A 110279-nucleotide genomic window follows, 5' to 3' on the forward strand; every position below is an offset into this window, starting at 1 on the left:
TCGTGAAGTAGTCACTTTGCGTCCGCGGCCTCTCCCGCGGCACGGCCGCGGCTCACCTGGCGGGCAGGTGTCCGGGAGAGGTTGCGACACGGAACAGGCCGGGAATTCCGCACGCAAAGAGGACGCTCAAGGATGGATGGCGCCGGTTTCGCGCAACTGGAGAAGGTGCTGGTCCGGGCCTGCTTCGACGCGCGCTTCACCCAGGACCTGCTGGACCAGGGCGAGACCGCGGCTGAGCGCTACGGCTTCGACGAGCACGAAGGCCGGGTGCTCACGCTGCTGCTGCAGGATGGCGGCGAAGGGCTGTTCGCGGTGTTCAACGTCGTCCGCGCGGTCCTCGAGGCGCGGATGCTCCTGGGCGCGACGTGGCAGGCGCCCGGTGCGGGCAGCGGCGCCGACGACCCGCAGGCGATGGGACAGATCGCGCGGCACGCCGGCTGAAAGCCCCATCGAGACGCGCCGAATTGGGAGCGGCCGATTTGGGAGCGGGCAAATTGGAAGCGACAGGGCGTGGTGCCCGCGCCCGTACGGAGCGAGCGATGTATTCCTTGGGCGTGAACCTGTCGCATGATCGCGCCGCCTGCCTCGTCGGCAGCGACGGCTCGATCGTCGCCATCGCCGAGGAGCGCCTGGACCGCGACAAGCATTCCTGCCCGGTCGATCCGCTCGGCCGGATCTTCACGTCGATGCCGCTGCGCAGCATCGACTACTGCTGCCGGGCGGCGGGGATCGACTTCGAGGACCTGGACGCCGTCGTGTTCACGAACGCGGTCGTCGCCGGGCCGGACAGCCTGCGCAACCTCACCGTCTCCGACTGCGTGCTGCAGGCCCCGTTCTCGCCCCACAGCCGGCTCTACACGATCAACCATCATCTGGCGCACGGCCTCAGCGCCTTCGCCCCGTCCGGCTTCGACGACACGGCGGTCCTGGTGGTCGACAAGGGCGGCAGCGTCGCCGGCCAGCATCGCCTGTCCGACGGCACGTCGGTGCCGCTTCTGGAGCGCGCCACCATCTTCGACAGCCGCGACGGCGCGCTCGTGCCGGTGCTGAAGGTCACCGACCGGCCCGCACGGCTTTACGAGAACTGCAATTCCATCGGCGCGCTCTACGAGATGGCGACGCTGTGGCTCGGTTGCACGCCCTTCGATGCCGGCAAGACCATGGGGCTGGCGCCCTACGGGTCGCTGGAACACCTGCCGACCCTGCGGCGCTTCTACAGTCTCACCGACGCCGGCTACCAGATAAGCCCCGCGATCCAGACCGTCGGCCTCGACCTCAACCCGGGCTTCTACGCGCACCGGTTCGGCCCGCCGAACGCCAACGCCGAGAACCCGTCTCCCGAATACGCCGCCGTCGCCCGCGCCGCCCAGGAGGCGGTCGAGGAGATCATGGTTCACCTGGCCCGGCTCGCCGTCCGCCTGACCGGTCGGCGCAAGCTGGCGATCGCCGGCGGCGTCGGGCTCAACTGCGTCGCCAACAGCCGCATCCGCCGCGAGGTCGACCTCGACGATATCTTTGTCCAGCCGGCGGCCACCGACGACGGCACCGCCATCGGCGCCGCCTTCTACGGGCTCGGCGCCCTCGGCGGCCGCTGGCCCGCGCGGAAACGGTGGCCGGGCGCGCTCGGCCGGCCCTATTCGCGAACCGAGATCGAACAGGCGATCGCCGCCCGCCCCGGCCTGACGTCCTCCTACCGGATCGTCGACGACGCCGATCTCGGCCAGGTCGCGAAGGCGCTCGACGCCGGCCGCCTGATCGCCTGGTTCACCGGCGGCTCCGAGTTCGGCCCGCGGGCGCTCGGGCATCGCAGCCTGCTGGCCGATCCGCGCAAGCCCGGCCTGCGCACGCACCTCAACGCAAACGTCAAGAAGCGCGAGCAGTACCGGCCCTACGCGGCCAGCATAACCGCCGACCGGGCCAGGGACTTCTTCCACATAGAACACGAAGAGCCGTACATGATCTTCATCCACGAGATGAAGAAGGACTTCGTTTCGGCCTTCCCCAGCATCGCCCACGTCGACAACACCTGCCGGCTGCACACGGTCACGAAGGAGCAGAACGAGACGTTCCACGCCCTTCTGTCGGCCTTCGGACGGATCAGCGGCGTGCCGATGCTGCTCAACACCTCCCTGAACGGAAAATCCGAACCGATCGTCGAGACGCCGGACCACGCGCTGGATGCGCTGATCCGCCTCGATCTGGACGGTTTGTACCTGGACGGCGTCTTTCTGGAGAAGAGGCGCCGGTACTGAACGCTGGCCGAAGAGGTGACGCGATGGCGGGCTTTGTGCGGGTCCTGGACGACTTCTATCCCCATCCGCTGCAGGTGCGGGAGTTCGCCACGAAGCTGGAGTACGCGGAGAACACCGCCGAGGCGGAGAAGCTCTACTACAAGGGCTACCTGTCCACCGCCGACCATCCCTTCGCCGAGGCCGGCCTGGAGCTGCTCGCCCGGCGGCTCGGCCGGGTGCTGCGCCGCAACGCCCCGATCGGCGAGTTCCGGCTGATCTTCGAGACCGAAGGCGCGCCCGCCGACGGATTCCGCAAGACCTGGATCCATTTCGACTCCAGCGTCAGCCAGTACTCCGGCATCGTCTACCTGAACCCGGACGCGCAATGCCAGGGCGGAACGGCCTTCTATCGCCACCGCGAGCTCGGCTGGGATCACATGCCGGACGTCGCCTCGCCGGAGATGGCGGAAGCCTGCCAGCGCTATGGCAAGACCGTCCCCGAATTCCTGTCGATGATCACGGATGATGGGTTCGAGATCGACAGCAAGTGGCGGCAACTCTCCGTCGTTCCGATGCGCTTCAACCGCTGCCTGGTGTTCGACAGCCGGCTGTTCCATGCCCGCCTGGGCGGGTTCGGAGCGCGCCAGACGGACGGCCGGCTGACCCAGAACTTCTTCTTCGACGTCGTCATGTGATCCGACGGCGCGCCGCCGTCGGTCGAACGGAAGGGGATCACGCTATGACCGAAAATCCATTTGCCCGGCGGATCGACGCCATCCTCACCGACGAGGCGCGGCTGTTCGCAAGCACGGTTCCGTACGCGCAACACCTGTCGCGCGAGGACGAGGCTCTCGACGAGGCCTACTACGTGCGCCACCGCATCGAGACCGTGCATCGCATCCGCGGCACGGCGGCCACCGATGCGCTCGCCCTTTGCGCCATGGCCCGCGAAGACTATCGGGCGGCGCGGCTCTGGGGCGAGTACATCGAGGAGGAGATGAACCACGACAAGCTGTATCTCGCCGACCTGGAGCAGCACGGGATCGACGAGGCACAGGTGGTGTCCACCCCGCCGCTAGCCGCGACGGTCGACCTGATCCGCACGCTCGAGCAGAACGTCCTGCGGATCGGATCGCTGCCGGCGGTCGCCTATTCGGTCTTCGCCGAGTGGAACTCGGAACGGGCCTCGCCGCTCGCCGTCGCGCGCGCCGCCAGCGCCTTTTCCGAGCGGCACGTCAAGGGCGCGCGCGCGCACATCAAGATCGACGAACGAGACGACCACTACGACATGATGCTGGAGGTCACCGGCCGCGTCCTGCGCGCGCGCGGCTATCCCTTCGAGGTGATGGAACAGTCGCTGCGCACCGTGGGCACGCTGCTGCGCGCCTATTTCGCGGAGCTCTACTGGGTCACACGGGACCCCGCGCGGTCCGACCTGCCCGGACACGCGCCGCATCATCATCCGGCAAGTCATCGGACGGCGTGATGCGCCTACCCCGGTTCGATCCCTTTACCGACGCCTTTCGCGCCGCCCCCGACGCCGTCTACGGCGCCTATCGCGGCGCGGCGCCGGTTCATTGGGGGAAGTCGCCGGCTACGCGGGCACGCGGCGCCTGGTACGTGTTCGACTCCGACCTGGTGCGGCACGTGCTGCGCGATCCCGCGTTCGGGCGGGAAACCCACCGGGGCAAGGGCAACGACAAAGGGAGCGGACCGGCCGCCACGTTGCCCCTGTCCCTGGTGATCGACAATTGGGTGATGTTCCGCGATCCGCCGGTGCACACGCGGCTACGATCGGTGCTGTCGGAGGCGCTCCGGCGCGAGCGAGTGGAGACCTGGCGCGCCGATTGCCGGCGGCTGGCGCGCGACCATGCAGGCGTCGTCGGCGCGATGCCCGTGTTCGACCTCGTCGCCGACTACGCCGTGCCCTATGCCGCCGCCGTGACCGGGCTGGTCGTCGGGCTCCCGTCCACTGACAGCCGGTTCCTCGCCGAAACGGCGGCCCCAATCTCCCGGTTGCTCGACTTCCATCCTGCCCCGGGTGTCCAGCCTGCCGCAGCGAGCGCGGTTCAAACGATGACGCGCTACCTGGCGGACCGCTGGGAGCAATCGGACGGCGCGGCGCATTACGCCCTGCTGCCTGCCCTCAAGGCTGCCGCCAGCGAAGGGCGTTGCTCCACCCGGGAGGCGATCGATTCCCTGATCCTGCTGGTTGCGACCGGACAGGCCACGCTGGGAAACCTCGTGATCAACGCCGCCGGTTGCCTTCTGACCCATCCCGATGAGCTCGCCGCGCTCGCGGCGGATCAGGCGACGCCGGAGCGCGCGATCGAGGAAACCCTGAGGTTCGAGTCGCCGGTGCAGTTCGCCGGCCGCGTGGTCCTGAACGAGACCCGGGTCGATGGCCACCGGTTCAACCGTGGCGACCTCGTGCTCTGCGCTCTCGGCTCGGTCAACCGCGATCCCGCCGCCACCGACGACGCCGATGTCTTTCGCCTGGACCGGGACCGCGTTCGGCATCAGTCCTTCGGCGGCGGCATCCACGCCTGCGTCGGCGTCAACCTGGCCCGCATGGCCGGCGCGGAGGCCATCCGGGCGCTCGCGCCGATCCTCGCGGACCGCGCCGCCGTATGGCCGCGCCGACCGTGGCGCGAGCTTGCCCTGTTCCGGGCCAGGACCCGGCTGGACCTTATCCGTCCGGGGCGCGACCACAAACCGGAGCCATCAACATGACGACGCGCGACGGACGACGCCCACGCCCCATGCCAACCGGACGCGTCCGCTTCCGCCCCGCCGCGCCGCAAACCGAGGTGATGGATGTCCAGCCGCCGCCGGGCCGTTTCGACCCGATCGCCATGCGGTTTCCACCGCCGCACGCGGGGGCCGGCGTCGTCCACGTCGGGGCCCATACCGGCGAGGAACTCGAACTCTACATCGCATCCGGGTTTCGCAAGATCCTGATGGTCGAGGCCAACCCGGCGGTGATCCCGCGACTGTCCATGCACGCCCGGTTCTGGCGGGCGTGGTTGGAGCGACTGGCAGACCAGTGGGGTGTCGCCGCCCCCGATATCCGGGTGCTGCATGCCGCCGCGAGCAACGAAGCGGGGATACGGCCATTCTTCGTCAGCCCGTTCCCGGTGCTGTCGTCCCTGCTCGAACCGCTGACCAGCGCCTTCGGCACGCCGACCGCCAGACTGGTCCAATCGGCCCGCCTCGACGACCTGGTAGCCCAGATCGGATGGGCACCTGCGGATGTCGGTCTCTTGGTGATCGATGCGCAAGGCGCGGAAATGGCCGTCCTGCGCGGCGCCGCCGAGACCCTTCGCAACGCGCACGGGGTGGTCGCCGAGGTGAACTTCCATGTCCGCTATCGACATCAGGCCGCGCCGCATACGGTGATCGGGCACCTGACCGGGCTCGGGTTCGCGCGCGCCGAGGTCATCGATCGCGACGACACGGTGGGGCGGGTCACGGTTCTGTTTGAAAGACACCCGACCGCCGCGTCGTCGCCGCCCGGGGAGATTCCGGCGCCCGAAGAGACGCCGGCGCCAACCCAATAGGCGCCCGGCCCCCCACACGACGCGAGGGACGCGAGCGCCGGCCCGCCCTGGCCGGGGCAAGCCGGGGGCAAGCGGCATGGCATGTCGGAGATGCTGGTGCGGGCGGGGGGACTCGAACCCCCACGGGCATTGCTGCCCTACGGATTTTCGTACCAGCTACGGCTTTCGCCGCCCCGCCCTGCGCCCAGCGCCGCGGCGGGTTTGTGGTCTGGACTATCCCTTCACCCTACGCCGGTCCCGGCGCTTAGGTGCTGCCCGTCTAGTCTCTACACCTTCCCGCCGGAACCACCGTTCCCACGGGCTTGGCTCGGGATCGCCATCTGACAGGTTTCCCCGAATTTGAGCAGTTCTGCATTCCGGGTTTCCCCGGAAGCACTCAAGTCTCGTTCAAGTCCGTTGCGTCTACCAATTCCGCCACGCCCGCGTGACCGGCCTATCTATAGCGTCGCGAAAACCGCGCGCCAAGGAACCTCGCGCCCTGTCGAAAACCTCTCTTGTCGCGCCCGAAATCGGGCCGCCGGTCAGGGCTTCGCGTCGGAGTGATTCGATTTGAGGTCGGCGGCGTGCTCGACCCAGCGGATCAGCGTGAGGATCGCCATCCCGAATCCGGTGGCAACCACGGCGACGAAGAAGGCGCCGATGCCGCAGGCGAGCCCCACCGCGCCGGCCAGCCACATCGCCGCGCCGGTCGTCAGCCCCTGGATACCGTGATTGCCGCGAATGATCGTGCCCGCCGCGAGAAACGCGACACCCGCCGTCACCGCCTCGATTATCCGCACGGGATCCGGGTTGGTGACGCCTTCGGCCTTTGCGCTTTCAACGATCTCGAAGGCGAGGATGGCGAAGGTGGCCGCCGCCAGCGACACCAGCATGTGGGTGCGCAGCCCCGCCGGAACGTTCCGATATTCGCGATCGAGGCCGATGATCAGCCCGAAGACGGCCGCCGCGGCGAGCCGGATAATGACTGCCGAGATGCCCAGGTTCGCGCTGTAGAAGGCCGACAGGCTCTCGATCATGGGTCTCCGTTCAGCGGTTCGGCGGCTCCGCGATCGGCGGCTGGAACGCGAGGCCGGTGTCCCACGGGAAGTAGATCCAGGTATCCTGGCTCACTTCGGTGATGAAGGTATCAACCATCGGGCGGCCCATTGGTTTCGCGTAGACGGTGGCGAAATGCGCCTTCGGCAGGATGTTGCGCACGATCTTCGCCGTTTTCCCGGTATCCACAAGGTCGTCGACGATCAGCACGGCCGAGCCGTCGCCGCCGTCGAGCCCGACCACCTGCGGGCTCACGTCCTTGATCACCTGGAGGTCGCCCTGCGTCTTGTAGTCGTGGTAGGAGGCGACGCCGATCGTCTCGATGACGCGGATGTTCAGCTCGCGCGCGACGATCGCCGAGGGCACCAGCCCGCCGCGGGTGACGCAGACGATCGCCTGCCACGTGCCGATCCCCGCCAGCCGCCAGGCCAGCGCCCGCGCGTCGCGGTGGAACTGGTCCCAGGAAACCGGGAATGCCTTGTCCGCTGGCCCCGACATGGTGGTGTCCTTTCTAGTCCTCGATGTCGGCCTGCAGCCTGGCGACCAGCGCCTCGACGTCGGCCCGCGCCGCCGCCATCAGCGCGGCATCGCGCGAGCGCACGACCAGCGCCGTGGTGAACCGCTTGCCGTCGAAATGCGGATAGCTGCCGATCATCACGCCGGGATGGGCCGTCTGGATCTCGGTGAGCGGCCCGCCGACGTCGCCCTCCTTCAGACCCTGTCCCTCGACCGTCACCGACAGCATCTTCTGCCCGGTCTTCAGCGTCGGCGCGATCGCGTCCAGCATCGCCTGCATCACCGAGGGGATGCCGGCCATCACGTGCACGTTGCCGATCCGCCAGCCCGGCGCCTTCGACACCGCGTTCTCGATCAGCTCGGCCCCGTCCGGCATCCGCGCCATCCTCAGGCGCGCCTCGTTGAGGCGGTCGCCGAGATAGGCGGTCAGGATCTCGACCGCGCGGGGATGGTGGATGACCGGCAGCCCGAACGCGTGGGCGACGCCGTCGGCGGTGATGTCGTCGTGGGTCGGGCCGATGCCGCCGGTCGTGAACACGTAGGTGTACCGCGCCCGCAGCGCGTTCACCGCGTCGGCGATCTCCTCGACCACATCGGGCACCACCCGCGCCTCGCGCAGGTCAACGCCGATATTGGTGAGGTACTCGGCGATATAGCCGATGTTCCTGTCCTTGGTGCGTCCGGACAGGATCTCGTCGCCGATCACCAGAACGGCGGCCGTCACCGGCTCGCCGCCATTTTCTGTACGCCCGTCGCTCATGCTCTCACCCGCGCGAAGTCATGGTGGCGGCTGATCTAGCCCAGCGCTCTCGTCTGCTCAAGTGGAAGCGGCTCTTGCCTTGACGGCGGCGACGCGGCATAGCCGTACCCATGCGATTTTCCTCCCCCCTCGTCCGCGGCCGCCTGCTGCGCCGCTACAAGCGCTTCCTCGCCGACATCGAACTGGACGGCGGCGAGGTCGTCACCGCCCATTGCGCCAATCCCGGCTCGATGCTGGGCCTCAAGGATCCCGGCATTTCCGCCTGGCTGTCGAAATCCGACAATCCCAACCGCAAGCTCGCCTGGTCGCTGGAGATCGTCGAGGTCGATGCCGGCCGCGGGCCGGCGCTGGTCGGCATCAATACCGGCCACCCCAACCGTCTCGTCGAGGAGGCGATCGCGGCCGGCACGGTGCCGGAACTGGAAGGCTATGCCAGCCTGCGCCGGGAGGTGAAATACGGCAAGAACAGCCGCATCGACATCCTGCTCGGCGGAGACGGCAGGCCGGACTGCTACGTCGAGGTCAAGAACGTCCACCTGGTGCGCGAGCCCGGGCTCGCCGAATTCCCGGATTCGGTCACCGCGCGCGGCGCCAAGCACCTGGACGAACTCGCCGACATGGTGAAACAGGGCGCCCGCGCGACGATGTTCTATCTCGTCCAGCGCGGCGACACCGAGACGGTGGCGATCGCCCGCGACATCGATCCGGCCTACGGCGCGGCGCTCGACCGCGCCCGCGAGGCCGGCGTCGAGGTCCTCGCCTACGGCTGCGCGATCACCGCCGAGGGCATCGACGTGACCGGCGCCCTCCCCTTTCGAGGCTAAGTCCTGCCCTTCGAGGGCTAAAGCGGGCGGTCAGTCGGGCCGGCTAGTCGGGCCGCTCCATCACCAGGTTGAGCCGCGTCTCCGCGGTCTGGCGGTAGCCCGCCTTCTGCAGCAGCGCGATGCAATCCGTCTCCCATCGGTCGCGGGCGTTCTCGATGATCATGAGGCGCGGCAGCAGGGGCCGCGGCGCCTCGGCCAGGAACGGCACCAGAATCAGGTCCTCGGCGCCTTCCACGTCGATCTTCATCGCGTCGATATGGTCGATCTGCTCCTGGGCGAGCAGGCTCATCAGCGTGCGCGCCGGCACCTGCACGGAGCGGTCGTCGCCGCCGGGCGTTCCGACATATTTGACGCTCGCCTCGCCCTTGTTGCGCGCCGGCAGGAACAGCGTCATCTCGCCTTCCTTGTCGGCCAGCGCGCAGGCGATCGCCTTTATGCTGCCGGTCGGATTGAGACCGATGTTGTAGACGAGCCGGTCGAAGACGATCGGCTGCGGCTCGATCGCCAGAATGCGGGCGCCCCCGCCGGACTGGCCGGCGACGAAGAGCGAATAGCCGCCGACATTCGCGCCGATATCCACGAAAACGAAGTCCTCGCCAACGCGCTCGCGCAGGATTTCCCGCTCCGCCCGGTCGAAATACTGCGGCGTGAACAGGATCCGCTTCTCCGACACGTTGTTGAACGGATTGAGTCGCATCTTCTGGCCGAAAACTTCGACGTCGAGAGGATGGTTGAGGCCCAGCATGACGAGCCGGCGCGCCACAAATGCCAGCCGCTTGCCCAGCCAGGTCTCCGGCTGGCGCCGTGCGAACGCGATCAGACGCGCCTGCAGGGGCGTCGGCGCATAGGTGCCGAACGGCGACGTGTCCTGGGGCGCACCCTGCGCGGTCTGTAGTGTTGCGATCATTGCCGCGAAAGACCATATCGTTGGTGCCGGCGCAAGGATGCCCGTTGCCTTGCATGTTGCAATGCCTTGCGCCGCACTGGCATTAGATTAGATTCCGGACACGGATTGAAGCTGCGGGACCGTCGCCCCGGCTCGGGGCGGCTGACGGAGGCCAATGAATTACGTAGACGCGGATATCGCCCCGGCGCGCAACACCGGTGAGATCAAGCTGTACGGCGCCGAGGCGTTCGAAGGCATGCGCAAGGCCGGCCAGTTGACGGCGAGGGCGCTCGACCTGATGGCCGAGCACACGCAGCCGGGCGTCACGACCGCCGCCCTCGACGACCTGATCTACGCGTTCGCGCGCGACCACGGCGCCTATCCGGCCACCCTGTTCTATCGCGGCTACACACGCTCCGTGTGCACCTCGATCAACCACGTCGTCTGCCACGGCATCCCCAACGACAAGCCGATGCGCGAGGGCGACATCGTCAATATCGACGTGACGCTGATCCTCGACGGCTGGTACGGCGATTCCAGCCGCATGTATCCGATCGGCGAGATCTCGCGCCGGGCCGAGCGGCTGATCGAAGTCACCTGGGAATCGATGATGCGCGGGATCGCCGCGGTGAAGCCGGGCAACACCACCGGCGATATCGGCGCGGCCATCCAGACCTACGCGGAAGCCGAGCGCACCAGCGTCGTGCGCGACTTCTGCGGCCATGGCCTGGGGCGCGTTTTCCACGATGTCCCGAACATCCTGCACTACGGCCACCCCGGCGAAGGCGCCGAGCTCAAGCCGGGCATGCTCTTCACCATCGAACCGATGATCAATCTCGGCCGCCCCCACGTGAAGGTGCTGGGCGATGGCTGGACGGCGGTGACGCGCGACCGCTCGCTGTCGGCGCAGTTCGAGCACACCGTCGGTGTGACAGAGGACGGGGTCGAGATCTTCACCTTATCCCCGGCCGGATATCACAAGCCACCATATCAGACGGCCTGACACATGACGGGCTTCGAGGAGGAACTTCGCAAGCCCGATCCCGATCACGCCGGCCACCGCCAGCGCCTGCGCGAACGTTTCGTCAACGGCGGCGCCGGCGCCCTGCCCGACTACGAGCTGCTCGAGCTCGTCCTGTTCTCGGCCCTGCCGCGCATCAACACGAAACCGCTCGCCAAGCGCCTGCTCGCCAAGTTCGGGTCCTTCGCCGAGGTGATCGCCGCGCCGCCCGAACGCCTGCGCGAGGTCGACGGCGCGGGCGAACGGGTCGTCACCGATCTGAAGATCATTCAGGCGGCAGCCGAGCGCCTCGCGCGCGGCACGGTGCGCAAGCGTCCGGTGCTGTCTTCATGGTCCGCGGTTCTGGACTATTGCCGCACGGCGATGGCGTTTGCCGAAAAGGAACAGTTCCGCATTCTTATCCAACCCTTTGATTTACAAAGGGTACATCCCAACTGCTGAGGGCAATCAAACAGCCTCGCAGTGCGAACTGCTGTGCGCGTGTTCGCGATGCGTCAGCAGCGACAAACCGACTACCGCACGTCTAACGGGGCCAGCCCCCCGCAGTAAATTTCGTGCACGACCGGCAGTTTCTGGCGAGGCCCTGGGGCGACTTCATTCGCTCTGGGACACGCAGCGCATTCCCATTTCCAACTTCGAGAGCTGTCTAAGTCCGCACCTTGCCGGGATGGGAGCAAGTGTCGCCACTAGTTTTGATCCAAAACCGATATAAAAACATGAAAGATCAACATCTTAGTGACAACACCTCCCCGGACGCCTGGCAGCCTATCACTAATATAGTTCTACACCTGCCACATGCACCGGCGCCTGAGAGACGGCCAAGCGCGACTCTCTCAAAGGGCAAGCGCCGAGGGCGTCGTCACCGCGGAGGCTGGAAACCCACGAACTGCCTCACTTGGTCCCAAGTGAGGGAAATTGATAGCATCGCCCATGAAGCACGGCGCGGCGGAGTGCCCCTGAACTGGATGGTGACGATCAACCCATCTCCGTCGCCTGGCAGCAGCGACGGTCGGCACATAGAGCGGCTAAGGCGCAAGATTCACAACATTCAGAAGCCGACGAGGCGATGCCAAGGCAAGGTTATTGCGCTCTGGGTTTTCGAGAAGCAGGGAGGACGCCTGCACGCCCATCTTCTAATGCATATACCCGAAGGCTGGGATGGCTTGGTGACACGCTGGCGAGATCTGCCCAGTATCGACGTTAGAAAGGCCGACAGCCGCGCAATCGAGTATATTACGAAGCAGCGCCGGTGGCTTGGGCCGGAAATCGAGGCGCGGTTAAACCGCCGGCGGATTGACGCCGAACCGGTGCCTGGCAAGCGGTGGTCGATGTCGCGTGACCTCCTGGAGCTGGCTAATGAGACTACATTGGAAGCCACTCCGAGGGGCCCCGCATGAGATTCTAACAGCACCTTGGCTCGGCGAGCCTTCGACCACTACGCGCGCAAAGTACCGTCCACTGAAAAACAATCAAGTTACTCGTCAGGCCCTTTAAGGGAGACCGAGATCTAAACATCCAGAGAGAGAATAAACGCAAGAAACAATAATAATTTCAGCCGCTTACCAACGCCGCCAAGGAATATCGACTACAGACCGAACAATAAAAAAAACGAAAATATTCGATTCGCTTGACCGAATCAAAATATAATTACCCACATGACCAAGATTCAGATAGAGCCCAATATGCAAGCTCCCCGGAAGAACGGTGGCGAATTTCAGGGTGCTTGCTCAAATACAAACAATAAATATCAACGGCTTGACCGAGATTTGAATTCCTGGGGGGGCAAATAGATTTATTGTACTGCGTGAACGTTTCAATAAAACCGTCCAAAAAACCATTTACATAACCATCCCCCTTTAAACAATGCTGGTGAAGTTCATTTCCACTTGTATAGCTCCCTCCATACACATGATTATTACTAATAAATATAGCGATCACTATTACCGCACAAACTCGCATCACCCCCCCCCGGAACCAATATCAATTCAGCATGGACCAGAACGACAGCGCTGAAAACACCCGCCCTTTGCTATTCCCACGCAATGGCCGGAACTTATCGCCTATAATCGGCCAAACTTCGGGCAACACGCAACTCCAATTCAAGCGTATCTAGACCTCTTTGACCGAGAAGGAGCAAAAATCATGTTCAGGCCCTCAATGTTCTTGTCTATATTTATCACTATCGGACTTTCAGGCATGTCTAGTGATGCCGCGGAGCAATCAATTTCCGATGCAAACGTCCAAGTTTTAGCCGAAACCGCTCGTGACTTAAAATTTATCTTACCAGAGAACAAAGCTTATTTTCTAGTAAAACAAGAGACAATCCATGCAGAAGTAGCAGTTATTTTTGGATACACAGATAATCAAGCCGCCTGCCAGCAAATTGCTAGAATTTTGACCAAATCGTTTAACGCCGGAACTTTCCAGTGCACTCCAATTTATTAGGATTTAAGCGCTGACCCATAAGTTGTCACTGCTCCAACATTGACCGAATCGAGGATGCAGAGAACTGCCGCCCGTTGCTGTTAAGATGGCCACGGCACGCCAGCTCCTGGGCGATGTCCCGGTAGGAGCGTCGCCTCCCTGTCTTCGGGGAACGCCGCCGTAGCCGCTTCGCCTCCTGCACGACTTCGGGATGCAGCTCGGAATGGGACTTCCTTCCCTCGCACTTGCCGGCCGTCAGGCGCTTGCGCTCCCGCGCGCCGCGCAGCTTGCCGACCAGGCGCGCCTTCTCCAGCTCGGCAAAGATCCCTGCCATCTGTCGCATGGCCTTTTTCATCGGATCATCAGTCTGCGTCAGGTCATCGCCGCTTGCCGTGACAACACGGACGCCCCGCTGGATCAGCGACAGGATGCCGAGCTCCTGGGTGATCAGGTCGCGGGCGAACCGGCTCGCGTCTTCGACGAGCACGGTCCGCACCCCGTTCGCCTCGATCCTGTCGAGCAGGGCCATGAAGCCCGGACGCGTCTCGATCGGATCGGCACCGCTGACCGCCGCGTCATAGAACTCGGCGACGAGCTCATAGCCTGCCCGCCTGGCGAACGCCTCGATGGCCTCCCGCTGCCGGACGTCGCTGTCCTTGTCGCCGCCGACATTCGCCGCGGACGAGGTGCGAAGATAGGCGATTGCCTTGATGGGTTCTGTTTTCATGTCAGCTTCTTAAGGTGTATACACGTTCAGTATTCTCAAGATATATGTACAAATAAAGCCAAGTCAAACCCTGGCTGGGCGGTCTCTAAAGTAGATGGATTTTTGGAGGCGCACTGTCAGGCCACGTCCGTCACTGCTGGTGTTTAGCCAGCCACTCGCGCGCCAAGCGCTGCGCCTCGGCGATCTGGTCGGGGGTCATTTTTTTGTTGTCAGATCGCGTTTTTCCTTGGCGCCCTTGTCGCCCTGCGCTGCGGCTAGATTGAACCACATATGGGCCAGAACGTAGTCCTGCGGGACTCCCTCGCCAAAGTCGTACATCCCGCCGAGCTTGTCCCACGCCATTGCATTGCCCTGCTTGGCTGCGAGCAGGTACCACTTCACCGCCTCGGCGTAGTCGCCGCGTTCGTAGGCCGCGTTGCCGTCTTCAAGCGGTCCGGCAAACGCCACGCTGATCGACAGGACGGTACCGACAACTCCGACGAGAACGCACTTCAGCATGGCGAGACCTTCCGTATGTTGGAACCGCCTTATGCATTGGTCCAAGATCGCGAACCAGTCCCTGCGAGCGGTGCGTGCCTGTTCTAACAGGAGGAAAACAGCGACGGGCCCATTTGATTTTTTAATCAATGGAAATCAAACTCGGTGACCTGGGCTCGGAGGAATGCCGAGTTCCGGTTATGCGGAATTGCGACCGTCGCTGTTGGAAGACGGACAGATGCCCGGACACATGCTTAATGCGTTTTGCCTGTGTGGCTTTGATCGCGAAATGCACGTGGGCAGTTCGATCGCTGATCTCAGCTCTGGGGTCGGGGCCACATGTATTTGCTACACGGCGGACGGAAAGGATCTAATCACCGCATCGGAGAAGGATATCCAGGAGCACGGACTCGAGAAGATCGACAATCCGTTCTTGTCCGACGACCCGTTATCGCCCCGCCAAGGCATTTACGACGGTTATCGTTGTCCGGTTTGCGGCCGGAACACCATGTCTCTTACTCAGGTTGGCTTCTGGGACTGATCGGTGTCGGTCGGCTATTGTGTAATTATCCACATCTGTTCGCATCAAGCGATGCCGCGAGATGAGTTATTGGAAAGCGGCCGAAGCGACCGGGAACGCAAAGGCCAAAAAGGCAAAGCCTGCAAAGCGGCTAACGGGATCTAAGAAAAAGAAGTGAGCTTTTTGCTTGTCGCTATCAGCGTCGCCGCCACTCCCACGGCGGCTCAAACTCTCCAACCCACAATCCCCGCTTAGCTGATTTCGCGGCTGACTCGCCTCGTATTCGCCTCTATGGAAGCTATATCTGAAGCAGTCGCGCTAATCCGATCGTCAAGATCAAGATCGATGAGGATCTCCCGCATGGCTGCGACCTGGGCATTCATCACGTCAAGAGCTACCAACACCCGCTCAAGGTAAAAGAGACCAATACACACCACACTGACGGCGCATATGACCGCGCTGATTGCGATAACCCCCAGGGCAATGGCTGGAATCGCGCCGATCATCAGATAACCCCCAACTCTGACCTTACGGAATATCTTGGGATTCGTCTCAGTCCTCGTCTTCCAACCAAGGCTTGAGCATTATATTTGTCCGTAAACCGTCGATATCACAAAATGTATTCGACTTACCTTAGTTAAGATAGACCCAATATATAAACTTAATAGCCCAAAATTACCTGGATGCAACCGGGTTACATTTGCTGCTGCAGTTCGAAAACGGCGGGTGACAGCATCTCGTTTCTGACGTGTTTCCGTTTCCGGTTACAGAAAATCTCGACGTGGTCGAACCTGCCCTGCCCTGCCTTGCTTCAAAAAATAAGGTAAGAAGGCATCCACTAATCTATGGGCTATTCAAGGCCCACTTCAGCCCTTTCACCAGAATTGATAGTTCAAGCCGGCGCGAATGACACTAATGCTCGCCTCGGTGTCAAACCCGACCGTGACGCCAGGACGAGAAAATTCGAAGTCTCCGTTCGAATAGTCGATGTAAATATATTCCAGTTTGGCGTTCAGATTTGGTGCGAATTTTTGTTCGACGCCTGCACCGATTGTCCAGCCCCATTCGAACTGGCTGTCGCTGAATGTTACCCGCGAAACTGCACCAGCTCCGTTACTGTATGAAATGTTCCCGGAAGCGTCTGCGTACGCCCAGGCAAAGCCGCCCGTGCCGTAGAGTAGCGTCTGGGGAGTAACGAGAAAGCCGATCCGCGCACGAGCAGTCCCGAACCAGTCAAACCCGGCACTAAAACTACCGGAAATCCGATCGCCAGCAAAAATGACATTCCTGGCGCTCAGGGTCCCAGACTCGTACGTCTGATCGCCAATGGAAGCATCTACTTCGATGCCTGCGACGAGATTGCTTCCGTACCAATTGTACCCAAGCGTGATCCCGCCGTTCACGCTGTCCTCGGAAGTACTAAAACCGGTAAGCGGAAGCGATGCGGACCCGACACCTGTCACCGTTGCGTAGGCGCGCGTCGCCTCAAGATCTGCCCATCCATACCCTAGCGTTACACCAAAATATGCGCCCGACCACATTGATGCAGGCCGTTTGTCGGTCAATTGCGTATAGGGGTCATTTCCGTAGTAATCGGCCGCTTGGCCTGTTCCCGCTAGAAGCGGCAGCGCGACCGTGGTTGCAATAACTACTCTCATCTCCGCTCCCCCCCTGGATATGTGTGAGCGAAACAAATCAACTGTTGGTTGACGTGAGCGTCAAGAACTTCGAAAGGAGTAGATGCATTACTTAATCCTGAGATATTCGATTTTATTTTGCTTTTCGAGCCCATCGCACCGACAGGCATGGCGAGGAACGCAAAATACGCGCACCACTCGCACTAATGCCATCGCTAGGACCGGATATTAACGATAGGGCGGGGGCCGTCGGTCACCTCGATCTTAATAAGGTCCCGGGGGTGGCAGACTAAACCACGATTTTGATCTTTTTAGCCGAATTTTGTGAGAAAGCCGGAAAAAGCTTGATCCGTCGAAATCGAGTCATTGCTGCTTAGAGAGATTGCAATTTCGGCAATGACAGAATATTTAGAAAACAGTTTCCCGTGGGGCATGGGATGCAATTCAGCATCGTCTATTGGCTATGCTGAGGAGTTCCTATGGAATGCACCCACGGCCTCTTGTCAGATTTTCCCAAACCATCACCGTCTTCTATCTCGTCGCAGGATCGGAAAGCACCTTCAGTCAGGCTCGCTTCAATCCTCGCGATGGCCTCCCCGATCTCTCCGAAACATTTCTGCGCCGGTCGAAATTTGCGCATGGAACGCTCCGGCGGGTCAGATGAATACGCTCTATCTGTCCGAATCCGAGATCGCGAAGCGTATTCTCAGCTCCGCAAAGGTCAAAGAATGGCCCGAAATCGCCGCCGTTCTTGAAAGAGATGGGCTTCCTCGTATCGATCCGATCCTCGGCGGCAGATATTGGCCAGCCGTAAAAGCTTTTTTCGACAGGCGTCACGGACTAACAAAGAGGTTTGTGCCCGCTAATGCTGATGGCGAGGAGGACTGGCGCGCATGAAACCTACTCGTCCCGAAGGCGCTCCAGGATACAAAGCGAAACCAAATCACGACGGCACCTATCGCGAGTATTGGGCCGCGCGATCCGATTTGGCCAAGCGCGGATACTTGCCGAAGGTCGTTCGGCTCCACTATCCTGACACGGTAGACGGCAGAAAAAACCTCGCAGCGAGGTGCCGTATCTTACAAGCCGAAATGCTCGCCTGGGCAGCGAATGACGGCGCCCACGGCGTAACCGCATACGACGGCACCCTGACAAGTCTCTCCCGCCTGTTTCAGACCGACGAAGACTCGCCATTCAACTCGTCGATGAAGTGGAACACGCGCGATAACGTCACTAAGAACCTCGCGATCATCGAGCGCACCGTCGGCGCCCGCCAGATTGGCAAACTGCTCGGGCCGGACTTTAAACGGTGGCACCACAACTGGGGCGCTCCGGTACGGGAAGGCGCCGCCCCTCGCCCGTGGCGAGCGAAGCACCTGATGAACACCGCGCGACAGATCATCGCCTACGGGGTGACGCTCGGCCACGATGACTGCATCCGGGCCGACACAATCCTATCGAAGATGCGATTCCCGACACCTCCGGCTCGGCGCTCGCGAATGACCGCAGATCATGTAAACGCGATCAGGGAGGCGGCGCACGACATGGGGCTCGGCTCGATCGCACTAGCCACGGTACTGCAGTTCGAACTCGCCTTTCGGCAAAAGGACGTAATCGGCGAATGGGAGCCGGCAGCCGATGCCGAGGGCGGAATCATCCATCGTGGCACTCGCTGGACCAACGGACTGACATGGGCCGAGATTGGTGCAGATACAGTAGTGCGGAAGGAGCATGTGAAGACGGGGGCATATGTCGAGCATGACCTGACGCTCTACCCAGCGGTGATCGAAGAAATCGCCCTGGTGCCGAAGGAGAAGCGCATCGGGCCGATGATCATCTCTGAGAAGACTGGCGAGCCCTACAAGCACAGGAAGTTCACGGAGACGTGGCGCCGCGTCGCCGATGCCGCCGGTATCCCTCGCACTGTCTGGAACATGGACGCCCGCGCCGGTGCGATCTCCGAGGCTTACGAAGCCGGCGCCGTCGAGACCGACGTAATGAAATCGGCCGGCCACAAGAATCGGCAATCCAGTGCCCGCTACAACCGAGGCGTTCTCGAACAGACCCGCCGCGTCGCCGAACTGCGACAGCTGAAACGAAACCGGAACCCCGAATGAGGGACGCGTGAGGGACGTTTGGGGGACGCAGAATGCAAGACATTGATAAAACAGAGGAAATCATAGAAAGTGAACAGGTCCGCATCCTGTTCCTCGACAAGCGCAATCAGCTCATCTCCGACGAGCTTCAGCAGACCGGCACGGTCGACCACACGCCGGTCTATCCGCGCGAGGTGATAAAGCGGGCACTCGAATTGTCGGCGACCGCGATCATCCTCGTCCACAACCATCCCAGCGGCGATCCGACGCCTTCGCGCGCCGACATCGAGATGACCAGGACAATCATCGACATCGCCCAGCCGCTCGGCGTCAGCGTGCACGATCACGTCATCGTCGGCCGCGACGGCCACGCCAGCCTGCGCGGCCTCAAGCTGATCTGAAGCCTTTTTGCGCGGAAATTCGGCAGTGGGATCTCGTTGTGCCCCATTGTTGACCAAGAACGGCCGAAGGTTGTCCGGGATCGCCCCGCCAAACCGGCATGGGCATTGCGGGAACCATTCTCGGCGGTCATAGTTATGCGATTACGGACCAGGGGAGGACATGGGTTCGAAATCCTTTGACGAAATGCACGGTTTGGAGGGTGAGGGTTGCCGCGCGCCGTACCAGCAGCTCGCCAAGTGGCTCGCCGAAGCGCCCGACGACCTGATCGAGCAGCGCCGCGCGGAAGCCGAACTGCTGTTCCGCCGCATCGGCATCACCTTCGCCGTCTACGGCGAGGCCCGCGCCGAAGAGCGCATCATTCCCTTCGACGTGGTTCCCCGGATCATCACAAGCGACGAATGGAACCGGCTCGCCTACGGGTTGGAACAGCGGGTGAAGGCGATCAATGCCTTCCTGGCCGACATATATACCCGCCAGGAGATCCTCAAGGCCGGCATATTGCCGCCGGAGCTGATCTTCGCCAATCCGGCGTTCCGGCCGGAAATGATGGGCCACAAGGTCCGCGGCAACATCTATGTGCCGATCGCCGGCATCGATATCGTCCGCGTCGACCCTGACACCTTCTACGTCCTCGAGGACAATGCCCGCACGCCTTCGGGCGTGTCCTACATGCTCGAGGACCGCGAAGTCATGCTGATGCTGTTTCCGGAGCTGTACGCCCGCTACCACGTGCGGCCCGTCGAGAACTATCCCGACGAGCTCCTGGCGACGCTGCAGTCGATCGCTCCGGAAAGCGCCCCCAAGGAGCCGACCATCGCGCTGCTCACGCCGGGGGCCTACAACAGCGCCTACTACGAGCACTCCTTCCTCGCCGACAAGCTCGGCGTCGAGCTGGTCGAGGGCCGCGACCTGGTGGTGCAGAACAACGTCGTCTACATGCGCACCACCGAAGGGCTGCAGCGCGTCGACGTCATCTACCGCAGGGTCGACGACGATTTCCTCGACCCCCTCACCTTCCGCCCCGATTCCGCGCTCGGCGTGGCCGGCCTGATGTCGGTCTACGAGGCCGGCAACGTCTCGCTTGCCAACGCCGTCGGCACCGGCATCGCCGACGACAAGGCGATCTACAGCTACATGCCGGAGATCCTGAAGTTCTATCTGGGCGAGGAACCGGTCCTGAAGAACGTGCCGACCTGGCGCTGCCGCGAGCCGGACGCGCTGGCCTACGTGCTCGATCACCTGCCCGAGCTCGTGGTCAAGGAAGTCCACGGCTCCGGCGGCTACGGCATGCTGGTCGGTCCGGCGTCGGACAAGAAGACCATCGAGGCGTTCGCCGCCAAGCTGAAGGCGGAGCCGGACAATTTCATCGCCCAGCCGACGCTCGCCCTGTCGACCTGCCCGACCTGGGTGGACGAAGGATTGGCGCCGCGGCACGTCGATCTGCGCCCCTTCGTCCTGTCGGGCACCGATCAGGTGCGGATCGTACCCGGCGGCCTGACGCGCGTCGCGCTGCGCGAGGGCTCGCTGGTGGTCAATTCGAGCCAAGGCGGCGGCACCAAGGACACGTGGGTGGTCAATGTCTGAGGCGAGAGGACGTGCGTACGCGCCGGGGGGACAGTCACAGTGCTGAGCCGTACCGCCGATAATCTGTTCTGGATGTCACGCTACGTCGAACGCGCCGAGAGTATCGCCCGCATCCTGCACGCGGCGTCCCGGATGGCCGCGGTGCCGATCGCCGAGGGCACGGAATCCAACGAATGGCAGTCCGCGCTGGCCGCCGCCGCCTGCGACCGCGCCTTCGCCGCGACCGGGCAGGAAGCGACACCGGAGAACGTGTTCGAGTATCTGGCGTTTGCCGAAGACAACCCGTCATCCATCCGCAACTGCCTGCGCATGGCGCGCACCAACGCCCGCGCCGTGCGCACCGCGCTGACGACGGATACCTGGGAAGCCATCAACTCGGCCTGGCTGGAGCTGCACCGCTACCGCACCGACGACGTGTCGCCGTCGGGGCTGAACCGCTTCATCGCCTGGGTCAAGGAGACCTCGCTGCGCGTCGACGGCGCGGCCTATCGCACCATGCTGCGCCACGACGCCTACTGGTTCTCGCGGCTCGGCGTCTATCTGGAACGCGCCGACAACACCGCGCGCATCCTCGACGTGAAGTATCACGTGCTGTTGCCGCCATCGGAGCATGTCGGCGGCGGCCTCGACTTCTTCCAATGGTCGACGATCCTGCGCTCGGTCTCGGCGCTGACCGCCTATCACTGGGTCTATCGGGACAAGTTGCAGCCCTGGCTGATCGCCGATCTGTTGATCCTGCGCGAGGAGATGCCGCGCTCGCTGGCAAGCTGCTATGCCAACCTGACCATGTTCCTCGACGAACTCGCGCGCGACTACGGCCGCCAGGGCGAGAGCCAGCGCCATGCCCGCCGGATCTGCGCGCAGCTCCGGAACGCCCGCACCGACGACATCTTCCAGGGCGGCCTGCACGAGTTCCTGACCGAATTCATCACGGAAAACAACAGGCTCGGCGCGCTGATCGCCGATCAATACCTCATCTGAACGGGACAGAGGCACGCATGCGCATCCAGGTGCGGCACGACACGGTTTACGCCTACGCCACGCCGCCGAAATACGTCATCCAGAAGCTGCGGCTGTCGCCGCGCAGCCACGAGGGCCAGCACGTGCGCCGCTGGCGCATCGAGGTCGACAAGGACTGCCGCCTGATCGAGACGGCGGACGCCTTCGGCAACGTCGTCCACTCCTTCACCCTGCACGACCACTTCGAGGAGCTGACGATCAGCGTCGAGGGCGAGGTGGAGACCGAGGAGACCGCCGGAGTCGTCCGTGGCGCTGTCGAGCGGCTGCCGCTGGCGCTCTATCTGCGCGAGACCGACCTGACCGAGCCGAACGAGGCCATCGCGGACTACGCGCGCAAGTTCCGGCGCGACGACAGCGAGCGGCTGACGGGGCTGCACGACATGCTGACCGACCTGCACGACCACATCCGCTACGACGCCGGCCGCACCGACAGTGGCACCGCGGCGTCCGACGCCTTCGAGCTCGGTCATGGCGTCTGCCAGGATTTCGCGCATATCTTCATCGCCGCCGCGCGCACCCTCGCCATTCCCGCCCGCTACGTCGGCGGCTATCTGGTCCAGACCGACGGCACGGTCTCCAGCGACGCCGGCCATGCCTGGGCCGAGGCCCATGTGCCCGATCTCGGCTGGGTCGGCTTCGATCCCTCCAACGGCGTCTGCGTCACCGAAGGCTATGTCCGGGTGGCCATCGGCCTCGATTATCTCGGGGCGGCCCCGGTACGCGGCGCCCAGGCCGGCGGCCAGACGGAATCGCTGGCCGTCAACGTCCACACTGCGGACATGGCAGTCCAGCAGTGAAGTCACTGTTTTTTCGCCGAGCGGACTGCCATATATGCACCACTGTGTCGTCTGGCAGCGATTCCCATGACCTATTGCGTCGGCATCCTCGTTGACGAGGGCGTGGTGATGATCGCCGACACCCGCACCAACGCGGGCGTCGACAACATCGCCACCTACAAGAAACTGCATGTTTTCGAGAAACCGGGCGACCGCGTCATCGCCCTCGCCTCCGCTGGCAACCTGGCGGCGAGCCAGGCTGTCGTAAGCCTGGTTACCGAGGGGATCGAGGACGCCGAGACCGGCGCCATGGTGACGATCTGGACCCAGCCGAGCATGTTCAAGGCCGCCCAGTTCGTCGGCCGCGCCATCCGAGAGGTCTACAACGCCGACGGCAGGTCGCTGGAACAACAGCAGGCGAGCTTCGATGTCACCTTCCTCGTCGGCGGCCAGATCGCCGGCGGTCGGCTGCGCCTGTTCATGGTCTACGCGGCCGGCAACTTCATCGAAGCGACCGCCGATACGCCCTATCTCCAGATCGGCGAGCACAAGTACGGCAAGCCGATCCTCGACAGGGCGATCGGCCACGAGACCGATCTCTACGACGCCCTGAAGCTCGGCCTCGTCTCGATGGACTCGACCATGCGCTCCAATCTCAGCGTCGGCATGCCGCTCGATCTCATGGTCTATCGCCGTGATGCGCTGAAGTCCGAGCTCATCCACCGCGTCGATGTCGGCGATCCCTATTTCCACGACCTTCAGGACCGCTGGTCGAGCGCGCTGCAGGCTGCGCACAAGGCCATTCCGAGGCCGCCTTACGGCCGCGACTGACCCGGACCGGGCCTATGGGCGCCGCAGGCGTTTTCCCCGGAGCGACGGCAGCACCAGCACGACGAACAGGCCGGCGACGACCAGCGCCAGCGCGCCGATTTCGGCCGGCCCCACCGTCTCGCCGAGCCACAGCGAGCCGACGATCACGCCGATAACCGGGACGACCAGGGTCGAGATCGAGGCGATCGAGGCCGGCAAACGCTTGACGATGGTGAACCACAACAGGTGAGCCGTTACCATTCCGCCAAACACCACGAGCGCGAGCGCGAACCAGCCCTCGCCGCTCATCCGCCAATCGAAGTCATCCACGATGGCGGCAGCGACAATGAGCGGCAGCGAAGCGAGCCCGAGCTGCCAGGCGGCCAGTACCGTCGTCGCCATCCCCATGTCACGCCATTTCAAGAGCACCACGCCAATCCCCCAGGAAATCGCCGCGCACAGAACCAGTCCGACACCGACCGGCGCGTCTCCGAAGGTGACGAGATCCGGACCGACCAGCACCGCGAGCCCTGCGAAGCCGAGGCCCAGGCCGACGATCTTCGTAGCGGTAATGCGCTCGCCAAGGATCACGGCTGCGGCGATAACCGACCACAGCGGCATGGTGTAGCCGATAATGATCGCCCGGCCCGCCGGCAGGTACAGTAGCCCGTAGGCGGTAAAGACGTTCCAGCCGAGACTGTTGAAGGTGCCCAGGACGGCGAGCCAGCGCAGCTGCGGCCAGGTGACGGCCAGCGACCGCCCTCGCAAAGTCGCAAGCGCGGCGACGCCCAGGCCGCCGGCGATCAGGCACAGCGCCCGGAAGGTCAGCACCGGCATTTCGGTCAGAACGACCTTGATCGCCGGAAAGACGGAGCCCCAGACCAGCGCCAGCACGCCGAGCAGGACGAAAGTCGACAGCGGGATGGCGTGGGAATTCGCGTCCACCGGCTGGCCGGACGTATCTCCGCCATCGCCACGCGTACTCATTGGCCGCGAGCCGCGGCAATCGAAACTGGCATCAAGAAACCGCCCCCGGACCGCGCAGAAGTCCCATATCCTCTATAGCGGTGCGAAAGCCCGGCGGACAGCCCGCGTCGGCGGCAGATGATTTTGGCCCGTCTGTTTCTGGCCGCCTAATGCAGCCGGAATATCCCCTTCGCGCCACGCCATCCGTTCGGTCCGACCAGCCTGTTATGGGCGATCGTCACCGAATGGACGGGCCCCTCGATCTCGCGATCCCAGAATTCGAGGAATTTGAACAGTTCGGGGAAGTCGGGGGCCAAATCGTAGTGTTGCCAGAGAAACTCTTGCAGCAGCGTCGGGTGGTCGGGAAGACGATAGACGATATTGGCCGTCGTCAGACCGTAGCCTTTGACCTGCGCCTCGAACTGGATATCGACCATTGGCGTCTCCATGGTGGCTATTGACGCAAACAGTCTCCCTGCCTATCGGCCCCCATTCAAGAGATGAAATCCTAATATTCCTTTAAAATCAGTATTTTAGCAGCATGCCCTTGAGAGTGCTGCCAAATTCGCGCCGCAAGTGATTCAGTCCTAGGCAGTCTGCCCGTTCCGAATGCGCGCCAATGCCTCCGGCGTGTCCACGTCGGTCAGCACGGCATCGCCCGCGATTTCGATTTCGGCGACGAGCTCGGCGTTCTCGCCGATCAGGTGGCGCGCGCCGACATCGCCGCGAATCGCGGTCAGCGCCGGGAAGAAGCGCCGTCCCCACAAGACCGGGTTGCCGCGCTTGCCCTGCACCGTGGGAACGACGACGGCGCTGCCGTCCGCCGGCGCGAAGGCGTCGACCAGACGATCGATCACGCTCGCGTCTACCGCGGGCATGTCGCCGAGACAGACCACGGCCCCGTCGACGTCCGCGGGCAGAGCCTCGATGCCCGTCTTCAGCGAGGTCGAAAGCCCATCGGCGTAGTCCGGATTGTTGACGAAGGTGACGTCGAGCCCGGCAAGCGCTGCCTCGACCTGGTCCGGCTGATGGCCGGTGACGACGATCACCGGCCGGGCCGAGGAGGCCAGTACGGCGTCCGCGGCGATCCGCACCATCGGCTTGCCGCGGATCTGCTCGGTGAGCTTGTTCGGCCCGCCCATCCGCCGGGACTGGCCCGCGGCCAGCAGGATCGCGGCGACCTTCGGGGTTTGCGTCTCGACCTCCTGACCCGCGCGCGGCTGCGGCCGGCTCTCGATCTCCATCAGCAGCCCCCCGACCCCCATGCCCGTGATGTCGTCGCGGCTGACCGGAATACCGGCGAGCAGGCGCTGCAGCACCCAGTCGAAACCGTTCTCGCGCGGACTGCGGGCACAGCCCGGCGCCCCGACCACCGCCGTTCCGGCTATGTCCGCGATCAACAGCAGGTTGCCAGGATCGACCGGCATGCCGAAATCGTGGATCGTGCCGCCGGCGGCCTCGATGCCGGCCGGAACGACGTCGCCGCGATCGACGATCGCCGACGCACCGAAGACCAGCAGCAGATTGGCGCCCCGGCCCTTCAGGTCGGCCAGCGCCGCGGCGACGGCCGCGGGCTCGTGCGGCACGCGGAGCTCCTCCAGCAGCACCGCTCCCGCCGGCGCGACGCGTTCGGCCAGCACCCGCGCCGTCTTCTTCAGCATCTTCTCCGAAGTGCCGGACAGAACCGTCGAAACGACGCCGACCGTCGTCGGCTTGTAGGGCGCGACCGAGAAAAGCCCGCGCGGCGGAACGGTCCTAAGCGCCTTTTCGACGGACCCGCCCGGGACGGCGAACGGTATGATCTTCACCGTCGCGATCATCGTTCCGTCCACCACCGGGGCGAAGGCGTCGAGCGTCGCGACCGTGATGGCCTCGTCGATACGGTTGAACGCGTCGATCGCGGCGCGGTCGACGGTCAATATGCCGGGTTTCTGCGAAAACAGATTGGCACGACCGGTGAAGGCCCGGTCGACGCGGACATTGACCCCGGCAACCGCCTCGGCCAGCCGTGCGGCCGCCTCGTCCTCGTGCACGTCGCCGGCCTCCAGACAGGCGGCGACCACCTCGGACAGGCCGGCGGCCCGCAGCGCCTCGATGTGCCCGGCCGAGAGGACGGTACCCTTCTTAATCGTTCCCGAGCCGGTCCGCTGGGAGTGCGCGAGGATCGCGCCTTCGGCGTCCGAAAGCCCCAATGGGCCGAACAGCATGTCTACCCCTCCCCGAGCCGGAGCGCGGCGGTGATCTGCGCCATGATCGACACGGCGATCTCCGCCGGGCTCTGGGCACCGATGGCCAGCCCGATCGGCGCGTGAATGCGCGCGATGTCGGTGTCCGCGATCCCGGCGCCGGTCAGCCGTTCGACCCGGCGGGCATGGGTCTTCTTGCTGCCGAGCGCACCGATATAGAAGCAGCCCTTCTCCAGCGCGTGCAGGAGGCCGGGATCGTCGATCTTCGGATCATGGGTCAGCGCGCAAAAGGCCGTCCAGCGGTCGACGCCCACGTCCGGCAACGCCGCGTCCGGCCATTCCGCCACCAGATCGACCTGCGGAAATCGCTCCATGGTGGCGAACGCCGTGCGCGGATCGACGATGGTGACGTCGTAGCCCAGCATGCCGGCCATCGGCGCCAGCACCTGGCTGATATGGACGGCGCCGATCAGCACGAGCTTGGCCGGCGGCACCAGCACGTTCGCAAAACCGCCGCCTTCTTCCTGCTTCAGCGGCCGCGACCGGCCGGCGCGGATCAGGTCGCGATAGAGATCGGCGCGGTCGGATCCGGCGATATCGTCCTCGCGGACGAGCCGTTGTTCGCCCGTCTCCGTGTCGGTGATCAGGATCACCGCCCTGCGCGCGGTGCGGTCGGCGTTCAGCTGTGCGAGAAGGTCGAGTTTCATGAAGCCCTCAACTCCGTTCCATCGCGAGCCGGGCCCCGAGCCCGATCAGGATCGTTCCGCCGATCGCCTGGGCGACGCGCTGCGCACGCCGGCTTGCCTTGAGGCGGGCCATTGCCACCGACGACAGCGCGATGACGACCATATCGGCGGAGGAAAAGGCGAAGTTGACGATCGTTCCGAGGACCAGAAGCTGCGCCCAGACGGGCAGGCCCGCGGCCGGATCGACGAACTGCGGCAGGAAGGCCACGAAGAACACCGCGGTCTTCGGATTGAGGATCTCGACCAGCATGCTGTCGGCGAAGGCCCGGCGCGGCGAGCGCGCGGTGATCATGACAGCCGGGTTCTCGCCCTTTGCGCCGCGGATCATCGCGATGCCGAGCCAGACGAGATACAGCGCGCCGGCAAGCTTCAGCCCGAGATAGAGCTCGGGCACCAGCTTCATCAACGCCGCCAGTCCGAAAACCGCTGCCAGAACATGGACATAACAGCCGACATGGATACCCAGCGCGGCCTTCAGGCCGCCCCGCTTTCCCCGGGCCAGCGTCTGCGCGGCGGTATAGAGCATCGCCGGACCGGGCATGTAGGCGAAGATGGCTGTCGCCAGCGCAAAGGCGATCAGCAACTCGGTCGAAGGCATGATCAGTCGACCTTTTCGACGAAGACCTTGATCCGCCCGCCGCAGGACAGGCCGACCCGCCAGGCAGTCTCGTCGGCGACGCCGAATTCAAGGATCCTGGGCTCGCCGCCTCCGATCACGTCGACGGCTTCGGCGATCACCGCGCCTTCGACGCAGCCGCCCGACACCGAACCTTCGAAATTGCCGTCGGCATCGATCACCAGATGGCTGCCTGCGGGACGCGGCGCCGAACCCCAGGTCTCGACCACGGTGGCAAGCGCCACGTCGCGGCCGGCCTTGCGCCACGCCTCGGCGATGGCAAGCGGATCGTCGAGCGGATTGATGGTGAGTTCGCTCATGGGGACCTCCTGACGCGACACGCGCGGAAATGCCGTGGCGGCATGAACATGAAATAGGGCCCTGCCGGTCGGGCTGACAGGTCGAGCACGGTTCCATCCGGCCGTGCCGCCCTTCGCCCCTCACGAACAGCGCAGCGACGAAGGCACGTCACGCCGCCTCTCCCCTGAGCCAGCGCATCGGATCGGCCCCACCCGGCCGGCGCGCGTCGAGCGCGCGCACGAGATCGGCCATCGCACCGAGATTGTGGATCGTGCGGAATTCGTCGACATGCGGCAGCATGGTGACGATGCCGGCCGCCTTCGCCTCGAAGCCGTCGTAGCGCAACAGCGGATTGAGCCAGATCAGCCGCCGGCAGGACCGGTGCAGCCGGTCCATCTCGAAGTCCAGTTCCTCACGCCCGTCGCGTTCTAGCCCGTCGGTCACAAGCAGCACCACCGCGCCCTGCCCCAGCACCCGGCGCGACCAGTCGCGGTTGAACGCGTGCAGGCAGGTGGCGATGCGCGTGCCGCCGGCCCAGTCCTGGACGATGTCGGAGCAGCGCTCCAGCGCCTCGTCTGGATCGCGCGCCTTGAGCTGGCGGGTGATGTTGGTGAGCCGCGTGCCGAACACGAAGCTGTGCACCCGCCCGCGCGCCTCCGTCAGCGCGTGCAGGAAATGCAGGAACATCCGGCTGTACTGCGTCATCGACCCGGAAATGTCGCAGATCGCAACCAGCGGCGGATGCTTCCGCGACGGCGCCAGGCGCTTCAGGTCGATCATGCCGTGCGAGCCGCCACGGATGCTGGAACGCAACGAGCGGCGCAGATCGATCTGCCGTCCACGCGACGACGGCTCCAGCCGCCGCGTCTTCACCTTGTCGAACGGCAGCATCATGCGGGCGATCATCTGCCGCGCCTGTGCAATCTCGGCGGCCGACATCTGCTCGAAATCCTTGCGCTGCAGGATCTCCTGGCTCGACAGCGTCAACTTGGCGTCGATTTCCCGCTTCGGCTTCGGCATCTCCGGCTTCTGCTCGTTCTTCAGAAGCGCCTCGGCGACGCGGGATCGCACTTCCTCGGCGTCCTCGCGCGGCACCGGCGGCGACGGCGGCAGCAGCTGCGACATCAGCCGTTCGAGCAGCGCGCGCTTGCGCCAGTACAGCCGGAACGCCTGGTCGAACAGGTCGTGATCCTCGTGCCGCTTCACCAGCACCGAGTGCAGCACCCAGTAGAAATCGGCTTTCTCGCCGATGCCGGCGGTCTCCACCGCCCGGATGGCGTCGACCACGCTGCCCGGCCCGACGCGCATCCCGGCAGTCCTCAGAGCCCGGGCGAAATGGACGATGTTGTCGGCAAGGCGGCCTTCGAAGGCTTCGGCCTCTGCCGCCGGAACGGATGTCGTATCGGGGCGGTCCGTCATCCTGGTCTACCCTGCGGCGCGCAACTCCGCGCGCACCTGGTCGAGCAGCTCCTTGGCCTTGGAGCCCTGCATCCGCTGGATGTCGTCCTGATACTTGAGCAGGACGCCGAGCGTATCGGAGATGGTGGCGGCATCGAGCGCCACGGCGTTCAGCTCGGTCAGTGCCGTCGCCCAGTCGAGCGTCTCGGCCACGCCGGGCGCCTTGAACAGGTCCTCCCTGCGGATCGCCTGGACGAAGGCGACGACCTCGCGGCTCAGCTTCTGCGGCGCCTCGGGCACCTTCGCCTTGACGATCGACAGTTCGCGGGCGGCGTCGGGATAGTCGACCCAGTGATAGAGACAGCGCCGCTTCAGCGCGTCGTGGATCTCGCGGGTGCGGTTGGAGGTTATGATGACGATCGGCGGCCGGTCGGCGGTCACGGTGCCGATCTCCGGGATCGTCACCTGGAAGTCGGACAGGACCTCCAGCAGGAAGGCCTCGAAGGCCTCGTCGGTGCGGTCGAGTTCGTCGATCAGCAGCACCGGCGGCCCCGCGGTGTCCGGCTCAAGGGCCTCGAGCAGCGGCCGCTTGACCAGGAACCGTTCGGAGAACACGTCCTCGCCGAGCCTGGCGCGGTCGACGACGCCCTCGGCTTCCGCCACGCGGATCTCGATCATCTGGGCGGCATAGTTCCACTCGTAGACGGCCGACGATACGTCGAGGCCTTCGTAGCACTGCAGCCGGATCAGCCGCCGGCCGAGCGCCTTGGCCAGCACCTTGGCGATTTCGGTCTTGCCGACGCCCGCCTCGCCTTCCAGGAACAGCGGCCGCCCCATCTTCAGCGCCAGATAGAGGACGGTCGCCAACGACCGGTCGGAGACATAGTCGGCCGAGGCAAGCAGCTTCAGCGTCGCATCGATGGACTGCGGGATCTCGGGACTCTGGTCGGCCACGGCGGGCTCCGGACTGTTTGGCGAAGTGTGAAACGGCCGGCGCCGATTTGGACGCCGACCGCAATCTAGCACACAGGTCGCGCTGGTCGGCGGCTCACGCCGCCGTCACCGCACGCCGCGCCATCACGGCGATCAGGTTCGCCCGGTAGTCGGCGCTGGCATGGATGTCGCTGTTGAGGCCGTCGGAGGGGACGCTCACCCCTTCGAGCGACTTCGGCGCGAACCGGGTCGACAGTGCGGCTTCCAGGTCCTTGGAGCGGAACACGCACGAGCCGGCGCCTGTCACCGCCGCACGCACCTCCTTGCCGCGCTTCGACACGAACACCCCGACGAGCGCATAGCGCGAGGCCGGGTTCGGGAACTTCGCATAGCCGGCCTTGCGCGGAATCGGGAAGATCACCTTGGTGACGATCTCGCCGGGCTCCAGCGCCGTCTCGAACATGTCGACGAAGAAATCGTCGGCCTCGATCTTGCGCTTGTTGGTGACGATCGTCGCGCCGAGGCCCAGGCAGGCGGCCGGGTAGTCGGCGTTCGGGTCGTTGTTGGCGATCGAGCCGCCGATTGTGCCGCGGGCGCGCACATGCGGATCGCCGATGCCACCGGCAAGCTGGGCAAGCGCCGGAATCGCCTCCCGGACGACATCGGAATTGGCGACGTCGGCATGCGGCGTCATCGCCCCGATGTGGATCTTGCGGCCTTTCTGCTCTATTCCCGCCAGCCCTTCGATGCCGCCGAGATCGACGATATCCGACGGCGAGGCCAGCCGCTGCTTCATCGTCGGCAGCAGCGTATGGCCGCCGGCGAGGACCTTGGCGTCTTCCATCTTGGCCAACAGCCCGGCAGCCTTACGGACCGTCGCGGGCCGATGATAGTTGAACGGATACATCTGTGATCCTCCTTATTCGGCGGCCGCGCGCTGCGCGGTTTTCCGGGCCGCACGCCAGACCGCCTGGGGCGTGGCGGGCATTGCCAGGTCCTCGTGTCCGAGCGCGTCGGTGACGGCGTTGACGACGGCCGCCGGCGCCGCGATGGCCCCGGCCTCGCCGCAGCCCTTCATGCCGAGCGGGTTCGACGGACATGCCGTGACGGTGGTGTCCACCGTGAAGCTCGGCAGGTTGTCGGCGCGCGGCATGGTATAGTCCATGAACGAGCCCGAAAGCAGCTGGCCGTCACTGTCGTAGCGCGTGCCTTCCAGCAGCGCCTGGCCGACCCCCTGGGCGATCCCGCCATGCACCTGGCCCTCGACGATCATCGGATTGATGACCGTGCCGAAATCATCGACGGCGACCCAGTTGACGATCTCGGTGACGCCGGTGTCCGGGTCCAGTTCCACCTCGCAGATGTGGCAGCCCGCCGGGAAGGTGAAGTTCGTCGGATCGTAGAACGACGTTTCCTTCAGGCCCGGCTCGATCTCCGAGGGCGGGAACCCGTGCGCCACATAGGCGCCGAGCGCCAGCGACGTCCAGTCGATCGCCTTGTCGGTGCCCTTCACGGTGAAGTTGCCGTCCTTGAAGTCGATGTCGGCTTCCGCCGCCTCGAGCAGGTGGGCGGCGATCTTCTTGCCCTTGGCGACGACCTTGTCGAGCGCCGTGGAGATCGCCGACATGCCGACTGCACCGGAGCGCGAGCCGTAGGTGCCCATGCCGAACTGCACCTTGTCGGTGTCGCCATGGACGATCGAGACGTTCTCGAAGGGAATGCCGAGACGGTCCGCGACCAGCTGGGCGAAGGTCGTCTCGTGGCCCTGGCCGTGGCTGTGCGAGCCGGTCAGGACCTCGACCGTGCCGACCGGATTGACCCGGACCTCGGCGGATTCCCACAGGCCGACGCCGGCGCCGAGCGACCCGACCGCCTGCGAGGGCGCGATGCCGCAGGCCTCGATATAGGTCGAGAAACCGATGCCCCGCAGCTTGCCGCGCCGCGCCGACTCGCGCTTGCGCTTGCCGAAGCCCTTGTAGTCGGCAACCTCCATCGCCTTGTTGAGGGAGGCATGATAGTCGCCGATGTCATAGGCCATGATCACCGGCGTCTGGTGCGGGAACTTGCGGATGAAGTTGCGCTTGCGCAGCGTCGCCGGGTCCACGCCGATCTCGCGGGCGGCAACCTCGACCAAACGCTCGACCACGAAGGTCGCCTCCGGGCGTCCGGCGCCGCGATAGGCGTCGACCGGCGTCGTCGTGGTGTAGACCGCGTCCACTTCCGCGTAGATCGCCGGAATGTCGTACTGTCCCGACAACAGCGTGGCGTAGAGATAGGTCGGCACCGAGGAAGCGAACAGGCTCATGTAGCCGCCGACATTGGCCAGCGTCTTGACCCGCATCGCCAGGAACCGGCCCCGTTCGTCCATCGCCAGCTCGGCGTGGGTGGCGTGATCGCGCCCGTGCGCGTCCGACAGGAAGGCCTCGGTGCGGTCGGCCGTCCACTTCACCGGCTTGCCGACCTTCTTCGACGCCCAGGCGGACACCGTTTCTTCCGGATAGACGTAGATCTTGGAGCCGAACCCGCCACCCACGTCCGGCGCGATGACGCGCAGCTTGTGCTCCGGCGAGACGTTCAGGAACGCCGACATGACCAGACGCGCCACATGCGGGTTCTGACTGGTGGTCCACACGGTGGTGTGGCCGGTGCCGGAGTCGTATTCGGCGACGGCCGCGCGCGGCTCCATCGCGTTCGGGATCAGGCGGTTGTTGACGAGATCGATCTTGGTGACGTGATGCGCCTTGGCGAAAGCGGCTTCGACCGCGGCCTTGTCGCCGAGTTCCCACTCATAGGCGGTGTTGCGCGGCGCTTCCTCGTGGACGGCGATGCCCGAGCCCTGCGACTTGGCCACGTCGACGACGGCCGGCAGCACCTCGTAGTCGACATCGATCTGCTCGGCGGCGTCGCGGGCTAGCTCGATGGAGTCGGCGATGACGACGCAGACAGGGTCGCCGACATAGCGCACCTTGCCCTGGGCCAGGCACGGATGGCCCGGCGTGACCATCGGCGATCCGTCCTTGGAATGGATCATCCAGCCGCACGGCAGCGGGCCGATCCCGTCGGCGGCAAGATCCTCGCCGGTCAGGACGACACGCACGCCATCCATGGCGGTCGCCTGGCTCGCGTTGATACCCTTGATCCTGGCATGGGCGTGCGGCGAGCGCAGGAAATAGGCGTAGGTTTGCCCTTCCCGGTTCACGTCGTCGACATAATGGCCCTTGCCGGTGATGAAGCGTTGGTCCTCGACCCGTTTCACACGGGCACCGATTCCGGTCGCACTCATATCGTCTCCTCCCAGAGACTGGAATTATCGATATTATTCGGCTGCGATACGGCCACTTGAGGCCATGGCCTCGCAGCCTTGAGCGATAGCCTTGACGATGTTGTGGTAGCCCGTGCAGCGGCACAGGTTGCCTTCGAGCTCGTGGCGGATCGTCGCCTCGTCGAGCTTGCCGCCGTGCCGGTTCACCATGTCGACGGCCGACATGATCATGCCCGGCGTGCAGAACCCGCATTGCAGGCCGTGATTGTCGCGGAAGGCTTCCTGCATCGGATGAAGCTGGTCACCCTTGGCAAGCCCCTCGATCGTCGTCACCGAAGCGCCGTCGCACTGGGCGGCGAGCGTCGTGCACGATTTCAGCGCGCGTCCGTCCACGTGGACGACGCAGGCGCCGCACTGGCTGGTATCGCAACCGACATGTGTTCCGGTAAGTCTGAGTTGCTCGCGGATGTAGTCCACGAGAAGCGTGCGGGCCTCCACATCGGCGGAGACCGCCTGACCATTGACGGTCATCGATATTTTCGGCATTTCGTTCCTCCCTCAGGCGGTCGGAAACCGGCCTGAACTCCGTGTGTGTGCCGGGAAAATATTCAATGAGAATACGGGGAAATCCCGCGAATCTTGATTATTTTTAATTGGCCTCCCTGCTGCGCATATTGTTTTGCGCCGATTTTTTACCCATTACGGATGCCGGTCAAGCCGACAAATGGCGAAGGGTGACGCAGCGGCGCGTCAGGCCGCGTTCTGGTCAGGGGTCACCCGGTTGCGGAAATTCTCGAAAAACTGGTCCGCTGTCTTCTTCGCCGCACCGTTGATGAGGCGCTGGCCGACCTGCGCGATCTTGCCGCCGACATGGGCTTCCACGTCGTAGGAGAGCACCGTGCCGCCGTCCTCGCCATCCTTCAGCGAGACGGTGGCGCCGCCCTTGGCGAAGCCGGCGACCCCGCCCTGCCCCTGGCCGGAAATCCTGTAGCTGTTCGGTGCGTCGATATCCGACAGCGCGACGTCGCCTTTGAATTTCGCCTTCACCGGGCCGATCTTGACGGTCGCCACGGCGCTGAACTCGGTATCGCTCTTCTTCTCGAAGCTCTCGCAACCGGGAATGCAGGCGGCCAGCACGTCCTGGTCATTGAGCGCGTTCCACACGGTCTGCCGGTCGGCAGCGATCGTGTACTCGCCAGTCATCGTCATAGCCATGTGTGCAAACCTCCCTCTTTGGCGCGGAGTTTAGCGCGAACCGCCGCGAAAGGAAGTCGACGGGTGACATTCGCGTCCGCCTGCGACTAAAGTCCGCCAACCTTGTCCCGATCAGTCCGGCGGCGCCCGTGCAATCCGATTTGCTGACCCCGCTCTTCGCCTCCGCCGATATGCAGGCCGTGCTCTCGGACCGCGAACGCGTTCGCGCCATGCTTGCCTTCGAGGCGGCGCTGGCGGCAAGCGAGGCGGCCGCCGGCCTGATCCCTGCAGACGCGGCCAGCGCGATAGAAGGCGCCTGCGCCAGCTTCGAACCGGACATCGAAGCGATCGGCGAAGCGACCCGGCGCGCCGGCAACCCTGCGATCCCCTTCGTCAAGGCGCTGACCGCACACTGCACCGAACCGGGCCGCGGCTGGGTCCACTGGGGCGCCACCAGCCAGGACGTCATCGACACCGCGAACGCCCTTGTGTTCGGCCGGGCGATGGCGCTGATCGATAGGGAAACGGTTGCGCTCGGCGACGCCCTCGCCGCCCGGGCCGAGGCCCATCGCTCCACGGTCATGCCCGGCCGCACGCTGCTGCAACCGGCATTGCCAATTACATTCGGATTCAAGCTTGCCGGCTGGCTCGCCATGCTGATGCGCTGTCGGACCGCCATCAAGACCGCCGCCGACCAGGGGCTTGTCCTGCAGTTCGGCGGCGCGGTCGGCACCCTCGCGGCGATCGGGAGCAAGGCCGCCATTGTGCGCGAAGACCTCGGGCGTCGGCTCGATCTGCCGGTTCCAGACATCGCCTGGCACACCGCCCGCGACGGCTCCGCCCGGATCGGCACGGAACTCGCCATCCTCACCGAGGCGCTCGCCAAGATCGCCGGCGATATCGCCTTGCTGATGCAGGCCGAGGTCGGCGAGGCGGCAGAACCGGCCGGCCCCGGCCGCGGAGGCTCCTCGACCATGCCGCAGAAGCGCAATCCGGTGGCCGCGCCCGCCGTGCGCGCCAATGCAATGCGGGCGAGCGGCCTCGCCTCCGCCCTCCTCTCGGCCATGCCCCAGGAGCACGAGCGCGGCGCCGGCGGTTGGCACGCGGAATGGACCATCCTGCCGGATCTGTTCGAAATCGCCGCCGGCGCGCTCGGCCACGTCGCCGAGACGATCGCCGATCTCGAGGTCCGCCCGGAGCGCATGCGCGCCAACCTCGATATCGGCAACGGCACGCTGATGTCGGAGGCGCTGATGATGGCGCTGGCGCCGACGCTCGGCCGGCACGAGGCCCATCACGTCGTCGAGACCGCCGCCAGGCGCGCCATCGCAGAGGATCGCCGTCTTGCGGAAATCTGCCGGGAAACCGGCGAAATCGTCGACGGCCTGGGTTTGGAGGGGATCGAAACCGCCCTTGATCCGTCCACCTATCTCGGAATCTCCGAAGCGACGGTCGATACGATCGTCGCGCGCTGGAAGGCAATACGAAACTGACGAAGGGAGTCCGGCCATGCCCGAGACCGCCGCGAACGGGGCAATCATCCATTACGACATCTCCGGCCGCCCGGACGGGCCGTGGCTGGTGTTCTCGAACTCGCTGGGCACCGATCTGCGGATGTGGGATGCGCAGACCGCCGCGCTCGGCCGCGATTTCCGGGTTCTGCGCTATGACACCCGCGGCCACGGGCAATCGGACGCGCCGTCGGGCGACTACAGCTTCGACGACCTCGGCCGCGACGCCCTCGCGGTGATGGATGCCGCCGGCGTCGACAAGGCTTGTTTCTGCGGGCTTTCGATGGGCGGGGTCACCGGGATGTGGCTCGGCGTGAACGCGCCCGAGCGCTTCGAGAAGCTGGTCCTCTGCAACACCGGCGCCAAGATCGGCGACACCGAAACATGGCAGCAGCGCATCGACACGGTGCTTTCCACCGGCATGGCCCCGCTTGCCGAGGCGGTCGTCGACCGTTGGTTCACCAAGCGGTTCCAGAACGAGCAGCCGGCCGCCGTCGACCGCATCCGCGCGATGATCAAGGCGACACCGGCCGCCGGCTACGCCGGATGCTGCGCCGCCCTGCGCGATATCGACCTGCGCGAGGCGATCGCGGCAATCGATCTGCCGACGCTGGTCGTCGCCGGCCGGCACGACCCCTCGACGCCGGTCGCCAACGCCGAGGAGATCCGGGCCGCGATCAAGGGATCGCGACTCGTCGTGCTGGACGCCGCCCACCTGTCCAACATCGAGCAGGAAGCCGAATTCAGCGAAACCGTCTCGACCTTTCTGAAGGCCTGACAGCGATGGATGACAAGACCCGCCACACGAACGGCATGACCAACCGCCGCGCCGTGCTCGGCGACGCCCACGTCGACCGTGCCGTCGCCCGCACCAGCGACATCGACCGGGATTTCCAGGACCTGATCACCCGCTATGCCTGGGGCGAGATCTGGGAGCGTCCCGGGCTCGACCGGCGCACCCGCAGCCTGCTGACCATCGTCATGCTGCTCGCCCTTGGCCATCACGAGGAGCTGAAGATGCACCTGCGCGCCTCCGTGAACTGCGGCGTGCCGCGCGAGGATGTGGTCGAGGCGCTCCTGCAATCGGCGATCTACTGCGGCGTGCCCGCGGCAAACGCCGCCTTCAAGGCCGCCAAGGAAGTCTTTGCCGAAATGGACGCATCCGGCTCATGAAACGCCGCAAACGGTCGCAAGCCCGCATCCCGTGAATGCTATTGGCGAAGTGGCGGTCATCCGGCCGCGACACAAGACGAGGAGTTTGCGATGGCCCGCAGGAAGGCGTCCAAACCATCGACCACCGCGGACCGGGTGAAGAGCGCACGCGAAGCCGCGGGCCTTTCGACGGCTCAGGTGGCACGCCGTCTCGGGGTCACCACCCGCACCCTCGCCTCCTGGGAAAACGGCCGCAGCGCCCCGCGGGCCAACCGCTTGTTTATGCTGGCCGGTGTCCTCGACGTCACGCCGACCTGGCTGATCGGCGGTGAAGGCACCGTCCCACCGGGCGGCCGCCACGAGATCGCGCTTCTGAAGGGCGAGCTCAAGCGGCTGCGCAGCCACCACGACGAGATGGGCCGCCTGATCGAGCGGATCGAATCCAGCCTGGACACGCTGGCGCAGAAAATCGACCCCGACAGCTAGATCGACCTCGACAGCGAGCGGTATCGGCAGCCCCTTTTGGGTCATTCCGATGCAAAAACAGGGCCTTTTTGCCGCCTGCATTGTCCGTAATTCGAACAAATGATCGGTTTCCGCCCAAATTCCGGTGGGTGAGCCTCCGTGTCGCTTGCGGTGGTTGGCCCCGCCAACTAGCCTTCCCGTCAGGAAATCGTCGCCCCCGCAGCGTCCCGCGCGGATGTTCGACGATTGATTTGGGAGGACATCATGAAACGTGCTGTTTTCGCCATCGCGGCCGCCGTCGCGATGATGACCGCGCCGGCCCTGCCGGCTTCGGCCGCCGACGTCGTGCTGAAGATCCACCAGTTCCTGCCGGCAGCGGCGCCGGTGCCGAAGAACTTTATTGTTCCCTGGGCCGAGAAGCTCAAGGAGGAGTCCAACGGCCGCATCGATTATGAGTTCTATCCGTCCATGCAGCTCGGCGGCTCTCCGCCCGCCCTCTACGATCAGGTGCGCGACGGCGTCGCCGACGTGATCTGGACCCTGCCCGGCTACACCCCCGGCCGCTTCCCCGGAACCGAGGCTTTCGAGCTGCCGTTCATGCCGACGAGCGCCGAAGCCACGTCGCAGGCCGCCTGGGACTACTACGAGAAGTACCTGAAGGACGAATTCAAGGACGTCCATGTCATCGCCGTCCATACCCACGGCCCCGGCCTGATCCACGCCAAGGGCGACGGCGTCCAAACGCTCGAGGATCTGAAGGGCATGAAGCTGCGCGGCCCCACCCGCATGGTCAACAAGCTCATCGAGAACCTCGGCGCCACACCCGTCGGCATGCCGGTTCCCGCGGTTCCCGAGGCCCTCTCCAAGGGCGTCATCGACGGCACCGTGATCCCGTGGGAGGTGACCGCGCCGCTCAAGGTAGCCGAGCTCGTCGACACCCACACCTCGTTCGCCGGCGATCGCGGCTTCTACACGAGCTTCTTCGTTTTCGCGATGAACAAGGACACCTATGACAACCTGCCGGACGACCTGAAGAAGATCGTCGACGCCAACTCGGGCCGCGAGGCGTCCAAGTGGGTCGGCCGCGTCATGGACGAAGGCGACGCGCCGGGCCTGAAGATCGCCACCGAGCGCGGCAACAAGATGATCGAGCTCGACGAGGCCGAGGTCGCCCGCTGGAAGGAAGCCTCCCAGCCGGTCGTCGAAGGCTGGATCGCCGAGATGAACGAAAAGGGCTATGACGGCCAGACGATGTACGACGACGCCAAGGCGCTGATCGAGAAGTACAGCAACTGACGATCCGGATCGATTAATCCCGCCGTTCGCGAAACGGCGGCGTAGACTACTGCGGGGACTACGACGGGGCGGGCCGACAGCTCGCCCCGATCGCTCGGTGGGGAAAACGGCATTATGGCGAGGGACGCGGAATCCATACCCGGTCTGGCGCCGGGGCTCGAAGCCGGTGTCGGGCGGATCGTCAGAGCGATTACAGCAACGCTGGCCCTGCTTGGAGGCCTCCTGCTGCTGGCGCTGGTGGTCATGACGGTGGTCAGCATCACCGGCCGCGCCCTGGTCGGCGTCTTCGATTTCTTCCCCTTCGACCGATTGGGACCCGTTCCGGGCGATTTCGAGCTGGTCTCGGCCGGCTGCGCCGTTGCCGTATCCGCCTTCCTGCCCTGGTGCCAGCTCAACCGGGGTCACGTCACGGTCGATGTATTCCTGACCCGGCTGGGAGACCGTACCAAGGCGGCGCTGACCCTTGTCGGCAACGTGCTGATGACCGGCGCCGCCGTCCTGATCGCGTGGCGCCTGCAGCTCGGCCTCGTCGACAAGCTCAGCTACAACGAAACGACGATGATCCTGCAGATGCCGGTCTGGTACGGCTATGCCGGGGCCGCCGTCGGCCTGTGGGTCTTCGCGGCAACGTCGCTCTACACCGTGTGGCGTTCGATCAACGAGGTCGCCGCCGGCCGCGAGGACCGGTAGGGGAAGAGCGCCGATGGACCGCTTCGAAATCGCCATGATATCGATCCCCATCCTGCTGGGGATGATCTTCCTGCGCGTGCCGATCGGGCTGGCCATGCTGCTGTGCGGCGTCGGCGGCACCGCGATCGTCACGGAGCGATGGGTTCCGATACTCGCGAGCCTGAAGTCCCTGACCTACGACGTATTCTCCGGCCACAGCCTGTCGATCATCCCGCTGTTCCTGCTGATGGGCCAGTTCGCCACCAAGGGCGGCATGTCGCAATCCCTGTTCAAGGCGGCGGCCGCCTTCCTCGGGCACCGCCGCGGGGGCATCGCCATGGCCGGCATCGGCGCCTGCGCCGGATTCGGAGCCATCTGCGGCTCGTCGCTGGCCACCGCCGCAACCATGTCGCAGGTCGCGCTGCCGGAAATGCGCCGCTACGGCTATTCGGGCGCCCTGTCCACCGGCTCGCTGGCCGCCGGCGGGACGCTCGGCATCCTGATCCCGCCGTCGATCGTGCTGGTGATCTACGCGATCCTCGCCGAGCAGAACATCATCACGATGTTCATCGCCGCGGTCGTTCCGGGCATCATGGCCGCGGTCGGCTTCATGATCGTTGTCGCGATCTACGTGCGCCTCGATCCCACGGCCGCCACGATTCGCGAACGGGTGGGACTGCGCGGCCGTATCGCCGCAATCATAGACGTCTGGCCGGTGGCGCTGATCTTCCTGCTCGTTATCGGCGGGATCTACGTCGGCTGGTTCACGCCGACCGAGGCGGCCGCGGTGGGCGCCGCCGGCACCGGCCTGCTGGCGCTTCGCTCCGGCGAGCTTGACTGGAAGGGCCTCAAGGACTGCCTGCTCGCCACCGCGACATCGACGGCGATGATCTATTTCATCATCTTCGGCGCCCAGGTCTACAACACCTTCCTGGCGTTCGCGCAGTTGCCCCAGACCACGGCGGAATGGGTCGCAGCGGCCGGTTTCAGCCCATGGGTCGTGCTGGTCCTGATCCTTCTCGCCTATCTGGTTTTCGGCTGCGTCATGGATTCCCTGTCCATGATCCTGCTCACGGTCCCGATCTTCTTCCCCCTGATCATGACCCTGGACTTCGGCATGAGCCCCGAAGAGACCGCCATCTGGTTCGGCATCCTGGTCCTGATCACCGTCGAACTGGGGCTTGTAACGCCCCCGGTGGGGATGAATATCTTCATTATCAATTCGTTGGCGCCGGATATTCCCCTGACGCAGACCTATCGCGGCGTCGTTCCGTTCCTAATTGCCGAGGTGATCCGTATCGCCCTGCTTGCGATTGTTCCCGCGATCATTCTGTTCCTGCCGCGGATGCTGGGTTGAATTTCGCGAACCGTGTCCGTTGCGCGATTGTCACCTACCCGCAGCCTTGATAAGAGGGAACACTGTCTACGGACGGGCAGAACTCACGTGAGCGCACAAACAATCAGCGCAACGTACCAAGGGGGGTTCGAACCAGCATGGAGTACTTTCTCCAGCAGCTGATCAACGGGTTGACCCTGGGCTCGATCTACGGGCTCATCGCGATCGGCTACACGATGGTCTACGGGATCATCGGAATGATCAATTTCGCCCACGGCGACATCTTCATGATCGGCGCGTTCATCGCGCTGATCTTCATCATCCTGCTCGGCGTCACCGCCGGCAGTTCGTTCCTGCTTCTGCTCTTCGCGCTGCTGCTCGTCCTGATGATCGCCATGGCGCTGACCGCCGCCTACGGCTGGACCGTGGAACGCCTCGCCTACCGGCCGCTGCGCACCTCGTTCCGCCTGGCGCCGCTGATCACCGCGATCGGCATGTCGATCGTGCTGCAGAATTACGTGCAGGTCGTCCAGGGCGCGCGCGTGAAGCCGCTGCAGCCGCTGATTTCCGGCAACTTCACGATCATGGAAAAGGTTTCCCCGGAGGGCAACTTCGCCGTCAACCTGTCCTATATCCAGATCCTGATCGTGGTGACGACCCTCATTCTTATGGTCGCCTTCTCGCTGATCATCGCCAAGACTTCGCTCGGTCGCGCGCAGCGCGCCTGCGAGCAGGACCGCAAGATGGCCGCCCTGATCGGCGTCAACGTCGACCGCACCATCTCGCTGACCTTCGTCATGGGCGCGGCGCTCGCCGCCGTCGCCGGCATGATGTACCTGCTCTACTACGGCGTCATCGACTTCTATATCGGCTTCGTCGCCGGCGTTAAGGCGTTCACCGCCGCCGTGCTCGGCGGCATCGGCTCGCTGCCGGGCGCGATGCTGGGCGGGCTTCTCATCGGCCTGATCGAGACCTTCTGGTCCGCCTATTTCTCGATTGAATACAAGGATGTGGCGGCCTTCTCCATCCTCGCGATCGTGCTGATCTTCCTTCCCTCTGGCATCCTCGGCAAGCCGGAAGTGGAGAAGGTATGACGACGGTATCTTCGCCGCCCCGCGAGCGCGGCATAGCCGACTCCGTCAAGGACGCGGGGCTTGCCGCCTTCGTCGCCCTCGCGCTTGCCGTGCCGATCATGGGCCTCCGCACGACCGTCGAGCCCGGCGGCAGCGGCCTCGTCATCGTCACCGACTGGCCGCTCGTGATCGGCGCCGTCGCCGTCGTGTTCGTTGGCCGCCTGCTGCTCGACCTGTTCGTCTGGCGCAAGATCGTCCGGATCCCGATCGGCGACAAATGGTTCCGCCGCCCCGGCGGACGGCCTCTTGCCCGGCACGCCGAACGCCTGGGCAGCGTCTTCGGCCCGGCCCTGCTCGCCGCCGCGATCGTGCTCCCGTTCCTGCCGATGTCCGATCGCTACGTGATGGACATGTCCATCCTTGTCCTCACCTACGTGATGCTCGGCTGGGGCCTGAACATCGTCGTCGGGCTGGCCGGCCTGCTCGATCTCGGCTACGTCGCCTTCTACGCGGTCGGCGCCTATTCCTACGCCCTCCTCGCCCACTACTTCGACCTCGGTTTCTGGATCTGTCTCCCGCTCGCCGGCATCCTCGCCGCGTTCTGGGGCATCATTCTCGGCTTCCCGGTCCTGCGGCTGCGCGGCGACTATCTCGCCATCGTCACGCTCGCCTTCGGCGAGATCATCCGCGTCGTGCTGCTCAACTGGTACGAGTTCACCAACGGCCCGGACGGAATTTCCGGCATTCCGCGGCCGTCCTTCTTCGGCCTGGACTTTACCCGCGGCGACGACGGCTTCGCTGCCTTCTTCGGGCTCGACTACAGCCCGATGCACCGCATCATCTTCCTCTACTACCTGATCCTGATCCTCGCGCTGATCACCAACTTCGTCACGCTCCGGCTGCGACGACTGCCGGTCGGACGGGCCTGGGAGGCCCTGCGCGAGGACGAGATCGCCTGCCGCTCGCTCGGCATCAACACCACCAGTACGAAACTGACCGCCTTTGCCACAGGTGCCATGTTCGGCGGCTTCGCCGGATCGTTCTTCGCCACCCGGCAGGGTTTCATCAGCCCGGAATCCTTCACCTTCATCGAATCCGCGCTGATCCTGGCAATCGTCGTGCTCGGCGGCCTGGGCAGCCAGATCGGCGTCGTCATCGCCGCGGTCGTCATGATCGGCGGTCTCGAGGTGCTGCGCGAGCTGAGTTTCCTGAAGGCGATCTTCGGCGAGAACTTCGACCCGACGAACTACCGCATGCTGATCTTCGGGCTCGCCATGGTGGTCATCATGGTGTGGAGACCGCGCGGGCTGATATCGACGCGGCAACCCTCCATTTCGCTTGGCGAGCGTAAGGCGATCTCCGGCGACTATGTTGGCGAGGGTCACGGATGAGCGCGACGCAAGCCACCATGGCCCCTTCGAACGGCGCTGCCCCTTCGAACGGCGCGAACGCCGCCGCGGCGACGGGCCCGGAGATCGCGCCGATCCTGACGGTCGACCACCTGACGATGCGCTTCGGCGGCCTCGTCGCCGTCGACGATCTCAGCTTTCTCGCCGGCCGCGGCGACATCACCGCGCTCATCGGCCCCAACGGCGCCGGCAAGACCACGGTGTTCAACTGCATCACCGGCTTCTACAAGCCGACCGAGGGCATGCTGTCCATGCGCCTCACCGACGGCGACACCTACCTGCTCGAACGCCTGCCCGACTTCAAGATCGCCGCCAGGGCGAAGGTCGCCCGGACGTTCCAGAACATCCGGCTGTTCGGCGGCATGACCGTGCTGGAGAACCTTATGGTCGCCCAGCACAATCCGTTGATGCTGGCCTCCTACTTCACCATCGGCGGCGTGCTCGGTCTGTCCCATTTCCGCCACGCCGAGCGCGATGCCATCGAATACGCCAAGTACTGGCTGGAGCGGATCCGCCTCGTTGACCGCGCCGACGACCCGGCCGCCGACCTGCCCTACGGCGCCCAGCGCCGGCTCGAGATCGCGCGCGCCATGTGCACACGTCCGGAGCTTCTGTGCCTCGACGAGCCGGCGGCCGGCCTGAACCCGCGGGAATCGGCCGAACTGAACGAATTGCTGCGCTTCATCCGCGACGAACACGGCACCTCGGTGCTCCTGATCGAGCATGACATGTCGGTGGTCATGGAGATTTCCGACCATGTGATCGTGCTCGATTACGGCAAGAAGATCGCCGACGGCACGCCGGAGGACATCCGCAACGATGCCGCCGTCATCGCCGCCTATCTCGGCGTCGAGGACGAGGAGGTCGAGGAGGTCGAACGCGAAGTGGAGACGGTAACCAAGGGGCCCGAAGACGCATGATCGGCAACGGCCAGTCCACTCGCGACGCTTCGGCCCCGCTTCTGTCGATCAGGGGCGTCGAGACCTATTACGGCAAGATCGTCGCCCTGCGCGGCGTCGACATGGACGTCAATCCGGGAGAGATCGTCACGCTGATCGGCGCCAACGGCGCCGGCAAGTCGACCCTGATGATGACGATTTGCGGCGACCCGCAGGCGCGCAACGGGACCATCACCTATGACGGGGTCGACATCACGCGCATGGCCACGCACGAGATCATCCGCAGGAAGATCGCCCAGTCGCCCGAGGGCCGGCGCATCTTTCCACGCATGTCGGTGCTGGAAAACCTGCAGATGGGGGCGATCACCGCGGATCTGCATCATTTCGACGAAGACCTAGAACGTGTCTTCGGGCTGTTTCCGGTGCTGAAATCCCGCCAAAGCCAGCGCGGCGGCACGCTGTCGGGCGGCGAGCAGCAGATGCTGGCGATCGCCCGGGCGCTGATGGGCCGGCCGAGGCTGCTCCTTCTGGACGAGCCTTCGCTCGGCCTCGCCCCGTTGATCGTCAAGCAGATCTTCGAGGTGATCGGCGAACTCAACCGCAATGAGGGTCTGACCGTCTTCCTCGTCGAGCAAAACGCCTACCATGCGCTGAAGCTCGCGCATCGCGGCTATGTCATGGTCAACGGCACCATCACCATGAGCGGCACCGGCAAGGAGTTGCTGGCGCGTGAGGAAGTTCGGTCGGCCTATCTCGAAGGCGGACGGCACTGAGGAGCGGACAATGGGCATTCTCTGGGAAGGTTCGTTCGGTGTTTTCCTCCTTATGACCGTATTCCTAGGCGGTGGCGCTGCATGGTTGTCGGGACGCGCGATCGCCCTCACCTGGCGTCCCGTCGCGCAGATCGTCCTTTACATGATCCTGCTCACTGCCGCGGTTCGTTTTCTGTACTTCTCCCTGTTCCAGGAAACGCTGCTGTCGCTCTATTACTACCTTGTTAATCTGGCGATTCTCCTCGCGATCGCCGTGCTTGGATTTCGCGTAACGCGCGCACGCCAGATGGTCACCCAGTATCGCTGGCTGTATGAGCGAGCCGGTTTCTTGGGGTGGAAGAAGCGGCCCGGCGTAACGGACGCCGTTTGATCACGCTGCGGCACTCGAACCGTGGTTTTTGCTTTTGATCCGTGTAATAAAAACCTTAACCGGGCCTCGTCCCGGACAAACCGAAGGGTCGAATGCGGCCCGAATTCCGAGAGGGAGTAACCTGATGAAGAAACATCTGTTGACCGGTGTGGCGCTTTCGTTCGGCGTCCTCATGTCCGGCACCGCTCTTGCCGATATCACGGTCGCCACGACGGGCCCTATGACTGGCCAGTACGCCGCCTTCGGCGCGCAGATGAAGGCCGGTGCCGAGCAGGCCGTCGCGGACATCAACGCCGCCGGTGGCGTCAATGGCGAGAAGCTGGTTCTGGAAGTCGGCGACGACGCCTGCGACCCGAAGCAGGCCGTGGCTGTCGCCAACCAGATGGTCGGCAAGAACATCGCGCTGATGGCCGGACACTTCTGCTCCGGATCGTCGATTCCCGCCAGCCAGGTTTATGCGGAGGAAGGGATCATCCAGATCTCCCCGGCCTCGACGAACCCGAGCTATACCGAAAACCGCCCCGGCCCGGGCACCTATCGCGTCTGCGGCCGCGACGACCAGCAGGGCGAGACCGCCGGCAAGTTCCTGGCCGAGCAGTTCAAGGACAAGAACATCGCTATCGTTCACGACAAGACCGCCTACGGTAAGGGTCTTGCCGACGAGACCAAGAAGTACATGAACCAGGCCGGCAAGCAGGAAGCCCTCTACGAGGCCTATACGGCCGGTGAAAAGGACTACACCGCGCTGGTCTCCAAGCTGAAGCAGGAGAACATCGACGTTCTCTATGTCGGCGGCTATCACACCGAGGCCGGCCTGATGGCCCGCCAGATGCGCGACCAGGGCATGGATACCATCCTGGTCTCGGGTGACGCGCTGGTGACCGACGAGTACTGGCAGATCACCGGCGATGCCGGCCAGGGCACGCTGATGACCTTCTCGCCGGATCCGCGCAAGAATCCGGAAGCCGCGCCTGTCGTCGAGGCTCTGGAGAAGGCCGGCAAGACGGCCGAGGGCTACGCGCTCTACACCTACGCCGCGATCCAGGCGTGGGCGCAGGCAGCCGAGGCCGCCGGTTCGACCGACTACGATGCGGTCATCGAGAAGCTCAACGCCGGCGACTTCGATACCGTCCTCGGCAAGCTGTCCTTCGACGACAAGGGCGACGTGACCCTGCCGGGCTACGTCTTCTACGAGTGGAAGGACGGCAAGTACGATTACATGCAGTAATCGGCACAGCCACACCCGATACGGAAAGCCCGGCCGCGCGCCGGGCTTTCTTTTTCGCGGCTACTCGATCGTCATTCCGGTGAAATCATCGCCGCGGTCGGCGATCTCCAGCACCAGCTTGCGCCGCACCGCGTCGGCAAAGCTCGTCTCCCCGTCGACGGTCACGACGAAACTGCCTGGCCCGATGATGATCCGGGTCGCGAAGGCGTCTTCCAGGTCGTAGCCGACCGGCCGCCCGCCGCAGCCCTGCAGGCGGCACAGGATCGCCAGGCCGTTGATCGTCACGCCGGCAGCCAGCGCTTCCTCGCGGGTCGTCTGCACCGCCGGGCCGCTCCAGCTGTTGGCGCTGTCGGCGGAGATGTCGATCACCTTCCTCAGGCCGATGATGTCGTTGCCTTCGATCAACGCGAGCCCCTTACGGATCGCGCTGCCGATGGCGTTTCGCCCGTAAGCGAGCCGCGGCGTCGACAGGAGCGCGTCGGCAAAGTCCTGGGCAGCGGCGGCGCCGTCGATCACGGTCCAGGGCACGACCACCGCCTGCGAGGTATGGTCGCCCCACTCCACGTAGGTGACCGCGATTTTCTGCAGCAGCCCGCCTGCGATGGCGTTGAGCACCTCCGAATGGGTGATGGCGGCGGCATAGCCCTCCCGCTGGAATCCTATCTCCGAGGTATCGATTGAGCCCGAGGCATCAGCGAGCAGGACGAGCTCGAGATCGACTTCCTGCTGAGCCTGCGCGACAGGCGCGACCGATATCGCGATCAGGAGAACACACGCACGAATGCCGACCATCCGCCCCTCCTCGAGGTCGTGATCTCCATAGAACTAGGAAACCTATCGCGGTCGACCATGGCGCACCGCCTCCGCCAGCGGCGCGGGCAACGCGAAACCGTCAGGCAAGGTGGTCACGGAGGACGGGGAAACGGCGGCGAGGACTGGGGCCTGCTGCCCCATGAGAGCAGCCCCTGGGGAACCGGGTTGGTATACTTGCGAATTTCTCATATTCGGTAGATATTTCCAAATATGGAAACGGCCGGTCTGGATTCTTCGATCGACACACGTATCGCCCGGCGCCTCAAGGAACTGCGCGGCGAGCGCGGCTGGTCGCTGGACGATCTCGCCGCACGCAGCGGCGTGAGCCGCGCCACGCTCTCCCGGCTGGAAAACGCGGAGGTGAGCCCGACGGCGACTGTCCTCGGCAAGCTCTGCGCGGCCTACGGCCTGACGCTGTCGCGGCTGATGCTGATGGTCGAGGACGATTTCGCGCCCCTGGTACGCCGCGACGCCCAGACCGTCTGGACGGACACCACCACCGGGTTCACCCGTCGCATCGTCTCCCCACCCGCCGATGCGCTCGCCGCCGAGGGGCTGGAATGCGGCATCGAGCCCGGTGCGCGTATCGCCTACGACGCCCCGCCGCGACCGGGCCTCGAACACCATATGCTGCTGCTCGAGGGTGAGCTGCGGGTGACCGTAGACGGCCACACGCACGACCTGAGACCCGGCGACTGCCTGCGCTACCAGCTCTTCGGACCGAGCGAATTTCTCACCCCCAGTCATACCGGCGCGCGATACGTCCTGTTCATGGTGCGGACATGAACGACGCCCCCGCCATCTCCGTGGCATCCGAAGTCGACCTGGAGGCGCGCGTCGGCGACCTCGCCGATCTCCTCCATGCCTGCGTCCACGCCGGCGCCAACATCAATTTCGTGCTGCCGTTTTCGCGGGACGACGCCGTCGCGTACTGGCGCGGCAAGGTGCTGCCACCGGTTCGCGCGGGCACCCGCATCGTCTGGACCGCCGGCACGGGCGACACGATCGTGGGATCGGTGCAGCTCGACATCGATACCCCGCCGAACCAGCCGCACCGCGCCGAAGTGACCAAGCTGCTGGTCCATCCCGATCACCGGCGGCGCGGCATCGCGCGGGCGCTGATGACCGCGCTTCATCGGCACGCCGCCGGTCTCGGCCGGACCCTGATCACGCTCGATACCCGCACCGGCGACATGGCCGAGCCGCTCTATGCCTCGCTCGGCTACCACACTGTCGGCACGATCCCGGATTTCTGCCGCGACCCCGTCGAAGACCGGCTCCACCCCACCACGATCATGTACAAGGTGCTTTGAGCGCCGCTATTCTCGGCTGTGATTCCGCTGGAAGTTTCTGACTCAAGCATCGGACGAGACTCTATGATTCCCGGCCCCCGCAATCTCCTGACCGACGTTCCTGGCCTACTGGTCGGCCATGCCGACGACGACGGCCTCCTGTCCGGAACGACCGTCGTCCTTTGCGACGAGGCCACAACCGCATCCGTCGACGTACGCGGCGGCGGGCCCGGCACGCGCGACACCGAATTGCTCAGCCCCGAGATGACCGTGCCCGGCGTCGATGCCGTGGTGATCTCGGGCGGATCGGCCTATGGCCTCGACGCCGCCTCGGGCGTCCAGGCATGGCTGCGCGACAAGGGCCGCGGCTATCCGGTCGGCCCGGTGACGGTGCCGATCGTACCGCAGGCGATCCTGTTCGACCTCATCAACGGCGGCGACAAGGACTGGGGCCGGTTCCCGCCCTATCGCGACCTCGGATGGTCGGCTTGCGATCGGGCCGGCGTCGACTTCGCCGTCGGTTCGGTCGGCGCGGGGTTGGGATGCACGACGGCGCGCCACCGCGGCGGTCTCGGGTCGGCGTCGCTCGTCACCGAGGACGGGTTCACGGTCGGCGCGATCGTCGCGGTCAACTGCGTCGGCCGGGTGACGATCGGCGACGGACCGCACTTCTGGGCCGGCGGCTGGGAGGTTGGCGACGAGTTCGGAGGGCGCGGCCTGCCGCCGCGTGTCGACGAGGAGGCGCTGAAGCCCATCTCCAAGCTGGACGCGCTGTCCGCCACCACCCCGGCGCTTGTCGCCACCGATGCGATCCTCACCAAGTCCGAGGCCAAGCGGCTCGCGGTCATGGCGCAGGACGGCATGGCGCGCGCCATCCATCCGGTCCACACCCCGCTCGACGGCGACACGGTGTTCGCGCTGGCGACCGGCAGGATGGCGATGAAGGATCCGACGCTCGACATGCTGCGCATCGGCGCCGCCGCCGCCCGCTGCCTCGCCCGCGCGATCGCGCTGGCCGTCTTCGAGGCGGGGCAGGACGGCCGCGGGCCGGCCGGGTGGCCGGCCTACCGCGACGAATTCCCGCGCTGATCCCTATTCCGCGGCTTCGAGCACAGGGCCGGTTAGCACGGTCGGCGCGTCCCAGCGCCGGTTCAGCCCGTCAAAGCGCTGCCGCGCCTTGGCGACATTGGCGGCCTTCACCGGGCCGAAGCCGCGGATAAGCTCCGGCACCCTGGCGATCTCGATGGCCAGACCCAGCTTCTTCGCATCCAGTCCGGCCGCGAGCTTCGCAAGCGTTGCCTCGTAATCGGCGATCAGCGCCCGCTCCTCGCGCCGCTCCGCCGTATAACCGAACGGATCGAAGCGCGTGCCGCGCAAGCCCTTCAGCCTGGTGAGCATCCCGAACACCGGGAAGATCCACGGACCGAAGCTCCGCTTCGCCGGCCGGCCGGTGCGCGGATCGATGCGCGACAGAAGCGGCGGGGCGAGCTGGACCGAGATCCTGCCGCCACCTTCGAACTGCTTGTCCAGCGCGGCGCGGAACTCCGGCGCGGTGTAAAGCCGGGCCACCTCGTACTCGTCCTTGTAGGCCATCAGCTTGAACAGCGATTCCGCCGCCTGCCGGGTGAGCTTCAGGTTCGAGCCCTTGAGCTTTTCCTCGGCCGCGCGGACCGTCGAGACGGACCTCAGGAACCGTTCGGCATAGGCCTCGTCCTGGTATGCGATCAGTTCCTTGGCGAGGAAGACGATGCGCTCGTCGAGCGGCATGTCGGCCGGCTTCGTCGGGTCCTCGACCAGCCCCTGGAACAGCTCCGGCCGCGCAGCGAGCAGTCGGCCGGCGGCGAACGCCAGCACGTTGGCGTCGATGGCGGCGCCGTTCAGCCGGATCGCCTGCTCGACCGCCTTGCGGCGCAAGGGCAAGAGCCCCTTCTGCCAGGCGAAGCCTACCAGCATCATGTTGGCGAAGATCGTGTCGCCGAGCGCGGTTTCGGCGAACCGGGCGATCGCCGCCGCGTCGACGCCCTTCACCGCATCGCCCACGGTGCGGGCGATGCGCAGGGCGTTGAAGCTCTGCACCTGGTGCATGACGAATTCCGCGGTCGGCGCGACATCGGTGTTCAGCACCGCCCGGGTGCGGTCCGGTGCGCACAAGCTGAGCGCCTCGGCGCCGCCGGCGACCACCAGGTCGGCGGCGAGCAGCACATCGAGCGACCCGACCGGGATGCGCGGCCCCTCGATGGTGACGTCAGGGGCGGAAAAGCGGACGTGCGAGGTGACCGGCCCGTTCTTCTGGGCAAGTCCGGTCATGTCTAGCGTCGAGGCGTTGAGGCCGTCGAGATGGGCCGCGGTCGCCAGCACCGCCGAGGTGGTGGTGACGCCCATGCCGCCGATGCCGGTGAGCAGCAGGTTGACCGGCGCCACGCCGATGTCCGTCTCCGGCTCGGCCAGCTCGGCCGCCAGCGCGGCGATATCGAAGTCCGCGCCCGCCGCCTTGCGCGGCCCCGCGCCGGTTACCTCCACGAAGCTCGGGCAAAAGCCCTTCACGCAGGAATAGTCCTTGTTGCAGCTCGACTGGTTGATCCGGCGTTTCTCGCCGAACTCGGTCATCAGCGGCTCGACCGAGATGCAGTTCGACTGCACCGAGCAGTCGCCGCAGGCCTCGCAGACGCGCGGATTGATGAACACCCGCTTGTCCGGGTTCTCGTACTGGCCCTTCTTGCGGCGGCGGCGCTTCTCCGCCGCGCAGGTCTGGTCGAAGACGATGACGGAGACGCCGGGCACCGTCGCAAATTCCTCCTGGACCGCGTTCAGGTCGTCGCGGTGCTTCAGCGGTACGCCCGCCGGCAGGTCGGCCGGGGAATAGAGGTGCGGGCGCTCCGACAACAGCGCGATGCGCTCGACGCCCTCCGCCTGCACCTGGGCGACCAGCTGGCGCACGTCGAGCGGGCCGTCATGGGTCTGGCCGCCGGTCATGGCGACGGCGTCGTTGAACAGGATCTTGTAGGTAATCGGCGCGCGCGCCGCCACCGCGGCACGGATCGCCAGGATGCCGGAATGATAGTAGGTGCCATCGCCGAGATTGGCGAACATGTGCTTCGTCTTCGAGAACGGGAACTGGCCGAGCCACGACGCGCCCTCGCCGCCCATGGCGATCAGCCCCTCGGTGGTGCGGCCGTTGATCTCGGTCATCGCGTGGCAGCCGATGCCCGGCATGGCGCGGCTGCCTTCGGGCGTCACGGTCGAGGTCGAGTGCGGGCAGCCCGAGCAGAAATAGGCCGACCGCACGGCGTCGGTGGCATGCTCGTCGCTCCAGGCCTGGCGGGCGGTGAGGCGCCGGGCGCCCTCCCCCATCGCGCCCGTGCGGGCGGTCTTCGGCAGGAACGCGATCAGCGCCGGGGCGACCTCGCCCGGGCCGCATTCGCGGATATCCGGCAGGAAGGCACGGCCGTCGGGACGCGTCTTGCCATACACCTGGGGCCGCTGGTCGGCGGCCCAGTGGAACATCAGGTCCTTGAGCTGCGGCTCGATGACCGCGCGCTTGTGCTCGACCACCATGACGCGATCGAGCCCCCTGGCGAAGCCGGAAATCGCCTCCGGCTCCAGCGGCCACGGCATCGCCACCTTGAAGACGGCAAGACCGATCTCGCCCGCAACCGCCTCGGTGATGCCGAGCAGGTCGAGCGTCTGCCGTACGTCACGATAGGCCTTGCCCGTCGTGACGATGCCGAAGCGCGGATTGTCCGAGCCGAACACCTTGCGGTCGAGCCGGTTGGCCCGGACATAGGCCTTGGCGGCGGGCAGCCGCAGGGTGCGGTTCAGGACCTCGGTGTCGAGACGCGTCTTGAGCTGGAGATTGGTGTTCAGTTCGGCCGCCTGGCGCGGATCGGCGTGGTCGAGCGGGCGGCGGATCGAGATCCGGTTCGGATCGACATTGACGATCCCGGAGGAATCCATCGTGTCGGCGAGCGCGATCAGCGCCACCCACAGGCCCGAATAGCGCGACATCGCGATGCCGTGCAGGCCGTAGTCGAGCACGTCCTGCAGGTCGGAGGGGTTGAGGATCGGGATCTCGGAATGGATGAAGGCATGCTCGCTCTGGACGGGAAGCGAGGAGGACTTGGCCAGATGGTCGTCGCCGGCGATCGCCAGCACGCCGCCGGCCGCCGCCGTGCCGCTGGCATTGGCGTGGCGCAGAACGTCGCCGGCCCGGTCGACGCCGGGCGCCTTGCCATACCAGATGCCGAACACGCCGTCGTGGTCGCTCTCGCCGGCAAGACCCACCTTCTGCGTGCCCCAGACGGCGGTTGCCGCCAGTTCTTCGTTGAGGCCGGGGTGGAAGACCAGATCATGGCTGTCGAGGAGGCGTTTTGCCCGTTCCAGTTGCTGGTCGTAGCCGGCCAGCGGCGAGCCGCGGTAGCCGGAAATGTAGCCGGCGGTCTTCAGCCCCGTCGCGCGGTCGCGCCTGATCTGGTCGAGCGGCAGGCGGACCAGCGCCTGGATGCCGGTCATGTAGACCTGGCCGCGGTCCAGTACGTATTTGTCGTCGAGCGTGACTTCGCGGGCAATCGCGTTCATCGGCAGCCTCTTGCCTGTCCCGGCGCCAGCCTTGCCGTTGCGGCAGGCGCACCGGGCTTGTTCGCTATAGGGCTTATTATCTCGCGATCTGACGGAAAAACTGTGCTATCCTTGCGCTCTCAGACCGGATACTCGCAAGGATGTTCCGCTGAATGTCGACACGCGAAAAAATTTCACTCGATGCCGGCGACGTCCGAATCCTGCGCGAACTGCAGCGCGACGCCTCCCGGCCGGTGGCCGAGATCGCCAAGGCGGTGAACATGTCGCAGACGCCGTGCTGGCGGCGGATCAAGCGGCTGAAGGAGACCGGGGTCATCAAGGCGACGGTGGCGATCCTCGACCGCGAGGCGCTCGGCCTCGACTTCGTCTCCTACGCCTTCGTCAAGCTGGCCATGCCGAGCCGGGAGAACATGGAGACCTTCGACCGCATGATGCGGGCCTGGCCAGAGGTGGTGTTCTGCGAGCGCGTGACCGGCGCCGTCGACTACATGATCAAGGTCGTCGTCGAGGACATGCGCGCCTATGACGAGTTCCTGCGGTTCCGGCTGCTGGATTCCGAGCTGGTCACCGATGTCCAGTCGCGCATCGTCGTGGCGACGACGAAGGATTCCACGGAACTGCCGCTGCCGAGCGAAGGCTAGCGTCGGACTTTCGGGATCGCGCCAGCACGAACGCCGACGCCCCCCGAACGCTTTCCCCAAACACCCTGAAGGATAGACACCGGCTGCCGCCCCGGCCTGTCGTCCGGCGTGGCCGCCCGCGGCGTCCGAACGGGCCCGGGGAGCGACATTCGAGCTGCGTTGGCCTACTAGTTTGGTCGACTGTTTTCTGGCAAGGGGGCGTGACCATGGCCAGGACGTCGAACGATTTCAATCTCATCCGGGAATCGGGTGACGCGAAGCTTTTCGACACGGAGCGCCAGGAGGGCAAGGATGGCCGCGAACGATCCGCTCAGCATCGGCATTCTGGTGATCATGTATTTCGGCGATGTCGTCTTCGCCGTCAGCGGCGCCCTGACGGCGGCACGCTACCGCATGGATGTCCTCGGCTTCGTGCTGATCGGCACCATCACCGGCATCGGTGGCGGCACCATCAGGGACCTGCTTCTCGGCCGTCCGGTGTGGTGGACGCAGGACCCCGCCGAGCTGATCCTGTGCGTGGCCGCGGCGCTGATCACCTTCTTCGTCGCTCCCGGCGAAACTAACCGCCGCCGGGGTATGGTCTGGGCCGACGCCCTGGGCCTGGCAGCCTTCGCGGTGGTCGGTTGCCACATCGCACTGGCGTTCGGCGCGCCCTTCGTGGTCGCCGTCTTCATGGGCATGATCACGGCCACCGGCGGCGGCGTCCTTCGCGACGTGATCACCAACACGCAACCGATGATCCTGTGCGGGCAGCTCTATGCCACCACCGCTCTGGTCGGCTCCCTGACCTACGCCACCCTCGCCTATCTCACGGTTCCCGGACTGATGGCCGAAACCGCGGCATTTCTGGCCGCCTTTACGCTCCGCGCGGCGGCCATCGTCTTCGATATCCGGATGGGCCCGCCGGGAGAGTTCCTGCGGATCGGCGCGTCGAAGGACTCGACATCCGAATGAAGGCGCCGGCCGCGCAGCGGTCGTATGATCTCGCGCCGCGAACCGAACCGGGTGACCGACCTAGGCCACGTAAAGGGCCCGTTGGCGCTGCTTTTGCCAGCCGGGCGAGCAGATGACCGTGACGATGAATCGCCACGACCCGCCTTCCTTGCGCAGCACGTAGTGCGCATCGACGACCTCGATCGACGAGCCGTCGCTGCGCAGGCGTCTGATGTTGCGGGCATCCGCAATCGCCATCCCCTCGCCGCTGGGGCGCACAGTCAAGCTGTCGTAGACGGAATGGCTGAAGCCTTCGTCGATCAGGCGCGCGAACAGATCCTCGAGCATCGCGATCTTGGCCGCGCGGTCCGGCAGGTTGAATGACATTTTCGAATGCATGAAAAGGGCCGGCTCTGTATGGAAGTCGGCCATGGCGCCGAAATCCCGGGCATTCCAGGCGGCAATATAGCGGTCGTAAAAGGCCTGTATTTCGGCCCTAACGGCGTCCGTCATCGCGGGCCTCCTTTACTGGTGCAATTCCGGTCCCCGTCTTCTTAACAATAGCACAAATTTAGCCGGCGCCATACCGGCAGGGTGCCATGGAAGCGGGTGTCGGGTCGCGCAGGGCGATCGCAAAGGCGCGGAATCCGCCGCTCTAACCGAACCTCTGGACCGAATAGGGCGCCGGGTCGACCACGGGTGTCTGCCCGCAGATCATCTCCGCCAGCAGACGCCCGCTGATCGGCCCGAGCGTCAAGCCGAGATGGGCGTGGCCGAAGTCGAGCCAGAGGCCTGAATGCCTCGGCGCCGGGCCGATGACGGGGACGGAATCGGGAAAAGACGGCCGCCGCCCCATCCAGGGGTCGTGCTCCAGCGGCCGTTCGATCGGCAGCAGTTCGCGGGCACGGGGCTCGACGCGCGCGAGCTGGACCGGGGTCGCCGGCGCGTCGCGCTCGGCGAACTCGATGCCGGTGGTCACGCGCAGGCCGGCGGCCATCGACGAGGCGGCATAGCCATAGGCGAGATCGACGACCGGGCGGTTGAGACCGCCGTCGCCGGAAGGGTTGTAATGCATGTGGTAGCCGCGCTTGACCGCGAACGGCAGCCGGTAGCCGAGCGGGTCGAGCAGGTCCATAGACCACGGCCCGAGCGCCACGACGATCTCGCGGGCAGCAATGGCGCCGTTGTCGGTCTCGACCGTCCAGCCGTCGGCATCCGGCACCAGCCGGTCCACCCTGTGCTGCAGAATCTCGCCGCCGGTCGTCGCAAACAGCCGCGCATAGGCCTTCACGGTGGCACCCGGATCGGTCAGCGAGGCGATGTCGTGCCACAGCTCGGCCTTCCTGAAGACCGGCTTCAGGTGCGGCTCCAGCTCGCGCGCCTCGTTGACGTCCAGCACGGTGAACCTGTGCCCGGATTCACGGGCGACTTCGCGCTCCAGCGCGGCGGCGTCGAACTGCGCCTCGGTGCGATAGACCTGCAGCCAGCCGTTCTCGCGCAACAGGGTGTCGACGCCGGCCTCGCGGATCAACGCCTTGTGCTCGGGGATGGCATGGGCGAGCAGCGCCATCACGGCCGCCCCGTTCGTGCGCAGCCTGGCCTCGGTCGAATTGGCGTAGAGCTGCAACAGCCAGGGCACGAGCTTCGGCATGGCGCGCCAGTGAAAATACATCTCGGACCGGTCGTTGAGACCGTATCGCAACAGCTTCAGCGGGTTGCGCGGCATGGCGATCGGCACGTAGGTGCCACCCTCGATCACGCCGGTGTTGCCGTAGGAGGTTTCCTCGCCGGGGTCGCGCCGGTCGATCAGCGTGACCGCGCGGCCGCGCCTTTGCAGATGCAGCGCCGCCGAAACGCCGACGACGCCCGCGCCGACGACCACGATGTCCCGTTCGGCCATGACATGTTTCCCCGGGGCTGGCCCGCTTCTCTTGAAACGGGCGGCCAACACCTCTAACGCAGCGTCACCGCGCCTACAATGGGTCTGGCCGGGAGAGAGCGCCCCGCCGGGCGCCGGCCCGACGTCATCGCCGTCCCTGATCGTTATCCCCGATCGCAGTCCCCGATCCCCTCCCTGGTCGTTGAGACCATCGGACATTCCTGTTAAAGACCGCGCTTCCGTATCACCACACGAAAAAGAGCCGATGATTCCGCGCTATTCCCGCCCAGAAATGGCATCCATCTGGGCGCCCGAGACGAGATTTCGCATCTGGTTCGAGATCGAGGCCGCCGCCGCCGAGGCGATGGCAGAGATCGGCTTGATCCCCGTCGACGCCGCCGCGACGATCCGCGCGAAGGGCGACGCCGCCGAATTCGACGTCGCCCGCATCGACGAGATCGAGCGCGAGGTGAAGCACGACGTCATCGCCTTCCTGACCCATCTGGCCGAGTTCGTCGGCCCGGATTCGCGCTTCGTCCACATGGGCATGACGTCGTCGGACGTGCTCGACACCTGTCTCGCCGTCCAGCTCACCCGCGCCGCCGACCTGCTGATCGCCGATGTCGAGGCCCTGCTGGCGGCCATCGAGAAACGCGCCGTCGAGCACAAGATGACGCCGACGGTGGGCCGCAGCCACGGCATCCACGCCGAGCCGACGACGTTCGGCGTCAAGCTGGCCGGGTTCTACGCCGAGTTCTCGCGCAATCTCGCGCGCCTGGCCTACGCCCGCGCGGAAATCGCCACCTGCGCCCTGTCCGGCGCGGTCGGCACCTTCGCCAATATCGATCCGGTTATCGAGGCCCGCGTCGCCGAGAAGCTGGGGCTTCAGCCCGAGCCGGTCTCCACCCAGGTGATCCCGCGCGACCGCCACGCCGCCTTTTTCGCCACCCTGGGCGTCGTCGCCTCGTCGGTGGAACGGCTCGCCACCGAGATCCGCCACCTGCAGCGCACCGAGGTGCTGGAGGCCGAGGAATATTTCTCGCCCGGCCAGAAGGGCTCCTCGGCGATGCCGCATAAGCGCAATCCGGTGCTGACGGAGAACCTGACCGGGCTTGCCCGCATGGTCCGCGCCTACGTCACCCCGGCGCTGGAGAACGTGGCGCTCTGGCACGAGCGCGACATCTCGCACTCGTCCGTCGAGCGCATGATCGGCCCCGACGCCACGGTGACGCTCGATTTCGCGCTGGCCCGCCTCACCGGCGTCGTCGACAAGCTGGTCGTCTACCCCGAGCGCATGCAGGCCAATCTCGACCGCCTCGGCGGCCTGGTGAACTCGCAGCGGGTGCTGATCGCGCTGGCCCAGGCCGGCATGAGCCGCGAGGACGCCTACCGCACGGTCCAGCGCCACGCCATGCGGGTCTGGAACGGCGAAGGCCAGTTCCTGGATTTTCTGAAGTCCGACCCGGAAGTGACTCAGCGGATTCCGGAATCCGACCTCGAGGCCCTGTTCGACCTCGGCTACCACTTCAAGAACGTCGACACGATCTTCGCCCGGGTCTTCGGCAAGAGCTGACGCCGCTACTGGCAGGCCGGACCTTCCTTCTGCCGGGCAATCCCGCGAAAGCGGGAATCCCCCTGCCGTTTCACGCTAACGGGCCAGATACAGCGATCCCCGCCTACGCGGGGATGAGCGGAAGGGGGCGGAACCGAAACGAAAACGGCCCGGGAAATCCCGGGCCGCTCGAAATCCGCTTACGTCGCTGGAAGTCAGGCGCTCAGCCTTCTTTCTGGAGCTGCTCCATCGCCGTCACCATCAGCTCATCCATGGTGCGGCGGATCTGGTGATCGGACTGCTCGACGCCGGCCGTGTCGAAATCACCGCGGACCTTTCGGAATACGTCCTCGTCACCGGCTTCCTCGAAATCGGCGACCACAACTTCCTTGGCATAGGCTTCGGCGGCGTCGCCGGTCTTGCCGAGCTTTTCCGCGGCCCACAGGCCCAGCAGCTTGTTGCGCCGCGCTTCTGCCTTGAAACGCATTTCCTCGTCGTGCGCGAACTTCTCCTCGAAACCCTTCTTGCGCCTCTCGAATTCCGACATTCATGCCTCCAATTGAAAAGCGCTCAACCAGCGCCCGGCGGGCCAAGCCCGACAGCTCAAAACCGAGCCTTGCATACTCGTCCGCCCCCCCCAAATCAACTGCGCCGATGGCCCGATCGGTACGGTTTTCGACCCGCGATCATCTGCCGCCGCGCGCGCGTTGTATCGCCGGGTCGGATCGGATAGGGTGCGCGCCACTTTCCGGACGAATCCGCCATGATGGTGCGTCCGTTTCTTCGGTAACATGTAAGGGCTCGGTGCCGCCCAAGTCGAGGGTGCCACGTTTCCTATGACAGGTCTGATACGAATGAACCGCCGCCGCAGAGTCTACGAAGGCAAGGCCAAGATCCTCTATGAGGGACCCGAACCGGGAACGCTCGTCCAACACTTCAAGGACGACGCCACGGCCTTCAACAAGAAGAAACACGCCCAGATCGAGGGCAAGGGTGTGCTCAACAACCGGATTTCCGAGCACATCTTCCAGCATCTGAACGAGATCGGCGTACCGACCCACTTCATCCGGCGGCTCAACATGCGCGAGCAGTTGATCCGCGAGGTCGAGATCATCCCGCTCGAGGTCGTGGTCCGCAACGTCGCCGCCGGCTCGCTGTCGCAGCGCCTGGGCATCGACGAGGGCACGCAGCTGCCCCGCTCGATCATCGAGTTCTATTACAAGAACGACGAGCTCAACGACCCGATGGTCGCCGAGGAGCACATCACCGCGTTCGGCTGGGCCAGCCCGCAGGAGATCGACGACATCATGTCGCTGGCCCTGCGCGTCAACGACTTCCTCACCGGCCTGTTCCTCGGCGCCGGCATCCGCCTCGTCGACTTCAAGATCGAGTTCGGCCGCCTGTACGAGGGCGACATGATGCGCATCGTGCTCGCCGACGAGATCAGCCCGGATTCCTGCCGCCTGTGGGACATCCAGTCGGGCGACAAGCTCGACAAGGACCGGTTCCGCCGCGACATGGGCGGCCTCGTCGAGGCCTATCAGGAAGTCGCACGGCGGCTGGGCATCATGGTCGGCAACGAGCCGAACGTGCCGCGCGGCCCGGTTCTGGTGCAGTAACGGCCCCGACAACAGGAAAATACCCGCCATCATGAAGGCACGCGTCACCGTCACCCTGAAGAACGGCGTCCTCGATCCGCAGGGCAAGGCCATCCAGCACGCCCTCTCCTCCCTCGGCTTCTCGGGCGTCGAGGACGTGCGCCAGGGCAAGCTGATCGAGCTCGAGCTGTCGGGCAGCGACCGGGAGAAGGCCAGGGCCGAGCTGGAAGCCATGTGCGAGAAGCTGCTCGCCAACACCGTCATCGAGAACTACTCGATCGAGCTGGTGTAGGGCCGGGCCGCACGCGGAAACGTTTCGGGCACAAGATGGCAAGTTCGCTCGGCCGGATCTGGAAGAAGCACATCCGACCCTTCGTCCCGTTCCCGAAGCAGAAGACTTTGAAACTGTGGTTTCCGCCGTTCCATGACCGCAACGTCGCCCATCTGATCAACCGGCACCGGGTCGATCTGGTGCTCGACGTCGGCGCCAATACCGGCCAGTACGCCCGCCGCCTGCGCGCGTCCGGCTACAAGGGCCGCATCCTGTCGTTCGAGCCGCTGATGGAAGCCTGGACCCAGGCCGCGGCCCAGGCCGCCCAGGACCCGCTCTGGGACATGGCGCCGCCGATGGCGCTGGCCGCCGAAGGTGGCACGGCGGCGCTGAATGTGTGCCGCGACACCTCCCTCACCTCGCTGCAAAGGCCGCTCGACGGCGTCGGCCCCGAGGGACTGGCGGTGGAGCGCATCGAGACGGTAGACTGCCGCAGCCTCGACGAGGCGGCCGCCGAGGCGCTGTCGAAGGCCGAACGCCCGTTTCTCAAGATCGATGTGCAGGGTTTCGAGAAGCCGGTACTCGCCGGCGCAGAGGAAACGCTGGCGCGCTGCGTCGGCATCCAGATCGAATTGTCGCTCGATCCGCTCTACGAAGGCGAGCCGGACTATCTGGAGATCCTGAGCGATCTCGAATCCCGCGGCTTCCACCTCGCCTTCACCCTGCCGGTCCAGAGCAAGCAGAAGCTCGGGCCCATGGACCAGTTCGACGGGCTGTTGTTCCGGCGAGAGGCCTGACAAATGGAACGCGCTGTGCCATTGATGCCCCACGTTTCCCTGAACCGACTCGTTTTGCCTGCCGCGCCCAGGAAGCCCGCATGAAATCCGCCATTGTCCTCTTCCCCGGCATCAACCGCGAGCGCGACATGGCGCGCGCGCTGGAAATCGCCGGCGGCCACAAGCCGGCCATCGTCTGGCACAAGGAAACCGAGCTGCCGGACGTCGACCTGGTCGTCATTCCCGGCGGCTTCTCCTACGGCGACTATCTGCGCTGCGGCGCGATCGCCGCACGCTCGCCGATCATGCGCGACGTCATCGCCAGGGCCGAGGCCGGCGTCACCGTGCTCGGTGTCTGCAACGGCTTCCAGGTGCTGACCGAGACGGGCCTGCTGCCCGGCGCGCTGATGCGCAACGCCCATCTGAAGTTCGTCTGCAGGGACGTGCACCTGCGCGTGGAAACGACCGGCACCCGCTTCACCAGCGCCTATGAACAGGGCCAGGTGATCCGCGTTCCCGTCGCTCACGGCGACGGCAACTATTTCGCCGACGACGAGACGCTGAAGCGGATCGAGGGCGACGGGCGCGTGGTGTTCCGCTACTGCGACGCCGACGGCGCGGTGACCGGTGAGGCCAACCCGAATGGCTCGATCGGCAACATCGCCGGCGTGCGCAATGGCCGCGGCAACGTGCTCGGCCTGATGCCGCACCCCGAGGACCATGTGGAAGATGTCCAGGGCTCGACCGACGGCCTCGGCATCTTCCGGAGCATGGTCGCGGCGCTGGAGACCGCCTGATGCGCGCGGCCACGGAGGCCTGGTATGGCCGGTGAACCCGGCGCGGGCGTCACCCTCTACGGTGCCCCCTACTCCGTCTATGTCCGGATCGCCACGATGGCGCTTCTCGAGAAGGGCGTGGCGTACGACCAGGACCCCGTCGATATCTTCTCCGCGGGCGCTGAGACCGAGGCCTACCTGGCGCTCAATCCCTTCGGCAGGATCCCGGCGCTGAAACACGGCGACTTCGTGCTCTACGAGACCCAGGCCATCACCCGCTACATCGACGAGGCCTTCGACGGCCCCGCCCTGCAGCCGCAGGCGCCGACGGCGCGCGCCCGCATGGCCCAGGTCATCGGCATCGTCGATGCCGTCGCCTACCGCACCCTCGTCTGGGACGTCTACGTCGCCCATACCGCCCGGTCCAAGGGCGAAGGCGCCGAGCATGACGCCCGGATTTCCGCCGCGCTCCCGCTGGCGACCACCTGTCTTGCCGAGTTCGACCGGCTTCTCGACCGCCGGCCCTGTTTCGGCGGCGACCGGCCAGGTCTCGCCGATTTGCATGCGGCCCCGGTCTTCGGCTATTTCCGCACCGTTCCCGAGGCTCAACAGCTTCTTGACCGTTTCCCCGGCCTGCAGGACTGGTGGGCGACCATCAGCGCCCGCGACAGTTGGCGCGTGGCGTCGGCCGGCGATACGGATTAAGGGCGAACCAGGACCTTACGGCTTTCACGACATGATCCCGAACGAACTCCCCATCACGCCGGAACTGGTCGCCGACCACGGGCTCAAGCCCGACGAGTACCAGCGCATCCTCGACCTGATCGGCCGCGAGCCGACCTTCACCGAGCTCGGCATCTTCTCGGCGATGTGGAACGAGCACTGTTCCTACAAGTCCTCGCGGCTGTGGCTGAAGACGCTGCCGACCGAGGGCCCGCAGGTGATCCAGGGCCCGGGCGAGAACGCCGGCGTCGTCGACATCGGCGACGGGCTCGCCGTGATCTTCAAGATGGAGAGCCACAACCACCCCTCCTTCATCGAGCCCTATCAGGGCGCGGCGACCGGGGTCGGCGGCATCCTGCGTGACGTCTTCACCATGGGCGCGCGGCCGATTGCCGCGCTGAACGCCCTGCGCTTCGGCGATCCGGAACACCCCAAGACCCGCCATCTGGTCTCGGGCGTCGTCGCCGGCATCGGCGGCTACGGCAACTCCTTCGGCGTGCCGACGGTGGGCGGCGAGGTGAACTTCCACCCCCGCTACAACGGCAACATCCTGGTCAACGCCTTCGCCGCCGGCATCGCGCGCACGGATTCGATCTTCTATGCGGCGGCCACCGGCATCGGCAATCCGATCGTCTATCTCGGCTCCAAGACCGGCCGCGACGGCATCCACGGCGCCACCATGGCCTCGGCCGAGTTCGGCGACGACGCCGAAGAGAAGCGCCCGACCGTGCAGGTCGGCGACCCCTTCTCCGAGAAGCTGCTGCTGGAAGCCTGCCTGGAGCTGATGCAGACCGACGCCGTCATCGCCATCCAGGACATGGGCGCGGCCGGCCTCACCTGCTCGGCGGTGGAAATGGGCGCCAAGGGCGGCCTCGGCGTCGAGCTCGATCTCGACAACGTGCCCTGCCGCGAGGACGGCATGACCGCCTACGAGATGATGCTGTCGGAAAGCCAGGAGCGCATGCTGATGGTGCTGCGCCCGGGCAAGGAGGACCTCGCCCGCGAGATCTTCGAGAAGTGGGACCTCGATTTCGCGATCATCGGCAAGACAATCGAGCCCAAGCGCTTCGTCGTGAAGCGCTACGGCGACGTGATGGCCGACCTGCCGATCATGGAGCTGGGCGACGAAGCGCCGATGTACGACCGCCCGTGGGAGCCCACCGCCCCCGCGGCGCCCGTGGCACCGGACGACGTGCCTCCGCCGGCCGCGATCGGCGAGGCGCTGATGACGCTGATGGCCTCGCCCGACCTGGCCTCGCGCCGCTGGATCTGGGAGCAGTACGACCACCTGATCCTCGGCAACACCTACCAGCGCCCCGGCGGGGACGCCGCCGTCGTGCGTGTCGAGGACGGACCGAAGGGCCTCGCCATCACCCTCGACGTCACGCCGCGCTATTGCGAGGCCGATCCGGTCGAGGGCGGCAAGCAGGCCGTCGCCGAGGCCTGGCGCAACCTGACCGCCGTCGGCGCCACGCCGCTGGCCATCACCGACTGCCTGAATTTCGGCAGCCCCGAACGGCCCGAGATCATGGGCCAGCTCGTCGGTTGCATCACCGGCATGGCCGAAGCTTGCACGGCGCTGTCCTTTCCCGTCGTCTCCGGCAACGTGTCGCTCTACAACGAGACCTCGGGACAGGCGATCCTGCCGACCCCCGCCGTCGGCGGCGTCGGCCTGCTGGACGACTTCACCCGCTCCGCCTCCATCGGCTTCAAGGCCGATGGCGAGGCGATCGTGCTTCTGGGCGATACCGGTGGCCATCTCGGCCAGTCGCTCTACTTGCGCGAGATCGAGGGCCGCGAGGACGGCCCGCCCCCGCCCGTCGATCTGGCGGAAGAGAAACGCAACGGCGACTTCGTCCGCCACCTGATCAAGGCCGGCCGCGTCAGCGCCGTGCACGATTGCGCCGACGGCGGCCTCCTGGTGGCGCTCGCCGAGATGGCGCTGTCGGGCGATCGCGGCGCGACGGTTTCCGCGCTTCCCGCGGGCCTGCCGGCCCATGCCGCCCTGTTCGGCGAGGACCAGGCGCGCTACGTCGTCACCTGCCCCGCCGATGCGGCCGACGCCCTCATCGCCGATGCCGGGACCGCCGGCGTGCCGGCGATGGTGCTGGGCACCACCGGCGGCGCCGCATTGACGATTGCCGGCCAAGACCCAATCTATCTGGCAGCGCTGCGCTCTTGCCATGAGGACTGGATGCCGGACTATATGGCGGGCGGCATCGAGAACTGACCCGGACGAGGCAACAACGACGAGGCGCCAACATGGCGATGGACGCTCGAGAAATCGAGAAACTGATCAAGACCCATATTCCCGACGCGATCGTGACGATCCGGGACCTGGCCGGCGACGGCGATCACTACGCCGCCGCGGTGGTATCGGAGCAGTTTCGCGGCAAGTCGCGGGTTCAGCAGCACCAGATGGTCTACGAGGCGCTGCGCGGCTCGATGGGCGGTGCCCTGCACGCCCTTGCCTTGCAGACCAGCGCGCCGGACAACTGAAAACGCGCGCCCTATATCAGACCCACAGGATCAATCGGCAGCGGCGGCCCGGCGCCGCAGCACATCGAAAGGACGGACCGAAATGAGCACAGCCCACGACAGGATCGAGGCCGAAGTGAAGGGCAATGACGTCCTGCTGTTCATGAAGGGCACCCCGGCCTTCCCGCAATGCGGGTTCTCCGGCCAGGTGGTGCAGATCCTCGATTATCTCGGCGTGCCCTACAAGGGCGTCAACGTGCTTGACGACGCGGAAATCCGGCAAGGCGTGAAGGAATACACCAACTGGCCGACCATTCCGCAGCTCTACGTCAAGGGCGAATTCGTCGGCGGCTGCGACATCATCCGCGAGATGTTCCAGGCCGGAGAGCTTCAGCAGCTCATGGCCGAGCGCGGCATCGCGACGCAGGACAACGCGGCCAGCTAGGCAGGCGTTTTCCGGGCGATCCCCGTGGTCCGGGCGTTCGTGGCCCGGACTTTCGTAGTGTTGTTGGCGTTCGCGGCGATGAGATCCGTCGTGAACGCGGTTGGTGGTTTGCGGTCGGCAGCTGACGGCTAACTGTTCGACGCCACCTTGTCGTTGCCCTTCTTGGGCAGCACATAGCGCGCCTTGTATTCCTCCAGGAACGCGTCCAGCGTGTCGACGCCGGCGACGCGCGAGACCAGCTTGCCGAACTCCCCGGCATTTTCCGGCACCGGCATCGTCACCACGTCGAAGGCGCTCGCGTCCGCGCTCGCGGCCATCTTCGCCAGGAATTTCGTGCGCAGCCGCTGCAGGCCGAGCTGATCCTTGGCCAGCGCGTAGGAGATCGCCGCGCGCAGGACCAGCGTCCGCTGCCCGTCCGTCAGCGGATCGACGCTTTCCCAGGCTTCGCCGAGCCCCCGCTCGAAGGCCTCGCCGGCATCCTGCCAGCGTTCCCCGTTCCAGAGCGCCTCGGCGCGGATCTGGTCGACCTCCACGCCCTCCGCCGACGACAGCAGGTCGAGGGCGAGCTCGAGCCGGCCGGTTTCGGCCAGCGCCCGGGACTCCAGCAGCAGGCGCTGGTAAGCCACCTCGCGCGGAAGAACCGCCTGCCGGGTGCGCGACAGCACGACGATGGCGTCCGCCGGCTTGCGGTTCATCAGGTAGATCCAGGCCAGCTTCGCGGCGACCTCGGCGCGCTCGGCCCCCTTCAGGCGATTGTCGACCTGATGGCGCAGCAGTTCGGCGGCCTGCTCCAGAAGGTCGACTTCGACCATCCGGTCGGCGAGCCCGCGGATGATCTGGTCGCCCTTGCGGCCGATCGGGGTGAGCTCGCGGAAATCATAGTACAGCGCCAGGGCATCGACCGGCGGGATCTCGTCGGCCCGTCCGCCAAGGAAGAGTTCCTCGAAGGCGCGGTTCATATCGTCCTGCAGCGCCCGCGTCGTCGGCGAATCCGAATTCGCGACCGTCGCCGATTTCATGATCTCGAAGGCACGGTAGTAGTCGTACGCCTCGGCCTGGAGATTGGCGAGGAGCCGCAACGCGCCAAGCTCGATCTCGTCGCCGCGCCACGACAGTGCCAGCCGTTCGAGATCCGAAATGATCTCGTCGGTCCGCGCCGACCCGTAGGCGTTGTGAAGCGCCTCGGCCCGGCGCAACTGCGCCTGCGCGGCCAGCAGCCGGTCTCCCGACCCGATCACATCGTCCAGAACCCTGATCGCATCGTCGGTCCGGCCGAGCGCCATCTGCAGGCGCGCGCTCAGCAACGCCACATGCGGGTCCGGCACGGTGGGATCCTGGTTCTCCTCCAGCTCGGCCATGCGCACCGCCGCCTCGGCGTAATCGCGGGCCTCGAGGGCGGCCTCCGCGGAGGCCAGTCGGAAATCCTTCTGGCGCCGTGCCGAGTAGCTCGACAAGGCCGGGGCGCCCTGCTCGAAGGCGGCCACGGCGGCGCGCCAGTTGCCCCTCTGGGTCTCGGCGACGCCGCGCCACAGCGCGACGTCCGAACTTCTGTTGAGGCCGAACGTATCGAATTCGCGGATGGCCTCGTCGGGACGACGCATCATCACCATGGCGATGCCGCGCAACGCCCGGATTTCCGGCTCACGCATCGCGGCGGGGTCTTCCTGCTCGATCAGTCTGAGCTGCGCCAGCGCCTCCGCGCCGAGATCGGTCCCCAACAGCGCCCGCGCCATCTGCACGCGCGAGCCGGTCCGGGACATTTCCCCGGCGACCGCCGTCTCGCGGATGTGTTTCGACAGCAGCTTGTAGGCGGCGCCCGGATCGAGGCTGCTGTCGTCGATGCTGTCGACGAAGCCGGGACGCCCCGCGTCGAAGCCGGCGGTGCGCCCGGGCGCGTATTGCCCGTTCACCTCGGACATGACGAGACCGTTGCCGCGCCCGATGCGGACATGGCCGCTGTCGATGCTCACGCTCAGGTCGTCGGCGAGCGGTCTGACCACCAGCCCGTGGATCGTGGTCGGCGCCTGGAACTCGACGAAATTGAACGGCTTGGGGATCGAGCGGGACGGCGGCATCGCCGTCACCACGAACAGCCGGTCGTTGCCATCCGGATTCCGGATCTCATGGACGGCTTCGGCGCTGGGAAACTGGACGATGGCTTCCGGCTGCCCGGCCTCGTTGACCGCGCGCAGAAGCGTGAGCGGAGCGCCCGGCTCGAGCATGACGTCGCCCAGCGTGATCACCCATTTCGTTGGCTCGCCCGTGACCGTCGTCAGTAGCGGTTTGGCAAGCGTCAGCCGCAGCACGGAGGTATCGTTGCTGCGCCAGCTGTCGACGGCGGAGACATATCCGCTGAGGTCTTTGCGCAGGATCCGGGCGTCGATCGGCTGCGGCGAATCGAACACCGCCCACAACGCCCCCGCCTGCTCGAACACGGCCGCCGATGTCGGCGCGTCGAACGGCAGCGTCAGCTTGACGGTGGCCGCGAAGCGGCGCGCCTCCGGCTGCACATGGTCCACGCCACCGAGGGGCCCTTCGGCCAGGACAGGCTCTTCGGCGATCTCGGGTTCGGCGGCCGTTTCGGCTTTGGCGGGGGGCTCGGCGACAGGATTGGCGAGCTCGGGATCGGCGGCTGCCTCGGGCGCCTGATCCGGCGTCTCCTGCCCGGAAATCGTGACCTGCGCGTCCGCCCCGAACGCCGCGGCCAGGGCCTCGTGTTCCTCCGCCAGGCTGCGCCGTCCCGGCACCTCGCCGGACAGCAGGTCGACGACATCGGCGTCACCGCGCGGCGCCAGAACGGCGGCCCCGGCATCCGCGCTGCCCGGTGCCGTCACGTCGACGACATAGGTATTGCCTTCCTTGAAGCCGCGAACCGGAGACATCGGGTCGACCGTCAGGGACAGCTCGAGCCCGCCCTCGCCGAGCCGCGACTCGATGCCGGAAATATAGGACGGCAGACGCGGCTTCAGCCCGGACAGGTCGATGCGCGCCGCCTTGTCGAAATAGACGCTCGCCCTGTCGACGTCCCGCTCGATACGGCCATCCGTCTCGCTCTCGAACACGAACACGAGGCGCGTGAAGGTCGGCAGGCTCGAAACGCGGACCTCGACGGGCTTGGACTTGCGGAATTTCTCGAGCAGCTCGCGCTCGCGCTGGCGCTTCTCGGTCTCCTCGGCGCGCCGCGCCAATTCGGCGACCACGTCCTGCGGCAGTCCCGGCGGCAGCCCCACCCAGTCGCCCGGCATCAGGTCGACGAACAGCTTTTCGCCGGCCTCCATCGTGTTCACGGTCACCGGCTGGGCGAGCGCCAGGCGGATCGCGCCGCCGTCGGGATCGCGGCGCGCGGCGGTGATGAAGCGGCCGATGACATCGCTCAGGCGCGCGACGTCCGGCGCGGCGGGCTCATCGAATTCGAGAACCAGGACGCCTGTCGTCGCTGTGACGTCGAACGCCGGCACGTCCTTGTCGAACGTGATGATCATCCGCGCGTAGGTTCCGGTATCGCTGGCCTCGATGATCGCCGGCACCTGCGCCCGGGCGCTGCCGGCGGCCGTCAGCGCCGCCAGGACAAGCAGGCACGCGACCGCACGCGCGCGCCGGGCAAGGCAACGCGATACAAGTCCAGGGGCGGCGTTTCTGCCTGGGCCGGTTTTCATGTTCTCTCCGGTCGAACGCCACGATTTGCGCGACGCGATCAACGTCCTGTCGATCCCGGAGAAAGGCTAGATTACGCAAGTAAATAGCGGCTTAAGTCTGGATCCCGGATTGGGCCTAATTGACCGGTCGGGTTCCGACGATCTTGGGCAGTTCCCCGCCGGTGCCGCCGGTGTCGGCAATGGGATCGACGCTTTTGGCGGACAGTTCCAGCGTCAGCCGCTGCGCCACCTCGGAGTCCATTTCCGCCAGCACAAGCGCCATTTGCCTGGCACTCATCAGGCTCGCGACCTTGGAGACCACCGACATGTCGAGCCGGTTGAAGATGCGCGCCGCGTCCTTCGGCTTCATGCTCTCGTACATGGTGACGACGTTCTTTATCCGCTCGTCGTCCTCACCCTTGCGGTCGGCTTCGACCGCGGTGATGCGCGCTTCCAGGTCCTTCAGCTCGCCGATCCGCTGTTCCAGCCGCTGCTCGGCCGCCTTCAGCAGGTTCTCGCGCAGGTCCAGTTCCTTCTCGCGCTCTTCCAGCTCCTTGCGCCGCTCTCCCAGGCTGTCGAGGATCGCGTCGCGCGAACGGCTCTCGGTTCCCAGCACCCGCTCCAGGAAGGACGGTTCCTCGGACTTCGCCGCCTCGGGCGGATTGTTCGCAGTCGTCTTGCCGCCCCCGGTCTGCCCGTCCGTCTGTTCGGCCCCAGCTTGCCCAGCAGAATCCTGCCCGGAAGAATCTTGCCCGGCCGCATCCTGGCCAGCGGCATCCTGGCCATCCCCCTGCTCCCCGGCGGTCTCCTGCGCCGCGTTCTGGGCCAGTGCCGGGCCGCTTCCGCCAATCAGATTGGGTTCGCCGACGATCAGGCCGACGCCCTTGAGGACGAGCAGCGCACCGATGGCGATGATGACCAGCGGCAGCAGCCGGAGCCCCTTCATGCGGCCCTGCCGGAGGCATCCGCGACCGTCTTGCGCACGGGCGCGCCGTCGCGCTGGGTGGCGCGCGGCGTGGCGGACGCCTTGGCGGGCTCGACCAGGCCGTGGCCGCGGGCCAGTTCGGTGATCCGCGACAGACGGCCAAGCACCTTGCCGCCAAGCTCGACCTGCTTCTCGATGGAGCGGCTGAACCGGTCGGCCTGCCGCAGCTTGTTGGTCAGGTCTCGGTCGCACTCGACCGCGGTGACCTTGAGCCCCTCGATCGCCTGCTCGGCGATCTCGGTCGCCCGCACCAGTTCGGCGATCGTCTCGCGCAGCGACGATTCATCGGCGCGCAAGCGTTTCAGGCGCCGGTTGAGCACCATGCAGTACCCGATAGTCACGAGCAGCAGCGCCGCGACCAGGCTTTCGATCAGCAATCCCAGCGACGATCCGCTCACGTTCCCTCCACAGCAAGTCTGTCGGCCTTCTCGAAGGCCGCATAGGTCATCTTTGGCCGGCGCAGCCGGTTTACGATCCGCACCGCGACCCGATCGCCGACGCGGCCGGCCTTGCCGTCGGTCAGGATCGTATCGCCGCATCGCAGCGTGATCGGGTCGGTCGTGCGACGGTCGAGCACCAGCGTGTCCCCGACCTTGAAGTCTATGACCCGGTCGAGCGGCATCGACTGTTCGAACAGCACCGCGTCGATCTCGACGGTCGAATTCCACATCTCGCTGGCCAGATGCCCTTCCCAGATCGGATCGCGGCCGAATTTCTCGCCCATGAACATCTGCAGGAGCATGTCGCGGATCGGCTCGATCGTCGCGTAGGGCAGCAGCACCTCGATGTTGCCGCCGCGGTCCTCCATGTCGATCCTGAGCTTGACCAGGATCGCCGCGTTGGCCGGCCGCGCGATGGCGGCGAACCGCGGATTGGTTTCCAGCCGCTCCACGTTGAAATGGACCGGAGACAGCGGCGCGAAGGCCTGGTCGGCATCGGCGAGTACGACCTCGATCATGCGCCGGATCAGGTTCATCTCGATGGTCGTGTACGGACGCCCCTCGATCCTGAGCCGCATCGAGCCGCGCCCGCCGCCCAGCAGGACGTCGACCATCGAATAGATCAGGTTCGAGCCAACCGTCACGAGGCCGTAGTTGTCCCATTCCTCGGCCTTGAAGACCGCGAGGATCGCGGGCAGAGGGATCGAGTTCAGGTAGTCGCCGAACCGCACGGACGACAGGCTGTCCAGTGCGACCTCGACATTGTCGGAGGTGAAATTGCGCAGGCTCGTGGTGAGCAGCCGCACCAGCCGATCGAAGATGATCTCCAGCATCGGCAGGCGTTCGTAGGAAACGATCGTCGAATTGATGATCGAACGGATACCGCTCTTCTCGTCGCGGTTCGCCGCATCGCCGTTGAAGCCGAGCAGGCTGTCGATCTCGTCCTGGTTGAGGACCCGCTCGGTTCCGCCGCTGGTGTCGGTTTCGGGCTCCTCGTCCTCGACCATCGATGCCCATTTGGCGGCGATATCGTCGTCGGAGGCCCCGTCGTCCTCGTCGGTCACATCGGCGCCCCACTGGGCCGCCAGGGCGTCCTGATCGACGTCTTCGTCTTCGTCTGCCATCGGGCGCGCCTACTGAACGATGATCTCTTTGAAAACGACGTTGTCGATCTCGGCGGGATGAACCGCCAGATTGACGCGCCGCACGAGCTCTTCCTTGAGCCGGTAGATGCCGGCGGACCCCTGCAGGTCGGTCGAGCGCAGCTCGCGCAGATAGACCTGGAAGGCGTCGAGCACCCTCGGCAGCACCTGCTCGACGGCCTCTTTCGTCTCCCTGTCCTTCATCTCCAGCGCGATCTGGACGCGCAGGAACTGCGGCCGCTGATCCACCGAGCTCAGGTTCACGGTCATTTCCGGGAGTTCGTAGAAAACCGGCGGATCCTCCCGGGCCGTCCCGACACCCTGGCCGGAGCCGAGAAACAAGTAGCCACCGCCGCCGAGCAGCGCGAAGCCGAGCACGGCCGCCGCGCCGATGATGACGAGCTTGCGCCGGCCCTTCGGCGTCGCAGTTTCCGAAGCACTATCGGGTGTGGCCTCAATATTGTCGAAATCGGGTTGAGCGACCTCGGTGGACATGCCTGACCGGTTCCGTTTGTTCCGGGGCGCGCACGTCCCATAAAGCCCCGCACGCCAGCCCCCGCTGCCTTGCCGATCACCGTATGGAGCGCATGGTTAACGAAAAGTTTCCAAACCCCGTCCGGGTGGGAAATTATTGCCGCCCGACCTTGCCGGCTACCCCCAAAGTTGCCGGGTTCCTGCACAGTCGGAATTTCTTAAGTCTTTGATTTAACTGAATAAATGTACTTGGCACAGCGTATGCTTAATGACCGGTGAACGCCCACGGCACCGTGCGGCGTTCGCTCGGGGGAGCAACCAACGGTGCAACGATGCAAGATAATACCCTACTCGTATCCCTGTCGCGGCAGGTCGCGCTGCGGCGTCAGATGGACATCATCGCCAACAATCTGGCGAATCTCGAAACCGGCGGATTCAAATCGTCCGACGTGCTTTTCGAGGAATACCTGATGCCCAGGGCGGAGGCGTCCAACGCCCTGCCCGGCGATCGGGACATCTCCTATGTCATCGACCGCGGCACGCTGCAGGATTTCGCGCCCGGGCCAATGCGGCAGACCGGCAATCCGCTCGATGTCGCCATCGACGGCGAGGGCTGGTTCGTCGTTCAGACACCGAGCGGCGAACGCTACACGCGCAACGGCGCATTCCTGCTCGACAATGACGGCGCCCTGGTCACCGCAGAAGGCCACCGGGTGATGGGCGACGGTGGCACGATCACCTTCGACGAGCGCGACGGCGCCGTCGCCATCGGCGCCGACGGGACGATCTCGACGGAGGCCGGCGAGAAGGGCCGACTGCAGGTCGCCGTCTTCGATGACGACGCCGTGCTGCAGCCCGAAGGCTCCAGCCTGTTCTCCGCGCCGGTCCAGCCGCGCGTCGCCAACGATGCCACCGTCCGCCAGGGCATGGTCGAAGGCTCGAACGTCCAGCCGATCGTCGAGATGACGCGGATGATCGAGGTGACCCGCGCCTACACCTCGCTGTCCTCCATGCTCGAACGCGTGGACGACATGCGCCGCAACGCCATCAGCGTGTTGGCCGTCATCGAATGATGACCGCCCACCGCCAACGGACTTGAAAAGGAACACGCCATGAAAGCGCTTCATATCGCGGCTTCGGGCATGATGGCCCAGGAGCTCAACGTCGAAGTGATCTCCAACAACATCGCCAACATGCGCACCACCGGCTTCAAGCGCCAGCGGGCCGATTTCCAGGATCTCCTTTACGAGAACCTGCGCCGGCCGGGCGCCTCGACGTCGGATACCGGAACCATCGTCCCCACCGGCATCGAGATCGGCGGCGGCGTCAAGACCGCTGCCACTCCGAGGGTGATGAGCCAGGGCAACATCATCATGACGGAGAAGGAACTGGATGTCGCCATTCGCGGCGAAGGCTTCTTCCGCGTCCGCCTGCCCGACGGCCGCACCGCCTATTCCCGCGACGGCTCGTTTGAACGCGACGCGCTCGGCCAGCTGGTCACCGTCGACGGCTACGTCATCGAGCCCGGCATCACCATCCCCGACGACGCCCGCGGCATCGCGATCAACTCCGAAGGACTGATCCAGGCCTTCGTCTCCACGGACACCGACCCCGTCGACCTCGGAACCATCGATCTTGTCCGCTTCGTCAATCCGGCGGGCCTCGAATCGATGGGCGACAATCTCTACCTGGAGACGCCCTCGAGCGGTCCGGAACAGGTCGGCACGCCGGGCCTCGACGGCTACGGCATGCTGCAGCAGGGCTATCTCGAGCAGGCCAACGTCAACCCGGTCTCCGAGATCTCCGACCTGATCGCCGCGCAGCGCGCCTACGAAATGAACTCCCGCGTCATCACCGCCGCCGACGAAATGATGTCGTCGACGGCGAGCATCCGCTAGCGCGTAGGGAGACGGATCATGATCATTCGAACACTCGTCGTCGGCGCCGCGCTCGCGGTCGCCGTGATCGCCCTGCCCGCGAAGGGCGCCGAACAGCTCCGGCTGAAGGCACAGGTGAACGTGCACGGGCCGCTCGTGACCCTCGGCGACCTGATCGACGGCGCCGGCGCATCGTCCGGCATCCCGGTCTTCAGGGCCCCGGACCTCGGCACCGTCGGCACCGTCCGCGTCGACCGGATCATCGCGGCGGCACAGGCCCAGGGCCTGGCCGGGCTGGATACCGGCGGCATCGATTCGGTTTCGGTCAGCCGGCTCGGTCGCGAGATCGCCGCCAACGAGGTCATCCAGGCGATCACGCGCCATATCGTCGAAATGGGACGCGGGGCGCGGGGCGAAGACCTCGACGTCACCCTCGACCGGTTCGAGCAGCCGGTCGTCGTCGAGCAGTCCGCCATGGCGCCGCTGAGCGTGGACAAGCTCGACTACGACCCGGCGACCGGCCGTTTCGCCGCTCGGCTGGCGGTCGCCGACAGCCGCGCCGCGAGCGCCGGCCTGCGGTTTTCCGGCCGCGCGGTCGAGATCGTCGAGGTCCCGGTCCTGGCCCGCGCCCTGGAGCGCGGCGAGGTGATCAGTCCGCGCGACATCGTCATCGACCGCATGCCGCGCAGTGCCATGCGCTCGGAGATGATCGTCGACGCCGACCGGCTAACCGGGATGTCCGCCCGCCGTCAGATTCGTGATGGCGTGCCGCTGACCGCCGACCTCCTGATGGAACCGATCCTGGTCCGGCGCAGCGATCTGGTGACGATCGTCTATCGCACGCCCGGGCTTACGCTGACCACGCGCGGACGGGCTCTTTCGGCCGGCGCGCGCGGCGAGGTCATCCAGGTTTTCAACATCCAGTCGAAGCGGACCGTCGAGGCCGAGATCAGCGGCCCCGGCTTCGTCACCGTCCTGCCGCAGCGGGTTCCGGTGGCGTCGCTGCAGACCACCGTCCGCTGACATGCCGGTCCTCAGGGAGAGTTTCATGACGCGCGTAACGAACCGGAAATTCCGAGACATCGGACGCCTCGCCGCGATCGGCATCCTCGGCGCCGCCGCGGCGGGCTGCTCCAGCACCGTCGACCAGATCGCCCAGATCAACAAGCCGCCCTACCTGTCGGCGATCGAGAACCCGACGGCGGTTGCCGGCTATCGCCCCGTGTCGATGCCGATGCCCGACCCCGAGCCGCCGGTGTTCAGCTCCAACTCCCTGTGGCGGTCCGGCGCCCGCGCCTTCTTCAAGGATCAGCGCGCCAAGGGGGTCGGCGACATCCTCACCGTCGAAGTCATCTTCTCCGACAAGGCCATCTTCGACAACAAGACCGAGCGCAGCCGCATCGCCTCGGGGGGCCGCGACATCTCGGGCGCGGCAGGCAACGCGTTCCTCGATCTGATCCCCGACGACTACAAGACCGGAAGCGCCGTCATCGACCTGAACGGCGACACCGCCACCACAGGCGAAGGCTCGGTCAACCGCAAGGAAGAGCTGCGCACCAACCTCGCCGCCGTGGTCACCCAGGTCCTGCCCAACGGCAACATGGTGATCGAGGGACGCCAGGAGGTCCGCGTCAATTTCGAGATGCGGGAACTGATCGTGGCCGGCGTGATCCGTCCCGAAGACATCACCGCCAACAACACCGTCGATTCCACCAAGATCGCCGAAGCCCGCATCTCCTACGGCGGACGCGGCCAGATTACCGATGTCCAGCAGCCTCCCTACGGCCAGCAGTTCCTGGACATCATCCTGCCGTTCTGACGCTCCCCCCGATTGACAGAACGGCCAATCGGCGCGGTCCCAGCTCCCCCGGGGCCGCGCCGTTCATTTCAAGGCAAGAAAAAACGCCCCCGGCCGGTGGCCGGGGGCGTTTTTCAGTTCTTTGGCGACTGATTCTGATCAGTCGTCGCGGTAGACCCGCTCGCGCCTCTCGTGACGCTCCTGCGCCTCGATAGACAAGGTCGCGATCGGCCTTGCATCCAGCCGCTTGAGACTGATCGGCTCGCCGGTTTCCTCGCAATAGCCATAGGTACCGTCGTCGATCCGCTTGAGCGCGGCATCGATCTTGGCGATCAGCTTGCGCTGACGGTCCCGAGCCCGAAGCTCGATAGCCCGATCCGTCTCCGAAGACGCACGGTCGGCCAAATCGGGATGATTCTGGCTGTCGACCTGAAGCTGGTTCAGCGTCTCACGGCTTTCACGCAGAATTTCTTCCTTCCATGCTAGCAGTTTTGTACGGAAGTACTCGCGCTGCCGCTCGTTCATGAAAGGCTCTTTGGTAGTAGGGCGGTAGTCCTTTACGCCAACCATCGGCGATTCCCTTTAGGGTCCGTCGATAACGGGCGCCCTTATAACCGCTGACAGGGCCGCTTACAACAAGTCGTCGATGACAAGATTGTAATGTGACTTAATTCGCGCGGAAACGCGGCCCGCCAGGCTTTCGGCCGTGGTTTCAGCGGGTTGCGCGGCTATCACCGGATGTCAGGCGGCTTCGCGCCCCATTTTTGCAAGCTCCACGCGGGCGCGAAGCTCGATTTCGTCGAGCACCGATTCGATGCGTTCGTCGGAATACCGGTCCGGCCGCCGCCCCACGGTATCGACCAGGCTCTGCAGCTTGGCGGCAGGTACGTCGCCCGCGAGCAGGGTGATCTTGATGTCATCGAGCAGGTCGAGCATGTCGTGGCCGTGCTTGAGGCGCCGTCCCCGCGCCCCGGGCTCCTCGACCGACTGAAGCGCCAGCAACGCGTCGATACCGCCGATCGGCCCCGACGCGGCGGTCCCTGCCGCGGTTTCCGAACGCTCCGATTGGGAGAACGAAAAAACGTTCGTCGACCGATCGCTCTTCGCCCCGCCCCGCGGACGCTTGATCTGGCCCGGCCCCCCGGGTCCGTCGATACGCATGAATCGAAGCCTCCAGCCCTTGCTCCAGCCACTGCCCAATCTCAACAGCCATGGTTAACGGGGACTTAACGCACCGGCAGAATTTGCCGGGCGACGGCGAGTTCTTGCCGGAACCTTAACGGCCCGCCCCTGCTGCGGGGTATCAGAAAGCCATGAATTTCAGACCCTTGCGGCGTTTTCCTGCGGCGCGGCTCGTTGGCACGGATCTGGCTTCCTGATTGGCGGATTGCGGAAGGGGAGCAAATATCGTGGTTCCGCACGTTAAGACTCAACGGTCTGTATTCTCGCGCGGCCTTCGCCTGGCGACGGCCGTCGCGATCGCCGCGGCGCTCTGCGCGCCGCCGCCGGTTCTGGCGTCCTCGCGGATCAAGGACCTGGTCGACATCGAGGGCGTTCGCGAGAACCAGTTGATCGGATACGGCCTGGTCGTCGGCCTGAACGGCACCGGCGACACCCTGAACAACTCGCCCTTCACCCTGCAAAGCCTTCAGGCGATGCTGGAGCGATTGGGCATGAACACCCGCGACGCGCAGCTGCGCACCAAAAACGTCGCTGCGGTCATGGTCACGGCCAATCTGCCGGCGTTCGCGACCCACGGCAGCCGAATCGACGTCAACGTCTCCACGCTCGGCGATTCGACCAGCCTGCAGGGCGGAACTCTGCTGGTCACGCCGCTGCTGGGCGCCGACGGAGAGGTGTATGCGGTCGCGCAGGGACCTGTCGCCGTTGCCGGCTTCAACGTCGAGGGCGACGCCGCCCAGGTCACACGCGGAGTGCCGACCAGCGGGCGCATTGCCAACGGCGCGCTGATCGAGCGCGAGATCGACTTCGAACTCTCCCAGCTCGCGAGCCTGCGGCTGGCCTTGCGCAATCCGGACCTGACGACGGCCACGCGGATCGCCCAGAGCATCAACGACTACATCGGGCCCGGCACTGCCGAGGCAACCGACCCGGCGACCGTCCAGATCCGCATGTCGGGCAAGTATTCCAGCGACATCGTTTCGCTTCTGACCGACATCGAGCAGCTCCGCGTCGATCCCGATCAGCCCGCCCGCGTGGTCATCGACGAGAATTCGGGGATCATCGTCATGGGCAAGAATGTGCGCGTCTCCACCATCGCCGTCGCCCAGGGCAATCTCACCGTCACCATCACCGAGACGCCGGAGGTCAGCCAGCCGGGGGCGTTTGCTCCGTACGGCGCGGAAACCGTCGAGGTCCCGCGCACCCAGATCACGGTCGACGACCAGTCCGGCAACCGCATGGCGATCGTCGACGGCGGGGTCAGCTTGCAGCAGCTCGTCGACGGCCTGAACGCCCTCGGCATCGGGCCGCGCGACCTGATCTCGATCCTTCAGGCGATCAAGACGTCCGGCTCCCTGCAGGCCGAAATCGAGGTGATGTGACGATGGCCATCCCAGTGGATCTCGCCCTGTCTTCGCCTGCCCACAATCCCGCTTTGACGGCGGGCGCCAAGGGCACGCCTGAGAGCGTTCGCCAGGCGGCGCAGGAGTTCGAGTCGGTGTTCCTCAACACCATGCTGTCGCAGATGTTCGCCGGCGTCAGCACCGACGGACCGTTCGGCGGCGGCCACGGCGAGGAAATGTTCCGGTCCTTGCTGCTCGAGGAATACGGCGCCAACATCGCGGCCGCCGGCGGCATCGGCATCGCCGACGATGTCGCCCGCGAGCTCTTGTCCCTTCAGGAGGCTAACAATGACATTCAGCAATAGCAGTCCGGCCAGCAATAGCAGTCCGGCCAGCAATAGCAGTCCGGCATCGATGTCGGATCCGGGCGCCGCGCGCGATTTCTGCGTCGATCTGGCGCAGACGGTCGACACGCTGATCGAGGTGCTGAACGAGGAAACCAGCCTGATCCGGGCCGCGCGCCTGACGGCGGCAGCCGAGGTCTCCGCCCGCAAGTCCGTGGTCGCCGAGCGCTATATGAGGGCCCATGGCGTCCTGTCGTCCGCCGGCGCCGAGCTGAACCAACTCGCCCCCGACGAGGTCGGCCATCTGCGCGAACGCCATCAGGCGCTGGAGTCGGCGATCTCCCTCAACCTGGCCGTGCTGGCGACCGCCCGCACCGTGTCGGAAACGCTGATCCGCGACGTCGCCGGTCTGGCGGCGGCCCGGCAGGGCGGACAGACCCAGACCTATGGCGCCAACGCCAGACAGACCGAAACGGCACCGCGCGCCGCCCCCCTGTCCTACAACGTAGCCCTCTGACCGGACGCCCTGCGGACTGATCCGTTAAAACGCCGATCGATCTCGCAACCTGGGATTCACCGCTCGCTGACAGGCTTTTCCCGGCACGGGAAAAGCGAGGCCGGCCGATTGCCGGCTGGAGGCGACGTTGGACGCGAGTATCGCCGGCAGAGCGCAGACGCTACCGCTCACGGAGAGCTGGGCCAGACCCGCCCCGGCTGGCGAAGCCACGCTCGTGCCCCCGGCTCGGGCCGTCCGTCCGCCCAACGACGCCGAGCGCACCCGCGACAAGAAGAAGGACGGGCCCGGCAACCAGAGGAACGGGAATCGCAGCGGCGCGCAAGCGCAACACGACGCCTCGACCGCCCCACCGCTCGAGACCGCGCCGACGGCCGATTCCTCGACCGGGCGCACGCGCCCGGAAGTAACCCCGGAAATCCCATTACCCCTCGAGGCTCTTTCCGACGACGGCGGCAGCCGGTTGGACGGCCTCATGGTCAAGCGCGCCTACGCCAGACGCGACGTCGCGTCGCCGCGAATCGTGAAGTCGGCCTGAATTCGTGAAGTCGGCCGGAAATCGAACGATTCGCCCTTCCCGATTAACCGACCCTTAGGACGCGCCCGGTTAGAACGGCGTCATGCGGCCAGGAAGGCCGTTTGTTGAGTAACAGATCCAGAAAAGGATTGAACAATGGCTGACATTACCCTGTCCGCTGGCGTGCGGCAGAATCTCCTCTCGCTGCAGAAAACCGCCGACCTGATGGCCTCCACGCAGAACCGTCTTGCCACCGGCAAGAAGGTCAACTCGGCCCTCGACAACCCGACCAACTTCTTCACCTCGGCCTCGCTGCAGACCCGCGCTTCGGATCTGTCGGCCCTGCTCGACTCCATGTCGAACGGCGTGAAGACGCTGGAAGCCGCCGACAACGGCCTCACCTCGATCACCAAGAACCTCGAGTCGATGCAGTCGACCCTGCGTCAGGCGCGTCAGGACAAGTCGTTCAAGACCACGTCCTACTCGGTCGACCTGGGCGCCAACCCGGCCGGCACCGAGACCCTGTCGTTCTCCGGCGGTTCCGTCGGCGCGACGGCGGTCGACGTCGAACTGACCGAAGCCCAGGGCGTCTTCACCGGCGCCGGTTTCGCCGCCCTCGACTTCGACAGCGCGGCTGACAACAGCTACGCCGGCACGCTCGACTTCGACGTTGCAGTTGACGGCGGTACGGCCCAGTCGATCTCGATCACCGCGGTCGACGCCGACACCCTCGCCATCACCGTCGACGGCGGTGCGGCGACCAACGTCGACGTTGCCGACGTCGAGGCCGTCACCTCGACGGAACTGGAGAGCGTGCTCAACGCGGGCTTCGCCGCCAACAACGTCGACATCACCGCCAGCACCGACGGCGGTGAGCTGGTGCTCACGTCCAACACGGCCAGCAACGCCGGCACGGCCGCCGTTGCGGTGACGAATGTCGCCGAGACTCTGGCCGGTGCCAGCGACTCCGGTCTCGCCGGCGGCGCCGGCAGCCTCGGTGCGGTGACCGCCAAGTCGGTCGACCTGCTGGTCGATGAAATCAACGGCAACGCCGGCCTGACCGACAAGATCCGTGCGTCGAACGACAACGGCAAGCTGCGCATTGAGAACCAGTCGACTCAGGAGCTGACCGTGACCGGCGCTTCGGCGGGTGCCATCGTCGACGGCGGCTCCGGCACGGCGACGATCGGCGGCAACGGTGTCCGGTCCGACCTGGCGACGCAGTTCAACCTGCTTCGCGACCAGCTCGACAAGCTGTCGGACGACTCCTCGTTCAACGGTGTCAACCTGCTGCGCGGCGACAACCTGAAGATCAACTTCAACGAGACCGGAACGTCGACGCTCAACATCCAGTCCAAGGATGGCGCGACGATCAACTCCGCCAATCTCGGCCTGATGTCGGTCGAAGCCGCGGATCTGGACAGCGACGACAACATCGACGCGCTCCTGTCGACAGTGTCCGATGCTCTGAACACGATCCGTTCGCAGTCGTCGTCCTTCGGTTCGAACCTGTCGATGGTCGAGAACCGCCAGGACTTCTCCAAGTCGATGAAGAACACCCTGCAGACCGGCGCCGACAACCTGGTGCTGGCCGATACCAACGAGGAAGGCGCCAACATGCTGGCCCTGCAGACCCGCCAGCAGCTCTCCTCGGTCGCTCTGTCCCTGGCCTCGCAGGCCGACCAGGCGGTGCTCCGCCTGTTCTGATCCCTTCTCAGGGACGACCGTTACTGGCGGCGGGGCCTCGGCCCCGCCGCTTTTTTTATGGCTTTTCCTTCCCCTGACTTCCCTTCTCCCGCGGTCCGACATCCGACCGGATAAGAACTTGTTAACCGTAATTCTTTACCAACCTCTACAAGAGGTTAACGCGCTGATTCCGGCCCCGAGGACACGATCGGAGCCGCGCCCAGCGCTGACTATCGGTTGCGGGAAGAGGAATGAACGATGTCTGACATTACCCTGTCCATGGGCGTGCGGCAGAACCTGCTCTCGCTGCAGAAAACCGCCGACCTGATGGCCACGACGCAGCACCGTCTCGCCACCGGCAAGAAGGTCAACTCGGCCCTCGACAACCCGACCAACTTCTTCACCTCGGCCTCGCTGCAGACCCGCGCCCGCGAACTGTCGGCACTGATCGATTCCATGTCGAACGGCGTGAAGACCCTGGAAGCCGCCGACAACGGCCTGACCTCGATCACCAAGAACCTGGAGTCGATGCAGTCGACCCTGCGTCAGGCGCGCCAGGACAAGTCGTTCAAGACCATGTCCTACAATGTCGACCTGGGCGCCAGCCCGGCCGGCACCGAGACCCTGTCGCTCTCCGGCGGCGCGATCGGCGCGACGGCCGTCGATATCGACCTGACCGAAGCCCAGGGTGTCTTCACCGGCGCCGGCTTCGCCGCCCTCGACTTCGACAGCGCGGCTGACAACAGCTACGCCGGCACGCTCGACTTCGACGTTGCCGTCGACGGCGGTGCGGCCCAGTCGATCTCGATCACCGCGGTCGACGCCGACACCCTCGCCATTACCATCGACGGCGGCGCGGCGACCAACGTCGATGTCGCCGACGTCGAGGCCGTCACGTCGACCGATCTGCAGAACGTGCTCAATGCGGGCTTCGTCGCCAACGGTGTCGACATCACCGCCAGCACGTCCGGCGGCGAGCTGGTGCTGACGTCCAACACGGCCAGTGACGCCGGCACGGCCGCGGTCGCGGTGACGAATGTCGCCGAGACCCTGGCCGGCGCCAGTGACTCCGGTCTCGCCGGCGGCGCCGGCAGCCTCGGCACGGTATCCGCCAAGTCGGTCGACCTGCTGGTCGACCAGATCAACGGCGACGCCAGCCTGAAGGACAAGATCCGCGCCTCCAACGACAACGGCAAGCTGCGCATCGAGAACCAGTCGACGCAGGAGCTGACCATCACCGGCGCTTCGGCGGGTGCCATCGTCGACGGCAACGCCGGCACCGCGACGATCGGCGGCAACGCGGTTCGGTCCGACCTCGCGACGCAGTTCAACCTGCTGCGCGACCAGCTCGACAAGCTGGCAGACGATTCCTCGTTCAACGGTGTCAACCTGCTGCGCGGCGACCACCTGAAGATCAACTTCAACGAGACCGGCACGTCGACGCTCAACATTCAGACCAAGGACGGCAAGGCCATCAGCTCGTTCAATCTGGGTCTGACGTCGATCGATCCGGCCGATCTGGACAGCGACGCCGACATCGACGCCATCATCGCCAGTGTCAGCTCGGCGCTCGACGCGATCCGTTCGCAATCGTCCGCCCTCGGTTCCAACCTGTCGATGGTCGAGAACCGGCAGGACTTCACCGACGCGATGAAGAACACGCTGCAGACCGGTGCCGACAACCTGGTGCTGGCCGACTCCAACGAGGAAGGCGCGAACATGCTGGCCCTGAAGACCCGCCAGGAGCTCTCCTCGGTCGCGCTGTCCCTGGCCTCCGAGGCTGACCAGGCGGTGCTCCGCCTGTTCTGACGCCGGCCCGGCTTTTCACGGTTGCGGCGGCGGGGCCTCGGTCCCGCCGTTTTCTTTTCGGGTAATCTGCAAAAGCGATTCTTCGCACCCGAAACAAAGCGCGAGGCACGACGATGGCACTCAAGGTCGAGCTGAAGCCCGGCGAACGGTTTATTCTCGGCACCGCCGTGATCACCAATGGCGGCCAACGCTCCCGGCTATATATCGAAGGCGACATCCCCATCCTGCGGGAAAAGGACATCCTGACGCCCGAATCGGCCGACACGCCGGCCAAGCGGATCTACCTTGCCGTACAGGTCATGTACCTGGACGGAGAGACCCAGGCGCGCCACGACATCTACTTCGAACTGGTGAACGACGTGGTCCGGGCGGCACCAAGCACCCTGCCCTACGTGGACCGGATCAATAATCAGATCTTAACCGGATTTCTTTACAAAGCTCTTCGCGAAGCCAAGGCGCTAATCGAGTACGAAGAGGAACTACTGGAACATGCAAAATTCGGCGGCGCAGCTGTACGCCAGCACAGCCCAGAAAACGAGCAGCCCGCGTGATCTCGAGGCAGACCTGCTCATAAAAGCCGCGGCAAAGCTCCAGCGTGTTTGCGACGATTGGCCGAACCGGAAGCCCGAGCTGGACGAGGCACTGACGTTCAACCGCCGCCTCTGGACAATCTTCGCCACCTCCGCCACGAAGCCGGAAAACCCGCTTCCGCATCAGGTCAAGCAGAACATCGCCAATTTGTCGCTGTTCATCTTCAATCAGACCATCGATCTTCAGACCAACCCGCGCCCGGAAAAGGTGCCCTCGCTGATCTCGATCAACCGCGAGCTGGCCGCCGGACTGCGCGCCACGAGTTGATACGGTCCCAGCCATAGGGGAGCTGTAGAATGCGCCGAAGTCGGGAAAATCGACGCTTTCCTTCTCCGAAGATCTATCGCAAGGCGGCCCTGGTGGCCGCCTTTTTCGTTTCGGAAGGCAGACGACGTCAGCGCTGCAAACGCGGCAGGACCCGCCGCTGAGACCCGGGCGTCAGAGGAAGTTGACGAGGCTGAGCTGCGACAGCACCGCGGTCGTCTGGTAGCTCGCCTCCAGCCGCGTCTGTAGCTGCAGGATCTTCACCGCCACCTCGTCGCGGTCGGCGACCTCCACCTCCGACAACAGCTGCACGGCCGTGGCCTTGGTCGCCGTATGGCGCTCATCGGCCTGTCCGGAGACGTACTGCGCCGTCGTGATCTCGGCATAGATGGCTTCGACTGTCTGTCGCTTGTCCGGGAACGACAGGTTGCTCACCACCCGGCTTGTCATCGCCGAGTAGCGCTCCCGCTCGACGTCGGGATTGTTTGGATCGAAGGTCTGCGCCGCGAGGACCGCGAGATTCTGGATCGTCCAGCGGAACGCCTCCTCGTTGCCGCGCGCGCCGTAGGCGACCGAGATGGATTCGTCGATCCTCGCGATCGCCGTCGAGCGCGAGTCGCTCGTCAGGTCGCCGTCGCCCACATACCAGAACACGGTGTCGGCGGGCGTCCCGTCGCGCAGGGCCGTGGCCGTGTCGAACGGCGGGCCGTCGACGCGCTGCGGCGGGTTGGCGTCGTCCATGTTGAAGAAGTCGTCGGCCGCCGCGTAGCCGGACGCGGCCCGCAGCTCCGTGGCCGCCTCCGTCTCAAGGCTTGTAACGAGCGCGGCCTGGAAGTTCGCGGCCGTGGTGGTCTCGTCGGCGCCTATCTCGAACGTGCCGGGGTCCCCGCCCTCGCCGGCCGCGACGGCGGTAAGCTCGACGACCGTCTCCGTGCCATCCGGCATGGATAGGGTCAGGCGCGCGGTCTCGCCGGCTTCGGGCAGCGTCGCGGAGAAGGACAGCGTCGCCTGCGGCGGCACGCCGGCCGGCCCCGTCGCCGTCGTCCCGGTCAGGGTCGTGGCGAGCTGAACGATCTTGAAGCCGAACGGACTGCCGTCGACGTCCTCGGAAATGGCGACGTCCGCGGCCGCGGGAACCGGCACGACGAGACGGCCGAGCCCGTCGGCGCCCATATCGGCCTGCATCCGCTCCGACAGATGCTGCTTGAAGCCGGCGCGCGCGCCCGCGCCGTCCATGATCGCCGGCGTCGGCTCGACCGGTTCCGCATCGGTCCTGCGCCCCGCGAACAGGTAGCGGCCGCCGACCTCGGAACGCAGCAGCGACAGCGCCTCGTCCAGCGCCGCCTCGGCCCGCAGCTGGGTCGACGAGCGGTTTCCGTCCGTCAGGACATAATCCGGCACCATCGCGTCGGTACGGATCTCGCGGCCGATATTGCTGAAGCGGTCGATCGCCTGGGTCATCACATTCATGCGCAGCGAGATCGTCTGGATCGTCGACTTGTAGGCGTCGGTGATGGAGGTCCTTGACCGCATCGCGATGCTGAGCGTCCGGTCCGGCCCGAGCGTGCCGTAGGTCGCCGCCTTCTTTCCGGTGGCTAACTGGCGCTGCAGATCGAACAGTTTCTCGCGCGACTCGATGATGCCGCGCGTCCAGCCGAGAGACTTCGACAGGGGAGGAACGCTCATGCCGTCTACATCCTCATCAGAAGGTCCATCATCTCACGGAACGCCGTGATCAGACGGGTGTTGGCCTGATAGGCCGTCTGCAGCTCGATCAGATGGGCCATTTCCTGGTCGATATTGACGCCCGACCGCGAGGTGAACCGCTCCTCGAGCTGGGCAACCACCGTTTCCTGGGCTTCGGCCGCCTGGCTGACGTCCTGCGACAGCGCGCCCTGATAGGAGATGATGCGCTGGACGAAACCGGAGACCGTGCCCGTATACGGCGTCGACCCCGCCACCTTCGTCTCCGCCGGGAACGTGATCTGCATCTGCGTGAGGCGCTGCAGCATGTCGAGCGGGCGCGACGGATCGCCGATCTCGATCCCCGCGCCGTACTGGACCAGCTTCGTGTTGTCGGCCAGCAGCGCCGCGTTGACGGCGATGCGGCCGGCGAAACCGATCCGCTGGGGTGTTCCCTCCAGGCTCCCCGAATAGGGGTTGGTGCCGTCGACGAAGAGCGGGATCCCGAGCCCGTTGCCATCCAGCGACGTGTTCGTGATCGACGCGCCCACGGACGTGATGGCGGAGGTGTTGAAGGAGCCCTCGGAAAGCCCCGTCGCCGTCCCGACGGACGGATTGGAGAAGGTGATGGCGAAACCGTCGGCGGGGGTATCGCCGGTGATGACGAGGTCGCCCGCGGTGATCGTCGCGCCGATGCCGGGAAGACCGTCCAGCCATTGCTGCAGGTCCTGCCCTGTCGTCGCCGGGCCGAAATTGAAGACGTTGTCGACGCCGTTGACATTGATCGTCAGCGCCTCGCCGTTTAGCCCGGCCAGGTTCAGCGTCGAGCCGTCGGCACCGTAGAGCGAGCCGGTCGAGCTCGCCGTCGCATCGCCGTCGTCCAGGAACCGCAGCACGTTGCCGCCCGGCGCCGAGACGTTGACCTGCGCGCCCAGCGCGGCGTTGAGCTGCGCCGCGACGGACGCGTAGCCGCCGGAGAAGTCGACGCCGATGACGATGTCGTTGGGATCGGCCGTGACACTGCTGTCGATCGGCAGGCTCGCCGGGTCGTCGACCCGGATGATCGTGTAGGTCTGCTCGACCCCGCCGGGCTCCGTCGCCAGCGTCAGGCTGACCCGGTCGCCGGACTGAATCCCGGTCAGGTCGACCTCGAAGCCGTTTTGGCTGCCCACCGTGGTCGCGGTGCCGTCGACGCTGCGCTCCGACAGCGAGCGCGCCAGGGCTTCGGCGAGAACGTCGAGCTGCGCCTGGGCATCGACCAGGAACTCGTCGCGCAGCTCCAGCAGCGCCGCGATCTTGCCCGAACGGATCTGCTTGTTCTCGATGAGATCGAGCACCGCGCCGTTCTGAGACACGATCCGGATCGTGCCGGCGCCGCGCTCGGCCGGGTCGGCCGAGTAGAGCGACTGCGGCGTCATGGTGCCGCGCTGATCGAACTGCAGCTCCACGGGCAACAGGTCGAGCAGCATCGTGCCCGACTTCGTCATGATGCTGACGGTGCCGCGCTCGCGCTCCAGCACCTGGATGTCCATCAGCTCGCTGAGCTCGGAGATATAGCCGTCGCGGATGTCGAGCAGGTCCGCCGGCGGCGACTCGAGCTGGTCGCGGCTGCCGATATCCATGTTGATCTTGGCGATTTTGCCGAGCAGCTCGTTGGCCCGCTGCACCGCGTCGCCGATGCCGCGCTCGGTCTCCAGCCGCATCGCCTGGATGTCGGAAGACAACTGGTTCAGGTTGCCGGCGAGAACCTGAGCGTCGCGCAGCGCCTGCTCGCGCGCGATGAACGAATCCGGACTGGTCGACAGCGCCTCCATCGACGAGCGGAAGGTGTTGAAAAGCGTGTCGATCCCGTTCGCTGAGCCGGGCTCGCCCAGCATCAGGTCGAGCTGGTCGTAGTATTGCTTGAGGATGCGGACATACCCGGCGCCGCTGTTTTCCAGCCGCAACTGCCGCTGCACCAGCGAGTCCACGTCGCGCACGATGTCGCCGATGCGGATGCCCGTGACATTGCTGCCGACGACCATCGTCGAGCGTTCGAGCGTCTTGCGGGTATAGCCGGGGGTATCGGCGTTGGAGACGTTGCGCGAGACGACGTCGAGCCCGGCCTGTGTCACCCGCAGGCCCGAAAGCGCCGATCCGAGTACGCCGTAGAGACCCATTGTGCCTGCCGCCTCCTAGGGAACGATCACGGGGAACGATCGGGCCCGGCCGGTGCCGGGCCCGTGATTGCGATCCGCCTCAGCGGATCATGTTGAGCACTTCCTGGAGCATCTCGTTGCTGGTCGTGACGATGCGGGTTCCGGCCGCGTAGGCCTGCTGCGTGACGATCAGCTTGGTGAATTCGTCGGCGATGTCGGTATTCGAGCTTTCCACCGAGGCGCCGATGATCGAGCCCTGCGCCCCGAGGATCGCCGGGCCCGAGTCCTGGGTCACCGCATAGGTGCCGCCGTCCATTTTCTGCAGCCGGTTCTCGGCATTGAAGGACGCCAGCCGCACTTCGTAGAGATCGACGGTGCGGCCGTTGGTGTAGCTCGCCACGATGCGTCCCGCTTCCGAGATCGACACCCCGACCAGCTCGCCGGCGGCATAGCCGTTCTGCCTGAGCTCCGTAACCTGCGCGTTGCCGTTGGAGTCGGCGAACTGGGTGATGCCGTTGACGCCGTGCTTGAGGGTGATGTCGCCCACGTTCACGCCGTTCACCGTCACGCCGGTCAGGTTCACCTGCGCGATATCGGGCGTGAGCTGGCCGGAGGAATTGAAGACGTAGTCCTGTCCGACATTGAGCCAGGCGGTGTCGGTGCCGGTCGCGTTGGAATCCACCTGATAGAACAGGTTCCAGGTGTCCGAGCCGCCGCCGTTGGTGTTGTCGACCTTGGCCCAGCGCATCTGGATGTTCACCGGAGCGCCGGCGGAATCGTAGACGGTGATCGCGCTGCCCGAGATCGACTGGTCCAGGAAGGTCGAGACGTCCTGGCCCTGGATGAGCCCGTCGGCGCCCGCGGTCGGGTTGTTGTTGTAGTCGGCCGGATTCAGCAGCTCGCTGTCCGGGATGTCCGGATCCGCGGCGGTCGTCATCGGATAGGACGACAGGTTGGCGCGCAGGTCGATCTGCGACGTGGCCTGGGCCGGCAGGAAGTCGTTGGTGATGCGCACCGGTTCCGGCAGGCTACCGACGAGGTTGCCGGTCTGCGGGTCGACGCGGATCGCCTTCAGGTAGTTGCCCGCGCCGTTGACCAGGTAGCCGCTGCGGTCGAACTCGAAGTCGCCGCGGCGGGTGAAGTAGTCGACGCCGCCGAACACCGGGTTGCCGTCGGCCATGTCGGCGCGCTGCTCGACGATGAAGAAGCCGTCGCCGTTGATGCCCATGAAGGTCGGCACCTCGGCGGCACGGATGTCGCCCTGCACGTTGTTGGTCGCCCGGGTGAATACCTGAACGCCGCCGGCGAGCTGCTTGTAGTACGGGGAATCCGGCACCAGATCGGCGAACGTCGTCTCCGTCCGCTTGAAGCCGATCGTCTGCGAATTGGCGATGTTGCCGGACACGTGCTCGAGCGCGAATGACTGCGCCTTCAGCCCCGACACCGCCGTTGCCAGCGCCCCATAGATACCCATAGCTCGTTCCTCCGATGAAATACGCGGAGTTCGGCCCAACTGGCCGCACCCATCCGCTGGCACGGGCAGCAATCGCCGTGCCAGCATGCCGCCCCCAATAAATTCAAGGACTTATCGAGAATCCCGGTCGGCGGTTCCGCATCCGATGCGGAAGAAATTCCCCGCTGCGGCAAAAAATGCCGCGCGCCGGTAGCCGCATTGTCGGAACTGCGCTACCAGTTGCCGCGCAATGGATTTGGGAGCCGCCGGAATGCGTTTCGAGGGTACTGGAAGCTACGTCGCCACCGAGGATCTGCGGATCGCCGTCAATGCCGCGATCACGCTGGAGCGCCCGCTGCTGGTCAAGGGCGAGCCCGGGACGGGCAAGACGGTCCTTGCCCACGAGATGGCCAACAGCCTCGGCGTGCCGCTGCTGGAATGGCACATCAAGTCCACGACCAAGGCCCAGCAGGGCCTGTACGAGTACGACGCCGTCAGCCGCCTGCGCGACAGCCAGCTCGGCGACGAGCGCGTCCACGACATCCGCAACTACATCCGCCGCGGCCGGCTTTGGGATGCCTTCACCGCCGAGCAGCGCCCCGTCCTTCTCATCGACGAGATCGACAAGGCCGATATCGAGTTCCCCAACGACCTGCTGCAGGAACTCGACCGCATGGAATTCTTCGTCTACGAGACCGGCGAGATGATCCATGCGCGCGTCCGCCCGATCGTCGTCATCACCTCCAACAACGAGAAGGAGCTGCCCGACGCCTTCCTGCGCCGGTGCTTCTTCCACTACATCCGCTTTCCCGATCCCGACACCATGTCGGCGATCGTCGACGTCCACTTCCCCGGCCTCAAGAAGCGCCTTCTCCAGGAAGCGCTGTCGATCTTCTACGACATCCGCGACGTGCCGGGCCTCAAGAAGAAGCCCTCCACATCCGAGCTGCTCGACTGGATCAAGCTCCTGCTGTCCGAGGACATCGACGAGACCGCACTGCGCGAGCGCGATCCCAAGAAGCTGATCCCGCCGCTGCATGGCGCGCTGCTCAAGAACGAGCAGGACGTCCACCTGTTCGAGCGCCTGGCCTTTATGACGCGGCGCGGCGGCAACTAGCCCCTTTCCTCGTCGGATCGGGGCCACCCGGCCGGGGAAACCTCTGAATCACGTCCGGCTCACACGAACTTGAACGGCGGCGACAAGGCCGCCGGCCGAATGGATGCGTAGCTCCCGCCAATCCTCCACGAGAGGTCAACCACGGTTACGGGAGAACGACATGAAACCGTTCAAGTACGCTGTCTTCGGAATTGCCGGCCTGGCGCTCGCCGCCGCCGTATCGACGCCCTCGATCGCCAAAATGGTCGGTGGTGCCGAGATGTATGCGTCGAAAAACATCGTCGAGAACGCCTCGGCCTCCCAGGACCACAAGACCCTTGTCGCCGCCGTCCAGGCCGCCGGTCTGGTCGAGACGCTCCAGGGCGAAGGCCCCTTCACGGTCTTCGCGCCGGTCGACGCGGCTTTCGAGAAGCTGCCCGCCGGCACCGTGGAAACGCTGCTCCAGCCCGACAACAAGGACCAGCTGGTTGCCGTTCTCACCTACCATGTGGTTCCCGGTGACGTGACCGCGTCGGCCCTCGTCGACAAGATCGCGGCGATGGGCGGCAAGGCGGAACTGACGACCGTGCAGGGCGCCACCCTGACCGCCATGCTCGACGGCGACGCCGTCAAGATCATGGACGCGAAGGGCAATACCGCGACCGTCACCGTCGCCGACGTCGATCAGTCCAACGGCGTCATCCACGTCATCGATACGGTTCTGCTTCCCTGACCTATCGGCCGTCCGGCCGAAGCGGGACCGCGGTCGGTTCGACCGCGGTCCCTTTCCGTTTTCGGTGTAGAAGAATCGGGCATGCGACGGCCGCACGGGCCGCCCGTGTTGGCCTCGAATCGTTTGGATAGACACCTGTCTTCCAGTACGATAGCCACGGTCTCGCCGGGACCGGAAAACGCGTCCCGGTCATGGCGGCACGCACCGAAACGCGACGCCATGGCAAGAAACGCGAGTCCATCGGAACGCATTGGCGGAAGAACCACAGGAACCAGCAGATGAAAACCAGACTTGCAACGATTGCATGCGCCGCGCTCGTTTCGCTGGGCATGGCGGGCAATGCCGCCGCCCAGTCGCACGCGAGCTGCGACGCCTATGCCCGCGACTACGCCAAGCGCGTCTCCTCCGGCACCGAGGTGCTCGGCGGCGCGGCGGTGGGCGCGGTGGGCGGCGCGATCATCGGCGGCATCATCGGTGGCAGCAGGGGAGCCGGCACGGGCGCCCTGATCGGTGGCGGCACCGGCGCCGTGGGTGGCGCTGCGACCCACGCCCAGCGCTACCAGAACGCCTACGACACCGCCTACTACAACTGCATGAACCAGCGCGCGGCGCAGCCTGCCGGCGGCATGCAGCCCTGGACGCCGGCCTGGTACCAGTACTGTTCGTCGAAGTATCGCTCGTTCGACCCGAATACGGGCTACTACACGACCTACAGCGGCCAGAAGCGGTTCTGCCAGTAGGCCGACGAGACCGGACGCCGGGCCCCGAGGCCCGGCGTCTTTGCTTTACCGGTCAGCCAGTTTCCGCATCGAGCGCATGCGCGACGGCGCAGCTGCATTCGACCCGGTTGCGGCCCTGCCACTTGGCGGCGTAGAGCGCCTCGTCCGCCAGCGCCACCAGGGTCTCGACATCGCAGGGCGGCTGAATCGTCGTCACCCCGAAACTCGCCGTCACCTTGATTGGCCGACCGGGATTGCCGTGCTCCGTCTCGGCGATGATCCGGCGTAGGGTTTCGGCGATCTGGCAGCCGTAGTCGTCACGCGCCTCGGGCAGGAACACGCCGAACTCCTCGCCGCCGAGGCGACCGAACACGGCGTCGTCGCCGAAATGCCCGGAGACGATCCGGGCGATTTCACGAAGAACGCCGTCTCCCGCCGGGTGGCCGTAGCGATCGTTCACCGCCTTGAAATCGTCGATATCGAACAGGATCAGCGCCGATTGCGGCGCCGTTTCGTCGGCCCCGTCCAGGCAATCGGTCATGGACTGGATGAAGCGGCGGCGGTTGGCGATCCCCGTCAGCGGGTCGGTTTCGGCGAGCTGCTTGAGCTCGGCCTCCAGACGCCGGCGCCGCGCCACTTCCGAGCGCAGCTCCGCGTTCACCTTGACCAGGCTCGCATGCTGGGTCTCCAGCGTCTGCATGGTCTTCTGCAGCTGCGTCAGGTCGGAGATGGTGATCGCCAGCCCGTCGCCGACCCTGGCGCTGCTGATACGGTAGACGCCGCCCCGGGCGCCCGACGCCTCCAGCGACTCGTAGACGCTGGTGACTCCGGTCTCCAGGCTCGCGAGAAGATCGGGCCAAACGCTTTCGAGATCCGCGAGCGGCAGCACCGATTTCAGCCGCTTGCCCACCAGATCGACCGGGTCGTCGCCGAACAGCGCCGCCGCCGAACTGTTGATCGCCGTGATCTCGAAATCGTCGACCGCGCCGATGGGGTCGCGCGCGGCCGAAACCACCAGGACGCCGTGCTGGCTGGCGTTGAAGACCGCGCGGATCAGGTCGTAGTTGTCGGCCCGCGACCGCACGTACACGAGCATCCCGGCGTTGCCGTTTTCCTGGCGCAGCGGCAGCAAGAGCCGCTCGCTGGCGCCGGGAATGCCGAAACTGACCTTGCGCTGGACGGTGAATGTCGGCGCGCCCGTCTCGACGCAGTACTTGTAGCGCGGCATGTAGGCCCGCGCGGTGGGATACGGCATCTCGCCCAGCAGGCGCCCCGTGGGGTCGTGGCCGAAGAGCGCGGAAACCTGTTCGCCGACGACCTCAAAGCGGAAGTCGCCGTTCTCGGCGTTCAGAAGCATGAGGTTGACGCCGGCGGGCCCGACGATGTGCCTGGCAAACCGGTCCCGACGCGGCAGCCCCCCGTCCTCGCGCGCGGCATGACGCCAGTCGTCGAGCAGGTCCCGAACCTCGGCGAAGACGGTCCGCCTTTCAATCCCATCAAAGTAAATTTCGATTTCCGGTTGTCCCGCCGCAGATCCAAGTGACGCCACGTTTATTTTGCTCCCGTGCCGATCGTCTGGTGGTCCTCGCCCCGGAGTTAGCTACGTAGCGTCAGAAACTGAAAAAGTTCGTGTTTATAAAACTAGAATTGTATCGATTACGGATTTTAGGCGGCAAAAAGACGAGATCCCGACGCCCCCGTCCCCGGGCCGAACTCACGCGGACCCGTCGCCGCGACGGGCTCTGCGCTCTTCCAGAGCGTCGAGAAATTGCAACTTCCAGTATATGAACTGGGTTGCCGCACGGCCGAGCGATCCGCCGGCCCACAGCGGGCGATACGGCCTGAACCGCTTCCAGGTGTCGTCGCCGCCGGCGATGGCGCGCGCGATCAGGCTGCCGCCGATCGCCGTGGTATTGAGTCCGTGCCCGCCGAACGCCGTGCAGGCCCACAGGCCTTCGCCGATGCGCCCGATCAGCGGCATCTTGTGCACCGCGTACCCCATCAGGCCGCCCCAGGCGAAATCGACGCGGAAGTCGCCGAGCTGCGGATAGATCGCCAGGATGTCGCGCTTCAGCATCTCCGCCAGCCGCGCCGGCTCGGAGCGGCGCGTGGTGATGCGCCCGCCCCACAGCAGCCGGCCATCCTCGACGATCCGGTAGTAGTCGGAGGCGCGCCGGGTGTCGCCGATGCAGCCGCCAAACCGGATCGCCTCGGCCAGACGGTCGGCCATCGGCTCGGTGACGATCACGTAGGTCGCGACCGGCAGCACCGCCCGGTCGATCTGCCGCCACAGCCTCGGCGGATAGGCGCTGCCCGCAAGCACCAAGTGGCGCGCCGACACCGTGCCCCGCGGCGTCTCGACGATCCAGCCGGCACGCCCGCGATCGAGCCGCTGCGCCGGCGTCCCCTCGCAGATCCGCGCGCCCTTCGCCTCGGCGTCGGCGGCCAGCGCCAGCGCATAGTTGAGCGGATGGATATGGAACGCGGTCGTGTCGTGCAGCCCCTGGAAGTAGGTGTTCGTCCTCAGGGTCTCGCGCACCCGTTCGGTCGGCCAGAAATCCCGCGGATGCCCGTAGCGGGTCGCCATGGTCTCGGCGCGGCGCTTCAGCCCCTCCGCGTCGTCGTAGCGGATCACCTTCAGCCAGCCCGGCACCGGGTCTACGCCCGCCGGCTTCAGGTCGTCGATCGCCCCGCGCACATAGTCCACGCCCTCGACGGACAGGTCCCACAGCGCCCTTGCATGCTCGTAGCCGAGCTTGTCCTCGATCGCGTCGATGCCTTCGGCATAGCCCGGCGAGACGAAACCGCCGTTGCGGCCGGACGCCGCCCAGCCGACGCGCGCGCTTTCCACCAGCACCACCGAGCGTCCGGCGGCGGCGAGCTCCCGCGCGGTGGTGAGACCCGCGAGCCCGCCGCCGATCACGCAGACCTCGGCCTCTGCCTTCCCCGCCAGCGGCGGCCGGGCCGGCGCCTCCGTCATGGTCGCGGCATAAAAGCTGTCTATGTGGGCTGGATCGGTCATCTACAGTCTCGCGCGCGCTACGCTGGCTGACGTCACTGGGACGGCTGGTTATGGTATGCAGCGTCCTTCGGCAAGCCGCCGGAAGGATACAACCGGGAAATCGAAATGAGCGACCACATCCAGAGCCGCCGCGAGGGCCACGTCCTCGTCGTCCGCATCGCGCGGCCGGACAAGAAGAACGCCCTGACCGTCGACATGTACGCCGCGCTGGCCGATGCGATCGCCGGCGCCGAGGCGGACCGCGATGTGCGCGCCATCGTCCTGCTCGGCAGCGAAGGCACCTTCTGCGCCGGCAACGACATCGGCGACTTCCTGTCGCGTCCCCCGCACGACGAGGACGCGCCGGTGGTGCGCTACCTCAGGGCGCTCGCCCGCTCGACCGTTCCGCTCATCGCCGGCGTCGACGGCGACGCGGTCGGCATCGGCACCACCACGCTGCTGCACTGCGACATGGTGTTCGTGACCGCGCGGGCGAAGCTGCGCCTGCCCTTCGTCAATCTCGGGCTGGTGCCGGAAGCCGGCTCGACGCTGCTGCTGCCGCGGCTGCTCGGCCACGTGCGCGCCGCCGAGTTGATCATGCTGGGCGATCCCTTCGACGGGGCGCGTGCCGTCGAGCTCGGCATCGCCAACCATGTCGTCGCGCCCGAGGCGCTGGAGGCCGACGTCATGGACGTCGCCGCCCGTATCGCCGCGCAGCCGCCCTCCGCCATGCGCGAGTCCAAGCGGCTCCTGAAGGGCGACGTTGCCGCCCTAGAGGCGCGGATCCTGGAGGAAGTGCGCATCTTCACCGCCCAGCTGTCCTCGCCCGAGGCGCGCGAGGCGTTCACCGCCTTCATGGAAAAGCGCAAGCCCGATTTCTCCAAGATCGCCTGACCCCGGAGCCCGATCCCATGCCCCGCCTGCTTTTGCTCCGCCACGCCAAGTCGTCCTGGTCCGAACCCGGCCGCGCCGATTTCGACCGTCCGCTCAACAGCCGCGGGCGATCCGCGGCACCCGCGATCGCGAAGTTCATGGTGCAGCAGGGCCTGTTGCCGCAGCGCATCGTCTGCTCCACCGCCCAGCGGGCCCGCGAGACCCTGGCGCTGATGCTGCCGCACATGGCCTCCGACATGGAGGTGGCATTCCTCCGCCGCCTCTACGAGGCCGACGCCGAGGGCTATCTGACCGCCGCGCGGATGGCCGGCGGCACCGCCAACACGCTGATGCTGGTCGGCCACAACCCGGCGATGGAAGAAGTGGCGATGGTGCTGGCGCCGGCCGGCGACGCCCGGGCGCTGACGCTGATGCGCGAAAAATACCCGACCGGCGCGCTCGCCGTCATCGATTTCGACGGCCCGCGCTGGGACGAGATCGGCCCCGGTTCCGGCCGCCTGACCGCCTTCTGCACGCCCAAGATGCTCGACGTAGAAGATTGAAATAGAAGCGTTTTCCGACCCGCTATTTCGAAAGCGAGCCATCGCTCCTACATTGCTGACGGGAATGACCGGCAGTGAGCGCAGCGTGACCAGAACGTCCATCGCCGACGAGGCCCGGCTCGCGGTCGGCAATCTCATCGATTTCGCAGGCGGCCTCGTCGCCCCCTCGCTGAGGCTCGGGGTCACCGGCCTGTCGCGCTCGGGAAAGACGGTGTTCATCACCGCCCTCGTCCACAATCTCGTCCACGGCGGCCGCCTGCCGGTGTTCGACGCCATGGCCGAGGGACGCCTGTCGCGCGCCCATCTCGATCCGCAGCCAGACGACGACGTGCCCCGCTTCGACTACGAGGCCCATGTCGAGGCGCTCACCGGCAAGGACCGGCACTGGCCGGAGTCGACGCGCCGGGTCAGCGAGCTCAGGGTCACGATCGAATACGAGTCGGCCACCTTCTGGGGCAGCCGGGTCGGCCCCGGCAAGCTGCATCTGGATATCGTCGACTACCCCGGCGAGTGGCTGCTCGACCTGCCGCTCCTGAACCAGAGCTACGCCGACTGGTCGGCCCGCACGATCGCGCAGTCGCGCGTGGCGCCGCGATCGCGGCTGGCGGCCGACTGGCACGCCCATCTTCAGACGCTGGATCCCGACAGTCCCGACGACGAGACCGCCGCCCGCATGGCCGCCGAGCTCTTCACCACCTATCTGCGCGCCTGCCGCGACGAGCGCTTCTCGCTCTCCGCCCTGCCGCCCGGCCGGTTCCTGATGCCCGGCGACCTCGAGGGCTCGCCGGCGCTCACCTTCGCGCCCCTCGACTTGCGCCCGGACGCCCGCGCCGGCCGGCATACGCTCGCCGCGATGATGGAGCGCCGCTACGAGGCCTACAAGTCCGTGGTGGTGAAGCCGTTCTTCCGCGATCATTTCGCCCGCCTCGACCGCCAGATCGTGCTGGTCGACGCGCTGCAGGCCCTGAATGCCGGCCCCTCGGCGATCGCCGACCTGGAAACCGCCCTGTCGGAGATCCTCGCCTGCTTCCGGCCCGGACGCGCGAGCTGGCTGTCGCGCATCCTCACCCGCCGCATCGACCGGATCGTCTTTGCCGCCACCAAGGCCGACCACCTGCACCACCGCAGCCACGACCGGCTCGAGGCGATCCTGTCGCGCCTCGTCCAGACCGCCGCCGCGCGCGCCGCCTTCGCCGGCGCCGAGGTCGACGTGGTCGCCCTGGCCTCCGTCCGCGCCACCCGCGAGGCGACCGTCAGGCGCGGGCGCGAGAGCCTCGACTGCATCGTCGGCACGCCCGAGAAGGGCCAGCGCGTCGACGGCGAGACGTTCGACGGCAAGGAGGAAATCGCCATATTTCCCGGGGATTTACCCGCAGATCCGGAATCGGTTTTCGAACACCCTGAATCAATCTTCGAAGTCCCTGAATCGGTTTCCGAGGACGAAGCCGAGGCCTATCGCTTCGTGCGCTTCCGCCCGCCGGCCCTTCAGCGCACCGCCGAAGGCCTGTCGCTGTCGCTGCCCCACATCCGGCTCGACCGGACGCTGCAGTTCCTGATCGGAGACCGGCTCGCATGAGTGACAAGAAGATCCGCCGCCCGGCCGCATTCAGGCTGTCCGACGCCGCCGTCCTGGTCGAGGACCCGGGCGCCCCGCACGAGACCCCTGGCGCGACGTCACGCGCCAGGGCGAAGACGAAGCCCAGGGCGGTCCTCACGCCGGAAGCCGAGGACGCCTTCGCGGCGGACACCGGTGGCGCGCTTGTCGAGGTACCGCCCGCGCCGCGGCGCGGCTTTGCCTGGGGCAAGCTGTTCTTCGGTGCGTTCGGCGCCCTCCTCTCGTTCGCCGTCGGCATCTGGATCACCGATTTCGTCGCCGGCCTGTTCGCCCGCAACGACGTGCTCGGCTGGATCGCGCTCGGCCTCGCCGGCCTCACCGCCCTGGCCCTGCTGGTGGTGGTCGGCCGCGAGATCGCCGGCCTCATGCGCCTGTCCCGCGTCACCCATCTGCGGGCCGATGCCGACGCGGCCGCCGCCGACGACGACCGCGACGCCGCGCGCCGCATCGTCCGCGAGACGGTCGCGCTCTATGCCCGCCGGCCGGAGACGGCCCGGGCGCGAACCGCCGTCAGCGAGCATGCCGGCGAGATCATCGACGGCCGCGACCTTCTGCGGCTGGCCGAGAAGGAACTGATGACCCGCATGGACGCGGAGGCCCGGACGCTGATCACCGGCGCGGCTGGCCGGGTCTCGGTGGTGACAGCGATCAGCCCGCGCGCCCTCGTCGACATCGCCTATGTGCTGATCGAGACGGTGCGCCTCGTGCGCCGCATCGGCATGCTCTACGGCGGGCGTCCGTCCGGGCTTGCCCTCTATCGCCTGCTGAAGCTGTCGATCGCCCATCTCGCGGTCACCGGGGGCATCGCCATGACCGACAGCCTGGTCCAGCAGCTCGTCGGCCACGGCGTGGCCGCGCGCCTGTCGGCCCGGCTCGGCGAAGGCGTCATCAACGGCATGATGACGGCCCGCGTCGGCCTGGCCGCGCTCGACGTCTGCCGCCCCCTGCCCTGGCTCGCCAACAGCCCGCCCGGCATCTCCGACGTCATGTCGACCCTGGTGGCCGGCTCCGGAGACAAGGGCAAGGCCGCCGCAAAGGCCGATTGACGATCCCCCCGCCGATGGGCCATTTAAGTACTTGGCGCGCACATTTCGCCGCCTATCGATTCGCCGCCGTCACAAAAGCGCCGCGAGTTTGGATGAGAAAACCCGCATGATCCGCTCCGTTTCACGCCTTTCGGCCGCTGTTGCCGTCCTTTTCGCGCTCGCCGTCCCCGGCGCACAAGCCGGCGAGAACGGCTTCCTCAAGGGGTTCACCGGGGAATGGCGCGGCACCGGAGCGGTCCGCACCGCCGGCAACGCCCCGCAGGAAAAGCTGGTCTGCCGCGTCGACGGCACGCTGCGCGGCGACGACCAGCTGGAATTGAGCGGACGCTGCGGCGGCGAGCGCTTCACCGGCACCTTCAAGGTCTCGCTGACCTACAATCCCGTGAAGGGCTACTATTCAGCCGTGTGGCAGGACTCGCTCGGCTCCAAGAGCCCGCCGCTGACGGGACTGCGCAATGGCAGGCGGCTGGTCTTCAAGGTACGCCACAACGATTTCGAGACCGATGGTCGCGCGGTGTCCACCCTCGTCGTCGATCCCGAGAACACCCGCTTCCGCATCGTCGGCCGCACCATGTCCGAAGCCGGCAGTGACGACTTCGTCTCCGCCGACCTGATGTTCCTCGCGGCCAAATAGAGTATCCGGCGCCCTGCCACCTCTGGTGGCCTGACGCAGGGGAATCATGCCATCGTCTCCCGGCAAACTTCTTGGGAGACAACAGATGAAAACTGCGCTCAAGTTCGCATTGTCTCTCGGAATCGCTGCTTCTTTTGTATTGCTTACAGCCGATTCCGAGGCCGGTCGGCGTAAAGCCCATAACGATCATGGGCACTATTCCAAAAACGTAGATACCTATCTGACCGAAGACCTGGACATCACCGCCCAGGACCCGGGCGCCGTCGGCACCATGTACGCCGGCACCGGCATCCCGGCCACGAACTTCGTCATCCGCCGGTTCGACAGGGCCGGGATCGAACTGGCGATCAAGGCGCACTACCGTCAGGGCTACGATATCCCGCCGAACTACGTGGACGGCGACGGCATCGTGCACGTGGTGGTTCCCGCCGGCCACCAGGTCGCCGATCCAGCCAACGGCGTTCCCTCGACCCATACCGGGCGGGCGCGCTGGAATTTCGCCTACTCCTACGATGCGGCGCTGAACGGCGGCAACCCGGACCTCGAGGACTATCGGGGCTGGCTGCTGATCGACACCGATCCGTCCCCGAAGGTTCGGTATCTCTGGCTGCGGCTGAAGAAGCTAACCAACAGCCCGACGGGCCAGCGGAACGGCTATGGCTGGGTGACCAAGTCCACGGTCGAGATCGGCGACGACGAGGGAACGTCCCAGGTCAGCCAGAACTCGCAGAACCTGGCGTTCTACGAGGACTATATCGACGCCGATCCGAACACGCCCGGCAAGCAGTCCTACATGGCCACCGATTTCGGCCCCGGACAGTTCGACGTCATGATGATCCTCGAACCCAAGCGCAAGCGCCACCGCAACGGAGCCGTGCTGCACGTCGTCTTCGACGTCGTCGAACCCTGATCGGCGGCGCCTGAGCAATTCGGCCGGGGCGGCACCGCCGCTCCGGCTTTTTTTGCAGCGCAGCAGCGGGCGCTTGGACGACGGCGCGATCGGGCTTATGGTCCGCACCGATCGTCTTCGTACCGACAGGGCGCCATGTTCGTTACCTTCTTCCACGAGCTCAAGCAGGCCGGCGTGCCCGTGACCCTGCGCGAGTATCTCACCCTGATGGAAGCGCTGGAACGCGACCTCGCCCAAAAGCGGGTCGAGGACTTCTACTACCTGTCCCGCGCCTGCCTGGTGAAGGACGAGCGCAACCTCGACAAGTTCGACCAGGTCTTCGGCCACGTCTTCAAGGGCCTGGAGCTGATGTCGGACGGTATCGAGGCCGAGATCCCGGAGGAATGGCTCCGGAAACTCGCCGAGAAGTACCTCACCGAGGAGGAGAAGGCCGAGATCGAGGCGCTCGGCGGCTGGGACAAGCTGATGGAGACGCTGAAGGAGCGTCTCAGGGAGCAGCAGGGCCGCCATCAGGGCGGCAACAAGTGGATCGGCACCGCCGGCACCTCGCCGTTCGGCGCCTACGGCTACAATCCCGAAGGCATCCGCATCGGCCAGGACGAGAGCCGCCACCGCCGCGCGGTGAAGGTGTGGGACAAGCGCGAGTTCAAGGACCTCGACGATTCCGTCGAGCTCGGCACCCGCAACATCAAGGTGGCGCTGCGCCGCCTGCGCAAGTTCGCCCGCACGGGCGCGGCCGACGAGCTCGATCTCGACGGCACCATCCGCCAGACCGCAGACAAGGGCTGGCTCGACCTGAAATTCCGTCCCGAACGCCGCAACGCGGTGAAGGTGCTCGCCTTTTTCGATATCGGCGGCTCCATGGACTGGCACATCAAGACCTCGCAGGAGCTGTTCTCGGCGGCCCGCACCGAGTTCAAGGTCATGGAGTATTTCTACTTCCACAACTGCCTCTATGAATCGGTGTGGAAGGACAACCGCCGCCGCTGGCAGGAGCGCACGCCCACCTGGGACGTGCTCCACAAGTTCCCAGCCGACTACAAGGTGATCTTCGTCGGCGACGCCTCGATGAGCCCCTACGAGATCGCGCAGCCGGGCGGCTCGGTCGAGCATTTCAACGAGGAAGCCGGCGCCGTCTGGATGCAGCGCCTGCTCGGCATCTACGAGCACGCCGTCTGGCTCAATCCGGTGCCCGAGCAGCACTGGGACTACACGCCTTCGATCGCGATGATGAAGCAGTTGTTCTCCGACCGCATGTACCCGCTGACCCTCGAAGGGCTCGACGAGGCCATGCGCGAACTGGTGCGATAAGCCAAAAAATTAAATGTTTTGTCATAGTTAGGCCGCGTTCGATCGGGACATAGCACCCCGTTCCGAGAATCCGCTAAGACGAGGCCATGGCTTCCGAAACACTGGACAGGCATCCGGGCGACACGCGACCGGACGAAGACCGCGCACCGGAGACGGCAGCGGCGGACGTCGTTCGCGCCGACGCGGACGCCGCACCGGAGCAGTCCCCGGCGAAGCCGACGAGGACGTCGAGTACCCGCGGGGAGACGGCCCCAAAGAAGACCGCCGCGAAAAGGGCGGCTCCTAAGAAAGCCGCACCCAAGAAAGCCACCCCGAAGAAAGCCGCTTCCAGGAAGGCCGCCGCAAAGACGTCGGACGGCGAGCCAGAAGGCGCGAAATCGGCGTCTCCGAAATCAGGCACGGAATCGGCGACCAGGAAGCCCGTCGCCAAACGATCGCGGGCCAAGACCGCGCAAGCCAAGACCGCGAAAGCCAAACCCGCGCCGGCCAAACCCGCCAAGGCCGAGGTCTCAGGAGCCACCGCCACGCCGGCCGAAACGCCGGATCAGGCTGCGGACGCGGCTCAGGAAAAGGCGCCCAAGACGGTTCGGAAGCGCAAGGCCACGACGCGAAAACGCGCGGCACCGGCGAAGACGACCAGGAAAACCGCCGAAGACGCGGCATCGAAGGACAAGGCCGAGACACCGGCGGAACCGTCCGCCCCCGCTGTCGCGAAATCCAAACCGCCTGCGCCGCCGCCCCCCGCGCGGTCCGAACCGCCGACGCCGGAAATCCGCGAGCAGACGCCGCTTCCCGCGCCGCAGGGCATCGACGCGCCGCCGCTGTCGCCCTATCGCGCGGCCCTGCGCCACCTGCACCGGTTGCTGCTGGATCGCAGCGGCAATACGCTCGACAAGGCGGATACCGCGGTCGAGACGCCGTTGCGCGACCTGCACGTCGTCGGCCCGAACGCCGCGCACGGCAACGACTATCGCCCGACGCCGCGCCGGCTCGTCGAATGGGTGCTGTCCGGGGTGCAAGAGTGCCTGCCCGATCCGCTCGAGCACACGACGTTCCTCGACATCGGCTCGGGCCGCGGCCGCGTGCTGTTCGAAGCCGCCCGGTTTCCGTTCCAGCACATCGTCGGCGTCGAGTTCGCCCGCGAACTGCACGAGGACGCCGAGCTGAACTTGCGCCACTGGCCGCGCGCGCACATGCGCTGCCGCGAGGTCGACCTGATCCTCGACGACGCCTTCGACGCGCCGTTGCCCGAGGGCGATCTGGTGGTCTGGATGTTCGATCCGTTCTCGGAGCGGCTGATGACGCGCATGGCCGCCCGCCTTGCCGAGCACGCGCGCACGGCGCGGGTGACGCTCGTCCTGGTCGACCCGCGCAACCCTATGGCGTTCCGCGAAAGCCCGACCTTCAAGGCGCTGGAACTGCCACCATCCAGCCATCGCCGGATCGCGCTGCTGAGCCCCTATCCGGTGCGCATCTACACCGCCACCCCGCGCTGACCCGCCCGGGATCGCCGATCAAGTCCTGGGATGGCGTGAAAGGGGGGAACCGGCCTCGCGCCGCGTGCCCAGGCGTGCCCCGGTCACCTTCTCACCGCCGCGCACGTCATGCCCGGGCTTGCCCCGGGCATCCCCGCGTAGTGGCATACGGACGTCATCGCCGGGTCGAGCCCGGCGATGACGTGAAAAGGGGCCAGTCACTCCACGTCATGCCCGGGCGTGCCCCGGGCATCTCGGGCAAGCCTGCCCTCAGCTCTCCATGACGATCTGCGGCGCCGGGCGGCCGGCGGCGCCCTTGGCCCGCTCGATCTCGGCCCAGACCTTCAAGGCTATGTCCTTGAAGATCTGCGCATGCGGACCGTCCGGGTCGGACACCACCACGGGCCGGCCGGAATCCGATTTCTCGCGGATATCCATGTGCAGCGGCACTTCGCCGAGGAACTCGACGCCGAGGCGTTCCGCCTCCTCGCGCGCGCCGCCGTGACCGAAGATGTCGGAGCGCGTGCCGCAGCTCGGGCACATGAAATAGCTCATGTTCTCGATGATGCCGAGGATCGGCACGTCGACGCGGCGGAACATGTTGATGCCCTTGCGCGCGTCGATCAGCGCCAGGTCCTGCGGCGTCGACACGATCACCGCCCCGGCGAGCGGCACCTGCTGGGCCATGGTAAGCTGGGCGTCGCCCGTTCCCGGCGGCATATCGACGACGAGCACGTCGAGCTCGCCCCAAAGCACCTCGCGCAGCATCTGCGTCAGCGCCGAGATCACCATCGGCCCGCGCCAGATCATCGGCGTGTCCTCCTCGACCAGGAAGCCCATCGACATGACCTTGATGCCGTAGCCCTCGAGCGGCTTCAGCGTCTTTCCGTTCACCGGCTCCGGCCGGCCGGAAACGCCGAGCAGGCGCGGTTGCGACGGCCCGTAGATATCGGCGTCGAGCACGCCGACCTTGAGCCCGATTGCCTGCAGGCCGAGCGCCAGGTTAACCGTGGTCGTCGACTTGCCGACGCCGCCCTTGCCCGAGGCCACCGCGATGATGTTCTTCACGCCGGGAACGCCCTGCGCGGGCCTCGGCTGATGGCCGCCCGGAGCGCCCCCCGGTCCGCCCGCGCGCCCCGCCATCGGCGGCGGCACGGCGCCCGGTCCACCCCGCGGGGCAGCGCCGGGGCCGCCGGCCGGCCCGGCGGCCGGCCCGGCGGCCGGTGCGGGGCCGGACGCACCGCCGTGCTTCTCGGACGTCAGCGTTACCATCACCTTTTCGACGCCGGGGATCTCCGCGACGACCTTCTCGGCCGCCGCCCGCATCGGCTCGAGTTCCTGCGCCCGCGCCGGATCCACGGAGATGGCGAAATAGATCCGCCCGCTCTGGATGACGACCTCCGATACGAGCCCGAGCGAGACGATGTCGCCGGTCCTGTCGGGTCCCTTGACCCGCGAGAGCTCGCCCAGAACCGCGTCCTTGGTCAACGCCATCATGCTTCCTTTCGTTGGTCTTTGTGCCCGCTTGTCGCCGGCGTCCCTGTGCGCCTTATGTAATCGGACGGGGTTACGGGTCAAATGGTCCCCGAAAGATTGCCGGAAAGGCCGGACGTGACGCGACGCTTTGAAACAGGCGCGGCGGAGGCTATGTCAGAAGGCGGAACAACCAGCGGAGCGACGCCTTGAGCGACGAGTTTCTGGTCCGGCCCGATCCGGACGACCCGAAACTGACCACGCCGGTAACCGGGATCGACCAGACCGGCGCGCGCGTGGAGACGCGCGTCGTCAACGAGCGGCCGCTGACGCTGTTTCTGAATGCCCAGGAGATCGTCACCATGATGACGATCGGCGACAGGCCCGACCTGCTCGCCGTCGGCTATCTCCTGAACCAGAACATGCTCCTGCCCGACGACGAGATCACCGCCATCGAGCACGACGACGATCTCGACGTCGTGGTGGTGCGCACGAAGCGGCGGACCAACTACGAGGACAAGCTGAAGAAGAAGGTGCGCACCTCGGGCTGCGCCCAAGGCACCGTCTTCGGCGATGTCATGGAAAGCTTCGAGACGGTCAGCCTGCCCGCCGACGCCGTGCTGAAGACGTCCTGGCTCTACGGCCTGACGAAGAAGATCAACACCGCGCCCTCGCTCTATCTCGCCGCCGGCGCGATCCACGGCTGCGTGCTGTGCCGCGAGGACAGGCCGCTGGTCTACATGGAGGACGTCGGCCGCCACAACGCCGTCGACAAAATCGCCGGCTGGATGTTCCTGAACAAGGAGCCCGCCGCCGACAAGATCTTCTACACCACCGGCCGCCTGACCTCCGAGATGGTCATCAAGACGGTGATGATGGGCATCCCCATCCTCGTGTCGCGCTCCGGCTTCACCGCCTGGGGCGTCGAGCTGGCGCGGCAGGCGGGCCTGACGCTGATCGGCCGCGCCCGGGGCAAGCGCTTCCTCGCGCTGTCCGGCGACCATCGCATCGACTTCGATCTCGATCCCGATACCGTCGAGGACGAGGCACCGAAGCACCGCCGCAAGGGCAGTTTCGCGGAGGCCGGCGAGTGAACCGAACCGTTTCATCGCACAAAACGACCAGACAGCGTCCCGTATCACGCTGGGGGCACGCGGCTGGTCGCACAGCATGGCTGACGAAATGCAATGGCACTTGCGCCCCGGAGGGGATCCGGGGCCCGAAGCGAAATCGCAAGACCATTTCAGGGGCTCCCGCATGACCATCGTTTCCCGCCACGACGAGACCGCGCTGCACGACAACACGGGCCAAGCGGCACTCACGGTCGGCTGCGTGCTGGCGGGCGGGCTGTCGCGGCGCATGGGCGGCGACGAGAAGAGCCTGCAGACGCTGGGCGGCAAGTCTATGCTATCCCATGTGATCGCGCGGCTTAGATCCCAGGTTGGCGCCGTGGTCATCAACGCCAACGGCGACCCGGCCCGCTTCGCCGGGTTCGGCCTGCCGGTGACGCGCGATCCGGTGGAAGGCTCAGCCGGGCCGCTGGCCGGCATCCTCGCCGGCATGCGCTGGGCCGCGAAACAGTGCCCGCAGGCGCGCTGGGTGGTGACGGCGGCGACCGACACCCCGTTCTTCCCGGAGGATATGGTCGCCCGCCTCGTCGCCGCGGCGGGCCACCACGACGGCATGATCGCGCTGGCGAAATCCGGCGACCGGGTGCATCCCGTCTTCGGCCTGTGGCCGGTGGCGCTCGCCGACGATCTGGAAAAGGCGGTCCGCGACGAAGACCTGCGCAAGGTGCTGGTCTGGGTGAACCGCCATCCCAATGTCGAGGTGATCTTCGGCAGGACCGCCATCGACGGCATGGAGGTCGACCCGTTCTTCAACGTCAACACGCCCGAGGACATGGCGACCGCCGAGGCGATCGCCGCCAGGCTCGAGGCGGCCGTTGCCGGGGAGCCCGTATGACCCCGATCTTCGGTGTGACCGGCTGGAAGAACTCCGGCAAGACGACGCTGACGACGCGGCTGATTGCGGAGTTCGCGCGCCGCGGCTACCGGGTGAGTTCGATCAAGCACGCCCATCACGCCTTCGACATCGACGTGCCGGGCACCGATTCCTTCCGCCACCGCGAGGCCGGCGCCACCGAGGTCGCCATCGTCTCCGCGTCGCGCTGGGCGCTGATGCACGAGCTGCGCCCGAACGATGCCGCCGACCGGGAACCGAGCCTGGACGAGATCGTCGCCCGCCTCGGCCCCGCCGACCTGATCCTGGTCGAGGGCTACAAGCGCGAGCGCCATCCCAAGATCGAGTGCCGCCGGCAGCAGAGCCACGACAAGGGCCCGCTCGCCCCGACCGATCCGATGATCGTCGCCATCGCCACGGACAATACCGCCGAACATGCGGGCGGAACCGGCGACCTGCCGCGCTTCGATCTCGACGCGGTCGCCGAGATCGCCGACTTCATCGCCGCCTATCACGCCCTGCCCAAGCCGAGAGCCGATGCCGCCGCGCAAACTGCTTGACGATTGCTTCCTGCACGACAGGGACCGGCTGCGCCACGACGAGGCCCTGTCGATCCTGCGCGAGCGCATGAGGCCGGTCACGGCCCCCGAACCGGTTTCGCTCGCCAGCGCGCTCGGCCGCATCTGCGCCGAGGCCGTCGCCGCGCCGCGCCCGGTCCCCGGCGCCGACAATTCCGCCGTCGACGGCTATGCCTTCGCCCATTCCGACTACGAGGCGACGGGCGGCTTCTTTCCGATATCGACGCGCATCGCCGCCGGCCATCCCGCCGACAGCCCCCTGCCCGTCGGGTCGGCCGCGCGCATCTTCACCGGCGCGGTGATGCCGCCGCGCGCCGATACCATCGCCATGCAGGAGGACTGCGAGCCGCACGAACAGGACGGCCGGGATTTCGTGGTGATCCCGCCCGGCCTGAAGCCCGGCGCCAACCGCCGCAGGGCCGGCGAGGACCTCCGGGCCGGCGACGTGCTGGTCGCGGCCGGAGCCATTCTCAGGCCGCAGGAGATCGGTGCGATCGCCTCCACCGGCGCCGGTGCGGTTTCCTGTTTCGCGCCGCTGAAGGTGGCGATCCTGTCGACCGGGGACGAGATCCTGGAGGCCGGCGCGGCGTTTCGCGAGGGGGCCGTCTACGATTCCAACCGGCCGCTCTTGTCGGCGCTGCTGTCCACCCTGCCGGTCGCGGTGAGCGATCTCGGCGTCCTGCCCGACAAGGCCGGGACCGTGCGCACGGCGCTGACCGACGCCGCGGCCAGCCACGACGTGATACTGACCACCGGCGGCGCGAGCCGGGGCGAGGAGGATCACGTCATCGCCACCCTGAGCGAGCTCGGCCACCGCCACATGTGGCAGCTCGCCATCAAGCCGGGCCGGCCGATGGCGATGGGCCAGATCGGCGATTGCGTGGTGCTCGGCCTGCCCGGCAATCCGGTCGCCGCCTTCGTCTGCTTCGTGCTCTACGTGCGCCAGGCGCTGCTCGCGCTCGGCGGTGCGACATGGCGCGAGCCCAGGCGGGTCGTGCTGGAAGCCGATTTCGAGATCGCCGACAAGAAGCCGGATCGGCGCGAATTCCTGCGAGGCTTGATGATCGACGATCCCGCCGGAAGCCCCAACGGAGGCTCAGGCTATGGAACGGGCGGCGTCCGGCGCGTGGCCAAGTATCCGCGCGACGGATCGGGCCTGATCACCTCGCTGCGCGAGGCCGACGGGCTGATCGAGATCCCCGAGGACGTCACCGCCGTCAAGCGCGGCGATCGCGTCCGCTTCCTGCCCTTCGGCGAGGCCGGCCTGCCGCCGCGCTGAGCCGTCCGCCCCTTACGTCTTGCGGGTAAACGCGCCCTCGAGCAGCGAGCGGTCGAAGCCGCGCATGGTCGTGCCGCCGTCGGCATAGAGGTAGAGCGCCGCCGAGTAGACCCCGCCGAGCGCCGCCGCGAAGATGGTGATGGCGGCCAGCGCCAGCACCGTAATCCCGGCGACGACGATGGCGGCGGGCGCCATGCCCGGCTGGGCGAACAGGTACTGCATGGCGCCGAAGCCGATGAACGCGACCGGCATCACGACGACGGTGACCGCCAGCCCGATGCCGCCATTGCCGATGAGGTTCTCGCCCCAGGTCTTGCGCAGAAGCGAGGCGCTTTCCTTCACCGCCTGGATGGGGCCGACGCCATGCGCCGCGATGATCGGCACCACCAGGAAGGTCGATACCGTCCAGGCGAGGCCGAACACGGCTTCGACGATCCGGCCGAGGAAGCCGAACCGTTCCGCGATCATCCGCAGGAGCACGCCGACGGTCGCCGAGACCGCCGCGTAGCCGGCGATCTGGCCGATCCGTGCGGTCGCGATCGCCAGCGCGTCGCCAAGCGTCGGATTGTGCCCGCCAAGCCGCAGCAGCGCCGCCCCGACGAGCGCGGTGTTGAAGAAGAAGACGACGAAATATTGGACGATATAGAACAGGAAGACGGCGACGTAGATCTCGGCGGTCATACCGGCCCCCGGCATGCCGCCATCCTGGCTTTCCCGGGCGATCGCCTCCAGCGCCCCGGTCAGGTAGGCAGGCAGCAGGAAGGCCGCCATCACCATCAGCGAGCAGAGGCCCGAGATCACCGGCAGGATCAGAAGCTCCTTGTCGTCGCGCAAAACCGCCGCGCTCGCCTGGACGAGGTCCCAGCTTCTGGCAAGGCGTTCGAACATGGCGGTTCCCCGTGGCGCGATGGCAGGCGGCGCGGATGCCGCGATATCGCCGGCGACCCTAGGGCAAGCCGTTTAAGAAAACGCCAACCGGCAGGGAAACGCCCGTTTCGGCCCTGACGGCGGGACCGGCGGTCAGCCTCGTGCCGTGGCGCCGACCTGAAACATCCGCGCCAGCAATCGCTCGACGATGGTCGCCATCATGAACGCCGAGCTGGTGAAGAAGCCCGGCCCCCAGAGCATCATGTTGGCGACATAGATGTTGGTCGCCCCCGTCGCGCGAAAGCTCGCCATGTCGACGTCCGCCCCGGGCAAGGCGATCCCGTCGCGCGCATAGGGCCGCAAATAGCCCTTCTTCGCCAGCGCGCGGGTAAGGCCGTCCTGCTCGGGGTGGGCGACGTCGCGGTTCAC

Annotated in this window: 112 protein-coding genes and 2 pseudogenes (2 of these 114 cut by a window edge); 73 read left to right on the forward strand and 41 right to left on the reverse strand. The window is 66.0% G+C overall.

Features of this window, described 5'->3' with window-relative positions; all coding sequences use genetic code 11:
* From ACSF9G_RS00585 to ACSF9G_RS00615, 7 genes are all read left to right on the forward strand, one after another.
* Positions 1-11: the end of a hypothetical protein gene (locus tag ACSF9G_RS00585; RefSeq protein WP_436637082.1), read on the forward strand. The gene continues 469 nt to the left of window position 1, outside the view; 11 of the gene's 480 nt are visible here — the last part of the coding sequence; its start codon lies off the left edge, out of view; its stop codon occupies positions 9-11.
* Positions 12-132: 121 nt separating this feature from the next.
* Positions 133-441 carry a hypothetical protein gene (locus ACSF9G_RS00590; protein ID WP_436637084.1) on the forward strand — a complete coding sequence of 103 codons (309 nt, stop codon included), beginning with the start codon at positions 133-135 and terminating at the stop codon, positions 439-441.
* 98 nt (positions 442-539) lie between these two features.
* Entirely contained in the window at positions 540-2252 is a 1713-nt protein-coding gene (locus ACSF9G_RS00595) for a carbamoyltransferase family protein (protein WP_436637086.1), read from the forward strand.
* 23 nt (positions 2253-2275) lie between these two features.
* Positions 2276-2926 (forward strand): DUF6445 family protein, encoded by a 651-nt coding sequence (locus ACSF9G_RS00600; protein ID WP_436637088.1) that lies wholly within the window; start codon positions 2276-2278, stop codon positions 2924-2926.
* A 44-nt stretch (positions 2927-2970) separates the two neighbouring features.
* The gene (locus ACSF9G_RS00605) at positions 2971-3717 is read left to right on the forward strand and encodes an iron-containing redox enzyme family protein (protein ID WP_436637089.1); all 747 of its coding nucleotides are present in this window, start codon (positions 2971-2973) and stop codon (positions 3715-3717) included.
* Positions 3717-4964 carry a cytochrome P450 gene (locus tag ACSF9G_RS00610; RefSeq protein ID WP_436637091.1) on the forward strand — a complete coding sequence of 416 codons (1248 nt, stop codon included), beginning with the start codon at positions 3717-3719 and terminating at the stop codon, positions 4962-4964. Before ACSF9G_RS00605 ends, ACSF9G_RS00610 begins: the two co-directional genes overlap by 1 nt.
* Entirely contained in the window at positions 4961-5791 is an 831-nt protein-coding gene (locus ACSF9G_RS00615) for an FkbM family methyltransferase (RefSeq protein ID WP_436637093.1), read from the forward strand. The genes ACSF9G_RS00610 and ACSF9G_RS00615 overlap by 4 nt, the downstream gene beginning before the upstream one ends.
* A gap of 521 nt (positions 5792-6312) precedes the next feature.
* Here ACSF9G_RS00615 and ACSF9G_RS00620 read toward each other — a convergent pair.
* The 3 genes from ACSF9G_RS00620 to ACSF9G_RS00630 are packed head-to-tail and all read right to left on the reverse strand — an operon-like array spanning position 6313 to position 8102.
* Positions 6313-6807, reverse strand: a complete 495-nt coding sequence (locus tag ACSF9G_RS00620) for an MgtC/SapB family protein (RefSeq protein ID WP_436637095.1) — start codon at positions 6805-6807, stop codon at positions 6313-6315.
* 10 nt (positions 6808-6817) lie between these two features.
* Positions 6818-7324 carry a xanthine phosphoribosyltransferase gene (gene gpt / locus ACSF9G_RS00625; protein WP_436637117.1) on the reverse strand — a complete coding sequence of 169 codons (507 nt, stop codon included), beginning with the start codon at positions 7322-7324 and terminating at the stop codon, positions 6818-6820.
* 13 nt (positions 7325-7337) lie between these two features.
* Positions 7338-8102, reverse strand: a complete 765-nt coding sequence (locus ACSF9G_RS00630) for a competence/damage-inducible protein A (protein ID WP_436637119.1) — start codon at positions 8100-8102, stop codon at positions 7338-7340.
* Between the two features lie 110 nt (positions 8103-8212).
* Here ACSF9G_RS00630 and sfsA point away from each other — a divergent pair, with 110 nt between their 5' ends.
* Complete coding sequence (sfsA, locus tag ACSF9G_RS00635; RefSeq protein WP_436637121.1) at positions 8213-8926, forward strand: DNA/RNA nuclease SfsA; 714 nt, start codon at positions 8213-8215, stop codon at positions 8924-8926.
* A 43-nt stretch (positions 8927-8969) separates the two neighbouring features.
* On the opposite strand, the gene ACSF9G_RS00640 is transcribed toward sfsA, so the two are convergent.
* Entirely contained in the window at positions 8970-9833 is an 864-nt protein-coding gene (locus ACSF9G_RS00640) for an FkbM family methyltransferase (protein ID WP_436637123.1), read from the reverse strand.
* A gap of 154 nt (positions 9834-9987) precedes the next feature.
* On the opposite strand from ACSF9G_RS00640, the gene map reads away from it, so the two are divergent.
* Both map and ACSF9G_RS00650 read left to right on the forward strand, forming a co-directional pair.
* Positions 9988-10815, forward strand: a complete 828-nt coding sequence (gene map / locus ACSF9G_RS00645) for a type I methionyl aminopeptidase (RefSeq protein ID WP_436637125.1) — start codon at positions 9988-9990, stop codon at positions 10813-10815.
* A 3-nt stretch (positions 10816-10818) separates the two neighbouring features.
* A pseudogene (locus tag ACSF9G_RS00650) lies at positions 10819-11232 on the forward strand (JAB domain-containing protein); the annotation flags it as partial.
* A 1248-nt stretch (positions 11233-12480) separates the two neighbouring features.
* On the opposite strand, the gene ACSF9G_RS00655 reads toward ACSF9G_RS00650, so the two are convergent.
* Positions 12481-12792, reverse strand: a complete 312-nt coding sequence (locus ACSF9G_RS00655) for a Rap1a/Tai family immunity protein (RefSeq protein ID WP_436637127.1) — start codon at positions 12790-12792, stop codon at positions 12481-12483.
* Positions 12793-12975: 183 nt separating this feature from the next.
* Between ACSF9G_RS00655 and ACSF9G_RS00660 the strand changes: the two genes are divergently transcribed.
* Positions 12976-13278, forward strand: a complete 303-nt coding sequence (locus ACSF9G_RS00660; RefSeq protein WP_436637129.1) for a hypothetical protein — start codon at positions 12976-12978, stop codon at positions 13276-13278.
* A 25-nt stretch (positions 13279-13303) separates the two neighbouring features.
* Here the strand turns inward: ACSF9G_RS00660 and ACSF9G_RS00665 are convergent, their stop codons facing one another.
* The gene (locus tag ACSF9G_RS00665) at positions 13304-13984 is read right to left on the reverse strand and encodes a recombinase family protein (RefSeq protein ID WP_436637131.1); all 681 of its coding nucleotides are present in this window, start codon (positions 13982-13984) and stop codon (positions 13304-13306) included.
* 195 nt (positions 13985-14179) lie between these two features.
* Positions 14180-14482 (reverse strand): tetratricopeptide repeat protein, encoded by a 303-nt coding sequence (locus tag ACSF9G_RS00670; protein ID WP_436637133.1) that lies wholly within the window; start codon positions 14480-14482, stop codon positions 14180-14182.
* 163 nt (positions 14483-14645) lie between these two features.
* Between ACSF9G_RS00670 and ACSF9G_RS00675 the strand changes: the two genes are divergently transcribed.
* A complete protein-coding gene (locus ACSF9G_RS00675; RefSeq protein ID WP_436637135.1) occupies positions 14646-15002 on the forward strand; it encodes a hypothetical protein in 357 nt (118 codons plus the stop codon).
* Between the two features lie 230 nt (positions 15003-15232).
* On the opposite strand, the gene ACSF9G_RS00680 is transcribed toward ACSF9G_RS00675, so the two are convergent.
* The gene (locus ACSF9G_RS00680) at positions 15233-15487 is read right to left on the reverse strand and encodes a hypothetical protein (RefSeq protein ID WP_436637137.1); all 255 of its coding nucleotides are present in this window, start codon (positions 15485-15487) and stop codon (positions 15233-15235) included.
* Between the two features lie 369 nt (positions 15488-15856).
* Positions 15857-16639: an outer membrane protein gene (locus tag ACSF9G_RS00685; RefSeq protein WP_436637139.1), complete on the reverse strand. Its 783-nt coding sequence runs from the start codon at positions 16637-16639 to the stop codon at positions 15857-15859.
* Between the two features lie 639 nt (positions 16640-17278).
* Between ACSF9G_RS00685 and ACSF9G_RS00690 the strand changes: the two genes are divergently transcribed.
* From ACSF9G_RS00690 to ACSF9G_RS00720, 7 genes and pseudogenes are all read left to right on the forward strand, one after another.
* Complete coding sequence (locus ACSF9G_RS00690; RefSeq protein WP_436637141.1) at positions 17279-17515, forward strand: hypothetical protein; 237 nt, start codon at positions 17279-17281, stop codon at positions 17513-17515.
* Positions 17512-18735 carry a site-specific integrase gene (locus ACSF9G_RS00695; protein WP_436637143.1) on the forward strand — a complete coding sequence of 408 codons (1224 nt, stop codon included), beginning with the start codon at positions 17512-17514 and terminating at the stop codon, positions 18733-18735. The genes ACSF9G_RS00690 and ACSF9G_RS00695 overlap by 4 nt, the downstream gene beginning before the upstream one ends.
* Before the next feature lie 65 nt (positions 18736-18800).
* Positions 18801-19115, forward strand: a pseudogene (locus ACSF9G_RS00700) (JAB domain-containing protein); the annotation flags it as partial.
* A 160-nt stretch (positions 19116-19275) separates the two neighbouring features.
* The gene (locus ACSF9G_RS00705) at positions 19276-20700 is read left to right on the forward strand and encodes a circularly permuted type 2 ATP-grasp protein (protein ID WP_436637145.1); all 1425 of its coding nucleotides are present in this window, start codon (positions 19276-19278) and stop codon (positions 20698-20700) included.
* Positions 20701-20739: 39 nt separating this feature from the next.
* Positions 20740-21681 carry an alpha-E domain-containing protein gene (locus ACSF9G_RS00710; RefSeq protein ID WP_436637147.1) on the forward strand — a complete coding sequence of 314 codons (942 nt, stop codon included), beginning with the start codon at positions 20740-20742 and terminating at the stop codon, positions 21679-21681.
* A 17-nt stretch (positions 21682-21698) separates the two neighbouring features.
* On the forward strand, positions 21699-22517 hold the full coding sequence (locus tag ACSF9G_RS00715; protein ID WP_436637149.1) for a transglutaminase family protein: 819 nt from the start codon (positions 21699-21701) through the stop codon (positions 22515-22517).
* A 66-nt stretch (positions 22518-22583) separates the two neighbouring features.
* Positions 22584-23327, forward strand: a complete 744-nt coding sequence (locus ACSF9G_RS00720) for a proteasome-type protease (RefSeq protein WP_436637151.1) — start codon at positions 22584-22586, stop codon at positions 23325-23327.
* A gap of 12 nt (positions 23328-23339) precedes the next feature.
* On the opposite strand, the gene ACSF9G_RS00725 is transcribed toward ACSF9G_RS00720, so the two are convergent.
* The 12 genes from ACSF9G_RS00725 to ACSF9G_RS00780 form a co-directional block, all read right to left on the reverse strand.
* Positions 23340-24293: a DMT family transporter gene (locus ACSF9G_RS00725; RefSeq protein WP_436637153.1), complete on the reverse strand. Its 954-nt coding sequence runs from the start codon at positions 24291-24293 to the stop codon at positions 23340-23342.
* A gap of 146 nt (positions 24294-24439) precedes the next feature.
* Positions 24440-24709: an usg protein gene (locus tag ACSF9G_RS00730; RefSeq protein ID WP_436637155.1), complete on the reverse strand. Its 270-nt coding sequence runs from the start codon at positions 24707-24709 to the stop codon at positions 24440-24442.
* Between the two features lie 150 nt (positions 24710-24859).
* Positions 24860-26479, reverse strand: coding sequence for an NTP transferase domain-containing protein (locus tag ACSF9G_RS00735; RefSeq protein WP_436637157.1), 1620 nt, complete (start codon positions 26477-26479; stop codon positions 24860-24862).
* A 2-nt stretch (positions 26480-26481) separates the two neighbouring features.
* Positions 26482-27165, reverse strand: a complete 684-nt coding sequence (locus ACSF9G_RS00740; RefSeq protein WP_436637159.1) for an XdhC family protein — start codon at positions 27163-27165, stop codon at positions 26482-26484.
* A 7-nt stretch (positions 27166-27172) separates the two neighbouring features.
* A complete protein-coding gene (locus tag ACSF9G_RS00745) occupies positions 27173-27802 on the reverse strand; it encodes a LysE family translocator (RefSeq protein ID WP_436637161.1) in 630 nt (209 codons plus the stop codon).
* A gap of 2 nt (positions 27803-27804) precedes the next feature.
* Complete coding sequence (locus ACSF9G_RS00750) at positions 27805-28140, reverse strand: XdhC family protein (RefSeq protein WP_436637163.1); 336 nt, start codon at positions 28138-28140, stop codon at positions 27805-27807.
* A 148-nt stretch (positions 28141-28288) separates the two neighbouring features.
* Entirely contained in the window at positions 28289-29539 is a 1251-nt protein-coding gene (locus ACSF9G_RS00755) for a vWA domain-containing protein (protein WP_436637165.1), read from the reverse strand.
* Positions 29540-29545: 6 nt separating this feature from the next.
* The gene (locus ACSF9G_RS00760) at positions 29546-30472 is read right to left on the reverse strand and encodes an AAA family ATPase (RefSeq protein ID WP_436637167.1); all 927 of its coding nucleotides are present in this window, start codon (positions 30470-30472) and stop codon (positions 29546-29548) included.
* Between the two features lie 94 nt (positions 30473-30566).
* Positions 30567-31358, reverse strand: a complete 792-nt coding sequence (locus ACSF9G_RS00765) for an FAD binding domain-containing protein (RefSeq protein WP_436637169.1) — start codon at positions 31356-31358, stop codon at positions 30567-30569.
* A 12-nt stretch (positions 31359-31370) separates the two neighbouring features.
* Positions 31371-33734, reverse strand: a complete 2364-nt coding sequence (locus ACSF9G_RS00770) for a xanthine dehydrogenase family protein molybdopterin-binding subunit (RefSeq protein WP_436637171.1) — start codon at positions 33732-33734, stop codon at positions 31371-31373.
* Between the two features lie 33 nt (positions 33735-33767).
* Entirely contained in the window at positions 33768-34259 is a 492-nt protein-coding gene (locus ACSF9G_RS00775) for a (2Fe-2S)-binding protein (RefSeq protein ID WP_436637173.1), read from the reverse strand.
* 204 nt (positions 34260-34463) lie between these two features.
* On the reverse strand, positions 34464-34928 hold the full coding sequence (locus ACSF9G_RS00780) for an SRPBCC family protein (protein ID WP_436637175.1): 465 nt from the start codon (positions 34926-34928) through the stop codon (positions 34464-34466).
* 128 nt (positions 34929-35056) lie between these two features.
* Here ACSF9G_RS00780 and pcaB point away from each other — a divergent pair, with 128 nt between their 5' ends.
* From pcaB to ACSF9G_RS00845, 13 genes are all read left to right on the forward strand, one after another.
* Positions 35057-36400, forward strand: coding sequence for a 3-carboxy-cis,cis-muconate cycloisomerase (pcaB, locus tag ACSF9G_RS00785; protein ID WP_436637177.1), 1344 nt, complete (start codon positions 35057-35059; stop codon positions 36398-36400).
* A 16-nt stretch (positions 36401-36416) separates the two neighbouring features.
* Entirely contained in the window at positions 36417-37196 is a 780-nt protein-coding gene (gene pcaD, locus ACSF9G_RS00790; protein WP_436637179.1) for a 3-oxoadipate enol-lactonase, read from the forward strand.
* A 5-nt stretch (positions 37197-37201) separates the two neighbouring features.
* Complete coding sequence (pcaC, locus tag ACSF9G_RS00795) at positions 37202-37591, forward strand: 4-carboxymuconolactone decarboxylase (protein ID WP_436637181.1); 390 nt, start codon at positions 37202-37204, stop codon at positions 37589-37591.
* 90 nt (positions 37592-37681) lie between these two features.
* Entirely contained in the window at positions 37682-38056 is a 375-nt protein-coding gene (locus ACSF9G_RS00800) for a helix-turn-helix domain-containing protein (RefSeq protein ID WP_436637183.1), read from the forward strand.
* Between the two features lie 243 nt (positions 38057-38299).
* Positions 38300-39331, forward strand: a complete 1032-nt coding sequence (locus ACSF9G_RS00805) for a TRAP transporter substrate-binding protein (protein ID WP_436637185.1) — start codon at positions 38300-38302, stop codon at positions 39329-39331.
* 114 nt (positions 39332-39445) lie between these two features.
* Positions 39446-40021, forward strand: a complete 576-nt coding sequence (locus ACSF9G_RS00810) for a TRAP transporter small permease (protein WP_436637187.1) — start codon at positions 39446-39448, stop codon at positions 40019-40021.
* A 13-nt stretch (positions 40022-40034) separates the two neighbouring features.
* Positions 40035-41357, forward strand: a complete 1323-nt coding sequence (locus ACSF9G_RS00815) for a TRAP transporter large permease (RefSeq protein ID WP_436637189.1) — start codon at positions 40035-40037, stop codon at positions 41355-41357.
* A 137-nt stretch (positions 41358-41494) separates the two neighbouring features.
* Positions 41495-42430, forward strand: a complete 936-nt coding sequence (locus tag ACSF9G_RS00820; RefSeq protein ID WP_436637191.1) for an ABC transporter permease subunit — start codon at positions 41495-41497, stop codon at positions 42428-42430.
* Positions 42427-43800, forward strand: coding sequence for a high-affinity branched-chain amino acid ABC transporter permease LivM (livM, locus tag ACSF9G_RS00825; RefSeq protein ID WP_436637193.1), 1374 nt, complete (start codon positions 42427-42429; stop codon positions 43798-43800). The genes ACSF9G_RS00820 and livM overlap by 4 nt, the downstream gene beginning before the upstream one ends.
* A gap of 116 nt (positions 43801-43916) precedes the next feature.
* Positions 43917-44738: an ABC transporter ATP-binding protein gene (locus ACSF9G_RS00830; protein ID WP_436639622.1), complete on the forward strand. Its 822-nt coding sequence runs from the start codon at positions 43917-43919 to the stop codon at positions 44736-44738.
* Positions 44735-45490, forward strand: a complete 756-nt coding sequence (locus ACSF9G_RS00835; protein ID WP_436637195.1) for an ABC transporter ATP-binding protein — start codon at positions 44735-44737, stop codon at positions 45488-45490. The genes ACSF9G_RS00830 and ACSF9G_RS00835 overlap by 4 nt, the downstream gene beginning before the upstream one ends.
* 10 nt (positions 45491-45500) lie before the next feature.
* On the forward strand, positions 45501-45860 hold the full coding sequence (locus ACSF9G_RS00840) for a DUF6867 family protein (RefSeq protein WP_436637197.1): 360 nt from the start codon (positions 45501-45503) through the stop codon (positions 45858-45860).
* 124 nt (positions 45861-45984) lie between these two features.
* The gene (locus ACSF9G_RS00845) at positions 45985-47088 is read left to right on the forward strand and encodes a branched-chain amino acid ABC transporter substrate-binding protein (RefSeq protein ID WP_436637199.1); all 1104 of its coding nucleotides are present in this window, start codon (positions 45985-45987) and stop codon (positions 47086-47088) included.
* 60 nt (positions 47089-47148) lie between these two features.
* Here ACSF9G_RS00845 and ACSF9G_RS00850 read toward each other — a convergent pair whose 3' ends face one another.
* Positions 47149-47880 carry a DUF1194 domain-containing protein gene (locus tag ACSF9G_RS00850; RefSeq protein ID WP_436637201.1) on the reverse strand — a complete coding sequence of 244 codons (732 nt, stop codon included), beginning with the start codon at positions 47878-47880 and terminating at the stop codon, positions 47149-47151.
* Between the two features lie 231 nt (positions 47881-48111).
* Between ACSF9G_RS00850 and ACSF9G_RS00855 the strand changes: the two genes are divergently transcribed.
* From ACSF9G_RS00855 to ACSF9G_RS00865, 3 genes are all read left to right on the forward strand, one after another.
* Complete coding sequence (locus ACSF9G_RS00855; protein ID WP_436637203.1) at positions 48112-48687, forward strand: helix-turn-helix domain-containing protein; 576 nt, start codon at positions 48112-48114, stop codon at positions 48685-48687.
* Positions 48684-49214 carry a GNAT family N-acetyltransferase gene (locus ACSF9G_RS00860; protein ID WP_436637205.1) on the forward strand — a complete coding sequence of 177 codons (531 nt, stop codon included), beginning with the start codon at positions 48684-48686 and terminating at the stop codon, positions 49212-49214. Before ACSF9G_RS00855 ends, ACSF9G_RS00860 begins: the two co-directional genes overlap by 4 nt.
* A gap of 63 nt (positions 49215-49277) precedes the next feature.
* Entirely contained in the window at positions 49278-50282 is a 1005-nt protein-coding gene (locus ACSF9G_RS00865; RefSeq protein WP_436637207.1) for a P1 family peptidase, read from the forward strand.
* A 3-nt stretch (positions 50283-50285) separates the two neighbouring features.
* Here the strand turns inward: ACSF9G_RS00865 and ACSF9G_RS00870 are convergent, their stop codons facing one another.
* On the reverse strand, positions 50286-53768 hold the full coding sequence (locus ACSF9G_RS00870) for an indolepyruvate ferredoxin oxidoreductase family protein (protein WP_436637209.1): 3483 nt from the start codon (positions 53766-53768) through the stop codon (positions 50286-50288).
* A 152-nt stretch (positions 53769-53920) separates the two neighbouring features.
* Here ACSF9G_RS00870 and ACSF9G_RS00875 point away from each other — a divergent pair, with 152 nt between their 5' ends.
* The gene (locus tag ACSF9G_RS00875) at positions 53921-54409 is read left to right on the forward strand and encodes an Lrp/AsnC family transcriptional regulator (RefSeq protein ID WP_436637211.1); all 489 of its coding nucleotides are present in this window, start codon (positions 53921-53923) and stop codon (positions 54407-54409) included.
* 291 nt (positions 54410-54700) lie between these two features.
* Positions 54701-55363 carry a trimeric intracellular cation channel family protein gene (locus ACSF9G_RS00880; RefSeq protein WP_436637235.1) on the forward strand — a complete coding sequence of 221 codons (663 nt, stop codon included), beginning with the start codon at positions 54701-54703 and terminating at the stop codon, positions 55361-55363.
* Positions 55364-55423: 60 nt separating this feature from the next.
* Here ACSF9G_RS00880 and ACSF9G_RS00885 read toward each other — a convergent pair whose 3' ends face one another.
* Positions 55424-55855 carry a YybH family protein gene (locus ACSF9G_RS00885; RefSeq protein WP_436637266.1) on the reverse strand — a complete coding sequence of 144 codons (432 nt, stop codon included), beginning with the start codon at positions 55853-55855 and terminating at the stop codon, positions 55424-55426.
* 142 nt (positions 55856-55997) lie between these two features.
* Positions 55998-57242, reverse strand: coding sequence for an NAD(P)/FAD-dependent oxidoreductase (locus tag ACSF9G_RS00890; RefSeq protein ID WP_436637268.1), 1245 nt, complete (start codon positions 57240-57242; stop codon positions 55998-56000).
* A gap of 244 nt (positions 57243-57486) precedes the next feature.
* Between ACSF9G_RS00890 and purB the strand changes: the two genes are divergently transcribed.
* Entirely contained in the window at positions 57487-58794 is a 1308-nt protein-coding gene (purB, locus tag ACSF9G_RS00895; RefSeq protein WP_436637270.1) for an adenylosuccinate lyase, read from the forward strand.
* Positions 58795-58996: 202 nt separating this feature from the next.
* Here the strand turns inward: purB and ACSF9G_RS00900 are convergent, their stop codons facing one another.
* The gene (locus ACSF9G_RS00900; RefSeq protein ID WP_436637272.1) at positions 58997-59320 is read right to left on the reverse strand and encodes a DUF1476 domain-containing protein; all 324 of its coding nucleotides are present in this window, start codon (positions 59318-59320) and stop codon (positions 58997-58999) included.
* Positions 59321-59627: 307 nt separating this feature from the next.
* On the opposite strand from ACSF9G_RS00900, the gene purC reads away from it, so the two are divergent.
* The 8 genes from purC to grxD all read left to right on the forward strand — a co-directional run bounded on the left by purC (position 59628) and on the right by grxD (position 65840).
* Positions 59628-60392 (forward strand): phosphoribosylaminoimidazolesuccinocarboxamide synthase, encoded by a 765-nt coding sequence (purC, locus tag ACSF9G_RS00905; protein WP_436637274.1) that lies wholly within the window; start codon positions 59628-59630, stop codon positions 60390-60392.
* A gap of 28 nt (positions 60393-60420) precedes the next feature.
* A complete protein-coding gene (gene purS, locus ACSF9G_RS00910; RefSeq protein WP_436639624.1) occupies positions 60421-60663 on the forward strand; it encodes a phosphoribosylformylglycinamidine synthase subunit PurS in 243 nt (80 codons plus the stop codon).
* Between the two features lie 35 nt (positions 60664-60698).
* On the forward strand, positions 60699-61439 hold the full coding sequence (locus ACSF9G_RS00915) for an FkbM family methyltransferase (RefSeq protein WP_436637276.1): 741 nt from the start codon (positions 60699-60701) through the stop codon (positions 61437-61439).
* An 80-nt stretch (positions 61440-61519) separates the two neighbouring features.
* Positions 61520-62215: a phosphoribosylformylglycinamidine synthase subunit PurQ gene (purQ, locus tag ACSF9G_RS00920; protein WP_436637278.1), complete on the forward strand. Its 696-nt coding sequence runs from the start codon at positions 61520-61522 to the stop codon at positions 62213-62215.
* A 24-nt stretch (positions 62216-62239) separates the two neighbouring features.
* Positions 62240-62899: a glutathione S-transferase family protein gene (locus tag ACSF9G_RS00925; protein ID WP_436637280.1), complete on the forward strand. Its 660-nt coding sequence runs from the start codon at positions 62240-62242 to the stop codon at positions 62897-62899.
* A gap of 31 nt (positions 62900-62930) precedes the next feature.
* On the forward strand, positions 62931-65147 hold the full coding sequence (gene purL / locus ACSF9G_RS00930; RefSeq protein ID WP_436637282.1) for a phosphoribosylformylglycinamidine synthase subunit PurL: 2217 nt from the start codon (positions 62931-62933) through the stop codon (positions 65145-65147).
* Positions 65148-65179: 32 nt separating this feature from the next.
* Positions 65180-65416: a BolA/IbaG family iron-sulfur metabolism protein gene (locus ACSF9G_RS00935; RefSeq protein ID WP_436637284.1), complete on the forward strand. Its 237-nt coding sequence runs from the start codon at positions 65180-65182 to the stop codon at positions 65414-65416.
* Between the two features lie 82 nt (positions 65417-65498).
* Entirely contained in the window at positions 65499-65840 is a 342-nt protein-coding gene (grxD, locus tag ACSF9G_RS00940) for a Grx4 family monothiol glutaredoxin (RefSeq protein WP_436637286.1), read from the forward strand.
* A gap of 128 nt (positions 65841-65968) precedes the next feature.
* On the opposite strand, the gene ACSF9G_RS00945 is transcribed toward grxD, so the two are convergent.
* From ACSF9G_RS00945 to ACSF9G_RS00965, 5 genes are all read right to left on the reverse strand, one after another.
* Entirely contained in the window at positions 65969-69496 is a 3528-nt protein-coding gene (locus ACSF9G_RS00945) for a tetratricopeptide repeat protein (protein WP_436637288.1), read from the reverse strand.
* 115 nt (positions 69497-69611) lie between these two features.
* Positions 69612-70421 carry a MotE family protein gene (locus ACSF9G_RS00950; protein ID WP_436637290.1) on the reverse strand — a complete coding sequence of 270 codons (810 nt, stop codon included), beginning with the start codon at positions 70419-70421 and terminating at the stop codon, positions 69612-69614.
* Positions 70418-70858: a DUF6468 domain-containing protein gene (locus ACSF9G_RS00955; RefSeq protein WP_436637292.1), complete on the reverse strand. Its 441-nt coding sequence runs from the start codon at positions 70856-70858 to the stop codon at positions 70418-70420. The genes ACSF9G_RS00950 and ACSF9G_RS00955 overlap by 4 nt, the downstream gene beginning before the upstream one ends.
* Positions 70855-72024, reverse strand: coding sequence for a flagellar motor switch protein FliM (fliM, locus tag ACSF9G_RS00960; RefSeq protein ID WP_436637294.1), 1170 nt, complete (start codon positions 72022-72024; stop codon positions 70855-70857). Before fliM ends, ACSF9G_RS00955 begins: the two co-directional genes overlap by 4 nt.
* Before the next feature lie 9 nt (positions 72025-72033).
* Positions 72034-72537: a flagellar basal body-associated FliL family protein gene (locus tag ACSF9G_RS00965; RefSeq protein ID WP_436637296.1), complete on the reverse strand. Its 504-nt coding sequence runs from the start codon at positions 72535-72537 to the stop codon at positions 72034-72036.
* A 311-nt stretch (positions 72538-72848) separates the two neighbouring features.
* Here ACSF9G_RS00965 and flgF point away from each other — a divergent pair, with 311 nt between their 5' ends.
* The 4 genes from flgF to flgH are packed head-to-tail and all read left to right on the forward strand — an operon-like array spanning position 72849 to position 76212.
* Entirely contained in the window at positions 72849-73589 is a 741-nt protein-coding gene (gene flgF, locus ACSF9G_RS00970) for a flagellar basal-body rod protein FlgF (protein WP_436637298.1), read from the forward strand.
* 39 nt (positions 73590-73628) lie between these two features.
* On the forward strand, positions 73629-74414 hold the full coding sequence (flgG, locus tag ACSF9G_RS00975) for a flagellar basal-body rod protein FlgG (protein WP_436637300.1): 786 nt from the start codon (positions 73629-73631) through the stop codon (positions 74412-74414).
* 18 nt (positions 74415-74432) lie between these two features.
* Positions 74433-75416 (forward strand): flagellar basal body P-ring formation chaperone FlgA, encoded by a 984-nt coding sequence (flgA, locus tag ACSF9G_RS00980; protein WP_436637302.1) that lies wholly within the window; start codon positions 74433-74435, stop codon positions 75414-75416.
* Positions 75417-75441: 25 nt separating this feature from the next.
* On the forward strand, positions 75442-76212 hold the full coding sequence (gene flgH / locus ACSF9G_RS00985; protein WP_436637304.1) for a flagellar basal body L-ring protein FlgH: 771 nt from the start codon (positions 75442-75444) through the stop codon (positions 76210-76212).
* 138 nt (positions 76213-76350) lie between these two features.
* Here flgH and dksA read toward each other — a convergent pair whose 3' ends face one another.
* Both dksA and ACSF9G_RS00995 read right to left on the reverse strand, forming a co-directional pair.
* Entirely contained in the window at positions 76351-76761 is a 411-nt protein-coding gene (gene dksA / locus ACSF9G_RS00990; RefSeq protein ID WP_436637306.1) for an RNA polymerase-binding protein DksA, read from the reverse strand.
* A 171-nt stretch (positions 76762-76932) separates the two neighbouring features.
* On the reverse strand, positions 76933-77352 hold the full coding sequence (locus ACSF9G_RS00995) for a flagellar assembly protein FliX (protein ID WP_436637308.1): 420 nt from the start codon (positions 77350-77352) through the stop codon (positions 76933-76935).
* Between the two features lie 248 nt (positions 77353-77600).
* Here ACSF9G_RS00995 and ACSF9G_RS01000 point away from each other — a divergent pair, with 248 nt between their 5' ends.
* From ACSF9G_RS01000 to flaF, 8 genes are all read left to right on the forward strand, one after another.
* Positions 77601-78755 (forward strand): flagellar basal body P-ring protein FlgI, encoded by a 1155-nt coding sequence (locus ACSF9G_RS01000; RefSeq protein WP_436637310.1) that lies wholly within the window; start codon positions 77601-77603, stop codon positions 78753-78755.
* A gap of 2 nt (positions 78756-78757) precedes the next feature.
* Positions 78758-79081, forward strand: a complete 324-nt coding sequence (locus ACSF9G_RS01005; RefSeq protein ID WP_436637312.1) for a rod-binding protein — start codon at positions 78758-78760, stop codon at positions 79079-79081.
* A complete protein-coding gene (locus tag ACSF9G_RS01010) occupies positions 79065-79577 on the forward strand; it encodes a hypothetical protein (RefSeq protein WP_436637314.1) in 513 nt (170 codons plus the stop codon). The genes ACSF9G_RS01005 and ACSF9G_RS01010 overlap by 17 nt, the downstream gene beginning before the upstream one ends.
* Positions 79578-79704: 127 nt before the next feature.
* Positions 79705-80112 carry a hypothetical protein gene (locus ACSF9G_RS01015; protein ID WP_436637316.1) on the forward strand — a complete coding sequence of 136 codons (408 nt, stop codon included), beginning with the start codon at positions 79705-79707 and terminating at the stop codon, positions 80110-80112.
* A 135-nt stretch (positions 80113-80247) separates the two neighbouring features.
* On the forward strand, positions 80248-81798 hold the full coding sequence (locus ACSF9G_RS01020; protein WP_436637318.1) for a flagellin N-terminal helical domain-containing protein: 1551 nt from the start codon (positions 80248-80250) through the stop codon (positions 81796-81798).
* A gap of 237 nt (positions 81799-82035) precedes the next feature.
* Entirely contained in the window at positions 82036-83586 is a 1551-nt protein-coding gene (locus ACSF9G_RS01025; RefSeq protein WP_436637320.1) for a flagellin N-terminal helical domain-containing protein, read from the forward strand.
* Positions 83587-83699: 113 nt separating this feature from the next.
* The gene (flbT, locus tag ACSF9G_RS01030) at positions 83700-84137 is read left to right on the forward strand and encodes a flagellar biosynthesis repressor FlbT (protein WP_436637322.1); all 438 of its coding nucleotides are present in this window, start codon (positions 83700-83702) and stop codon (positions 84135-84137) included.
* Positions 84076-84444, forward strand: a complete 369-nt coding sequence (gene flaF, locus ACSF9G_RS01035; protein WP_261616388.1) for a flagellar biosynthesis regulator FlaF — start codon at positions 84076-84078, stop codon at positions 84442-84444. Before flbT ends, flaF begins: the two co-directional genes overlap by 62 nt.
* 171 nt (positions 84445-84615) lie before the next feature.
* On the opposite strand, the gene ACSF9G_RS01040 is transcribed toward flaF, so the two are convergent.
* From ACSF9G_RS01040 to ACSF9G_RS01050, 3 genes are all read right to left on the reverse strand, one after another.
* A complete protein-coding gene (locus ACSF9G_RS01040) occupies positions 84616-86127 on the reverse strand; it encodes a flagellar biosynthesis protein FlgL (RefSeq protein WP_436637325.1) in 1512 nt (503 codons plus the stop codon).
* A gap of 5 nt (positions 86128-86132) precedes the next feature.
* Positions 86133-88283, reverse strand: coding sequence for a flagellar hook-associated protein FlgK (gene flgK / locus ACSF9G_RS01045; protein WP_436637327.1), 2151 nt, complete (start codon positions 88281-88283; stop codon positions 86133-86135).
* 79 nt (positions 88284-88362) lie between these two features.
* Entirely contained in the window at positions 88363-89736 is a 1374-nt protein-coding gene (locus tag ACSF9G_RS01050; protein ID WP_436637329.1) for a flagellar hook protein FlgE, read from the reverse strand.
* Between the two features lie 250 nt (positions 89737-89986).
* Here ACSF9G_RS01050 and ACSF9G_RS01055 point away from each other — a divergent pair, with 250 nt between their 5' ends.
* From ACSF9G_RS01055 to ACSF9G_RS01065, 3 genes are all read left to right on the forward strand, one after another.
* Positions 89987-90832: an AAA family ATPase gene (locus tag ACSF9G_RS01055; protein ID WP_436637331.1), complete on the forward strand. Its 846-nt coding sequence runs from the start codon at positions 89987-89989 to the stop codon at positions 90830-90832.
* A gap of 160 nt (positions 90833-90992) precedes the next feature.
* Positions 90993-91544, forward strand: a complete 552-nt coding sequence (locus ACSF9G_RS01060; RefSeq protein ID WP_436637333.1) for a fasciclin domain-containing protein — start codon at positions 90993-90995, stop codon at positions 91542-91544.
* 278 nt (positions 91545-91822) lie between these two features.
* Positions 91823-92284, forward strand: coding sequence for a BA14K family protein (locus tag ACSF9G_RS01065; protein WP_436637335.1), 462 nt, complete (start codon positions 91823-91825; stop codon positions 92282-92284).
* A 52-nt stretch (positions 92285-92336) separates the two neighbouring features.
* Here ACSF9G_RS01065 and ACSF9G_RS01070 read toward each other — a convergent pair whose 3' ends face one another.
* Both ACSF9G_RS01070 and ACSF9G_RS01075 read right to left on the reverse strand, forming a co-directional pair.
* Positions 92337-93812 carry a diguanylate cyclase gene (locus tag ACSF9G_RS01070; protein WP_436637337.1) on the reverse strand — a complete coding sequence of 492 codons (1476 nt, stop codon included), beginning with the start codon at positions 93810-93812 and terminating at the stop codon, positions 92337-92339.
* A 165-nt stretch (positions 93813-93977) separates the two neighbouring features.
* Complete coding sequence (locus tag ACSF9G_RS01075) at positions 93978-95285, reverse strand: NAD(P)/FAD-dependent oxidoreductase (RefSeq protein WP_436637339.1); 1308 nt, start codon at positions 95283-95285, stop codon at positions 93978-93980.
* Positions 95286-95390: 105 nt separating this feature from the next.
* Here ACSF9G_RS01075 and ACSF9G_RS01080 point away from each other — a divergent pair, with 105 nt between their 5' ends.
* The 8 genes from ACSF9G_RS01080 to ACSF9G_RS01115 all read left to right on the forward strand — a co-directional run bounded on the left by ACSF9G_RS01080 (position 95391) and on the right by ACSF9G_RS01115 (position 103712).
* Positions 95391-96158: an enoyl-CoA hydratase gene (locus ACSF9G_RS01080; protein WP_436637341.1), complete on the forward strand. Its 768-nt coding sequence runs from the start codon at positions 95391-95393 to the stop codon at positions 96156-96158.
* 17 nt (positions 96159-96175) lie between these two features.
* Positions 96176-96700: a SixA phosphatase family protein gene (locus tag ACSF9G_RS01085; protein WP_436637343.1), complete on the forward strand. Its 525-nt coding sequence runs from the start codon at positions 96176-96178 to the stop codon at positions 96698-96700.
* 64 nt (positions 96701-96764) lie between these two features.
* A complete protein-coding gene (locus ACSF9G_RS01090) occupies positions 96765-98276 on the forward strand; it encodes a YcjX family GTP-binding protein (protein WP_436637345.1) in 1512 nt (503 codons plus the stop codon).
* Entirely contained in the window at positions 98273-99361 is a 1089-nt protein-coding gene (locus tag ACSF9G_RS01095) for a YcjF family protein (RefSeq protein WP_436637347.1), read from the forward strand. Before ACSF9G_RS01090 ends, ACSF9G_RS01095 begins: the two co-directional genes overlap by 4 nt.
* A 106-nt stretch (positions 99362-99467) precedes the next feature.
* Positions 99468-99995 carry a hypothetical protein gene (locus tag ACSF9G_RS01100; RefSeq protein ID WP_436637349.1) on the forward strand — a complete coding sequence of 176 codons (528 nt, stop codon included), beginning with the start codon at positions 99468-99470 and terminating at the stop codon, positions 99993-99995.
* Between the two features lie 85 nt (positions 99996-100080).
* A complete protein-coding gene (locus ACSF9G_RS01105; RefSeq protein ID WP_436637351.1) occupies positions 100081-100905 on the forward strand; it encodes a hypothetical protein in 825 nt (274 codons plus the stop codon).
* 135 nt (positions 100906-101040) lie between these two features.
* Positions 101041-102216 carry a vWA domain-containing protein gene (locus tag ACSF9G_RS01110; protein WP_436637353.1) on the forward strand — a complete coding sequence of 392 codons (1176 nt, stop codon included), beginning with the start codon at positions 101041-101043 and terminating at the stop codon, positions 102214-102216.
* Positions 102217-102302: 86 nt separating this feature from the next.
* Positions 102303-103712: a class I SAM-dependent methyltransferase gene (locus ACSF9G_RS01115; protein WP_436637355.1), complete on the forward strand. Its 1410-nt coding sequence runs from the start codon at positions 102303-102305 to the stop codon at positions 103710-103712.
* Positions 103713-103961: 249 nt separating this feature from the next.
* Here the strand turns inward: ACSF9G_RS01115 and apbC are convergent, their stop codons facing one another.
* Positions 103962-105188 carry an iron-sulfur cluster carrier protein ApbC gene (apbC, locus tag ACSF9G_RS01120; protein WP_436637357.1) on the reverse strand — a complete coding sequence of 409 codons (1227 nt, stop codon included), beginning with the start codon at positions 105186-105188 and terminating at the stop codon, positions 103962-103964.
* A gap of 185 nt (positions 105189-105373) precedes the next feature.
* On the opposite strand from apbC, the gene ACSF9G_RS01125 reads away from it, so the two are divergent.
* From ACSF9G_RS01125 to ACSF9G_RS01140, 4 genes are all read left to right on the forward strand, one after another.
* Complete coding sequence (locus ACSF9G_RS01125; RefSeq protein WP_436637359.1) at positions 105374-106258, forward strand: formate dehydrogenase accessory sulfurtransferase FdhD; 885 nt, start codon at positions 105374-105376, stop codon at positions 106256-106258.
* A gap of 163 nt (positions 106259-106421) precedes the next feature.
* Positions 106422-107129: a molybdenum cofactor guanylyltransferase MobA gene (gene mobA, locus ACSF9G_RS01130; RefSeq protein WP_436637361.1), complete on the forward strand. Its 708-nt coding sequence runs from the start codon at positions 106422-106424 to the stop codon at positions 107127-107129.
* Entirely contained in the window at positions 107126-107686 is a 561-nt protein-coding gene (mobB, locus tag ACSF9G_RS01135) for a molybdopterin-guanine dinucleotide biosynthesis protein B (protein WP_436637363.1), read from the forward strand. Before mobA ends, mobB begins: the two co-directional genes overlap by 4 nt.
* On the forward strand, positions 107664-108983 hold the full coding sequence (locus ACSF9G_RS01140) for a molybdopterin molybdotransferase MoeA (RefSeq protein ID WP_436637365.1): 1320 nt from the start codon (positions 107664-107666) through the stop codon (positions 108981-108983). Before mobB ends, ACSF9G_RS01140 begins: the two co-directional genes overlap by 23 nt.
* A 12-nt stretch (positions 108984-108995) precedes the next feature.
* On the opposite strand, the gene ACSF9G_RS01145 is transcribed toward ACSF9G_RS01140, so the two are convergent.
* Both ACSF9G_RS01145 and ACSF9G_RS01150 read right to left on the reverse strand, forming a co-directional pair.
* Positions 108996-109871, reverse strand: a complete 876-nt coding sequence (locus tag ACSF9G_RS01145; protein WP_436637367.1) for a DUF6159 family protein — start codon at positions 109869-109871, stop codon at positions 108996-108998.
* Between the two features lie 132 nt (positions 109872-110003).
* Positions 110004-110279 carry the final stretch of an FAD/NAD(P)-binding protein gene (locus ACSF9G_RS01150; protein WP_436637369.1) on the reverse strand. 1308 nt of this gene lie beyond the right edge of the window, so 276 of the gene's 1584 nt are visible here — the last part of the coding sequence; its start codon lies off the right edge, out of view; it ends in the stop codon at positions 110004-110006.

It is taken from the genome of Microbaculum mangrovi, assembly GCF_051390635.1.
Classification (GTDB): domain Bacteria; phylum Pseudomonadota; class Alphaproteobacteria; order Rhizobiales; family Tepidamorphaceae; genus Microbaculum.

What these genes read in the sequence shown, in the direction of transcription:
- ACSF9G_RS00590 (WP_436637084.1), top strand. Translation starts at nt 133, where the DNA reads ATGGATGGCGCCGGTTTCGCGCAACTGGAGAAGGTGCTGGTCCGGGCC.
- ACSF9G_RS00595 (WP_436637086.1), top strand. Translation starts at nt 540, where the DNA reads ATGTATTCCTTGGGCGTGAACCTGTCGCATGATCGCGCCGCCTGCCTC.
- ACSF9G_RS00600 (WP_436637088.1), top strand. Translation starts at nt 2,276, where the DNA reads ATGGCGGGCTTTGTGCGGGTCCTGGACGACTTCTATCCCCATCCGCTG.
- ACSF9G_RS00605 (WP_436637089.1), top strand. Translation starts at nt 2,971, where the DNA reads ATGACCGAAAATCCATTTGCCCGGCGGATCGACGCCATCCTCACCGAC.
- ACSF9G_RS00610 (WP_436637091.1), top strand. Translation starts at nt 3,717, where the DNA reads ATGCGCCTACCCCGGTTCGATCCCTTTACCGACGCCTTTCGCGCCGCC.
- ACSF9G_RS00615 (WP_436637093.1), top strand. Translation starts at nt 4,961, where the DNA reads ATGACGACGCGCGACGGACGACGCCCACGCCCCATGCCAACCGGACGC.
- ACSF9G_RS00620 (WP_436637095.1), bottom strand. Translation starts at nt 6,807, where the DNA reads ATGATCGAGAGCCTGTCGGCCTTCTACAGCGCGAACCTGGGCATCTCG.
- gpt (WP_436637117.1), bottom strand. Translation starts at nt 7,324, where the DNA reads ATGTCGGGGCCAGCGGACAAGGCATTCCCGGTTTCCTGGGACCAGTTC.
- ACSF9G_RS00630 (WP_436637119.1), bottom strand. Translation starts at nt 8,102, where the DNA reads ATGAGCGACGGGCGTACAGAAAATGGCGGCGAGCCGGTGACGGCCGCC.
- sfsA (WP_436637121.1), top strand. Translation starts at nt 8,213, where the DNA reads ATGCGATTTTCCTCCCCCCTCGTCCGCGGCCGCCTGCTGCGCCGCTAC.
- ACSF9G_RS00640 (WP_436637123.1), bottom strand. Translation starts at nt 9,833, where the DNA reads ATGATCGCAACACTACAGACCGCGCAGGGTGCGCCCCAGGACACGTCG.
- map (WP_436637125.1), top strand. Translation starts at nt 9,988, where the DNA reads ATGAATTACGTAGACGCGGATATCGCCCCGGCGCGCAACACCGGTGAG.
- ACSF9G_RS00655 (WP_436637127.1), bottom strand. Translation starts at nt 12,792, where the DNA reads ATGCGAGTTTGTGCGGTAATAGTGATCGCTATATTTATTAGTAATAAT.
- ACSF9G_RS00660 (WP_436637129.1), top strand. Translation starts at nt 12,976, where the DNA reads ATGTTCAGGCCCTCAATGTTCTTGTCTATATTTATCACTATCGGACTT.
- ACSF9G_RS00665 (WP_436637131.1), bottom strand. Translation starts at nt 13,984, where the DNA reads ATGAAAACAGAACCCATCAAGGCAATCGCCTATCTTCGCACCTCGTCC.
- ACSF9G_RS00670 (WP_436637133.1), bottom strand. Translation starts at nt 14,482, where the DNA reads ATGCTGAAGTGCGTTCTCGTCGGAGTTGTCGGTACCGTCCTGTCGATC.
- ACSF9G_RS00675 (WP_436637135.1), top strand. Translation starts at nt 14,646, where the DNA reads ATGCCGAGTTCCGGTTATGCGGAATTGCGACCGTCGCTGTTGGAAGAC.
- ACSF9G_RS00680 (WP_436637137.1), bottom strand. Translation starts at nt 15,487, where the DNA reads ATGATCGGCGCGATTCCAGCCATTGCCCTGGGGGTTATCGCAATCAGC.
- ACSF9G_RS00685 (WP_436637139.1), bottom strand. Translation starts at nt 16,639, where the DNA reads ATGAGAGTAGTTATTGCAACCACGGTCGCGCTGCCGCTTCTAGCGGGA.
- ACSF9G_RS00690 (WP_436637141.1), top strand. Translation starts at nt 17,279, where the DNA reads ATGAATACGCTCTATCTGTCCGAATCCGAGATCGCGAAGCGTATTCTC.
- ACSF9G_RS00695 (WP_436637143.1), top strand. Translation starts at nt 17,512, where the DNA reads ATGAAACCTACTCGTCCCGAAGGCGCTCCAGGATACAAAGCGAAACCA.
- ACSF9G_RS00705 (WP_436637145.1), top strand. Translation starts at nt 19,276, where the DNA reads ATGGGTTCGAAATCCTTTGACGAAATGCACGGTTTGGAGGGTGAGGGT.
- ACSF9G_RS00715 (WP_436637149.1), top strand. Translation starts at nt 21,699, where the DNA reads ATGCGCATCCAGGTGCGGCACGACACGGTTTACGCCTACGCCACGCCG.
- ACSF9G_RS00720 (WP_436637151.1), top strand. Translation starts at nt 22,584, where the DNA reads ATGACCTATTGCGTCGGCATCCTCGTTGACGAGGGCGTGGTGATGATC.
- ACSF9G_RS00725 (WP_436637153.1), bottom strand. Translation starts at nt 24,293, where the DNA reads ATGAGTACGCGTGGCGATGGCGGAGATACGTCCGGCCAGCCGGTGGAC.
- ACSF9G_RS00730 (WP_436637155.1), bottom strand. Translation starts at nt 24,709, where the DNA reads ATGGTCGATATCCAGTTCGAGGCGCAGGTCAAAGGCTACGGTCTGACG.
- ACSF9G_RS00735 (WP_436637157.1), bottom strand. Translation starts at nt 26,479, where the DNA reads ATGCTGTTCGGCCCATTGGGGCTTTCGGACGCCGAAGGCGCGATCCTC.
- ACSF9G_RS00740 (WP_436637159.1), bottom strand. Translation starts at nt 27,165, where the DNA reads ATGAAACTCGACCTTCTCGCACAGCTGAACGCCGACCGCACCGCGCGC.
- ACSF9G_RS00745 (WP_436637161.1), bottom strand. Translation starts at nt 27,802, where the DNA reads ATGCCTTCGACCGAGTTGCTGATCGCCTTTGCGCTGGCGACAGCCATC.
- ACSF9G_RS00750 (WP_436637163.1), bottom strand. Translation starts at nt 28,140, where the DNA reads ATGAGCGAACTCACCATCAATCCGCTCGACGATCCGCTTGCCATCGCC.
- ACSF9G_RS00755 (WP_436637165.1), bottom strand. Translation starts at nt 29,539, where the DNA reads ATGACGGACCGCCCCGATACGACATCCGTTCCGGCGGCAGAGGCCGAA.
- ACSF9G_RS00765 (WP_436637169.1), bottom strand. Translation starts at nt 31,358, where the DNA reads ATGTATCCGTTCAACTATCATCGGCCCGCGACGGTCCGTAAGGCTGCC.
- ACSF9G_RS00770 (WP_436637171.1), bottom strand. Translation starts at nt 33,734, where the DNA reads ATGAGTGCGACCGGAATCGGTGCCCGTGTGAAACGGGTCGAGGACCAA.
- ACSF9G_RS00775 (WP_436637173.1), bottom strand. Translation starts at nt 34,259, where the DNA reads ATGCCGAAAATATCGATGACCGTCAATGGTCAGGCGGTCTCCGCCGAT.
- ACSF9G_RS00780 (WP_436637175.1), bottom strand. Translation starts at nt 34,928, where the DNA reads ATGGCTATGACGATGACTGGCGAGTACACGATCGCTGCCGACCGGCAG.
- pcaD (WP_436637179.1), top strand. Translation starts at nt 36,417, where the DNA reads ATGCCCGAGACCGCCGCGAACGGGGCAATCATCCATTACGACATCTCC.
- pcaC (WP_436637181.1), top strand. Translation starts at nt 37,202, where the DNA reads ATGGATGACAAGACCCGCCACACGAACGGCATGACCAACCGCCGCGCC.
- ACSF9G_RS00800 (WP_436637183.1), top strand. Translation starts at nt 37,682, where the DNA reads ATGGCCCGCAGGAAGGCGTCCAAACCATCGACCACCGCGGACCGGGTG.
- ACSF9G_RS00805 (WP_436637185.1), top strand. Translation starts at nt 38,300, where the DNA reads ATGAAACGTGCTGTTTTCGCCATCGCGGCCGCCGTCGCGATGATGACC.
- ACSF9G_RS00810 (WP_436637187.1), top strand. Translation starts at nt 39,446, where the DNA reads ATGGCGAGGGACGCGGAATCCATACCCGGTCTGGCGCCGGGGCTCGAA.
- ACSF9G_RS00815 (WP_436637189.1), top strand. Translation starts at nt 40,035, where the DNA reads ATGGACCGCTTCGAAATCGCCATGATATCGATCCCCATCCTGCTGGGG.
- ACSF9G_RS00820 (WP_436637191.1), top strand. Translation starts at nt 41,495, where the DNA reads ATGGAGTACTTTCTCCAGCAGCTGATCAACGGGTTGACCCTGGGCTCG.
- livM (WP_436637193.1), top strand. Translation starts at nt 42,427, where the DNA reads ATGACGACGGTATCTTCGCCGCCCCGCGAGCGCGGCATAGCCGACTCC.
- ACSF9G_RS00830 (WP_436639622.1), top strand. Translation starts at nt 43,917, where the DNA reads ATGCGCTTCGGCGGCCTCGTCGCCGTCGACGATCTCAGCTTTCTCGCC.
- ACSF9G_RS00835 (WP_436637195.1), top strand. Translation starts at nt 44,735, where the DNA reads ATGATCGGCAACGGCCAGTCCACTCGCGACGCTTCGGCCCCGCTTCTG.
- ACSF9G_RS00840 (WP_436637197.1), top strand. Translation starts at nt 45,501, where the DNA reads ATGGGCATTCTCTGGGAAGGTTCGTTCGGTGTTTTCCTCCTTATGACC.
- ACSF9G_RS00845 (WP_436637199.1), top strand. Translation starts at nt 45,985, where the DNA reads ATGAAGAAACATCTGTTGACCGGTGTGGCGCTTTCGTTCGGCGTCCTC.
- ACSF9G_RS00850 (WP_436637201.1), bottom strand. Translation starts at nt 47,880, where the DNA reads ATGGTCGGCATTCGTGCGTGTGTTCTCCTGATCGCGATATCGGTCGCG.
- ACSF9G_RS00855 (WP_436637203.1), top strand. Translation starts at nt 48,112, where the DNA reads ATGGAAACGGCCGGTCTGGATTCTTCGATCGACACACGTATCGCCCGG.
- ACSF9G_RS00860 (WP_436637205.1), top strand. Translation starts at nt 48,684, where the DNA reads ATGAACGACGCCCCCGCCATCTCCGTGGCATCCGAAGTCGACCTGGAG.
- ACSF9G_RS00865 (WP_436637207.1), top strand. Translation starts at nt 49,278, where the DNA reads ATGATTCCCGGCCCCCGCAATCTCCTGACCGACGTTCCTGGCCTACTG.
- ACSF9G_RS00870 (WP_436637209.1), bottom strand. Translation starts at nt 53,768, where the DNA reads ATGAACGCGATTGCCCGCGAAGTCACGCTCGACGACAAATACGTACTG.
- ACSF9G_RS00875 (WP_436637211.1), top strand. Translation starts at nt 53,921, where the DNA reads ATGTCGACACGCGAAAAAATTTCACTCGATGCCGGCGACGTCCGAATC.
- ACSF9G_RS00880 (WP_436637235.1), top strand. Translation starts at nt 54,701, where the DNA reads ATGGCCGCGAACGATCCGCTCAGCATCGGCATTCTGGTGATCATGTAT.
- ACSF9G_RS00885 (WP_436637266.1), bottom strand. Translation starts at nt 55,855, where the DNA reads ATGACGGACGCCGTTAGGGCCGAAATACAGGCCTTTTACGACCGCTAT.
- ACSF9G_RS00890 (WP_436637268.1), bottom strand. Translation starts at nt 57,242, where the DNA reads ATGGCCGAACGGGACATCGTGGTCGTCGGCGCGGGCGTCGTCGGCGTT.
- purB (WP_436637270.1), top strand. Translation starts at nt 57,487, where the DNA reads ATGATTCCGCGCTATTCCCGCCCAGAAATGGCATCCATCTGGGCGCCC.
- ACSF9G_RS00900 (WP_436637272.1), bottom strand. Translation starts at nt 59,320, where the DNA reads ATGTCGGAATTCGAGAGGCGCAAGAAGGGTTTCGAGGAGAAGTTCGCG.
- purC (WP_436637274.1), top strand. Translation starts at nt 59,628, where the DNA reads ATGAACCGCCGCCGCAGAGTCTACGAAGGCAAGGCCAAGATCCTCTAT.
- ACSF9G_RS00915 (WP_436637276.1), top strand. Translation starts at nt 60,699, where the DNA reads ATGGCAAGTTCGCTCGGCCGGATCTGGAAGAAGCACATCCGACCCTTC.
- purQ (WP_436637278.1), top strand. Translation starts at nt 61,520, where the DNA reads ATGAAATCCGCCATTGTCCTCTTCCCCGGCATCAACCGCGAGCGCGAC.
- ACSF9G_RS00925 (WP_436637280.1), top strand. Translation starts at nt 62,240, where the DNA reads ATGGCCGGTGAACCCGGCGCGGGCGTCACCCTCTACGGTGCCCCCTAC.
- purL (WP_436637282.1), top strand. Translation starts at nt 62,931, where the DNA reads ATGATCCCGAACGAACTCCCCATCACGCCGGAACTGGTCGCCGACCAC.
- ACSF9G_RS00935 (WP_436637284.1), top strand. Translation starts at nt 65,180, where the DNA reads ATGGCGATGGACGCTCGAGAAATCGAGAAACTGATCAAGACCCATATT.
- grxD (WP_436637286.1), top strand. Translation starts at nt 65,499, where the DNA reads ATGAGCACAGCCCACGACAGGATCGAGGCCGAAGTGAAGGGCAATGAC.
- ACSF9G_RS00945 (WP_436637288.1), bottom strand. Translation starts at nt 69,496, where the DNA reads ATGAAAACCGGCCCAGGCAGAAACGCCGCCCCTGGACTTGTATCGCGT.
- ACSF9G_RS00950 (WP_436637290.1), bottom strand. Translation starts at nt 70,421, where the DNA reads ATGAAGGGGCTCCGGCTGCTGCCGCTGGTCATCATCGCCATCGGTGCG.
- fliM (WP_436637294.1), bottom strand. Translation starts at nt 72,024, where the DNA reads ATGGCAGACGAAGACGAAGACGTCGATCAGGACGCCCTGGCGGCCCAG.
- ACSF9G_RS00965 (WP_436637296.1), bottom strand. Translation starts at nt 72,537, where the DNA reads ATGTCCACCGAGGTCGCTCAACCCGATTTCGACAATATTGAGGCCACA.
- flgF (WP_436637298.1), top strand. Translation starts at nt 72,849, where the DNA reads ATGCAAGATAATACCCTACTCGTATCCCTGTCGCGGCAGGTCGCGCTG.
- flgG (WP_436637300.1), top strand. Translation starts at nt 73,629, where the DNA reads ATGAAAGCGCTTCATATCGCGGCTTCGGGCATGATGGCCCAGGAGCTC.
- flgA (WP_436637302.1), top strand. Translation starts at nt 74,433, where the DNA reads ATGATCATTCGAACACTCGTCGTCGGCGCCGCGCTCGCGGTCGCCGTG.
- flgH (WP_436637304.1), top strand. Translation starts at nt 75,442, where the DNA reads ATGACGCGCGTAACGAACCGGAAATTCCGAGACATCGGACGCCTCGCC.
- dksA (WP_436637306.1), bottom strand. Translation starts at nt 76,761, where the DNA reads ATGGTTGGCGTAAAGGACTACCGCCCTACTACCAAAGAGCCTTTCATG.
- ACSF9G_RS00995 (WP_436637308.1), bottom strand. Translation starts at nt 77,352, where the DNA reads ATGCGTATCGACGGACCCGGGGGGCCGGGCCAGATCAAGCGTCCGCGG.
- ACSF9G_RS01005 (WP_436637312.1), top strand. Translation starts at nt 78,758, where the DNA reads ATGGCCATCCCAGTGGATCTCGCCCTGTCTTCGCCTGCCCACAATCCC.
- ACSF9G_RS01010 (WP_436637314.1), top strand. Translation starts at nt 79,065, where the DNA reads ATGACATTCAGCAATAGCAGTCCGGCCAGCAATAGCAGTCCGGCCAGC.
- ACSF9G_RS01020 (WP_436637318.1), top strand. Translation starts at nt 80,248, where the DNA reads ATGGCTGACATTACCCTGTCCGCTGGCGTGCGGCAGAATCTCCTCTCG.
- ACSF9G_RS01025 (WP_436637320.1), top strand. Translation starts at nt 82,036, where the DNA reads ATGTCTGACATTACCCTGTCCATGGGCGTGCGGCAGAACCTGCTCTCG.
- flbT (WP_436637322.1), top strand. Translation starts at nt 83,700, where the DNA reads ATGGCACTCAAGGTCGAGCTGAAGCCCGGCGAACGGTTTATTCTCGGC.
- flaF (WP_261616388.1), top strand. Translation starts at nt 84,076, where the DNA reads ATGCAAAATTCGGCGGCGCAGCTGTACGCCAGCACAGCCCAGAAAACG.
- ACSF9G_RS01040 (WP_436637325.1), bottom strand. Translation starts at nt 86,127, where the DNA reads ATGAGCGTTCCTCCCCTGTCGAAGTCTCTCGGCTGGACGCGCGGCATC.
- flgK (WP_436637327.1), bottom strand. Translation starts at nt 88,283, where the DNA reads ATGGGTCTCTACGGCGTACTCGGATCGGCGCTTTCGGGCCTGCGGGTG.
- ACSF9G_RS01050 (WP_436637329.1), bottom strand. Translation starts at nt 89,736, where the DNA reads ATGGGTATCTATGGGGCGCTGGCAACGGCGGTGTCGGGGCTGAAGGCG.
- ACSF9G_RS01055 (WP_436637331.1), top strand. Translation starts at nt 89,987, where the DNA reads ATGCGTTTCGAGGGTACTGGAAGCTACGTCGCCACCGAGGATCTGCGG.
- ACSF9G_RS01060 (WP_436637333.1), top strand. Translation starts at nt 90,993, where the DNA reads ATGAAACCGTTCAAGTACGCTGTCTTCGGAATTGCCGGCCTGGCGCTC.
- ACSF9G_RS01065 (WP_436637335.1), top strand. Translation starts at nt 91,823, where the DNA reads ATGAAAACCAGACTTGCAACGATTGCATGCGCCGCGCTCGTTTCGCTG.
- ACSF9G_RS01075 (WP_436637339.1), bottom strand. Translation starts at nt 95,285, where the DNA reads ATGACCGATCCAGCCCACATAGACAGCTTTTATGCCGCGACCATGACG.
- ACSF9G_RS01080 (WP_436637341.1), top strand. Translation starts at nt 95,391, where the DNA reads ATGAGCGACCACATCCAGAGCCGCCGCGAGGGCCACGTCCTCGTCGTC.
- ACSF9G_RS01085 (WP_436637343.1), top strand. Translation starts at nt 96,176, where the DNA reads ATGCCCCGCCTGCTTTTGCTCCGCCACGCCAAGTCGTCCTGGTCCGAA.
- ACSF9G_RS01090 (WP_436637345.1), top strand. Translation starts at nt 96,765, where the DNA reads ATGACCGGCAGTGAGCGCAGCGTGACCAGAACGTCCATCGCCGACGAG.
- ACSF9G_RS01095 (WP_436637347.1), top strand. Translation starts at nt 98,273, where the DNA reads ATGAGTGACAAGAAGATCCGCCGCCCGGCCGCATTCAGGCTGTCCGAC.
- ACSF9G_RS01100 (WP_436637349.1), top strand. Translation starts at nt 99,468, where the DNA reads ATGATCCGCTCCGTTTCACGCCTTTCGGCCGCTGTTGCCGTCCTTTTC.
- ACSF9G_RS01105 (WP_436637351.1), top strand. Translation starts at nt 100,081, where the DNA reads ATGAAAACTGCGCTCAAGTTCGCATTGTCTCTCGGAATCGCTGCTTCT.
- ACSF9G_RS01110 (WP_436637353.1), top strand. Translation starts at nt 101,041, where the DNA reads ATGTTCGTTACCTTCTTCCACGAGCTCAAGCAGGCCGGCGTGCCCGTG.
- ACSF9G_RS01115 (WP_436637355.1), top strand. Translation starts at nt 102,303, where the DNA reads ATGGCTTCCGAAACACTGGACAGGCATCCGGGCGACACGCGACCGGAC.
- apbC (WP_436637357.1), bottom strand. Translation starts at nt 105,188, where the DNA reads ATGATGGCGTTGACCAAGGACGCGGTTCTGGGCGAGCTCTCGCGGGTC.
- mobA (WP_436637361.1), top strand. Translation starts at nt 106,422, where the DNA reads ATGACCATCGTTTCCCGCCACGACGAGACCGCGCTGCACGACAACACG.
- mobB (WP_436637363.1), top strand. Translation starts at nt 107,126, where the DNA reads ATGACCCCGATCTTCGGTGTGACCGGCTGGAAGAACTCCGGCAAGACG.
- ACSF9G_RS01140 (WP_436637365.1), top strand. Translation starts at nt 107,664, where the DNA reads ATGCCGCCGCGCAAACTGCTTGACGATTGCTTCCTGCACGACAGGGAC.
- ACSF9G_RS01145 (WP_436637367.1), bottom strand. Translation starts at nt 109,871, where the DNA reads ATGTTCGAACGCCTTGCCAGAAGCTGGGACCTCGTCCAGGCGAGCGCG.